75 protein-coding genes, 1 tRNA gene and 4 pseudogenes are annotated in these 87681 nt (G+C 71.8%); 47 read left to right on the top strand and 33 right to left on the bottom strand.

Annotation, left to right across the window (positions count from 1 at the left end):
* Nucleotides 1–91: 91 nt before the first annotated feature.
* The gene (locus tag ACGFH9_RS25455; protein ID WP_393223772.1) at nt 92–1633 is read right to left on the bottom strand and encodes a M1 family metallopeptidase; all 1542 of its coding nucleotides are present in this window, start codon (nt 1631–1633) and stop codon (nt 92–94) included.
* Between the two features lie 197 nt (nt 1634–1830).
* On the opposite strand from ACGFH9_RS25455, the gene ACGFH9_RS25450 reads away from it, so the two are divergent.
* Together ACGFH9_RS25450 and ACGFH9_RS25445 are read left to right on the top strand one after the other, a co-directional pair.
* Nucleotides 1831–4410: an FtsK/SpoIIIE domain-containing protein gene (locus tag ACGFH9_RS25450; RefSeq protein ID WP_393223769.1), complete on the top strand. Its 2580-nt coding sequence runs from the start codon at nt 1831–1833 to the stop codon at nt 4408–4410.
* Nucleotides 4411–4412: 2 nt separating this feature from the next.
* A complete protein-coding gene (locus tag ACGFH9_RS25445) occupies nt 4413–5330 on the top strand; it encodes a hypothetical protein (RefSeq protein WP_393223766.1) in 918 nt (305 codons plus the stop codon).
* 6 nt (nt 5331–5336) lie between these two features.
* On the opposite strand, the gene ACGFH9_RS25440 is transcribed toward ACGFH9_RS25445, so the two are convergent.
* Genes ACGFH9_RS25440 through ACGFH9_RS25425 form a run of 4 tightly spaced genes read right to left on the bottom strand, consistent with a single transcriptional unit; the run spans nt 5337 to nt 6595 of the window.
* A complete protein-coding gene (locus ACGFH9_RS25440) occupies nt 5337–5657 on the bottom strand; it encodes a hypothetical protein (RefSeq protein WP_393223763.1) in 321 nt (106 codons plus the stop codon).
* 25 nt (nt 5658–5682) lie between these two features.
* Nucleotides 5683–5877: a hypothetical protein gene (locus ACGFH9_RS25435; protein ID WP_393223760.1), complete on the bottom strand. Its 195-nt coding sequence runs from the start codon at nt 5875–5877 to the stop codon at nt 5683–5685.
* A complete protein-coding gene (locus ACGFH9_RS25430; protein WP_393223757.1) occupies nt 5874–6443 on the bottom strand; it encodes a hypothetical protein in 570 nt (189 codons plus the stop codon). Before ACGFH9_RS25430 ends, ACGFH9_RS25435 begins: the two co-directional genes overlap by 4 nt.
* Nucleotides 6440–6595, bottom strand: coding sequence for a hypothetical protein (locus ACGFH9_RS25425; RefSeq protein WP_393223754.1), 156 nt, complete (start codon nt 6593–6595; stop codon nt 6440–6442). The genes ACGFH9_RS25430 and ACGFH9_RS25425 overlap by 4 nt, the downstream gene beginning before the upstream one ends.
* 268 nt (nt 6596–6863) lie before the next feature.
* On the opposite strand from ACGFH9_RS25425, the gene ACGFH9_RS25420 reads away from it, so the two are divergent.
* Both ACGFH9_RS25420 and ACGFH9_RS25415 read left to right on the top strand, forming a co-directional pair.
* Nucleotides 6864–7082 (top strand): winged helix-turn-helix domain-containing protein, encoded by a 219-nt coding sequence (locus ACGFH9_RS25420; protein ID WP_393223751.1) that lies wholly within the window; start codon nt 6864–6866, stop codon nt 7080–7082.
* A 297-nt stretch (nt 7083–7379) separates the two neighbouring features.
* Nucleotides 7380–7643 carry a DUF6244 family protein gene (locus tag ACGFH9_RS25415; protein ID WP_007462863.1) on the top strand — a complete coding sequence of 88 codons (264 nt, stop codon included), beginning with the start codon at nt 7380–7382 and terminating at the stop codon, nt 7641–7643.
* A gap of 103 nt (nt 7644–7746) precedes the next feature.
* On the opposite strand, the gene ACGFH9_RS25410 is transcribed toward ACGFH9_RS25415, so the two are convergent.
* The 3 genes from ACGFH9_RS25410 to ACGFH9_RS25400 all read right to left on the bottom strand — a co-directional run bounded on the left by ACGFH9_RS25410 (nt 7747) and on the right by ACGFH9_RS25400 (nt 10881).
* Nucleotides 7747–8157, bottom strand: a complete 411-nt coding sequence (locus tag ACGFH9_RS25410; protein WP_393223748.1) for a hypothetical protein — start codon at nt 8155–8157, stop codon at nt 7747–7749.
* A 186-nt stretch (nt 8158–8343) separates the two neighbouring features.
* Nucleotides 8344–9321: an SEC-C domain-containing protein gene (locus ACGFH9_RS25405; protein ID WP_393223744.1), complete on the bottom strand. Its 978-nt coding sequence runs from the start codon at nt 9319–9321 to the stop codon at nt 8344–8346.
* Between the two features lie 93 nt (nt 9322–9414).
* Nucleotides 9415–10881, bottom strand: a complete 1467-nt coding sequence (locus tag ACGFH9_RS25400) for an MFS transporter (RefSeq protein WP_393223741.1) — start codon at nt 10879–10881, stop codon at nt 9415–9417.
* Nucleotides 10882–11098: 217 nt separating this feature from the next.
* On the opposite strand from ACGFH9_RS25400, the gene ACGFH9_RS25395 reads away from it, so the two are divergent.
* Entirely contained in the window at nt 11099–11680 is a 582-nt protein-coding gene (locus ACGFH9_RS25395) for a TetR/AcrR family transcriptional regulator (protein ID WP_393223738.1), read from the top strand.
* On the opposite strand, the gene ACGFH9_RS25390 is transcribed toward ACGFH9_RS25395, so the two are convergent.
* Entirely contained in the window at nt 11654–13048 is a 1395-nt protein-coding gene (locus tag ACGFH9_RS25390; protein WP_393223734.1) for a pentapeptide repeat-containing protein, read from the bottom strand. The genes ACGFH9_RS25395 and ACGFH9_RS25390 overlap by 27 nt on opposite strands.
* A gap of 109 nt (nt 13049–13157) precedes the next feature.
* On the opposite strand from ACGFH9_RS25390, the pseudogene ACGFH9_RS25385 reads away from it, so the two are divergent.
* From ACGFH9_RS25385 to ACGFH9_RS25375, 3 genes and pseudogenes are all read left to right on the top strand, one after another.
* Nucleotides 13158–13935 (top strand): annotated as a pseudogene (locus tag ACGFH9_RS25385) (esterase/lipase family protein).
* A gap of 173 nt (nt 13936–14108) precedes the next feature.
* Entirely contained in the window at nt 14109–16325 is a 2217-nt protein-coding gene (locus ACGFH9_RS25380) for a M48 family metalloprotease (protein ID WP_393223731.1), read from the top strand.
* 14 nt (nt 16326–16339) lie between these two features.
* On the top strand, nt 16340–16756 hold the full coding sequence (locus tag ACGFH9_RS25375; protein ID WP_393223728.1) for a hypothetical protein: 417 nt from the start codon (nt 16340–16342) through the stop codon (nt 16754–16756).
* 24 nt (nt 16757–16780) lie between these two features.
* Here ACGFH9_RS25375 and ACGFH9_RS25370 read toward each other — a convergent pair whose 3' ends face one another.
* Nucleotides 16781–17653, bottom strand: a complete 873-nt coding sequence (locus ACGFH9_RS25370) for an aldo/keto reductase (RefSeq protein ID WP_393223724.1) — start codon at nt 17651–17653, stop codon at nt 16781–16783.
* A 200-nt stretch (nt 17654–17853) separates the two neighbouring features.
* Between ACGFH9_RS25370 and ACGFH9_RS25365 the strand changes: the two genes are divergently transcribed.
* Nucleotides 17854–21891 (top strand): CHAT domain-containing protein, encoded by a 4038-nt coding sequence (locus tag ACGFH9_RS25365; RefSeq protein ID WP_393223721.1) that lies wholly within the window; start codon nt 17854–17856, stop codon nt 21889–21891.
* 69 nt (nt 21892–21960) lie between these two features.
* Here ACGFH9_RS25365 and ACGFH9_RS25360 read toward each other — a convergent pair whose 3' ends face one another.
* Nucleotides 21961–22464: a hypothetical protein gene (locus tag ACGFH9_RS25360; protein WP_393223718.1), complete on the bottom strand. Its 504-nt coding sequence runs from the start codon at nt 22462–22464 to the stop codon at nt 21961–21963.
* Nucleotides 22461–22775 carry a hypothetical protein gene (locus ACGFH9_RS25355; RefSeq protein WP_393223715.1) on the bottom strand — a complete coding sequence of 105 codons (315 nt, stop codon included), beginning with the start codon at nt 22773–22775 and terminating at the stop codon, nt 22461–22463. The genes ACGFH9_RS25360 and ACGFH9_RS25355 overlap by 4 nt, the downstream gene beginning before the upstream one ends.
* A gap of 228 nt (nt 22776–23003) precedes the next feature.
* On the opposite strand from ACGFH9_RS25355, the gene ACGFH9_RS25350 reads away from it, so the two are divergent.
* The 3 genes from ACGFH9_RS25350 to ACGFH9_RS25340 all read left to right on the top strand — a co-directional run bounded on the left by ACGFH9_RS25350 (nt 23004) and on the right by ACGFH9_RS25340 (nt 26001).
* Complete coding sequence (locus ACGFH9_RS25350) at nt 23004–23369, top strand: YciI family protein (protein ID WP_393223712.1); 366 nt, start codon at nt 23004–23006, stop codon at nt 23367–23369.
* Nucleotides 23370–23671: 302 nt separating this feature from the next.
* Nucleotides 23672–25120 (top strand): pyruvate kinase, encoded by a 1449-nt coding sequence (gene pyk, locus ACGFH9_RS25345; RefSeq protein ID WP_393223709.1) that lies wholly within the window; start codon nt 23672–23674, stop codon nt 25118–25120.
* Nucleotides 25117–26001 (top strand): acyl-CoA thioesterase, encoded by an 885-nt coding sequence (locus ACGFH9_RS25340; RefSeq protein WP_393223706.1) that lies wholly within the window; start codon nt 25117–25119, stop codon nt 25999–26001. The genes pyk and ACGFH9_RS25340 overlap by 4 nt, the downstream gene beginning before the upstream one ends.
* Before the next feature lie 9 nt (nt 26002–26010).
* On the opposite strand, the gene ACGFH9_RS25335 is transcribed toward ACGFH9_RS25340, so the two are convergent.
* Entirely contained in the window at nt 26011–26673 is a 663-nt protein-coding gene (locus ACGFH9_RS25335) for a YceI family protein (protein WP_355236875.1), read from the bottom strand.
* Between the two features lie 221 nt (nt 26674–26894).
* On the opposite strand from ACGFH9_RS25335, the gene ACGFH9_RS25330 reads away from it, so the two are divergent.
* The gene (locus tag ACGFH9_RS25330) at nt 26895–27359 is read left to right on the top strand and encodes an Rrf2 family transcriptional regulator (protein WP_007462839.1); all 465 of its coding nucleotides are present in this window, start codon (nt 26895–26897) and stop codon (nt 27357–27359) included.
* Between the two features lie 278 nt (nt 27360–27637).
* A pseudogene (locus ACGFH9_RS25325) lies at nt 27638–28361 on the top strand (sulfite exporter TauE/SafE family protein); the annotation flags it as partial.
* A 185-nt stretch (nt 28362–28546) separates the two neighbouring features.
* On the opposite strand, the gene ACGFH9_RS25320 reads toward ACGFH9_RS25325, so the two are convergent.
* Nucleotides 28547–28810, bottom strand: a complete 264-nt coding sequence (locus ACGFH9_RS25320; RefSeq protein WP_393223702.1) for a hypothetical protein — start codon at nt 28808–28810, stop codon at nt 28547–28549.
* 238 nt (nt 28811–29048) lie between these two features.
* Here ACGFH9_RS25320 and ACGFH9_RS25315 point away from each other — a divergent pair, with 238 nt between their 5' ends.
* Complete coding sequence (locus tag ACGFH9_RS25315) at nt 29049–31319, top strand: cellulose binding domain-containing protein (RefSeq protein ID WP_393223699.1); 2271 nt, start codon at nt 29049–29051, stop codon at nt 31317–31319.
* Nucleotides 31320–31518: 199 nt separating this feature from the next.
* Here the strand turns inward: ACGFH9_RS25315 and ACGFH9_RS25310 are convergent, their stop codons facing one another.
* A complete protein-coding gene (locus tag ACGFH9_RS25310) occupies nt 31519–32562 on the bottom strand; it encodes an LLM class flavin-dependent oxidoreductase (RefSeq protein WP_393223696.1) in 1044 nt (347 codons plus the stop codon).
* A 12-nt stretch (nt 32563–32574) separates the two neighbouring features.
* Nucleotides 32575–33048 (bottom strand): Lrp/AsnC family transcriptional regulator, encoded by a 474-nt coding sequence (locus ACGFH9_RS25305; RefSeq protein WP_355621846.1) that lies wholly within the window; start codon nt 33046–33048, stop codon nt 32575–32577.
* A gap of 83 nt (nt 33049–33131) precedes the next feature.
* Between ACGFH9_RS25305 and ACGFH9_RS25300 the strand changes: the two genes are divergently transcribed.
* Nucleotides 33132–34310, top strand: coding sequence for a trans-sulfuration enzyme family protein (locus tag ACGFH9_RS25300; RefSeq protein ID WP_393223691.1), 1179 nt, complete (start codon nt 33132–33134; stop codon nt 34308–34310).
* On the opposite strand, the gene ACGFH9_RS25295 is transcribed toward ACGFH9_RS25300, so the two are convergent.
* The 4 genes from ACGFH9_RS25295 to ACGFH9_RS25280 form a co-directional block, all read right to left on the bottom strand.
* Nucleotides 34311–34961: an NAD-dependent epimerase/dehydratase family protein gene (locus ACGFH9_RS25295; protein WP_393223688.1), complete on the bottom strand. Its 651-nt coding sequence runs from the start codon at nt 34959–34961 to the stop codon at nt 34311–34313. It lies immediately after the preceding gene.
* A gap of 263 nt (nt 34962–35224) precedes the next feature.
* On the bottom strand, nt 35225–35638 hold the full coding sequence (locus ACGFH9_RS25290) for a hypothetical protein (RefSeq protein ID WP_393223685.1): 414 nt from the start codon (nt 35636–35638) through the stop codon (nt 35225–35227).
* Nucleotides 35639–35702: 64 nt separating this feature from the next.
* Nucleotides 35703–35876 carry a hypothetical protein gene (locus ACGFH9_RS25285; RefSeq protein WP_393223682.1) on the bottom strand — a complete coding sequence of 58 codons (174 nt, stop codon included), beginning with the start codon at nt 35874–35876 and terminating at the stop codon, nt 35703–35705.
* Nucleotides 35849–35926 (bottom strand) — tRNA-Leu (locus tag ACGFH9_RS25280). Before ACGFH9_RS25280 ends, ACGFH9_RS25285 begins: the two co-directional genes overlap by 28 nt.
* A 97-nt stretch (nt 35927–36023) precedes the next feature.
* Between ACGFH9_RS25280 and ACGFH9_RS25275 the strand changes: the two genes are divergently transcribed.
* The 8 genes from ACGFH9_RS25275 (at nt 36024) to polA (ending at nt 45953) form a co-directional block, all read left to right on the top strand.
* Nucleotides 36024–36647 carry a response regulator gene (locus tag ACGFH9_RS25275; RefSeq protein ID WP_355049623.1) on the top strand — a complete coding sequence of 208 codons (624 nt, stop codon included), beginning with the start codon at nt 36024–36026 and terminating at the stop codon, nt 36645–36647.
* 50 nt (nt 36648–36697) lie between these two features.
* A complete protein-coding gene (locus tag ACGFH9_RS25270) occupies nt 36698–37882 on the top strand; it encodes a hypothetical protein (RefSeq protein ID WP_393223679.1) in 1185 nt (394 codons plus the stop codon).
* 208 nt (nt 37883–38090) lie between these two features.
* Entirely contained in the window at nt 38091–39257 is a 1167-nt protein-coding gene (locus tag ACGFH9_RS25265) for a branched-chain amino acid ABC transporter substrate-binding protein (RefSeq protein ID WP_393223677.1), read from the top strand.
* A gap of 110 nt (nt 39258–39367) precedes the next feature.
* Nucleotides 39368–40318, top strand: a complete 951-nt coding sequence (locus ACGFH9_RS25260; protein WP_393223674.1) for a branched-chain amino acid ABC transporter permease — start codon at nt 39368–39370, stop codon at nt 40316–40318.
* Entirely contained in the window at nt 40315–41505 is a 1191-nt protein-coding gene (locus ACGFH9_RS25255) for a branched-chain amino acid ABC transporter permease (protein ID WP_355236911.1), read from the top strand. The genes ACGFH9_RS25260 and ACGFH9_RS25255 overlap by 4 nt, the downstream gene beginning before the upstream one ends.
* Nucleotides 41506–41548: 43 nt before the next feature.
* A complete protein-coding gene (locus tag ACGFH9_RS25250) occupies nt 41549–42418 on the top strand; it encodes an ABC transporter ATP-binding protein (RefSeq protein ID WP_393223781.1) in 870 nt (289 codons plus the stop codon).
* Complete coding sequence (locus tag ACGFH9_RS25245) at nt 42408–43118, top strand: ABC transporter ATP-binding protein (RefSeq protein ID WP_355236917.1); 711 nt, start codon at nt 42408–42410, stop codon at nt 43116–43118. Before ACGFH9_RS25250 ends, ACGFH9_RS25245 begins: the two co-directional genes overlap by 11 nt.
* A gap of 135 nt (nt 43119–43253) precedes the next feature.
* The gene (gene polA / locus ACGFH9_RS25240) at nt 43254–45953 is read left to right on the top strand and encodes a DNA polymerase I (RefSeq protein WP_393223670.1); all 2700 of its coding nucleotides are present in this window, start codon (nt 43254–43256) and stop codon (nt 45951–45953) included.
* Nucleotides 45954–45988: 35 nt separating this feature from the next.
* On the opposite strand, the pseudogene ACGFH9_RS25235 reads toward polA, so the two are convergent.
* The 4 genes and pseudogenes from ACGFH9_RS25235 to ACGFH9_RS25220 form a co-directional block, all read right to left on the bottom strand.
* Nucleotides 45989–46336 (bottom strand): annotated as a pseudogene (locus ACGFH9_RS25235) (DUF3140 domain-containing protein); the annotation flags it as partial.
* Entirely contained in the window at nt 46323–46541 is a 219-nt protein-coding gene (locus tag ACGFH9_RS25230) for a DUF2945 domain-containing protein (protein WP_393223667.1), read from the bottom strand. The pseudogene ACGFH9_RS25235 and the gene ACGFH9_RS25230, both read right to left, overlap by 14 nt.
* A gap of 35 nt (nt 46542–46576) precedes the next feature.
* Nucleotides 46577–47179: a Uma2 family endonuclease gene (locus ACGFH9_RS25225; RefSeq protein ID WP_393223665.1), complete on the bottom strand. Its 603-nt coding sequence runs from the start codon at nt 47177–47179 to the stop codon at nt 46577–46579.
* Between the two features lie 57 nt (nt 47180–47236).
* On the bottom strand, nt 47237–48043 hold the full coding sequence (locus ACGFH9_RS25220; protein ID WP_393223661.1) for a class I SAM-dependent methyltransferase: 807 nt from the start codon (nt 48041–48043) through the stop codon (nt 47237–47239).
* Nucleotides 48044–48481: 438 nt separating this feature from the next.
* Here ACGFH9_RS25220 and rpsA point away from each other — a divergent pair, with 438 nt between their 5' ends.
* Both rpsA and coaE read left to right on the top strand, forming a co-directional pair.
* A complete protein-coding gene (rpsA, locus tag ACGFH9_RS25215) occupies nt 48482–49981 on the top strand; it encodes a 30S ribosomal protein S1 (protein WP_393223659.1) in 1500 nt (499 codons plus the stop codon).
* A gap of 473 nt (nt 49982–50454) precedes the next feature.
* Nucleotides 50455–51639: a dephospho-CoA kinase gene (gene coaE, locus ACGFH9_RS25210; protein WP_393223657.1), complete on the top strand. Its 1185-nt coding sequence runs from the start codon at nt 50455–50457 to the stop codon at nt 51637–51639.
* Nucleotides 51640–51645: 6 nt separating this feature from the next.
* Here coaE and ACGFH9_RS25205 read toward each other — a convergent pair whose 3' ends face one another.
* On the bottom strand, nt 51646–53184 hold the full coding sequence (locus ACGFH9_RS25205) for a hypothetical protein (RefSeq protein ID WP_393223655.1): 1539 nt from the start codon (nt 53182–53184) through the stop codon (nt 51646–51648).
* A gap of 313 nt (nt 53185–53497) precedes the next feature.
* On the opposite strand from ACGFH9_RS25205, the gene uvrB reads away from it, so the two are divergent.
* The 4 genes from uvrB to ACGFH9_RS25185 all read left to right on the top strand — a co-directional run bounded on the left by uvrB (nt 53498) and on the right by ACGFH9_RS25185 (nt 58316).
* Nucleotides 53498–55606: an excinuclease ABC subunit UvrB gene (gene uvrB / locus ACGFH9_RS25200; RefSeq protein WP_393223652.1), complete on the top strand. Its 2109-nt coding sequence runs from the start codon at nt 53498–53500 to the stop codon at nt 55604–55606.
* Between the two features lie 60 nt (nt 55607–55666).
* Entirely contained in the window at nt 55667–56512 is an 846-nt protein-coding gene (locus ACGFH9_RS25195; protein ID WP_393223650.1) for a helix-turn-helix domain-containing protein, read from the top strand.
* A 413-nt stretch (nt 56513–56925) separates the two neighbouring features.
* Complete coding sequence (locus tag ACGFH9_RS25190) at nt 56926–57294, top strand: VOC family protein (protein WP_393223648.1); 369 nt, start codon at nt 56926–56928, stop codon at nt 57292–57294.
* Nucleotides 57295–57458: 164 nt separating this feature from the next.
* On the top strand, nt 57459–58316 hold the full coding sequence (locus ACGFH9_RS25185) for a helix-turn-helix domain-containing protein (protein ID WP_393223646.1): 858 nt from the start codon (nt 57459–57461) through the stop codon (nt 58314–58316).
* 102 nt (nt 58317–58418) lie between these two features.
* On the opposite strand, the gene ACGFH9_RS25180 is transcribed toward ACGFH9_RS25185, so the two are convergent.
* Nucleotides 58419–58712 (bottom strand): antibiotic biosynthesis monooxygenase family protein, encoded by a 294-nt coding sequence (locus ACGFH9_RS25180; protein WP_355236949.1) that lies wholly within the window; start codon nt 58710–58712, stop codon nt 58419–58421.
* Between the two features lie 84 nt (nt 58713–58796).
* On the opposite strand from ACGFH9_RS25180, the pseudogene pnuC reads away from it, so the two are divergent.
* From pnuC to ACGFH9_RS25165, 3 genes and pseudogenes are all read left to right on the top strand, one after another.
* A pseudogene (gene pnuC / locus ACGFH9_RS25175) lies at nt 58797–59084 on the top strand (nicotinamide riboside transporter PnuC); the annotation flags it as partial.
* A 49-nt stretch (nt 59085–59133) separates the two neighbouring features.
* Nucleotides 59134–59484, top strand: coding sequence for an AAA family ATPase (locus ACGFH9_RS25170; protein ID WP_393223643.1), 351 nt, complete (start codon nt 59134–59136; stop codon nt 59482–59484).
* A 289-nt stretch (nt 59485–59773) separates the two neighbouring features.
* Nucleotides 59774–60772, top strand: coding sequence for a TerC family protein (locus ACGFH9_RS25165; protein ID WP_393223640.1), 999 nt, complete (start codon nt 59774–59776; stop codon nt 60770–60772).
* A gap of 24 nt (nt 60773–60796) precedes the next feature.
* Here ACGFH9_RS25165 and ACGFH9_RS25160 read toward each other — a convergent pair whose 3' ends face one another.
* Nucleotides 60797–61714 (bottom strand): NlpC/P60 family protein, encoded by a 918-nt coding sequence (locus tag ACGFH9_RS25160; RefSeq protein WP_393223637.1) that lies wholly within the window; start codon nt 61712–61714, stop codon nt 60797–60799.
* Between the two features lie 60 nt (nt 61715–61774).
* Nucleotides 61775–62872 (bottom strand): mandelate racemase/muconate lactonizing enzyme family protein, encoded by a 1098-nt coding sequence (locus ACGFH9_RS25155; protein ID WP_393223634.1) that lies wholly within the window; start codon nt 62870–62872, stop codon nt 61775–61777.
* A gap of 43 nt (nt 62873–62915) precedes the next feature.
* On the opposite strand from ACGFH9_RS25155, the gene ACGFH9_RS25150 reads away from it, so the two are divergent.
* A complete protein-coding gene (locus tag ACGFH9_RS25150) occupies nt 62916–63713 on the top strand; it encodes a tyrosine-protein phosphatase (RefSeq protein ID WP_393223631.1) in 798 nt (265 codons plus the stop codon).
* An 11-nt stretch (nt 63714–63724) separates the two neighbouring features.
* Here ACGFH9_RS25150 and ACGFH9_RS25145 read toward each other — a convergent pair whose 3' ends face one another.
* Entirely contained in the window at nt 63725–64564 is an 840-nt protein-coding gene (locus ACGFH9_RS25145; RefSeq protein ID WP_393223628.1) for a serine hydrolase, read from the bottom strand.
* A 105-nt stretch (nt 64565–64669) separates the two neighbouring features.
* Nucleotides 64670–66538, bottom strand: a complete 1869-nt coding sequence (gene typA, locus ACGFH9_RS25140) for a translational GTPase TypA (protein WP_393223625.1) — start codon at nt 66536–66538, stop codon at nt 64670–64672.
* 133 nt (nt 66539–66671) lie between these two features.
* Here typA and ACGFH9_RS25135 point away from each other — a divergent pair, with 133 nt between their 5' ends.
* The gene (locus ACGFH9_RS25135; protein WP_393223622.1) at nt 66672–68081 is read left to right on the top strand and encodes a DedA family protein; all 1410 of its coding nucleotides are present in this window, start codon (nt 66672–66674) and stop codon (nt 68079–68081) included.
* A gap of 33 nt (nt 68082–68114) precedes the next feature.
* Nucleotides 68115–68999: a transglycosylase SLT domain-containing protein gene (locus ACGFH9_RS25130; RefSeq protein ID WP_393223619.1), complete on the top strand. Its 885-nt coding sequence runs from the start codon at nt 68115–68117 to the stop codon at nt 68997–68999.
* Nucleotides 69000–69057: 58 nt separating this feature from the next.
* Here ACGFH9_RS25130 and ACGFH9_RS25125 read toward each other — a convergent pair whose 3' ends face one another.
* Nucleotides 69058–71184: an MMPL family transporter gene (locus ACGFH9_RS25125; protein WP_393223617.1), complete on the bottom strand. Its 2127-nt coding sequence runs from the start codon at nt 71182–71184 to the stop codon at nt 69058–69060.
* A 123-nt stretch (nt 71185–71307) separates the two neighbouring features.
* Here ACGFH9_RS25125 and ACGFH9_RS25120 point away from each other — a divergent pair, with 123 nt between their 5' ends.
* From ACGFH9_RS25120 to ACGFH9_RS25100, 5 genes are all read left to right on the top strand, one after another.
* On the top strand, nt 71308–71823 hold the full coding sequence (locus ACGFH9_RS25120; protein WP_393223778.1) for a MarR family winged helix-turn-helix transcriptional regulator: 516 nt from the start codon (nt 71308–71310) through the stop codon (nt 71821–71823).
* Nucleotides 71824–71825: 2 nt separating this feature from the next.
* Complete coding sequence (locus ACGFH9_RS25115) at nt 71826–73499, top strand: CocE/NonD family hydrolase (protein WP_393223614.1); 1674 nt, start codon at nt 71826–71828, stop codon at nt 73497–73499.
* Between the two features lie 160 nt (nt 73500–73659).
* A complete protein-coding gene (locus tag ACGFH9_RS25110) occupies nt 73660–74532 on the top strand; it encodes a hypothetical protein (protein ID WP_355248898.1) in 873 nt (290 codons plus the stop codon).
* 107 nt (nt 74533–74639) lie between these two features.
* The gene (locus ACGFH9_RS25105) at nt 74640–75215 is read left to right on the top strand and encodes an ArsR/SmtB family transcription factor (RefSeq protein ID WP_393223611.1); all 576 of its coding nucleotides are present in this window, start codon (nt 74640–74642) and stop codon (nt 75213–75215) included.
* Nucleotides 75212–76492: an MFS transporter gene (locus ACGFH9_RS25100; RefSeq protein WP_393223609.1), complete on the top strand. Its 1281-nt coding sequence runs from the start codon at nt 75212–75214 to the stop codon at nt 76490–76492. Before ACGFH9_RS25105 ends, ACGFH9_RS25100 begins: the two co-directional genes overlap by 4 nt.
* 48 nt (nt 76493–76540) lie before the next feature.
* On the opposite strand, the gene ACGFH9_RS25095 is transcribed toward ACGFH9_RS25100, so the two are convergent.
* The gene (locus ACGFH9_RS25095; protein ID WP_393223606.1) at nt 76541–76744 is read right to left on the bottom strand and encodes a cold-shock protein; all 204 of its coding nucleotides are present in this window, start codon (nt 76742–76744) and stop codon (nt 76541–76543) included.
* Nucleotides 76745–76941: 197 nt separating this feature from the next.
* Between ACGFH9_RS25095 and ACGFH9_RS25090 the strand changes: the two genes are divergently transcribed.
* On the top strand, nt 76942–77625 hold the full coding sequence (locus ACGFH9_RS25090) for a class I SAM-dependent methyltransferase (protein ID WP_393223603.1): 684 nt from the start codon (nt 76942–76944) through the stop codon (nt 77623–77625).
* Between the two features lie 101 nt (nt 77626–77726).
* Nucleotides 77727–78335 (top strand): DedA family protein, encoded by a 609-nt coding sequence (locus tag ACGFH9_RS25085; RefSeq protein ID WP_393223600.1) that lies wholly within the window; start codon nt 77727–77729, stop codon nt 78333–78335.
* Between the two features lie 270 nt (nt 78336–78605).
* On the opposite strand, the gene ACGFH9_RS25080 is transcribed toward ACGFH9_RS25085, so the two are convergent.
* A complete protein-coding gene (locus ACGFH9_RS25080; protein ID WP_393223597.1) occupies nt 78606–79259 on the bottom strand; it encodes an MBL fold metallo-hydrolase in 654 nt (217 codons plus the stop codon).
* A 274-nt stretch (nt 79260–79533) separates the two neighbouring features.
* Here ACGFH9_RS25080 and rsgA point away from each other — a divergent pair, with 274 nt between their 5' ends.
* From rsgA to uvrC, 4 genes are all read left to right on the top strand, one after another.
* A complete protein-coding gene (gene rsgA / locus ACGFH9_RS25075; RefSeq protein WP_393223775.1) occupies nt 79534–80604 on the top strand; it encodes a ribosome small subunit-dependent GTPase A in 1071 nt (356 codons plus the stop codon).
* 211 nt (nt 80605–80815) lie between these two features.
* Nucleotides 80816–83761, top strand: coding sequence for an excinuclease ABC subunit UvrA (uvrA, locus tag ACGFH9_RS25070; RefSeq protein ID WP_393223594.1), 2946 nt, complete (start codon nt 80816–80818; stop codon nt 83759–83761).
* Between the two features lie 159 nt (nt 83762–83920).
* A complete protein-coding gene (locus tag ACGFH9_RS25065) occupies nt 83921–84403 on the top strand; it encodes a Rieske (2Fe-2S) protein (protein WP_393223592.1) in 483 nt (160 codons plus the stop codon).
* Nucleotides 84404–84525: 122 nt separating this feature from the next.
* On the top strand, nt 84526–86652 hold the full coding sequence (gene uvrC / locus ACGFH9_RS25060; protein WP_393223589.1) for an excinuclease ABC subunit UvrC: 2127 nt from the start codon (nt 84526–84528) through the stop codon (nt 86650–86652).
* Nucleotides 86653–87681 lie beyond the last annotated feature (1029 nt).

Here is an 87681-nt window from a genome sequence, read left to right as displayed (position 1 = left end):
GTCAGAAGGGTGTTGAGGTCGGTCGTCACAAAACTGATCCTCAACACCCTTCGTCTATCTCCACCACCCAGGGTCGTTAGGACTTACTCGTCTAGTGCGACAGCAGGTGGTGCGCCTCGTGCGACTCGCGGATCTTGGACCAGGACTTCGGCTCGGCCGGCGGCGCGGCCTTGCGTGCGGCGCTGGCCACGTCGGGGCGGCCGGCGGTGAACAGCCAGGTGGTGAACAACTCGTCCAGGTCCAGACCGGAGATCCGCTCGGCCAGGGCCTGGAACTGCTCGATGGTGCCGTTGCCGTACCGGTGCTCGGCCGTCCACGCCGGCAGGATCGCGAAGAACGCGTCGTCGCCGACGGCCAGCCGGAGCTGGTGCAGGGTCATCGCGCCCCGGTCGTACACCGCGTTGTCGAAGACCCGGTCGGCGCCCGGGTCACCGGGCAGCACCTGCCAGAAATCGTCGTCGGCGGGGTAACTGGCGTAGGTGAAGTCGAAGAGCTCCTGCGCGGTGCCCTCGCCCTGCTCCTCCGACCAGAGCCACTCGGCGTACGAGGCGAAGCCCTCGTTGAGCCAGATGTTGCGCCACTCGGCCACCGAGACCGAGTCACCGAACCACTGGTGGGCATTCTCGTGGGCCACCACGTACGTGTTGGCGCCGCGCCGCCAGAAGCCCGGCCCGTACACCGGGCGGGTCTGCGTCTCCAGGGCGAAACCGATGCCGTCCACCGGCCCGGCCACGCCACCCTGCGCCTCGAACGGGTACGGGCCGAAGATCCCGCTCTCCCAGTCGACGATCTCACCGGTCCGCTCGATGCTGGCCCGCGCGGCCGGCCCGAGCGCGCCCAGCGAGGTGCTGTACGCGTTGATCACCGGCTGGCCACCCGGCGTGGTGTCGGTGACGATGTCGTACTGGCCGATGGCGATGAAGGCCAGGTAGGGCGCGGTGGGGGAGGTGGTCCGCCAGATCCACCGGGTGCGGTTGCCGGCCTCGGCCGCCGGTGGCCTCGGCTGCACGCCGTTGCTGACCACCTCGAGGCCGGTGGGCACCGACACGGAGATGTCGAAGGTCGCCTTGTCCAGCGGGTGGTCGTTGCTCGGGAACCACCACCACGCCGACTCGGGCTCGTTGACCGCGAGCGCCCCGTCATCGGTTCGCGTCCAGCCGCTGTAGCCGCCGACCAGGGTCTCGGACGGAACGCCGCCGTAGCGCACCACGATGGTGAGCTGCTCGCCCCGGGTGATGGTGCGGGCCGGGGTGACGACCAGCTCGTGCGTGCCCGCGGTGCTGGCGCCGGCCTCCCACCCGTTGACCCGTACCGACTCGACGTCGAGCAGGAAGTCCAGGTTGAACGCCGAGAGGTCCTGCGTCGCCGTGGCGAGGATCGTGGTGGTGCCGGTGAGTCGGTCGGTGGCCGGGTCGTAGCGCAGCCGGACGTCGTAGTGCGAGACGTCGTAGCCACCGTTGCCGTAGTCGGGGTAGTAGGTGTCGCCCAGGCCGGGCGCGCCGGGTTGCGGCACGGCGCTGACGACGGGACGGCCCCAGGCCGTCGGGGCGGCCGAAGCGGACGCGCCGGTGAGCATGGTGCCGGCGGTGGTGAGGGTCAGGGCGGCGGTGGCCGCCGTGAGGACTCGACGCACGAGGTGGACTCCCTCCATCGGGTGTTCGCACCGTCAACCTAATCGACAACTGTGAACGTCGCTGGCCTGACAGGCGCGCAACGTGTCACAACCGTCGGCCGCCACGACCCGAAAGCACGGGTCGGTTACTGTGCCGGTGTCACCGCTGTCCGTTAGGGTTTCCGCGGACCGGACGGCCGTGGCGTGGGAGGCACAACGTGGGCAGGCTCGCGTCGGTGTACGGCCAGGCGGTCACCGCCCACCGGGCGGCCCGTTCCCACCTGGACGCGGCCCGGGCCGTGCTCGGCGCGGCACCACCTCCGACGCCGCAGGCCGGTGGGGCCGACCTCGTCGCCCGACTTGCGCGCCTCGGCGCCGCGCTGGCCACCCCCACGCCCGGCGCGGCCATCCTGACCGACGACCCGGTCGCGTTACGGATCGGCGAGGCGTCCACCGAGGACGGCGGGTTCGCTGTGCTGGTGCCGCTCGGCGGCGGCCACCACCTGGCGCTGGACACCGACGCCCGGGACGGGCGGGTCGCCGCGCTGCTGCGGGCGGTGGTGCTGCGGCTGGTGGCCACCGCACCGCCCGGTCGGGTCCGGGTCGCCGGCATCGACACCGCCGCGCTGGGCGCGACCTTCGGTCCGCTGCGCCCGTTGCTCGACGCCGGGGTGCTCGACCCGCCGGCCACCAGCGAGACCGAGGTGGCGGCTCTGCTGGACGCCGCCGAACGGCACGCCCGCGCCGCCCAGCACGCCGAACCCGCCACGCGGCAGTTGCTGCTCGTCGTCGCCACCGCCGCGCCCGCGCCACGCGAGCTGGCCCGACTCGCCGCGCTCACCCACGCCGGCCCGGCCGCCGCCGTCTGCGTGCTCCTCGCCGGGCATCCGTCCCGGCTGCCCGGCGAGACGTCGCCGCCGCTGGGCAGCACCACCGCCATCCGGCTCTCCGAGGGGTACGCGCAGGTCGGCGACCCGCCCGGCATCCCGTTCAGCGCCGACGGCAGCGGTCTCGCCGCACCCGTGCTGCTCGACGGCGATCCGCCGCCGACCTCGGTCCGCGCGCTCGCCGAGCACGTCGGCGCCGCCGCCCGACGCGCAGACGCGCTGCCGTTCGCCGCGCTGCTGCCCGAGCGACGCTGGGCCGAGTCCGCAGCCAACGGTCTGCGCACCGTCGTCGGCCGGGCCGGCCCGGCACCGCTGACCGTCGCCTCCGGCACCGCGTTGACTGTCGCCTTCGACACCATGCTGACTGTCGCCTTCGACGACGTCACCCCGCACTGGCTGGTCGGCGGGCGCACCGGCGCGGGCAAGACCGTCTTCCTCCTCGACGTCCTGTACGGGCTGGCCGCGCGTTACTCGCCCGCCGAGTTGCAGCTCTACCTGCTCGACTTCAAGGAGGGCGTGAGCTTCACCGAGTTCGTGCCCACCGGCCGCGACCCGTCCTGGCTGCCGCACGCCCGCGCGGTCGGCATCGAGTCCGACCGCGAGTACGGCCTGGCGGTGCTGCGCGAGCTGCGCCGCGAGGCGCAGCGGCGTGCCACCGCGCTGAAGCGGCACGGTGTCACCAAGCTCGCCGACCTCCCGCGGGACAATCCGCTGCCGCGCGTCGTGGCCGTCATCGACGAGTTCCACGTGCTGCTCGCCGGCAACGACGCCTTGGCCCGCGAGGCGGTCGACCTGCTGGAGGAGTTGGCCCGCAAGGGCCGCTCGTACGGCATCCACCTGGTGCTGGCCAGCCAGAGCATGACCGGGATCGAGGCGCTCTACGGTCGGGCCGAGGCGATCTTCGGGCAGTTCGCCCTGCGGGTGGCGTTGCCCGGCGGCGGTGGCGTCCTCGACCAGCTCAACGACGCCGCTGCGGCCCTGCCGATCGGCGCGGCCGTGGTCAACACCGCAGCCGGCGCGGTCGGCGCGGACACCGTCGTGCGCTTCCCGGACGCGCACGCCGCCGCCGGCGACCTGGCCGCGCTGCGCCACGAGCTGTGGCAGGCCCGGCCGCCGGGCTCGCGGGCCCCGGCGGTCTTCAAGGGGTACGAGGCGGCACGCGTCGAGGACGATCCCACCTTCGCCGGACTGCGCCCCGGTGGTCGACGTCCCATGGCGCTGGTCGGCCGGACTGTCGACGTGCACGGCACCACCGCACTGTTCCTGATGGACACCACCCCCGGCCGGCACCTCGCCGTCGTCGGCACCACACCGGCCGGCGCGGACGTGCTGCGCGCCGCGACGCTGAGCCTGGCCCGTCAACACACCCCCGGTGACGTCCGGTTCCAGGTGGCCTCTCTGGTCACCGCCGCCGACCCGATCGCCGCCGAGACCGAGGCCACGCTGCGGTCCGCCGGCCATTCGGTGCACCGCCTCGACGCGGCCGGGCTGCGCGAGCGGATCGCCGCGTTGGCCGCCGAGCCGGCTGGCCGGGAATACCTGGTGGTGTTCGGGATGGACGCCGCCGCGCCGGTGCTCGGGGCGTCCGACCCGGTGACGTTCCGCTCCGGCCTGGACGACCTGCGTGCCCTGTTGCGCCAGGGGCCGGCCCAGGGCGTGCACCTGCTCGGCTGGTGGCGTGGCCTGCGCCGGCTCTCCGACGACCTCGGCGGCAGCCAGAACCGGGACGACGTCGCCTGCCTCGTCGCGCTCAACGTGCCCGGGCCCGAGCTGGCCCTGCACCTCGGGGTGCACGACCTGGCCTACACGCCCCGCGCCGACCGGGCGCTGCTGATCGACAGGCACGACCAGCGGACCAGGCTGATCGTGCCGTTTGCCCGTGACGGGCACGACTCGGACGGGGAGCGTTGACGGTGTCCTTCGAGGAGTACGCGGCGCTGGCCCGACAGCTCGCCGACCACCGCCGTGCCGGTGAGCAGGACGCCGCCGCCGAGTCCGCGCGTCGCCGCGACCTGCACGCCGCCGCCGACTACCTGCACCAGCGGCTGACCGCCCAGGGTCAGCGTCTCGATCAGCTCGGCCGCGCCATCGGCGTCGACCAGCCGCCGACGCCCGAGACCTCCGCTACCCCACCCGACCCATGGGCACCGCCCATCCCGCCGACCGCGGCTGGCCCGTCCGCCCCGCCGGCGTCGGCCGCGTCGAGCCCGTGGGCCCCGCCCGGCTGGTCGGCTGCGTCCGGCTTGTCGGCTGCGCCCGGACCGAGGGACGGGGAATCCGACGGCGCAGCCGGCGCGCCGGGGCGGGCGGGTGTCGGGGCGTACCCCGAGCTGCCGGCGGGGCAGGCGCGGCTGGCGCTGCCGACGGCGGTGAGCTCGGCGGGCGTCGGGCTGCCGGCGCAGCGCGCGGCGGCGGTCGACCCGGTGGTGGAGCTGGAGTTGGCCCGGCGGATGGCCGACGAGGCCGACCGGCACGGGCAGCAGGCCGAGCTGCTGGCCCAGCGGCCGGCGCTGCTGCCGACGTGGTCGCCGCTGGCGCGGGCGGTCGCCGTCTACGCGGCCTGCGGCGTGGCGGCCGGCGTGTTGATGCTGACGCTGGTGCTCGCGTCCGGGATCGGCCTGGTCGACGGCTTCACCCTCGGCGCGTGGATCTGCGCGGGCCTGCCGGCGCTGGCGTTCTTCGGGGGCTATCTGGTGCTGGGCCGGTGGGGGAGGCCCGCAATGGTGGCCGGCACGCCGCCGCGCTACCTGCCGCTCGGCTTCGCGATCTGCTTCCTGCTGGTGCCGATGGGCTACTGCGCCTACCTGCTGCTGTTCCGCGCCCTGCGCTGACGGCGTTCATCCGGGCCGCCGCGAAGGACGGCAGCCGCCCGCGCGGGCCGACGGAGTCGCGCGCCGCAGTTCGGTCAGCTCGTGGTCCAGCAGGTCGGCTAGTCGCTCGAAACGGTCGGGCCGATTCTGGCGCGTGATGCCCCGGCTGGGCATCTCGACAGTCATCAACAGGTACAGGTACAGGTGCAGGCGGTAGAGGCTGAGTCGACGCAGGGCGGCCTCGTCGAAGGCCACCGGATCGGTCGCGGCGGCCCGGTAGCCCCGCAGGAACGGGCTCTCGGGTTCGTCCTCCACCCGTCGGTAGATCAGCGGCGACACCAGATCCATCAGCGGGTCGCCGAAGAGGAACCGCTCACCGTCGACGCACCTCGTCCAGCACCGACGCGTACCGCTCGGGCAGCTCCCGGATGCGGTCCGGCGGGATGGGTAGGAGGACGTCCCAGTCCGCCGCGTCGGCCAGCAGCCCGTCGAGCATGGCGGTGAACGCCTCGCGCCACGTCGCGCCGCTCGCCCGAGGGGCGTCGTACCCGTAACGGTCGCCGGTCACCCGGTGCAGCGCGGCGAGCGCGGCTCCGAAGTCGTACCGGGCCGGGCCGTCGTCGAGGCGCTGCGCCGACTCCGACCACTCCCGCACAGGCCCCGCTCGTAGCGCAGCAGCGGCGCGTCGGTCGGCGGGGCCACCTTCAGCACCACCTCGCGTCCGTCGTCGAGCGCCACCCACCACACCGTCGCGAAGCCACCACCCGTGATGGGCGCACAGTCCACCATCGTGTGGCCCGCGCCGAAACGGGCGGCCAGCGCGGCGGCCGGATCGGCGTCGACCCGAGCCGCGTGCAGCCCGGCGAGCAGCTCACCCGCTGTCGCGCTGGCCGCCGCTGTCCCATCGGCTGCCAGACCCGCGTAGACCAGGCCGAGCGCCCGCCAACACTCGGTGACCGCCTCCTGCCAGGGCAGAATCCGGCCGGGTGGACCCGCGCCGTGCGGGTGCGCACCGGCCCGGTCGGCGGCGGCGATTGTGGCCAGCCAGGCATCGCGCAGGTCGTCCACCGCGTCGCCGTGGCGCACCTGCGCGGCCCGCTGCCCGTCGCGCGAGCCCGGTGGTCCGCCGTTCACTGCTCGGCCTCCGCGGTGGCCTCGACCAGGCGGGCGAAGAGGACGTCGGTGCACGGATAGTCCGCTCCGCAGCCGCAGACCCACCTGCGGACCACGCGCGGCGGGTGGGCGAAGAGAGTGTCGTCGGCATCCTCGACGTCTTGCTCGGACATGAGCCGCCGGGCTGGCGGAGGTACCGGTGATGGTGGGTCGGTGGGCTGGTCGTCGGGTCGATCGGGCATCGGGTACTCCCGTCCGGTCGTCTCCTCGCTGGTCAGGGCGTTGCTCGTGCCGGCACGGACCGGTACGGGCCGGTGCCGGCGGCGATGCGGTGGGACGGCGTGCGGGCGCGCCCGGCCGGACGGGGGGACCGGCCGACCGGGCGCCTTACCTGTGCGGTGGGGAAGAACCAACTCCGGTTTGCAGACCTGGGAGACACCGATGCCCGCCAAAGCCAAGTGGGCGCTGATTGCCGACGGCATCCGCGCTCAGATTCAGTCCGGCGAACTCGCGCCGGGTGACAAGCTGCCCTCCACCTCGGAGTTGTGCCGTCAGCACGACGTGTCCGCCATCGTTGTTCGCCAGGCAATCAATGCGCTCAAGGTAGAGGGCCTGGTAGAGGGCGTCGGAGGCGTGGGGGTGTTCGTCGCCGACCGTTGACCGCTCGGCCCCGCAGTCGCGGTGAGTCCTTCGAGATCTTGGACAGTTTCCGTTAGCTCAGAACGAAAACTGTCCAAGATCTAGTGAATCCGGTCGGGGTTTCTTGATCACTTGATGCGTACCAGTTGTCGAGTGCCTGCGGTGACTGGTCAGGATCAAGTGATCTTCGCGAAGGGCGTCCCGCGGGTCACGAATGGGCGATCGAGCGGTCGCGCTGAGTGCGCGGATCTCGTACGCTCCCTTGTGGTCTCCGCCGGTGCGGTGGTGGAGGCGATGGTCGACCAGGGGAGGATGCGCGTGAGCGCAGCACAGATCATCGCGAGGTTGGCGGCGGCGTCGCAGAAGCTCGACGAGGCAAAGGCCAAGACCGCAGCGGCGGCCCAGGACGCGGCCGAGGCGCGGAGCCTCGTGGCTGGCGCTCTGGAGGGCGTGGCGGCCGGCCCTCTCGTCGGCATGATCGACGCGTACCGCCAGGCACTGGCCCAGGCGTCTCAGGGTGGCGAGCCGGCCAAGCAGCACGTCCAGGAGACGATCGCCAAGGTCCGCGCGCTGGGAAACTGAGCACGGGTGGTGGTGGCGCCGCCCATCACCCACCCCAGCCCACGGGTAATTGACGAGCCCGGAGTGCTCGCGGGGGAGTCACCGCGAGCACTCCGGGTAACGGTCAGCGGGTGATGCGGACCTCGCCGTCGAAGCGCGGCGAGTAGTCGCAGTCGATCTCGGTGCACAGCTCGATGCCCCCGTTGACAAGCGCGATGCCCCGGTTGAAGGCGTAGCCTCCGGCCTCCGCGTACACCCGGCCGGTCACGGCCTGCGCCGCGCCGGTGCAGTAGACGGGCGCCCAGCCGCTGCCATAGGCGACGTGGTTGTCGGAGCGCTGACGCAGACTGAATTCTGCGCCGCCGTTACGACCCGACTCGCAGGTCACGGTGATGGTGATGTCGACGGCGACGCCGCGTGCGACCAGTTTCGCCGAGGTGACCTCGACGGTGGTGGCCGCGCTCGCCGGAGTCGGTGCGAGCAGCGCGAACAGGGACAGGCAGAGCAGGGCGATGGTGGTGGTGACGCGGCGCACGGCGGTCCTCCTCAGTGGAGTGGGTGCGTTTCCACGGTCACCGTAGTCATCGCCGGGCCTCGCCACCATCGATCGATCGTGGGGTGCTGGGCGCCGTCGGGTGGGGCGGATGGACGGTACATCGCTCCCGGGGAGCCGCACAGCGGCGCGGCGGTGGTCAGGGGCGGCGCAACGGCCCGGCGGCGGTCAGGCGCGCGAGCGGGGCAGGCAGCACTTCTTGTACTTCGTGCCCGATCCGCACCAGCAGGCGTCGTTGCGGCTCGGCGGCCAGGAGGTGACGCCCGCGTCGTCGAGGCTGTCGGCGTACTCGTCGAGGGTCTCCTCGTCGATGGCGTCGGCGCCCGCGAAGGCCGCGAGACCCTCGACGCTGCCCGCCACGATGCCCAGGTCACCGCCGCCGAGGCCGGACGCGTCGACGAGGGCGCGCTCGATCTGGGCGCGGTGCTCGTCCCAGGTGGCCGGGTAGCTCTCGGCCAGTGCCGGCCAGCGCGCCAGCAGCGCCTCGAACTCCGGCCTCGGCCAGAACAACAGCGTCGCCGGACCGTCGTCGAGCGCGTCGGCGGCGTGGCTGGTCGCGTCGCGCAGCCGGTCGGCGAGGTTGTCGTACTCGTCGTGCGGGAGGCCCATCTCCTCGCGCAGGTCGTGCCGCCGCTGGGCCAGGCCGTAGATCATGGCGGCGGCCGCGTCCTGGGCGTCCTCGGACTCGTGCTGATGGGTGCGACTGCGGCTCACCATCGTGTCGAGCGCCTGGGTGAGCCAGTCGACAGCCGTCTCGGCGTGGCCGGACTCGGCCAACTCCTGGACCAGTTGGACGGCGTCGGGGTCGGTCTCCAACAGCGGACGCAGGTCGCCCAGTTCGGCCAGGCCCTCGTCGACCCGCCCGAGGCGCAGCAGCAGCCCGCCGCGCACGGCGCGGACGAAGGTGTTGTCGTCGGGCTGCTCGGCGACAGCGCGGGTGGCCAGCGCGAGAGCGTCCGCCAGGTCACCCGCCTGCTCCAGGATGTCCGCGGCGACCAGCAGCGCGTAGCCGGTCTCGGCGGGGTCGGCGACCCTGCCCTCGTCGACGGCGCTCACCAGTTCGGTGACCAGCGCCGCCGGGTCCGGGCTCCCGGCTCCCAGGGAACCGATCTCTTCGATTCGCGCGGTGGTCAGCAGTTCGGACATTGGCACATCCTGAGGAACGACGGGTGGGCGGTCAGCGTACTCCGAAGCATGTCGCAGCCCGGGCGGCGAACCGCCCGGGCTGCGCCGCGGACCTCAGCGGGTCGCGGGCATGGTGGCGAACTCGCCGGCTAGCTCGGACTCGACGATCGTCGCGGCGGACGGCCGGCGACCGGCCGACGCCCGCCGGGCGGACGGGACGGCGAGGGCCGCGAGCGCGGCGGCGAGGGCGATCGCGGTGAGGAGGAGAAATCCCGCCGTGAAGCCGGCCTCCCGGGGCAGGCCGCTGGCCTGCGGGTGAGCGGTGATCACGCCGCTGACCACGGCCGCGCCGATCGCGCCGCCGATGGTACGGATGTTGGCGTTCATACCGGTCGCCACGCCGGTCTGGCTGGCGGGCACGCTGGCGACGATGAGGTTGGCCGTCGACGCGAAGGCCAGGCCGATGCCGAGGCCGACCAGGCCACCGGCGGCGGCGACCTCCCAGCGGGTGTCGTGCGCGGTGGCGAGCATCGCGGACGCGGCCACGTTGAACGCCGCGCCGGTCGCGAGCTGAGCCTTGGCGCTGAACACGGCCTGGAGCCGGCCGGCGAGGATGCCCGCGACGAACATCGCGACGAGCATCGGCAGCATGAGCAGACCGGCCTGGCTGATGCTGGCGCCGAAGCCGTAACCGGCCGCGGTCGGGGTCTGCACGAACTGGGGCAGGAACGCGTACACGGAGAACATCGAACCGCCGTAGAGCAGGGCGACCAGGTTGGTGGTCCAGACGCCGGGCAGGCGCATCATCCGCATGTCGACCAGCGGGTTGGCCGAGCGCAGTTCGGCGGTCAGCCAGCCGGCCAGCAGCACCACGGCGAGGGCGAGCAGGCCGAGCACCCGAGTGCTGGTCCAGCCCCAGGCCGCGCCCTGGCTGATCGGCAGGAGCAGCGCGACCAGCCAGCCGGAGAGCAGCAGCGTGGCCCGCCAGTCGATACGGCCCGGGGTGCGCACCGGTGACTCCGGGATGAAGAGGTACGCGGCGACGGCGGTCAGCCCCACCACGACCATCGGGATCCAGAACAGCCACCGGTAGTCCAGCGCGGTGACGATCGGGCCGGCCAGGACGACGCCCAGGCCACCGCCGGCGGCGACGATCGCCGAGATGGCGGCGACAGCGCCGGAGACCCGCGCGGCGGGGAACTCGTCCCGGATGATGCCGAACGACAGCGGGAAGACCGCGCCGCCGATTCCCTGCACGACCCGGGCGACGATGAGGACGCCGATGTTCGGCGCGATGGCGGCCACCAGGCAGCCGAGGGCGAGGGCGGCGAGCGAGACGACGAGCATCCGCTCCTTGCCGATCATGTCGCCGACCCGCCCGAGGATCGGCGTGAAGATCGACGCCGAGAGCAGGTAGGCCGTCAGGACCCAGGTCACGGTGTTCTGGGAGGTGTGCAGGTCCTGCTGGATGGTCGGCAGCACCGGGGTGATCAGCGACTGGAGCATCGCGAAGAATCCGGCGCCGGCCGCGAGCACGGTGAAGGTGAGCCGACGCGAGCTGCGTCGGGAGGTCACTGCCACGAGAGGAAACTCCTGAAATGGTACGGAAGGAGGTGTGTGTCGCCCGTCGTCGGAGGCGGGCGGGTTGTCGGGTCCGGGCGATCGGGTGGCCAGGCGGATCGGGCGGGTCCCGAGGTAAGCTATCCGGAGGCAGGCCTCCGGGAGTTCCGGAGGGGTGCCTCCATTAAGCTAGCGGAGGGTTGCCTCCGGATGCAACCAGAACGAGGTGACACACGTCATGACCACGGCGGGGCAGGTGCCCGAGGTCTTCGCGCAGCGGCCCAAGCGGGCCGACGCGCGGCGTAACTACGACGCCCTGATCGCCGCGGCGCGCGACGCGTTCGCCGAGAACGGCGCGGCCGCCTCCCTGGAGGACGTGGCCCGTCGGGCCGGGGTGGGCATCGGCACCCTCTACCGCAACTTCCCGACCCGGCGGCACCTCTTCGAGGCCGTCTACGTCGAGGAGGTGCGTGCGCTGAGCCGCTCCGCCGAGGACCTGTCCGAGCTGCCACCGTGGGACGCCCTGGTCGCCTGGCTGCACCGCTTCGTCGCGTACGTCGCCACCAAGCGGGCCCTCGCCGAGCAGTTGCTGCACGACTCGGAGATCTTCGGGACCTGCCGGACGGAGATCTACGCCGCCGGTGAGCCCCTGATGCGTCGCGCCCAGGCGGCCGGCGTGGTCCGTGACGACATCGGCTTCGACGACGTGGTGCGGCTGATCAGCGGGCTCACCATGGCCCAGTTCCCGTCGGCCGAGCAACGCGACCGCGTCCTCGGTGTCGCCCTCGACGGGCTACGCCCCGCGGCCGCCGCCCGCTGACGACGTTCCCTCGTCGACCAGCACCAGCCACTCGTCGTCGAACCGCTCGACGACGGTGCCCGCCGGCCACCGGTGACCGGGATCGACGGCCGCCCGAGCCTGCTCGACCTGCGGCGGTCGGCTGAACTGCGTGTCGCGGAAGCTGGCCATGCGATGGAATCGGGCCCGGCCGAAGTTCGCGGCGTCGGTGAAGCGGGCGCGATCGAAGAGCGCCTCCGCGCCGAAGATCGTCCAACGGAACAACGCCATGTGCGCGAAACGGCCGGAGTGGAAGCTGGCCGACCCGCCGAACTCGGTGTGCTCCATCGACAGAGCGCCGTCGAACACCGCCTCCTGGAAGGTGGTGGCGTCCTGGAAGCGGGTCGCGTCGAAGCTGGTCGGCTGACCGAACGTCGCGCGGCGAAATGAGGTCGGCCCGACGAAGTGGGACCGTCGGCAGGACAGGCCGTCGGTGAACTCGGCTCCGTCGAAGCTGGCGAGGCCGCGCACACGGATGTCGTCCAGCACGACCTCACCGCCGGCCGTGAGGCCGTCGAACACCACGTCGCCGAGGGTCGCCGAACCGAGCAGCAGCCGCCCCCTCGTCGTCGCGCCCGCGAAGGTGGTCGTGCCGGTGAACGTCGCCCCCGTGAAGGTCGCGTCGACGAGCGTGCAGCCCGCGGCGTCGAAGTCGACGAGCGCGGCGCCGGTCAGGTCCAGCACGACGTCCGGCCAGTGCCCCGTCTCGTCCTGGGCGCGCAGGTGCCGGGTCAGGACCCGCTGCGCTGTGCGCCGGACCTCCGTCTCGCGCGGTTCGTCGTCCGGTGACGACATCCGCAGGTACGCGCAGAGCACCGCCGCGATCGTCGACCGCTGCGACGGATTGTCCTGGCCGAGGCGTTCCAGCGCGTGCAGTCCGCCGAGGCGTACGGCGGCGCTGTCGTTGCCCAGCAGCTCGACCGCCCGGGTGTAGAGCTCGGTCAGCCGCCGTTCGGCCGCGTCGTGTTCCGCCGCCGTGGACTGTCGGTCCTGGTGGCGCTGCGCGGCGTCGGCCACCGACTCGGCGTGCGCCTGCACCCGGTCCCGGTGCGCCTGGTCGCGGGTGGCGACGGCCTCCTGGTGGCGCTGCGCCCGCTCGGCGATCCACTGCCGTCGGGCGGCCAGCAGCAGGGCCAGCCCTCCGCCGGTGCCGGCGACAACGGTCAGGCCGGTGCGAATCGCGTCGATGCGTAGCGTGGCCCGGATGTCCGGCTGGATGGCCCGGTCGGCCTCGCTGCGCAGGAGGCCGAGAACCAGCCAGCCCAGCGCGGCGGCGAGCAGCAGACCGACGAGCACCAGCCACCAGGGCATCACCCGCAACTGGCGTTCGGGGGGTTCATCGGCAGCCACGGCGACAGCATGCCACCGGTCGTCGCGGGGCGGGGGAGCGTGGTGCCGGGGCGTCCGCTGTGGAGTGTGACCGGTTTGCCGGTTTGCGCCTCCCCCCGGAGGTGCAGCCATGCTGCTCCGAAAGACCGTCCTCGTCGTGCCCCTGGCCGCTGCCGCCCTGCTCGCCTCGGCCGGCACCGCGTCCGCCGCCCCCGCCCCCGTCGCTCCGGCCCCCTCCTCGGCCACCACCACCGCTGCCGCCGCCAACCCGGTCATCGTGGTCGGCGGGCTCAGCGGCGTCGCCGTCGCGTACGAGCCGATCGCCGCCCGACGGCTACCGGACCTACATCTACCAGCTTCCCGGGCTGGGCCTCGGTGACATCCCCGCCTCGGCTCGGGCGTTCGCCGGGTACGTCGAGCAGGTGCGCGCCAGCACCGGCGCGACGAGCGTCGACCTCGTCGCCCACTCCGAGGGCGGTCTGGTCAGCCGTTACTACCTCAAGCGGCTCGGCGGCACCGCCACCGTCGGCAGGTACGTCAGCCTGGGCACACCCCAGTACGGCACGTACGTCGCCACCATCGTGGCGTTCCTCGGCCTCGGCAGCTGCGCCGGCGTCGTGGCCTGCCAACAGATGACAATCGGCTCGGCGTTCCTCGCCGACCTCAACGCCGGCGACGACACCCCCGGTTCGGTGCGCTACACCACCATCCGGACGGTGCAGGACGAGCTGGTCCGCCCGACCGGCAACGCCACCGTCAACGACGGCGCGACGAACGTACTCGTCCAGGCGTACTGCCCGTTGCGGGTGGTGGGGCACCTGGGCCTGGTGCTCGACGGTACGGCGTACACCATCGTGCGCGGCGCCCTCGTCGACGGCCCGGTGCGACCCAACTGCCTCGCGGTCTGACGGCTCGGCGGTGCGGTGGTCCCGCGGGGACCGCCGCACCGGGCCCGCCACGGCAAGTGTCGGTTGCGTGACGATCCCGCAAAACGGTGTGGCAGGCATCAGGTGTCCTCGATAACCTGCTGCGGCAGTCCACTCCCGACAGTGGATGCCATCGTCGAGAGGGAGCAGCAGGCATGACCGAGCCGCACCGCGTGCCGCCGGAGAGCACACCGCCGACAGTGCCGCAGCTCGACGTCCGGGCCGCCGAACCCCCGGCCGCCGACGCCCCGCCGCCCACCGGCGGGTTCGCCGACCGGCCACCGGGTTACCCGAACGCCCTGGTCTGGCTGCGCGCCGGGATCCTGCGGGACTGGCGGGGCGTGCTCGGCGCGTTCGTCGCCACCTGGTTCTACCTGCCGATCGCGCTGCTCCTGGCGTTCTGGGGTGGTCTCAGCTTCGCCGCCGTCGGCCTCTTCGCCGGCGGCGCCGGCGCGGACGACCAGATCCCCACGGTGCTGCGCGACGCGCCGCTGATCGGCTCGCTGCTGGACGCGTTCCTCAGCCGCTCCGGCGGGATGCTGGGCGGCGTGGCCGGGTTCGTGGTCGGATTCCTCGCCGGTTTCCTCGCCGTGCTGGTGCTGCCCTGGCTGACCGTCGTGGACGAGCCGCTCGCGCTGCTCACCGGCCTGATCGGCACGGTCGTCGCGGCGGCGCTGATCGGCGTCGTCTACACGCTGTACCGGGTGCTGCTCGAGCCGAGCCTGCTGGTGGTGTCCGGTGCGCGCCAGCCCAGCCGCCGTGAGAACGCGCGACTGCGCCCGATCCTGGACGACTGCGCGCGACGCCTCGGCCTGCCCAGTGTGCCCCGGCTGCTCATGGAGGACGATCCGGTCCTGAGCAACGCCCGCACCTACGCCCGGCACGTGGTGGTCACCACCGCCGTGCTCACCGAGCCGGACGACGCGGTCGCGGCGCTGCTCAGCCACGAGCTGGTGCACTGGCGCACCGGGGACGAGATCACCAGCGCCTTCGTGCGCGGCGTCGGCCTGCCGCTCACCCTCGCCCACGCCCTGCCGACCTGGCTGATGCGGACGTTCCCGCACCCGGCGACCAACTTCGTGGTGTTCCTGTTCTTCTGGCCGGTGCTGCTCACCATGCGGTACGTGGTGCTGCCCCTGCACGCCCGCGACGTGCGGGCCGCCGAGTACCGGGCCGACCTCGGCGCGGTGCTGACCGGGCACGTCGACGGGCTGCGGCGCATCCTGGAACGGCGGCTCTCCTTCGAGAGCGGGCGCAGCGGCTGGGACGAGGCTGTCTGCGCCACCCACCCGCCGCACGAGCTACGGCTCGACGCCCTGGAGCGGGTGTCGGTGGCGGGTGCGCCCGCCCAGGCAGGCGTACCCGCCGACGTCGCCGCGTCGGTCACCGCCGAGCGGCTCTTCGGCCACAGCGGCCCGGTCGGCTCCCGCCGCACCTGGCTGCTGGTCGGCGTCCTCGCCCTCGTCGCCTGCCTCGGCGCCAGCGGACTGAGCGTGATCCAGTGGGCGTTCTTCCGTCCCCAGGCGACGGTCGACGGATTCTTCTCCGCGCTCGCCGACCGGGACAGCGAGGCCGCGCTCGACCACCTCACCGACTCCGGCGCCGACCACAAGCTGCTCGCCCAACTGCTGCGCGGCAAGGGCTACCAGCCACCCACCGACGTCGAGGTCAAGACGGTGGAACGCGAGGACGACACCGCCACCGCGACGGTGGCGTACCGGTTGGGCGACGCGCCGCAGACGGCCACCCTCACCCTGCACCGCACCGAGGAGACCACCGCCGGTCTGTTCCACGGTTGGCGGTTGGCCGGTGGGCCGATCCCGCTCAACTCGTCGATCGCCGAGCCGGGCGTACGCCTCAACGGGGTGGAGCTGCCGGTCGCCACCGAAGGCCCGCCGCTGGTGCTGCTCCCCGGCCTCTACAGCGCGACCGGCCCGTCCAGCGCGCTGAGCGAGACGCCCACCGAGACCCTGCTGGTCGGCCCCGGGGAGGGCTCGGCGATCCTGGACCTGGCCCCGGTGCTCAAGCCGACGGCGGTCGAGGCCGTCCAGACCCGGGTACGTGCCTGGCTGGACGAGTGCGCCAAGCAGACGATCGCCGCCCCGTCGGGCTGCCCGTTCCGCTACTACGGCGGGTCCGCGCAGAAGGTCACCTGGAAGATCCTGGAGTACCCGAAGGTCGCCGTCGAGCTGACCGGCCCGAGCACCGCCCGGGTGTCCACCCCACTGGAAGGTCAGGGCCGGGTGCAGGTCAGCGGCACCACCACCTACTTCGGCACCAGCTCACCGTTCAGCGACGACAGCGCGCTGACCGTCTCGGGTCTCGCCACCGCCGACGGGGACGCCGTCACCTTCCAACCCGCCTCCGACTGACCGGGAGACCCACCGTGACCGACAGCGACACCGCGCGGCTGCCCATCCGGCTGACGATCAACCCCCGGCAGCGGCAGCCTGCGGCGGTCGACCTGCTGACCTGGATCCACCGCCGTCCGGAGTACCGGCCGGTGGTCCGGGCCGCCGGTGGTGGCGGGGGACGGCCCGGCTTCAGCGACGCGGTGATCATCGCGGTGCTGGCCCAGGGGCTGCTGCCGGGGCTGTTCAACCTGCTGCAGTCCTGGGTGGACCAGCAGCGCACCGAGGCCAGCATCCGGATCCAGTCCGGGGACACCGAGGTGGAGTTGCAGGTCAGCGGACGGACCGACTCGGCCCGTCTGCTGGCCCAGGCCACCGAGGCGCTGCGCGCCGCCCAGGCCACCGAGGCGTTGCGCGCCGCCCGCGAGCCCGGCCCGGACGCCGTCGACTGAACCGGCGGCGTCCGGACCAGCGACTCAGCTCGCCTTGGCCAGCGCCTCGAACTCGTCGTCGGTGAGCCGTACGTCGGCGGCGCCGACGTTCTCCTCCAGGTGCGCCACCGACGACGTGCCGGGGATCGGCAGCATCACCGGCGACCGGCGCAGCAGCCACGCCAGGGCGAGCTGCGCGGGCGTCGCGCCGTGCGCGGTGGAGATCGCGTCCAGCGGGCCGCCCGGCCGGGCCAGCTCGCCGGTGGCGATCGGGTACCACGGAATGAACCCCAGGTCGTTGCGCTCGCAGTAGTCCAGGACGTCCTCGGAGCCGCGGTTGGCGAGGTTGTACTCGTTTTGCACCGAGACGATCTCGGTGATTGCCCGCGCCTGCTCGATCTGCTCCACGCTGACCTCGGACAGCCCGATGTGCTGGATCTTGCCCTCCTGCTTCAGCAACGCCAGCTCGCCCAACTGGTCGGCGAGCGGGACCTGCACGTCGATCCGGTGCAGCTGGTACAGCGGGATGCTGTCCAGGCCCAGGTGCCGCAGGCTCAGCTCGCACTGCTGGCGCAGGTACTCCGGGCGGCCCACCGGACGCCAGTCACCCGGGCCCGAGCGGGTCAAGCCGGCCTTGGTCGCGATGACCAGGTCGTCGGCGTACGGGTGCAGAGCCTCGCGGATCAGCACCTCGGACACGAACGGCCCGTACGAGTCGGCGGTGTCGATGAACGTCACGCCCAGCTCGATTGCTCGGCGCAGCACCCGCAGAGCCTCGTCCGGGTCCTTCGGATCGCCCCACACACCCGGGCCGGTGAGCTGCATCGCCCCGTACCCGAGCCGGTTGACGGTGACGTCGCCACCGATCCGGTATGTGCCGGACGCCTTCGCGGGCTGCTTGCTGATGTCGGTCGCCATACGTACATCCTTCCTCGTCTTCTCCGTGGCGGGGCGGGGACGCCACCGGAACCACCTCGTGATCGTTCCCCCGGAGCGGCCCGCCATGCCGTCGTCCGCCCGATCGTGTGTCGGGACACGACAACGATGACCCCTAGCGCCCGTCGTGTCCGGTCTGCTACGCCTGATCCGAGTCCGTGCGGCCGGCCGGGGGAGGCGCGATGTGGCGACGGTTCAGACCTGACCCGGTGGGTCGGCTACGGGACCGGCTGGACCGCTTCGCCGCCACCGGCGACCCTCGGGTGGTCCTCGACTCCGGCGCGATCCGCGACGCCGAGGCCGTCGTCGACCTGGTGACCGAGACGCCCACGGACCGGCCGCTGCCCGACCGGGTCGCCGAGGGCGTGTCCCTCCTGGCTGGTCTGCACTGGTACCGCTACCGGTTGCTGCCCGCGGGCGAGGACGCCGACGACCTCGACCAGGCGCTGCGGCTCACCGAGTTCCTGCTGCGCTTCGCGCCGGAACGGGTGCCCCCGCCGCTGCTGGCGTTACTGCGCGCCCAGCACGCCCCCGGGGGATCGCCGCGGCCCGCCCGCGCGGCCACCGCCGCCCGCGACGACGCGTCGAACGCCCGGTACGTCGAGGCCGTCCTGCTGATGGCCGCGGCCGAGAACAGCCGTGACTACCGGACGGCCGACCAGGCCGAGGCGCTGCTGCGGCAGGCGTTGGCCGGCACGCCGGCGGGTGCGCCGGAGCGCCTGCACTACCTGTCGGCCCTCGGGCGGGTCCACCGCGACCAGTTCCAGCATCTCGGCCGGCGGCGCGCCCTGGCGGCGGCCGTCGAGGCGCACCGGGAGAGCCTGGAGGCCACCGGCATCGGCGATCCGGAACGTCCCGTACGGCTGTTCAACCTCGGCAACGTCCTGGGTGACACGTACGAGGTGGACCGCGACCCCGCAGCGCTGGACGAGTCGATCACAGCGCTGCGCGATGCGGTGCGGGCCGCTGCCCCGGGCGCGCCGGTGCGCACGATGGCGCGGATGAACCTCGGCCAACGGCTGCGCGACAGGTGGCGGCTGCACCGCCGGCCAGGTGACCTCGACGAGGCGGTCGACGCCTTCGCCGCCGCCCGGGACAGCGCCGATCCCCGGGTCGCCGCGCTGCACGGCGCGGCCCTCGCCGAGCGGTTCCTCCGCGACCGCCTGCCCGCCGAACGGGACGCCGCCATCGAGGCGTACCGGTCGGCGTTGACCGGGTTCGGTGGGCTCGACCCGCAACTCGCCGGCACCGCCCAGGTCGGCCTCGCCACCCTGCTCGCCGAGCGGCACCAGGCCGCCGCCGACCCGGCCGACCTCGACGCGGCGATCGACGCGTACCGGGCTGCGGCCGGCTCCGGGACGACACCCGACGGGATGGACGGCGACGAGCTGCGGCACGTCGCGGCCGGTCTGCTGGTGAGCCGGTACGAGCTGCGGCGGCGGGCCGACGACATCACCGAGGCGGTGCGGGTGCTGCGTGCCGGCGTGGCCGCCGCGCGAGACCCCGTGCAGCGGGCGCGCCGGCTCGCCGACCTCGGCCGCGCGCTCGCCCTGGGCCACGCCGACCTCGACGGGGTGGACGCGCTGCGCGCCGGCCGTGACGCGTTGACCGAGGCGGAACGGCTGCTGCCCCGTACCGATCCGCTGCGTCCGCACATCCTCAACAACCTCGGCAACACCCTGCGCGAACTCGCCGACGTGGCCGGGGAGCCGGCCCTGCTGGAGTTGGCTGCGGTCGCGTTGCGATCGGCCGTGGCTGCCGCCGCGCCGGACGACGCGTCCCTGCCCCGCTACCGCTCGAACCTCGGTCTGGTGCTGCACGCGCTGTTCGGCTCCACCCAGGACCTGGCGACCCTGACCGAGGCGATCCAGGTGTTGGCGCAGGTGATCGACACGACGCTGCCCGGTCACCCGGACCGCCTGCCGGCGCTGACCAACTACGGCTCCGCCCTGAACCGCCGGGTCGAACTCTTCGTCGACGGCGCGCTGCCCGCCGGTGACGGGTCCGCCGACGAGGTCGCGGCCGGCGTCGCCCGGGACTCCGAGGCCGCCGTGGTCGCGCTGCGCGAGGCCGCCGAGCTGGCCGAACACGAGGCCGACCCCACCGAGTACGCCCAGACGGTCGGCACCCACGCGCTGGCCCACCTGCTGCGGCACCGCCTGCACGGTGACCCGGCGGCGCTGGACGAGGCGGTGCGGCTGCTCGATCTACTGAGCCGGCGGCCGCTGGCCGACGCGGACCGGCACCGGATCCTGACGAACCTCGGCAACGCCCTCCTGCTGCGTCACCAGGCCAGCCACGCCGACGCCGACACCACCGCCATGCTGACCGCCTACCGGGGGGCGGTCGACGAACTGCCCCCCGAGCACCCGGCCCGCACCATGTGCCTGAGCAACCTGGCCACCGCCCTCGAAGCGGTCGCCGCGGCCGCCACCGATCCCGACGCCGTGGCGACGGATGGGTCCGGCGCGGATGGCTCCGACGCGTTGGCCGAGGCGACCGCCGCGCTGCACGCCGCCGCCCAGGTCGAGTCCGCGCCGTCGCTGCTGCGGGCGTCGGCCGCCAGCCGGTACGCGTCGCACGCCGCCCAGGCCGGTGACCTGTCGGCCGCGCTCGACGGGTACACCACCGCCATCGAGCTGATCGACCTGGTGGCCTGGCACGGTATGGACCCCGATGACCAGACCCGCCTGCTCGGGCGTTTCCCCGGACTGGCCAGCGACGCCGCGGCGGTCGCCATCGCCCTGGACCGCCCGGAGCGCGCGGTCGAACTGCTCGAGTACGGCCGGGGCGTGCTGCTCACCCGCGCCCACGACGCGGGGGCCGACCTGGCCGCGCTTCGCGCACAGGCCCCCCGCCTGGCCGCTCGCCTCGCCGACCTCCAAGCCGCCCTCGACGACTTCCCGATGCCGCGGGCGGGGATGTCAGCGCCGCCCGGTCTGGTGTCGGCTGCTCAGGTGGTGTCGACGGTCGGGTTGACTGGCGAGGGCGTGTCGGGCACCGGGGCCGGAGTGACGCCGGAGCAGCGGTACGACCTCGCCACCCGCCGCCGCCACCTGCTGACCGAGATCCGTGACCGCCCCGGCTTCGCCGACTTTCTCCGTCCGCCGCCCTTCGACGAGCTGGCCCGAGCCGCTGCCGCCGGCCCGGTGGTGCTGGTCAACGTCGCCTCGCGGCGCTGCGACGCGCTTGTCGTCGCCGACGGTCAGGTCACCGTGGTGCCGCTGCCGGAGCTGACCCTGGCCGAGCTGGTCGTCCGGACGGTGAGCTTCCTGACCGCGATCGCGGAGCTCACCGAGTCGCCGCCGGCGGACGTACCGGAGCCGCAGGTGCGCCGTCGGCACGCGGTGGCCCGCGCCGGGGTCGCCCAGACCCTGGACTGGCTGTGGCGCGTCGTCGCCGCACCCGTACTCGACGTGGCCCTGTCCGCCGACGCCACACCCGGGGTGGTCGGTGGCGGTCCTCGGCTGTGGTGGTGTCCCACCGGCGTGCTCACCCTGCTGCCGCTGCACGCGGCCGGTCCGCTCGATCGTGCCGAGGGGGTGCTCGACCGGGTCGTCCCGTCGTACACGGCCTCGCTGCGGGCGCTGACGCACGCACGGCGGGGCGGCACGGAACAGCCCGGGCCGGTCGACGCGGCGCTGTTCGTCGGCATGCCACAGACGCCCGGCCTGGCCGATCTGCCCGGCGTCGCGCGGGAGGAGGAGATCGTCCGGCGGCACGTCCCCCGGGTGCGTTCCCTGCTCGGCCCGGTGGCCAGCCCGGCGGCGGTGCTCGCCGCCCTGCCCGAGCAGCCCGTCGCGCACCTGTCCTGTCACGGTACGCAGGACCTGCGCGCCCCGGCCCGGGGACGCCTCGGGCTGGCGGGCGGCGCGCTGAGTGTGCGGGACCTGTGGCGCCCGGCTGGCCGCCCGGCCGCGTTGGCAGTCCTCTCCGCCTGCGAGACGGTACGCGGCGGAGCCGCCCTGCCCGACGAGGCGCTCACGCTCGGCACGGCGTTCCAACTGGCCGGCTTCCGGCACGTCATCGGCGCGCTGTGGTCCATCTCGGACACGTTGACGGTGCGGCTCTGCACCGACCTGTACGACGGATTGGCGGTGACCGGAGGGATCGACCCGGATCGCGCCGCCGTGGCCCTGCACGCGGCGGTCCGTCGCCTCCGCGCCGCCCTGCCCGACCATCCGGACACCTGGGCCGGCTACGCCCACCTCGGCCCCTGACCTCCCAGACGGTGGCGAGCAGCCCGGTTGTCGCGCCCTGCGCGGCGGCTCGGAGCGCAGCCGGGCCGCTCAGGTCGCGTCGACCGGCAGGCTGACGGCGGGGGAGTGGGTGGCCGGGGAGGCGGGGGCGTACCAGGTCACACCGACTGCCGCGACCAGCAGCGTGGTGCACAGCAGCACCAGGCCCACGCCCGTGCGCAGGGACCGGACCGCCGCCACGGCCTCCAGATGATCACCGAGAGGGGCCGGCGGGAGAGCCGCCACCGGGGTGACCGTCAGCCGGCCGTGCGCCGCGCGCAGCAGCGCGAGCGCTCCCGCCACACCCGCGACCAGCGCGGCGAGCAGCAGCACCCCGACCAGCGCGCCCCAACCCGGCGCGAGCGTGCTCACGTCGGAGCGACCCCGGATCAGGCTGAACCCGACCAGCGCCACCAACAGGCCACCGAGGCCGTTGCGCCAGGCCACCGCCGCCGCTCGTACGCGCTCCAACTCGCCGCGCAGCAGGCCGGCCAACTGCTGCGCACGGCGCAGGTCGGCCACCGTCGCGGGCGGACCGGGACGAAGACGGATCACGCCTCGACCTCCAGCCGCAGCGTCCAGTACGCCCCGCAGCCCCGCAGCCCCGCGGGACACCCCGGGTGCTCGGCCTCGCACTCGCACAGCAGCGTCCGGTAACCGCTGTCGGAGATCGCGGCGTCCTTGCGGTACACCTCGTCCACGAGGGTGGTGGTGCTCGTGTGGCCGCACCGGGGGCAGCGCCCGCTGAGCACCACCGCGAACTCGAACGCCTCGGGGCGGAAATCCGCCGCGGCCCGCGTCGCGTAGGCCTCGTCGGTCACCTCGGCGTACGGCAGCGGGCTCGACGCCGGCTCGTCGTCGCGCATCCCGACCTCCCGCCACCGACACCTGGACCGTCCACCGTAGCCGGTGACCACACCGGCACAGGTCGACGTGCCGTGTCCGCATCTCCTCGCACCCCGGGGACCGGCCGGGGGCAGTTGCGCGGAGCGACCGGTACCGCCCTCGTCGGCGTGCGACGCTGGGCGCGTGCCGGTGACGCCGGCCCGGGCGGCCGGCCCGGTGCGTGCCGGCGTGACGGCGGAGGGAGGACCATGGGGCAGGTGCCGCAGGTCGACTTCGCGCTCGACACGTACGAGTGCATCGTGATCTATCCCGGCGCGGCCGGACGGGCCCTGCCCCCGAAGACCGTGCAGCGGTTGCAGGCCGAGCACGCCGAGCACATGCGGGCGTTGCAGCGCCGGGGGATCATCCTGGTCGCCGGCTCGGTGGACGGCCCGGCCCGTACGCCGGAGCCGCCGATCGGCTTCGGGCTGGCCCGCACCGGCAGCGTCGAGGACGTACGCAGCGTGCTGGAGGCCGACCCGGCGGTGCAGGCCGGCCTCTACCGGGTGGACGTGTTGACCTTCCTCTGCCCGGCTGGCTCGCTGGAGTTCCCGCTGGTCAAGACCAGCGGCTGACCGTCGGCCCGTCGAGGGTGTCGTACTGGTGACGGTGGCGCGGCACGCGTCGGTGCTACGGTCGCGCGAACCGGGCGTGCCCGCGCCCGGCCGGGCTGCCTTCGAGGGCTGCCGGGAGCGCCCCGACACCGCCCCAGCGTGGAGGCGTACCATTCCCGGCGCGCGGTCGCCGTTGCCCGTCGCCACAACGTTCCGGTGCGCTTGCGCCCGCCGGCCCGACGCGTGCCACGCGTCGTTGGACACCTGTTCCACTGCCTGCAAGGGGTCGGCCCCGAGTCCGACCCGAAGGAGAGACTAGCCTGATGGGCGTGACACGCCGCGCGAAGATCGTCTGCACTCTTGGTCCCGCCACCTCGTCGCCGGAGCGCATCCGGGGCCTCGTCGAGGCCGGCATGAACGTGGCGAGGCTCAACTTCAGCCACGGCAGCCACGAGGACCACGAGGCCGTCTACCGGCTGGTCCGGGAGGCGTCCGAGGCCGCCGGCAAGCCGGTGGCGGTCCTCGCGGACCTTCAGGGCCCCAAGATCCGGCTCGGCAAGTTCGCCGACGGCCCGCACGAGTGGCGCACCGGTGACTCGGTCGTGATCACCGGCGACGACATCCTCGGCACCAAGGAGCGGGTCTCCTGCACCTACACCAGGCTGCCGCACGAGGTGAAGCCCGGTGACCGGCTGCTGATCGACGACGGCCGTGTCGCCGTGGAGGTCACCGACGTCACCGGCAACGACATCCGTTGCCTGGTCACCGAGGGCGGCCCGGTCTCCAACAACAAGGGCGTCTCGCTGCCCAACGTGGCGGTCAGCGTGCCCGCCATGTCGGACAAGGACGCCGAGGACCTGCGCTTCTCCCTGGGGCTCGGCGTCGACCTCGTGGCGCTGTCCTTCGTCCGTTCGGCCGAGGACATCAAGCTCGTGCACAGCATCATGGCCGAGCAGGGTGTGTTCCGGCCGGTGCTGGCCAAGGTCGAGAAGCCGGAGGCCGTGCAGCACCTCGAGGCCATCGTGCTTGCCTTCGACGGCGTGATGGTCGCCCGCGGTGACCTCGGTGTCGAGATGCCACTGGACGAGGTCCCGTTGGTGCAGAAGCGCGCCGTGCAGCTGTGCCGGGAGAACGCGAAGCCGGTCATCGTGGCCACCCAGATGCTCGACTCCATGATCGAGAACTCCCGCCCCACCCGGGCGGAGGCGTCCGACGTCGCCAACGCGGTGCTCGACGGCGCGGACGCGGTCATGCTGTCCGGCGAGACGAGCGTCGGTAAGTATCCGGTGCTCACCGTCAGCACCATGGCCAAGATCGTGACGACCACCGAGGCGGGTTCGATCGGCGTGCCGCGGTTGCAGCACGACCCGCGTACGCACGGTGGCGCGCTCACCGTCGCCGCCTCGTCCATCGCCCGGGCCATCAACGCCAAGGCGCTCGTCGCGTTCTCGCAGACCGGCGACACCGTGCGACGGCTGTCCCGCCTGCACTGCGACCTGCCGCTGCTGGCCTTCACCCCGGTCCCCGAGGTGCGTGACCAGCTCGCCCTCACCTGGGGCGTCGAGACCTTCCTCATGCCGTTCGTGCAGCACACCGACGACATGTTCCGCCAGGTCGACCAGGCGCTGCTCGGCCTCGACCGGGCCAACCCCGGCGACTACGTGGTGATCGTGGCGGGCAGCCCGCCCGGCACCCCCGGCTCGACCAACACGCTGCGCGTACACCAGCTCGGTTCGCTGGTCGACGCCGCGTCGGCGCGGGCGCTGCAGTGAGCGACGGTCGGGTCGCGGTCGGCCAGGCAGCTGTCGACCAGCTGCTGGAAGTGCTGGACCTCGACCCGACCGGGGACATGACCTTCCGGGGGATGAGCCCCCCGGTCGGCCCACAACGGGTGTACGGCGGCCAGGTTGCCGGTCAGGCCCTGGTCGCCGCCGGCCGCACGGTGGATCCGGAGCGGTTCGTGCACTCGCTGCACGGCTACTTCGTCCGCCCCGGCGACCCCGTCGAGCCCATCGAGTACCAGGTGGAGAACATCCGCGACGGCCGGTCGTTCTCGGTGCGCCGCGCGGTAGCCCTCCAGCACGACAAGCCGATCTTCTTCATGTCGGCGTCGTTCCAGCGGGCCGAGGAGGGGTTGGACCACCAGGCTCCCGCCCCGCTGGACGTACCCCCGCCGCAGGACGTGCCGACCATGTCCGACCGGCTCTCCCGTTACCCGGAGCGCCTGGGAATGTGGGGGCAGATCCCCCGCCCGATCGACGTGCGCTACATGGGGGAGCCCGGTTGGGTCCGTCCCGGTGACCGGCCGGCCGACCCGCACCAGCGGGTCTGGATGCGCATCGACGGCAAATTGCCCGACGACCCACTGCTGCACGCGTGCGCCCTCACCTACGCCTCCGACCTCACCCTGCTGGACTCGGTGCTCTCCGTGCACGGCGAGGTGTGGGGGCCGGGTGGCGTGGTCGGCGCGAGCCTGGACCACGCGCTGTGGTTCCACCGGCCGTTCCGCGCCGACGAGTGGTTCCTCTACGACTGCTGGAGCCCGTCCGCGTCCGGCGCGCGCGGGCTGGCGACCGGCCGGATGTTCACCACGGACGGCCGGCAGATCGCCAGCGCCGTACAGGAGGGTCTGCTGCGCCGCGTCGGCGCCTGACCCGACCGGTCACGCCTGGTGGATGGCCTCGCCGGCGATCTCGATCTGTACGGTCTTGCCGACCAGGACGCCGCCGCTCTCCAACGCGACGTTCCAGAGCAGGCCGTAGTCCTCCCGGTTGATCTCGGCGGTCGCGCTGAATCCGAAGATGTTCTGTCCGTACGGATCCTGACGGGCGCCGCCAAAATTCACCTGAAGGTCCACCGCGCGGGTGATTCCCTTCACCGTCAACTCTCCGGTGAGCACAAATCGATTGGGCTCGGACTGCGGCGGGGGATTGTGACTTCTGCCTCGCCCGCCGAGTCGGTGGTTACGCAGGCGTGCCCAGTAGAAAATCGGGTCTTCGTTGCTCTGCCATTTGATGCCCGTGCTTCGATATTCGAGAGTGGTGTAACGCTCCACATCGAGGAAGTCCGCGCTTTTCAGGTGGGTGTCCCGGTCGGCGCTTCCGGTGGAGATGCTCGCCGACGCGATGGTGGCCGTCACCCCGGAGCGCAGCGGATCCTCCGCCACCGTGATCTCCGCGGTCGCCTCGGCGAACTCGCCGCGTACCGGGCTCACCATCATGTGCCGGGACAGGAAACCGATCCGCTTGTGCGCCTGATCGAGGCGGTAGGTGCCGGCGATCGGGATGGTCATGCCATCCCAGGTGCGTGTGGCGACATCGGCCATCGTGTTGCCTTCCCCCGGGTTAATCGATGTCTGGCCCGAGCCCCAGAAACCGGTCGGGCAGGCATGGTGCCCGCCCAGCATAAGGACGCTCCGAATCGGCGTTTCGAGCCCCACCAGGTAGTGGATCATTCGCTCCGGCGCATTAGCTATTCGTCAATGCGTGACCAATCGGCCGAGGGCCGCCGGTCCCGGCGGATGACCTGCGGGCTAACCTTGCCGGCATGCGTCTCTCCGCCCGGGTCGACTACGCCCTCCGCGCGGCCGCCGAGCTCGCCGCGACGGCCAGCGGCCCCGGGCGGGGCCGGCCGGTCACCGCCGACCAGATCGCCCGCGCGCAGGAGATCCCGCCCAAGTTCCTGGAGAGCATCCTGCTGCAACTGCGCCGGGGTGGCATCGTGCACGCCCAGCGTGGTCCGGAGGGCGGTTACTGGTTGGCCCGTCCGGCCGAGGAGATCTCCCTCGCCGAGGTGATCCGGGTGATCGACGGGCCGCTCGCGCACGTCCGGGGGCAACGCCCCGAACAGCTCGGCTACCACGGCCCGGCCCGTGCGCTCCAGGAGGTCTGGATCGCGCTGCGCGCCAGCGAGCGCGAGATCCTCGAACTGGTCAGCGTCGCCGATGTGGCAGCGGGCACGCTGCCCGCCCGCGTCACCGAGCTGGCCGCCGACCCGCGCGCCTGGATCTGAGCTCGCCGGGCCGGCACCCCGCCCGCCCGCGCCGCCGCCCGCAGCGCCCGCCCCGCCCCGCCGCCGCCCGCAGCGCCCGCCCGCGCCGCCGGCCCCGGCCTGACACCCGCTGGGTGCCATGCCTTGGCACGGCTTCCGCGAGATCTTGGACAGTTTCCGTTCGCTCCGAACGGAAACTGTCCAAGATCTCGCGCTGCTGGAGCACCGCCAGGCCGCGACACTCCGCATGGGCGCGTCGGAGCGGGCTGGTCTGCGGGGATGGGGCGCACTGCCAGGGGCCCGCCGCCGCCTCGGCGTCGGTGCACCTGGCCGAGATCGGCACCACGCTCGCGGCCGGGGTCGCGCACTGGCGGTTCGGCAACGTCGACTGGCGGGTCGTGACCCGCATCGCCCTGCCCGGCGCGGTCGGCGCGTTCGCCGGGGCCACGCTGCTCAGCTCGATCTCCACCGAGTCAGCCGCGCCGTGGATGGCCGCCATCCTCTTCACCCTGGGCACGTACCTGCTGGTGCGCTTCGCCCGACCGCTGCGTACCGGCCGGGTCGGCGGACGGCTGCGCGGACGCTTCCTCGGGCCCCTGGGTCTGGTCGCCGGCTTCGTCGACGCCACCGGCGGCGGCGGGTGGGGCCCGGTCGCCACCCCGGCGTTGCTGGTCTCCGGCCGGATGGAGCCCCGCAAGGTGATCGGCTCGGTCGACACCGCCGAGTTCGTCGTGGCGTGATCGTGCTGACCAACGCCCGCACCCTGATCCGGTCCGCCGAGCTGGACGGCCCGCTCCGCCCCGTCCTGTACGCCCTGCTGGCCGCCGGTTGGCTGACCGCGCTGGTCTTCGCCGTACCCGCCAAGCCCGCGCCGCCGCTGCCACCGCCGCTGCCACCGTGACGGCCGCGGCACCCGCCGCTGGAGTGCCGGTGCTTCCTGAGTCGGCCTCTGTCATCCCCGGCGCTGCCGACGGCGGCGCACCGGCCGATCTCAGCGTGGCGGGAACGCCGGGAGGGCGCTGACCCGCGCGGCGGCCTCTGCTGAACAGCTCACCTTCGCATCCACCGCCGACCAGCAACCTGCGCTGCTCGTGCTGGCTGTCCGGGGCGAATCTCCCCAGCCACCCGTCGGTGTTCGAGGCGGGGTGCTTCCCCCTGTGAGCGTGATGCCTCTGAGTCATCAAGATGACTTGCAGGCATCACGTTCATTAGCGCCCTCGCCCTCGCCCGGGGCGAGGTGCGGCGCTGCCGCCGGTCATCGGCCCCGCCGACGGGCAGCCGGGACGCGGCTCCTCTGCCGCCGTCCGGCGTTCGTGTCGTCGTCGGCGCGGAGCGGGGAAGTAGCCGAAGAACCCGGGGTGCTGCCAGTGCGTCAGCCCCGGTAGGACGATGGCGTCCAGGTCGGCGAGCACCGCCTCGACCGGCTCGCCGCCGGGGCGGAACTCGTCCGGGTCCACGTGTGGTGCGCTCACCCGGTCGAGTCGATCAGGCGGCGTGGGGGAGGGTCAAGAGCCGCACGGCGTGACGATCGTCGATATTGCGGAGTGGAAAGCGCTTGCCCTACGATGCGGCTGAGCCGGATCCGAGTTTCAGGGCGTTCATCCCCGACCAGATCGCCGTTCGCCGCCGCCGCGGCGGACCGTCCACCGTGCCACCCCGGGCAGGGCAGGTGGACCAGAGCGGTCATCACCGGATCCCCGGAGGCAGTTCATGCACCCGTCAAGACAACGGCTGAGTCTGCTCGCCGCCTCGACAGCGGCAGCCGTCGTCGCCGGCACCGTCGGTACGGTCGTCGCCTCGGCCGCCGCTGTCGGCTGTCGTGTCGACTACCAGGTCACCAACCAGTGGCAGGGCGGTTTCGGCGCCAACGTCACCATCACCAACCTCGGCGAGGAGGTCAACGGCTGGACCCTGACCTGGTCGTACACCGCCGGCCAGCAGGTCTCCCAGGCGTGGAACGCCACCGTCAGCCAGTCCGGCGCCCAGGTGAGCGCGCGCAACGTCGACTACAACGGCGCTCTCGCCACCAACGGCACCGCCTCGTTCGGGTTCAACGCCTCGTGGACGAGCAGCAACCCCGCGCCGGCCAGCTTCGCGCTCAACGGGGTCACCTGCACCGGAGCGCCTCCCACGGGCGGCCCGACCACGCCGGCCCCGACCACCCCACCGCCGACCACCCCGCCGCCCACGACTGCACCGCCGACGACGCCGCCGCCCACCGACCCGCCGGCCGGGGCGAAACAGATGGAGAACCTCGACCGTGGGCTGATCAGCGTTCGCTCCGGCAGCGGCAACCTGGTCTCCTGGCGCCTGCTCGGCACCGAGACCTCCGGCGTGTCGTTCAACCTGTACCGCGGCTCGACCAGGGTCAACGCCAACCCGATCACCGGCGCCACCACCTACCTCGACAGCGGTGCGGCGGCCGGGTCGGCGTACACCGTGCGGGCCTTGGTGGGCGGCGCCGAGCAGGCGGCGTCCGCGCCCGCCCTGCAGTTCGCCAACGGCTACCTGGACGTGCCCCTGCAGGTGCCGGCGGGCGGCACCACCCCCAGCGGGGAGAGCTACACCTACAGCGCCAACGACGCCTCGGTCGGCGACCTCAACGGCGACGGCACCTACGAGATCGTGCTCAAGTGGGACCCGTCGAACGCCAAGGACAACTCGCAGTCCGGCTACACCGGCAACGTCTACGTCGACGCGTACACGCTCACCGGCACCCGGTTGTGGCGCATCGACCTCGGCCGCAACATCCGGGCCGGCGCGCACTACACCCAGTTCCAGGTGTACGACTACGACGGCGACGGCCGCGCCGAGGTGGCCATGAAGACCGCCGACGGCACCCGCTCCGGCACCGGTCAGCTCATCGGCTCGTCGTCCGCGGACTACCGCAACTCCAGCGGCTACGTGCTGTCCGGTCCGGAGTACCTGACCATGTTCAACGGCCAGACCGGCGCGATCGCATCCACCGTCACCTACGACCCGCCGCGCGGCACCGTGTCGTCCTGGGGCGACTCGTACGGCAACCGGGTCGACCGTTTCCTCGCCGGCACCGCGTACCTGGACGGCCAGCGCCCGTCCCTGATCATGGCGCGTGGCTACTACACCCGCGCGGTGGTGGCCGCCTGGGACTTCCGCAACGGATCCCTGACCAAGCGCTGGACGTTCGACTCGAACTCGTCCGGCAACGGCGCTGCCGCCGGGCAGGGCAACCACCAGCTCTCCGTGGCCGACGTCGACGGTGACGGCCGCCAGGAGATCGTCTACGGCGCCGCCACCATCGACGACAACGGTCGGCTGCTCTACTCGACGGGCAACGGGCACGGCGACGCGATGCACGTCGGGGATCTCGACCCGGGCCGCGCCGGCCTGGAGGTGTTCAAGGTCGACGAGGACGCCAGCAAGCCCAGCTCGTGGTTCGCGGACGCCCGTACCGGTCAGATCCTGTGGTCCACGCCGGCCTCCGGCGACAACGGCCGGGGCGTCTCCGCGGACATCTGGGCCGGCAGCCCCGGCGCGGAGTCCTGGTCGGCGGCGGTCTCCGGACTCGCCAACACCCGCGGGCAGAACATCGGCCGCAAGCCGTCGTCGACGAACTTCCTCGCCTGGTGGGACGGTGATCCGGTCCGGGAGCTGCTGGACGCCACGAAGATCGACAAGTACGGCACCGGAGGCGAGACCCGGCTGCTCGACGGCAACGGGGTGGCGTCCAACAACGGCACCAAGTCCACGCCGGCGCTCTCCGGCGACATCCTGGGCGACTGGCGCGAGGAGGTGATCTGGCGGACCACCGACAGTCGGGCGTTGCGCATCTACAGCACACCCACCCCGACCAGCACCCGGATCTACACGCTGATGCACGACCCGCAGTACCGGGTGGCCATCGCGTGGCAGAACACCGCGTACAACCAGCCGCCACACCCGGGGTTCTTCATCGGCGATCAGATGGCCGGTCCACCCACCCCGAACATCTATATACGCTGATCTAACCCTGGCGGTCCTGATCGAGTTCGCCTAAGGTGGCAGGCACCGGGCCGCAGCCGCGGAATCCGCACAGCTGCAGCCCGGTGCTCCACACCGCGGCATTCCCGACCCGTCCCGACCGGGAATGCCGTACCACCACCGGCACCAACATTAGGCGCCGTCCGGGTCGCGGGAGTGACGCTGACGTGAAGATCGTGTTTCACGCGTCCCGACGCAGGCCCCCGGCCACCTTCTCGGCGATCAACTCGTACGACCGCACCCGGTCGGCCACGTCGTACACCAGGGTGGTGAGCATCAGCTCGTCCGCGCCGGTGCGCTCCTGCAACTCGGTGAGCTGCCGCAGCACCGTCTCCGGCGATCCCATCGCCTGACCGTCGCGCCGTTGCAGCACGAACTCCCGCTCGAACTCGGTGTACGGGTACGCGGCCGCCTCGTCCGGCGTCGACAGCGGCTCCGGCCGACCGGAACGCAGCTTCAAGAACGACAGCGCGCTCGGCCCGGCCAGCCACTCGGCCCGCTCGTCGGTGTCGGCGCAGACCGCGTTGACGGCCACCATCGCGTACGGCTTGTCCAGCCACTGCGACGGCCGGAAGTTCTGCCGGTACAGCGCCAACGCCGGCAACGTGTTCGCCGAGCTGAAGTGGTGCGCGAACGAGAACGGCAGACCCAGCAGGCCGGCCAGTTGGGCGCTGAAGCCGCTGGAACCGAGCAGCCAGACGGCCGGCTGCTCGCCCCGACCCGGGGTGGCGACGATCTGCCCCGGCTTCTCGCCGCTGAAATAGTTCATCAGGTCGGCCAGCTCACGCGGGAAACCCTCCGCGGACAGGCCCTCCATGGTGCGCCGCAACGCCAGCGCGGTCACCTGGTCGGTGCCGGGGGCCCGGCCGATGCCCAGGTCGATCCGGCCCGGGTGCAGCGCCTCCAGGGTGCCGAACTGCTCGGCCACCACCAGCGGCGCGTGGTTCGGCAGCATCACCCCGCCCGAACCCAGCCGGATCGTCGACGTGTTGGCCGCCAGGTGCGCCAGCAGGACCGCCGGCGCGGAGCTGGCGATCGCCGGCATGTTGTGGTGCTCGGCCACCCAGAAGCGGCGGTAGCCCAGCTCCTCGGTGCGCCGGGCCAACTCGGTGGTGGCACGGAGGGCGTCACCGGCGGTGGCGCCCTTCGCGACCGGAGCAAGATCAAGAACAGACAACGGTACGGTGATCACACGTTGTGCCAACTCGCCGGCCTGCCCGTTCATTCCGGCCGCCGCTCAGCCCACACCCCGCGCCTGCTCGAAGATCAGGCTGGTCTGTGTGTGCTGCACCACCGGATCGACCGCCAGGTGGTCCAGCACGAAATCCCGCAGCGCGTCACCCGACGCCGCCCGCACGTGCAGCACGTAGTCCTCCGCACCGGCCACGTGGAACACCGACACCACCCCGGGTAGCCGCACCGACCGCGCCCGGAACGCGTCCACCGCCGCCCGTTCGTGCGCGGTCAACCGCACCGACACCAGCGCCTGCAACGGCAGACCGAGCGCCGCCGGATCGACCTCCGCGTGGAACCCCCGGATCGCCCCACGCTCGCGCAACGCCCGCGTACGCGTCAGACACGTCGACGGTGCCACCCCCACCCGCTCGGCGAGCGCATTGTTCGGCAACCGGCCGTCCGCCGCCAACTCGGCGAGGATCGCGCGGTCCACCTCGTCCAGCGCCGGCCGTACAACATTCGACTCAGGGGGCATCCCCGCATTCTCCACCGAATCAGCGACAGAAAGAAGGTACCCCGACAGAATCATCTACCGAAGCATTGCCTCCCTGGCACCGGATGTTCGACGCTACCGCCATGACGACGGTGGACACCCGAGCCGTACACGCCGGCCGCGACGACCTGCGCACGCTCGGCGTGCACGTACCACCGATCGACCTGTCCACCACCAACCCGCTGCCCTCGGTCCACGCCGGTGGCAACGCGTACGAACACCTCGCCACCGGCGGCACCCTCCCCGCCGGTGCCAGCGCCGTCTACCAACGGCTCTGGAACCCCACCGTCGCCCGCTTCGAAACCGCCCTCGCCGCCCTCGAAGGCACCGACCAGGCCGTCGCCTTCGCCAGCGGCATGGCAGCCCTCACCGCCACCCTGCTCGCCGCCACCCGCGACGGACACCGCCACATCGTCGCCGTCCGACCCCTCTACGGCGGCACCGACCACGTCCTCGCCACCGGCCTGCTCGGCACCACCGTCACCTGGGCCCACCCCGACGAGGTCGCCACCGCCGTCCGCCCCGACACCGCCCTCGTCGTCATCGAGACGCCCGCCAACCCCACCCTCGACCTCGTCGACATCGCCGCCCTCGGCACCGCCGCCGGCGACGTACCCCTGCTCGTCGACAACACCGTCGCCACCCCCGTCCTGCAACAACCCGCCCGCCACGGCGCCGCCCTCGTCCTGCACAGCGCCACCAAGAGCATCGGCGGCCACGGCGACGTCCTCGCCGGCGTCGTCGCCTGCGACGATGCCTGGGCCGCCCGACTCCGCCAGGTCCGCGCCGTCACCGGCGCGATCCTGCACCCCCTCGGCGGCTATCTCCTGCACCGCGGCCTGCAGACCCTGCCGCTGCGGGTCCGCGCCCAACAGGCCACCGCCGAGAAACTCGCCGGCTGGCTCGCCGACCACCCCGCCGTACACCGCGTGCACCACCCCTCGGTGTACGACCCGGCGGCGCTCGTCGGCCGGCAGATGTCCGGACCCGGCAGCCTGCTCGCCTTCGAGGTACGCGGCGGCGCGCCCGCCGCCGCCACCGTCGCCGCCTCCTGCCGACTCATCACCCACGCCGTGTCCCTCGGCGGCGTCGATACCCTCATCCAGCACCCCGCCTCGCTGACCCACCGACCCGTCGAGGGCGACGCGAAGCCGGACGGGGCGCTGCTGCGACTCTCCGTCGGCCTCGAAGACCCCGAGGACCTGCGCGCCGACCTCGCCCAGGCGCTCGACGCGGTGGTCTGATCAGCGCAGCTCGCGGTTGCCCAACACCCGGGTCGGCGAGCCCTCCCGGGCCACCCGCACCATCGCCCGGCCGATCCCGTCCGTCGTCGTCACCTGGTTCGGCAGCAGCCGCCGCAACACCGGGAACAGCGGACGGGTCACCGCGTACCCGATCCGGTACGCCCGCGTCCGTGACACCGCCCCGTACGTCGGCTGGATGAACCCCGGCCGCGCCGCGTACCCGTTGGGCAGCAGGTCCATGACCGCGTTCTCGGTGCGACCCTTGACCCGCGCCCACATCACCCGGCCCTGCCCGGTCGAGTCGGTGCCGACGCCGGAGACGTAGACGAACGTCACCTGCGGGCTCACCTCGGCGAACAGACGCGCCGCAGCCACCGGGAAGTCGTAACTGACCCGGGTGTACGCCGCCTCGTCCAGACCCAACGACGAGACGCCCAGGCAGTAGAAGCAGGCGTCCACGCCGGTCAACTCCGCCCGTACCGCCTCCAGGTCACCCAGATCGGGGACGGTCAGCTCCCGCAGCTTCGGGTCCTGCCGACCGGTCGGCCGGCGGCCGACGGTGAGTACCTCCCGCACGTCCCCGGCGAGCAGACACTCCCGCAGCACGCCCTGACCGACCATGCCGGTCGCACCGAAGATGACCACCCGCATCAGAACCCGCCTCCTGTCCTCGACACTCGCACAGGCTCCCAATCACCGTCCCCACACCGACCAATCACCGTCCCCACACCGGCCAATCACCGTCCCCACACCGGCCAATCACCGTCCCCACACCGGCCAATCACCGTCCCCACACCGACCAATCACCGTCCCCACACCGGCCAATCACCGTCCCCACACCGGCCAATCACCGTCCCCACACCGGTCGATCATGAAGTTATTGCCTCCGACGTCGGCGTGTCGGCGCAATAGCTTCATGATCGACCGGGCCGGGTGGGGGGTTGGGTGGGGGTTGGGGTTGGGGGGTGGGGGTGGGGGCAGGACTTTGGGCCTGTGTTTTGGTCGAGCGTGGCTACCGCGTCGCGGCGTGCCACGGACAGGCAGTTGCGGCGGTTCATCCGCCAGGCGATGCCGAGCAGGTCCAGGCTCCACGGGCAGAGCCCCATGATGTCGGTCGACTCGTTGACGAACATGTAGCGCGGGTAGACGTACTCCTTGCCGCGCACGGTCACCCGGTTGGCGAACCGGCAGCCGTCGGAGTGGAACAGGCCGCGCACGAAGTCGCCGGGGTGGCTCTCGACGAGCGACAGTTGCCAGTCGGCCAGGACGATCGGTCGATCGTGCTTCTTGCCGGGACCGTGCTGCGGGGTCTGTCGGACTGTCGACACCTTCCCGGCAGCGGAAGCACCGGAGCTCCGTGCCCTGGAGTCGAGCCTCCGGGCGGTCGTTACATCAGTGCCAGACGGTCAAGTACGGCAGACCGACGGCGCGAGCGGTGTCGGCGACCGTGTTGCCGGACAGGAACATCTGCCGTGCTCGTGCGCGAATCTCGGGTGGATGCACGAGAGAATTCTCGAACACCCGTACGACATCTTTTGTGGTGCCCTCGGTGGGATTCGAACCCACACTGTATGGAGTTTGAAGCCATTGCCTGCTGCCAGTTGGGCTACGAGGGCGCTTCCCTGATTCGGCCCTGACAGGATACCTACTACGCTGAGGGCGGTGACACCCGGCTGGGCGGGTGTCAGGTTCTAACTGGTGGGGGTAGGGCTGGTGGCTGAGACGCCGACGGATGCCGAGCGCAGGCGCGTACTGATCGCCGAGGACGAGGCGCTGATCCGGCTGGACCTCGCCGAGATGCTTGTCGAAGAGGGTTACGAGGTGGTGGGGGAGGCCGGCGACGGCGAAACCGCCGTGCGCCTCGCCGAGGAGCTGAAGCCCGACCTCGTCATCCTCGACATCAAAATGCCGATCATGGACGGGCTGGCCGCCGCCGAGCGCATCGCCGGCGCCCGGATCGCCCCGGTGATCATCCTGACCGCGTTCAGCCAGCGGGACCTGGTGGAGCGGGCGCGGGCGGCGGGCGCGATGGCGTACCTCGTGAAGCCTTTCCAGAAGAGTGACCTGGTCCCGGCCGTGGAGATCGCGCTGTCGCGGTACTCGGAGGTCGCGGCCCTGGAGGCCGAGGTCGCGAGCCTGACCGACCGCCTGGAGATCCGCAAGACGGTGGAGCGCGCCAAGGGCGCGCTGATGACGACGTACGGGATGACCGAGCCGCAGGCGTTCAAGTGGATCCAGCGCACGGCGATGGACCACCGGATGACCATGAAGGAGGTCGCCGAGCGGATCCTCGCGGAGACCGCCGGCGGTGAGGTGGCGCAGCAACCGAGCGTCTGATCGCTGCTCGTCGCTCGGCGGCGGGTGATCGGATCGATAGCATCAGCTACGTGTCGGTCCGGCGTACGGTCGCGGTGTTCGGGGTTGTCGTCACGCTGCTCGCCGGCTGCCGGGCCGCCGACGACGAGCGGCTTCCCGAACCGGTGCGTCCACGGTGGGAGATGGCGGATCTGCCGGTGCCCCCGGGCCCGCCGGGTCGGCTCATCGCGCGTGATGTGACAGTCTGCGCGGGTCGGTGGTACGCGGTCGGCGCGGTGGGTGCGCCGGACGGTGGAACCCGGCCGGCTGCGTGGCGGAGCATGGACGGTCGAGTGTGGACGTCGCTGCCGTTGCGTCCGATCAGTTACTACGGCGAGCGCGCGATCCTCTACGCCGTCGGGTGTTCCGATGATCGGATCGCGGTGATCGGGGCGCGGTCGGGTGGCGCGCACGGCAATCCGCGGGTGCGGACGTGGCGGCAGGACGCCGACGGTGGTCTGACCGAGGTGCCGGCGGAGTTCGAGCTGTACGGCGGACCGGAGGCGGTCAGCGCGAGCCGTGTCGCGGGTGGCGCTGGCGGGTGGCTGATCGCGGGTGCGCGGACGAGTGGGGCGGCGGTGTGGCGTTCCGCGGACGCGGCCGACTTCGTGCTGGTGGACGACGCCCCGGGGCTGGCCAGTGATGGGGCGCTGTCGACGATCGCCACGGACGCGGTGGCGGTGCCCGAGGGCTGGTTGGTCGGTGGCGGGGGCAGGCCGGCGGATCGGGCCGACCGTGATCCGTACGTCTGGTCGTCGGGTGACGGCCGGGCCTGGACGCGGCTGCCGTTGCCGGCGACCGGTACGGACGAGGTCGTGCAGCGTCTCGTCCGGGTGGGCGCCACGGTGTACGCCCTGGGGGTGCGGGGGAGTGGGTTCCAGGCCTGGGAGTGGTCGCCTGAGGCAACGGCGGGCGCCGATGAGTGGCGCGCCCGTGGGGGGTTCGGGGCCACCGGTGCCGGTGCGGTGGCGGGGGTCGAGGCGGTCGCGGGCGTCGATGGCGGTGCGGTCCTGGCGATGACGGTGGCGAGCGACGGGCACCGGCTGTGGCGGTCTGGCGGGGATGCCTCGTCGTGGCTGCCGGTAACCCTGCCAGGTCGCGTTTCCGCTGGTGGGGACACGTCTGCGGCGGTTGCGGTGGCGGGCGGTCGGATGGTGGTCACCCTCGACGACGGGGTGGCGGCGAGGGTGTGGTTCGCGCCCTCTGAACCCGTTTGACGAGTTGTCGACACGCGCCGATGTGACATCTAAACGCGAGGTTCTCCGCTTCTGGTAACGGTTGAGTCAACGCCGCCTACGACACCTTACGGGGAGTAGTGGTTGTGGGATAACGTCCCGCCCCAGACCGGGTGAACGGTCCGGTCCGGTGTGGTCTTGGCGTTCTGCCAGACGCCATCGGGCTTCAGGACGGAGGAGGGTTCCAGCCTTGAGGCAAAACTTCGTGCGCGTCCTCGGCAGCGTCGCCATCTTGGCGCTTGTTGCCGGCGGCGCCAGCGCGTGTAAGAAGGACGAGGGCACGTCGGGTGGTTCCGCCAACAAGGCGTGCGACCTCAAGATCGGTTTCTTCGGGGCGCTCTCCGGCGCCGACGCCGGTCTGGTCACCCCGATGAAGCAGGGTGCCGACCTCGCCGTGGAGAAGTACAACGCGGAGAACGCGGACTGCAAGGTCACCGTCGAGGCGTTCGACTCGCAGGGCAAGGCCGACCTGGCGGGTGGTCTGGCGACCAACGCGGCGGCCAACTCGAAGATCGTGGCCATGGTCGGCCCGGCGTTCTCCGGTGAGAGCGAGGTCGCGCTGCCGATCTTCGACACCGCGGGTCTCGCCGTCATCAGCCCGTCGGCCACCCGGCCGAGCCTGTCGGAGAAGGGCTGGAAGGTCTTCCACCGCGGCGTGGGTAACGACTTCTCCCAGGGTCCGGCGATCGCCAGCTACATCAAGAACGTGCTGAAGGCGCAGAAGGCGTTCGTCATCGACGACCAGTCCGCGTACGGCGCTGGTCTGGCCGACGAGGCCAAGAAGGGCCTCGGCTCGCTGGTCATCGGCACCGACAAGGTCGTCGACAACGCGCAGGAGTTCGGCGCGCAGATCTCCAAGGTGAAGACCAGCGGCGCGACGGTGCTGTTCTACGCGGGCTACACCGAGGAGGCGGCGCCGTTCCTGAAGCAGCTGCGGGCTGCGGGCTGGACCGGCACGTTCATCGGTGGCGACGGCATCAACGACGCCAACATGCTGTCGGTGGCTGGTCAGAAGGACGTCGAGGGCACCATCGCGACCTGCCCGTGTGGCCCGGCCACCGCGGCCAAGGGCACCTTCGTGACCGACTTCAAGGCCAAGTACAGCGTCGACCCGGGCGTGTACGCGGACGTGTCGTTCGACCTGGCCAACATCTACCTTGAGGCGATCAAGGCCGGTAAGAACACCCGCGCGGACATCCAGGCCTTCCTCTCCACCTACAACAAGGCCGGTTCCGCCTCGGGCGTGACCTACAAGTGGGAGCCCAGCGGCGAGCTGGACCCGGCCCAGGTCAAGGTGTGGGCCTTCAAGGCGAAGGCCGGCGCGTGGGCTCCGGACGTGGAGGTCCCGAAGGCCTGATCCCGTCGGGGGTCACAGGTTTGAGGGCGTGACGAACAGAGTTGTTTCGATGCGGTCGGGGTGCGTAACCCCGGCCGCATCGGCTCAACGCAACACCCTTCGGAGCATCGGTGGACTTTGCAGAACTCGTCCGGGGCTTCCCGGAACTGACCACGACCGGGTTGGTGCAGGGTGCGATCTACGCGCTCATCGCCCTCGGCTACACCCTCGTCTACGGCGTTCTTCGCCTGATCAACTTTGCGCACTCCGAGGTCTTCATGATCGGCACGTTCGGTGCCATCTGGACCTGGGCGGCCTTCGGGCTCGACAGCAACAGCGGTGCTCCGTCGGTGGGCCGTTCGCTGCTGCTGATCGCTCTGGCGATCGTGGCCGCGGCGCTGCTGTCCGGCAGTGTCGCCCTACTCATCGAGGTTACCGCCTACCGCCCGCTGCGTCGGCGTAACGCGCCGCCCCTGGCCTTCCTGATCACGGCCATCGGCGCCTCGTACGCCCTGATGGAGCTGATGGGGACGTTGACCCAGCGGCGTCAGGTCGGCTCGCCGGCCCTGCTGCCCGCGGAGACGTTGTTCAAGATCGGCGGCTGGAGCGTCACGCCGGTGCAGATGCTGACGCTGAGCGTGGCCATCATCATGATGGTGGGGCTGGACTGGTTCGTTAACCGGACCCGGTTCGGCAAGGGCATCCGCGCGGTCGCGCAGGACGCCAACACGGCCGCGTTGATGGGTGTCAACAAGAGTCGTGTCATCGCGTTGGTCTTCGTGCTGGGCGGTCTGATGGCCGGTGTGGCCGCCGTCTTCAGCGACATGAAGAGCGGAAACACCCGGTACAACATCGGCTTCCTGCTCGGGCTCAAGGCGTTCTCCGCAGCGGTGCTGGGCGGTATCGGCAACCTGCGGGGCGCGGCGATCGGCGGCATCCTGCTGGGTCTGGTCGAGAACTACGGGTCGGCGCTGTTCGGCTCGCAGTGGCGGGATCTCATCGCGTTCGTGGTGCTGATCGTCCTGCTGATGTTCCGCCCGACCGGTCTGCTGGGCGAGTCGTTGGGGAGGGCGCGGGCATGACCGCTCTGCGAGAGCGTTGGCACTCCGCTTCGAGTGCCTTCGGTCGGCGGGTCGACGAGCTGCCGAAGTCGGCCCGGATCACCGGGCTGCTGGCCTTCATCGCCTTCCTCTACGTCCTGCCGAACAAGTGGTTCTACGAGTACCTGAACATTCCGGGTCTGTGGATTCCCCTGTACACCACCCGCAACGACATGGCGGCGGTGCTGTTCTACTGCGCGTGGATCGTGCTCCTGTCGCTCGGTCTCAACGTGGTGGTGGGCTACGCGGGTCTACTGGACCTGGGGTTCTTCGGTTTCTTCGCCGTCGGCGCGTACACGGTGGCGTTGTTGACGTCGCCGGAGAGCAAGCTGATCACCGAGTACAACTGGCTGGAGAGCCCGTGGCCGTGGTTGGTCACGGTGCCCATCGCGATCGCCCTGGCGCTGTTGTCCGGTGTGCTGCTCGGCGCTCCGACGCTGCGGCTGCGGGGTGACTACCTGGCGATCGTGACGCTCGGTTTCGCGGAGATGATCCGGATCGTCGCGAAGAACCAGGACTGGATCCTCAATGGTGACCGCGGCATCCCGCAGGTAGGGCACCCGCCGGGCAAGTACCCGGACGGCACGGCCATCTTCCAGTTCGAGTTCAAGCCGTACTACTGGCTGCTGCTCACCGTCATCATCGGTGCTGTCTTCCTGATCCGGAACCTGGCCAACAGCCGGGTGGGTCGTGCCTGGGTGGCGATCCGCGAGGACGAGGACGCGGCGGAGCTGATGGGTGTGCCGACGTTCCGGTTCAAGCTGTGGGCGTTCGCGATCGGTGCGGCGGTCGGCGGGTTGTCCGGCACGTTGTGGGCCGGTCAGGCCAACTTCGTCAACTCGTCGACGTTCTCGTTGGAGAATTCGATCCTGGTGCTGGCGGCGGTTCTGCTCGGTGGCGCCGGCAGCATCGGCGGTGCGATCCTCGGCGGCTTCCTGGTCATCTACATTCCGGAGTGGCTGCGGTCGGTGGGCGACGTGTTCGGTCTGCCGGAGACGGCTACCGTCTTCGGCAACGACTTCGACGTCAGCCCGACGTCGTTGCGGTACTTCATCTTCGGCATCCTGCTGATCATCGTGATGATCTTCCGACCGCAGGGTCTGTGGCCGAACCGGCGACGGGCCGCCGAGCTCCAGGACCGGCAGAAGGAGGTGGCTGTCGTTGAGTGAGCCACGGATGGGTAGCGAGCGCGACGTCACCAGCGAGCGCGACATGGCGATCGACGCGCGGACGACTGTCGGCAGCCCGGCGGAGACCTCGTCGACGCCGGACGAGGCCGTCAGCGAGCCCGCCGCGCCGGTTGACGGCCGGAAGCCGCTGCTGGAGGTCGACCACGTCACGCTGCGGTTCGGCGGCGTGGTGGCCCTCAACGACGTCAACTTCACCCTCTACGAGGGGGAGATCCTCGGTCTGATCGGCCCGAACGGCGCCGGCAAGACGACCTGCTTCAACGCGATGACGGGCGTCTACACCCCGACGACCGGGCAGATCCGGTTCCGGGGCGAGAAGGTCAGCGGCCGTAAGCGCTTCCAGATCACCAAGCTGGGTATCGCGCGTACCTTCCAGAACATCCGTCTCTTCCCCGAGATGACGGCGCTGGAGAACGTGCAGGTCGGCGCGGACGCCAACCACAAGACCAGCGTCCCGAGCGCCCTGCTGCGGTTGCCGCGGCACTGGCGGGAGGAGCGGCAGGGCAAGGCGAAGGCCCGCGAGCTGCTGGACTTCGTCGGCATCGAGGGTCGCTCTGGCGACCTGGCGCGCAACCTGTCGTACGGTGACCAGCGTCGTCTGGAGATCGCTCGGGCCCTGGCCACCGATCCCACGCTGCTCTGCCTGGACGAGCCGGCCGCCGGGTTCAACCCGGCGGAGAAGGTCGCCCTGCTGCAGCTGATTCGCAAGATCCGCGACTCGGGGGTCACCGTCCTGCTGATCGAGCACGACATGCGACTGGTCATGGGCGTGGTGGACCGGCTGGTGGTGCTGGAGTTCGGGCAGAAGATCGCCGAGGGGTCGCCGGCCGAGGTGCGCGACGACCCGAAGGTGATCGCGGCATACCTGGGAGGTGTCGAGGATGCTGCTTGAGATCGACGACCTGAAGCTGCTCTACGGCCGTATCGAGGCGCTGCACGGCATCAGCCTGCACGTCGAGCAGGGCGAGATCGTGGCGCTGATCGGCGCGAACGGCGCCGGTAAGACCACGACGATGAAGGCGATCTCCGGGTTGCACGCCATCTCCGGTGGCAGCATCAAGTTCGACGGCACCGACGTCAGTCGGATGCGCGCCGACCTGCGGGTGATCCGGGGCATCGGGCAGTCACCCGAGGGCCGTGGTGTCTTCCCGGGCATGACCGTGCTGGAGAACCTGGAGATGGGGGCCTACACCCGCCGGGACAAAGCCGACATCGCCAAGGACCTGGCGATGGTGTTCGAGCTGTTCCCGCGGCTGCACGAGCGCCGCAAGCAGGCCGGCGGCACGCTCTCCGGCGGTGAGCAGCAGATGCTCGCGGTGGGTCGGGCGTTGATGACCCGTCCGAAGCTGCTGCTGCTGGACGAGCCGTCGATGGGTCTGGCGCCGAAGTTGATCCAGCAGATCTTCGAGATCATCACGCGGATCAACGAGCAGGGCACCACGATCCTGCTGGTCGAGCAGAACGCCCAGCAGGCGTTGTCGCGGGCCCACCGGGGCTACGTGTTGGAGACGGGCCGGATCGTCAAGGAGGGCACCGGCCAGGAACTCCTGCACGACCCGGCGGTCAAGGAGGCGTACCTCGGCGTGGCCTGAGCCACGGCGATCCGGCGGCCGGTCGTCCCCTCGGGGGCGGCCGGCCGCCGGCGTTTCGGCCGCTGGCGTGTTTTCGCGCCGGTCGTGCGGTGCCGCCACCCGGGGTTGTCGGTGCGACGGACTAGAGTCGCTGCCGTGACAGCTACGACGCCGCGCCTGCTCCTCGTCGACGGACATTCCCTGGCATACCGGGCGTTCTTCGCCCTGCCGGTCGAGAACTTCTCCACCACGACGGGTCAGCCGACCAACGCGGTGTACGGCTTCACCTCGATGCTGATCAACGTCCTGCGCGACGAGCGGCCCACCCACATCGTCGTCGCCTTCGACGTCTCCCGCCGGTCCTTCCGCACCGACAGGTACGCGGAGTACAAGGCCGGCCGCAGCGAGACCCCGACCGACTTCAAGGGCCAGGTAAGCCTCGTCAAGGAGGTCCTGGCGGCGTTGCAGATCCCGGTGGTCGAGATGGAGGGCTACGAGGCCGACGACATCATCGCGACGCTCGCCTGTCAGGCCCGTGACCAGGGCATGACGGTGCTGATCAGCTCGGGTGACCGCGACGCGTTCCAGCTCGTCGGCGACCAGGTCACCGTGCTCTATCCGCGCAAGGGCGTCTCCGACCTGGCTCGGATGGACCCGGCGGCGATCGAGGCGAAGTACGGCGTCGGCCCCGAGCGTTACCGGGACCTCGCCGCGCTGGTCGGTGAGACCAGCGACAACCTGCCCGGCGTGCCGGGTGTCGGTCCGAAGACCGCCGCCAAGTGGATCACGACGTACGGCGGGGTGGAGGGCGTCATCGCCCGCGCCGACGAGATCAAGGGCAAGGCCGGCGACAGCCTGCGGGAGCGCCTGGCCGACGTGATCCGCAACTACGAGATCAACTGTCTGGTCTCCGACCTGGAACTGCCGCTACGCCCTGAGGACGCCCGCTGGGCCGGGTGGGACCGTGAGGCCGTGCACCAGGTCTTCGACACTCTGGAGTTCCGCATCCTGCGCGACCGCCTCTACCAGTACCTGGAGGCCGTCGAGCCGGAGGCCGAGTCCGGCTTCGACCTGACCGGCGAGGTCCTCACCGAGCCGGGCGCGCTCACCGCCTGGCTCGACGCCCACGCCCCGAGCGGCACCCCGGTCGGGCTCGCGGTCAAGCTCGACACCGGCCCCAACCGCCGCCATACCGCCTCGATCACCGGGCTGGCGCTGGCCAGTGCCGGTGGCGCGGCGGCCTGGGTCGACCCCAGCGGGCTCGACGCCTCCGACGAAAGCGCCCTCGCGTCCTGGCTGGCCGACGCGCAGCGGCCCAAGGTGCTGCACGACAGCAAGCCCGCCGTGCTGGCCTGCGCCGCACACGGTTGGGACCTGGCCGGCATCGTCCGCGACACCCAGATCGCCGCGTACCTGGCCCGCCCCGACCAGCGGTCCTACGACCTGACCGACCTGGCCCTGCGCTACCTGCACCGCGAGTTGCGGGTGGACGCGCCCGAGACCGGTCAGCTCACCCTCGACGGGCTGGGCGACGAGGGGGCGGCCGAGCAGAACCTCATGCTCCAGGCCCGCGCGACCCTCGACCTCGCCGACTCGATCGACGCCGAGCTGTCCCGCGACGGCGAGCAGTCCGCGCGGCTGATGGCCGGGGTGGAGCTGCCGCTGATGCGGGTGCTCGCCGCGATGGAGCGCACCGGCATCGCCGCCGACACCGACTACCTCTCCGAGCTGGAGGCGCACTTCGCCGCCGAGGTGAAGGCCGCCGCGCAGGGCGCGTACGAGGCCGTGGGCCGGGAGTTCAACCTCGGGTCACCCAAGCAGTTGCAGGAGATCCTCTTCACCGAGCTGGGCCTGCCGAAGACCAAGAAGATCAAGACGGGTTACACCACCGACGCCGACGCCCTCCAGTGGCTGTACGCGCAGCAGCCCCACCCGGTGCTGGCCCACCTGCTGCGCCACCGCGACGTCGCCAAGCTCAAGTCGACGGTGGACGGCCTGCTCAAGTCCGTCTCCGACGACGGGCGGATCCACACCACCTTCAACCAGACGGTGGCGGCGACCGGTCGGCTCTCGTCCACCGAGCCCAACCTGCAGAACATCCCGATCCGCACCGAGGAGGGCCGGCGCATCCGCCGGGCCTTCGTGGTGGGTGAGGGGTACGAGTGCCTGCTCACCGCCGACTACAGCCAGATCGAGATGCGGATCATGGCGCACCTCTCGTCGGACGACGCGTTGATCGAGGCGTTCAACTCCGGGGCCGACTTCCACGCCGTCACCGCCTCCTCGGTCTTCGGCGTACCGGTCGACGAGGTCACCCCGGACCAGCGGCGCAAGATCAAGGCAATGAACTACGGCCTGGCGTACGGGCTCAGCGCGTTCGGCCTGTCCCAGCAGCTCAGCATCGGCACCGACGAGGCGCGCGGGCTGATGGAGAACTACTTCGCAGGCTTCGGCGGTGTCCGCGACTACCTGCACCAGGTGGTCGCCAAGGCCCGCCAGGACGGCTACACCTCGACCATCCTGGGCCGCCGCCGCTACCTGCCCGACCTGGTGAGCGACAACCGGCAGCGCCGCGACATCGCCGAGCGGATGGCGCTCAACGCTCCCATCCAGGGTTCGGCCGCCGACATCATCAAGGTGGCGATGCTGCACGTCGACACCGCGCTCGTCGACGCGGGTCTGCGCTCCCGGATGCTGTTGCAGGTGCACGACGAGTTGGTCTTCGAGGTCGCGCCCGGTGAGCGGGAGACGTTGGAGGCGCTGGTGCGGCGCGAGATGGGCGGGGCGTACCCGTTGTCGGTGCCGCTGGAGGTGTCGGTCGGCGAGGGCCGGGACTGGAACAGCGCCGATCACTGATCCGTGGTTGCGGTGTGGGGGTTGGATCTCCACTACTTCATCGGGTCGTGGCCCCAGTTCATGAGGGACCAGCGCCACTTCGTGTCGCGGACGTTGCCGGACGGGCGCTGCGCCATGTGTCGACGAACGTAGCCGACGACCTTGCGCATGTGTTTGTAGTCCGCCTCGGAGAGATCGCCGCGCTTGCGGCGGAGCAGGTTGATGATCTTCCGGCCGGATTCGTGTCCGACGGACTCGCCACCACCGGTACGGCCACCCTTGTGCCAGCCGACCTGCTTCGACTCGTTGGTCTCCAGCCAGGTGGACAGCTCGCCGGGCTTCATGTTCACCGCGTCGGTGAACTCCCGGTAGGTGTCCCGGCCCTGGTCGTCAGCTCTGCTCATGACGCAACGCCTCCGGGCGGTGGGCCACGTCGCGGCCCGTGCCGTCACTGCGGACCCGGTACTGCGGGTCGTCCGGGGACGCGTTCACCGCTCGCCCACGTAGCCGGGTCCGTTCGGTGATCGTGCCCTGCACCACGCCGTACGCACGGTTGCCGTGTGCCGACCAGGAGACGTGGTCGCCCTCGTGGAACCTCTGTTCGGCCATGCCCCCGGCTACCCGAGCCGGCAGGGGCGAAACGGCTACGGCCTGATCTCGGCGACCGGCAGCTTCATGTCGAACGGCTCGGTCAGCTCGATCACGTCGGCACCGTCGGCGACCAGCTCGTACTGCCGCTCACCGCCCGGGCCGACCCGGTCGCCGATCCGGTACGCGTAGACGTGCACCGGGTCCTGCTCGATCCGCCAGTAGAAGGGGATGCCGGCGGCGGCGTACTCGCCGGGCTTCGCGAACCGGTCGATTCGTCGCGTGCCGGGCGAGACGATCTCCACGGCGAGCACGACATCCGCCGGACGCAGGGTGGACCGGTTGGACGGCACCTCGGCGCGACAGAGCAGCACGTCAGGCTGACGACTGGTGTTGCGGCTGAGTGCGACTCCGACTGCTTGGGCGGCGCGAAGGTCCGCCGGGGCGTGCGAGCGCAGCCACAGCCACAGCAGACCGCAGATGTCTTGATGGCCCAGGGTGGGGGAGGGTGTCACCTGGACAACTCCGTCGACGAGTTCGACGCGGGGGGCGTCGTCCGGCAGGGTGAGCAGGTCCTCCAGCGTGTAGTCGGCACGCTGCTGCCGCATCGGATCCGGACACCAGGGGCCAGGTGATGTCGGGATGGGCTCGGCGCTCATGGGGTCGAGCCTACCGGCGATCGATGGGTCGCAGGTCGGACAACGGGTGCGGCACGCTCAGTCGGCGGGCTTGTCGGTGACGAAGATGGCCGTGCCGGGGAAGAGTCGACCCCGCAGCGGGCTCCACTGCCCCCAGATTCCCTCGTGTCCCGGAGGCCACTCCGGCTCCACCAGGTCGAGCAGCCGGAATCCCGCCCCGACCAGTTCCCGGATCCGGTCACCGAGTGTGCGGTGCTGCTCCACGTACGTGGCCACGCCGCTCTCGTCCTGCTCGACGTAGGGGGAACGGTCGAAGTACGAGTGCACGGCCCGCAGGCCACCCTCGCCCGGGTCGTCCAGGAAGATCCAGCGCATCGGATGGGTCACCGAGAACACCCACCGGCCGCCCGGACGTAGCACCCGGTGCACCTCGGCGAGCAGGGCCGCCGAGTCGTCCACGAACGGGATCGCCCCGAACGCCGTGCAGGCCAGGTCGAACGACTGATCGGCGAACGGCAGGGCGAGCGCGTCGGCCTGCACCAGCGGCACGCGTACCCCCGTGGTGTCGGCGGCCTTGGCGGCGTGCCGCAACATGCCGGCGGACAGGTCGAAGGCGACCGGCCGCGCGCCCTGGGTGGCGAGCCAGCGGGCGGCGGCGGCAGCGCCGCAACCCACCTCGAGCACCCGTCGTCCCGACACGTCGCCGAGCAGGTGGGCGTCCGCTTCGCGCAGCCCCTCCGGGCACCAGACGAAGTCCACGTCGCCGAGGAACGCGCCGTGTTCGGCCTGGTAGTCGTCGGCGTCGGTGTCCCACCAGCCGCGGTTGGCCCGCCGGACCTCGGCGTCACCCACGCGGCGCCGGGTCACCCGGCTGTCGTCATCCACCCGCTCACGCTAGGCCCCCACCCCCCGGTCCACGACGGCGGCGCGGCCGGATCGACACGGACTCGGGGGCGTCGGCGCGCCGCGCCCGCCGCCACCGGTGAAATCGAGTCGTGCGAGGGGCCCCTGAAGTGGCCGGTGGGACTCCTGTGACGTATGAGACAGCAGGGGTCTTTTCCGGGCGATTGTTCGGCTTTCGCAGGTCGCCGCGCGGCGAGGAGACGGGAGGGCTTGCACGCTGTGGTAATGCGCACGGTAGGCTAGATGATGCGCTCGCGGATCGTGTGTCTCGGCAGGGAGCAGGTGCGCGGTCGACGGACCACATCATGATGCTCACTAGGTGATCGTTCGGTGTGCCCGGCGACGGATCCGCTGGCGCGAACAGGTCACTGCGACACACCAGCCTGCTGTGACAACCCACCGACCGGAGCAACCGCCCACATGACGAGCAGCATCGAGGCCCCCTCGAGCGCCACCCGGGTCACCCACGACGATCTCGGTTCCGAGGAGGCTTTCCTCGCCGCGATCGACGAGACCATCAAGTACTTCAACGACGGCGACATTGTCGAAGGCACCGTCGTCAAGGTCGATCGGGACGAGGTCCTGCTCGACATCGGCTACAAGACCGAGGGTGTCATCCCCTCTCGGGAGTTGTCGATCAAGCACGACGTGGACCCCGCCGAGGTTGTGACGGTTGGCGACCACATCGAGGCCCTGGTCCTCCAGAAGGAGGACAAGGAGGGGCGTCTGATCCTCTCCAAGAAGCGGGCGCAGTACGAGCGGGCCTGGGGCACGATCGAGAAGATCAAGGACGAGGACGGTGTCGTCCGCGGCTCGGTCATCGAGGTCGTCAAGGGTGGTCTCATCCTCGACATCGGCCTGCGCGGCTTCCTGCCCGCGTCCCTTGTCGAGATGCGGCGTGTGCGTGACCTGCAGCCGTACGTCGGGCGCGAGCTCGAAGCCAAGATCATCGAGCTGGACAAGAACCGCAACAACGTGGTGCTGTCCCGCCGGGCCTGGCTCGAGCAGACGCAGTCCGAGGTGCGCACCGAGTTCCTCAACAAGCTGCAGAAGGGCCAGGTCCGCAAGGGCGTCGTGTCCTCGATCGTCAACTTCGGCGCCTTCGTGGACCTCGGCGGCGTCGACGGTCTGGTGCACGTCTCCGAGCTGTCCTGGAAGCACATCGACCACCCGTCCGAGGTCGTCGAGGTGGGCCAGGAGGTCGAGGTCGAGGTCCTGGACGTCGACCTGGACCGCGAGCGCGTCTCCCTGTCGCTGAAGGCGACGCAGGAGGACCCGTGGCGGCAGTTCGCCCGCACCCACGCGATCCAGCAGATCGTGCCGGGTAAGGTCACCAAGCTGGTTCCGTTCGGTGCGTTCGTCCGCGTGGACGACGGCATCGAGGGCCTGGTCCACATCTCCGAGCTGGCCGAGCGCCACGTGGAGATCCCGGAGCAGGTCGTCCAGGTCGGCTCCGAGGTCATGGTCAAGGTCATCGACATCGACCTGGAGCGCCGCCGGATCTCGCTGTCGCTCAAGCAGGCCAACGAGGGCTTCGTCGAGGGCGAGGAGCACTTCGACCCGACCCTCTACGGCATGGCCGCGACGTACGACACCGAGGGCAACTACATCTACCCCGAGGGCTTCGACCCGGAGACGGGCGAGTGGCTCGAGGGGTACGACAAGCAGCGCGAGACCTGGGAGAACCAGTACGCCGAGGCTCGTCAGCGCTGGGAGGCCCACACCAAGCAGGTGCAGACCTCTCGCGCCGCCGACGCCGAGGCCGCTGCCAACCCGACCCCGGTCGTCCCGGCTGCCACCGGTGGCACCACCTCCTCGTCCAGCCCGGCCCCGAGCCGGCAGGCCGAGGAGCCGGCCGGCACCCTGGCCACCGACGAGGCGCTCGCCGCTCTGCGGGAGAAGCTCGCCGGCGGTAAGTGACCCGCTGACACGACGACAGGCCCCGTCTCCCGCGATCTTCGGATCGCCGGAGGCGGGGCCTTCGCCGTGCGGTCACCGCGCCGGTGTCGCGATGACCCCTGCACGGTGGCGGCTTTGGCGGGCGCGGAGCGGGGGCGGCGGCGGTGGCGGTGGCGGGGCACCGGTCACTGCGCGTCCTTTGCTCTGCTGCAACAGAGGAAACGGTCGGTGTCCGATTACCGGACGGCACGTGTTTCCTGGGCTGAAGCAGAGCAAAGGACGCGTGTGACAGGTCAAGGCGCGCCCGTCGCAGGCCAAGGCTCGCGCGTGACAGGCCACGGCTCGCGCGTGACAGGTCAGGGCAAGCGTGTGACAGGTCAGGGCGCCCTGGAGCCGATCTGGGCGGCCAGGTGGTGGGTACAGGAGTTCGCCTACGGGCGTCTCGCGGGGTGGGCGTGTTTGGCGGGCGAGCCGTGATCCGGTTGACTGGTCCGGTGCTGAGGGTGGGTTTGACCGGCGGTATCGGATCGGGCAAGAGCGCGGTGGCCGCGCGGCTGGTGGAGTTGGGTGCTGTGCTCGTGGACGCCGACCAGGTCGCCCGGGAGGTCGTCGCGCCGGGCACCGAGGGCCTCGCGCAGATCGTCGCCACGTTCTCCGAGGCGGTGCTGGATGGCGACGGCGCGCTGGACCGCGCCGCGCTGGGGGCGAGGGTGTTCTCCGACGAGGCCGCCCGCCGCCGGCTGGAGGCGATCACCCACCCTCGGGTACGGGCGCGCACCGCCGAACTGGTCGCGGCGGCACCGCCGGACGCGATCGTCGTCAACGACGTACCGCTGTTGGTGGAGGTGGGGCTCGCGCCGACGTACCACCTGGTGGTCGTGGTGCAGACGGCCGTGCCGATCCGGCTGGAGCGGCTGACGCGCGACCGGGAGATGGACCGCGCGGACGCCGAGCGGCGGATCGCCGCGCAGGCCGACGACGCCCGCCGGCGGGCGGTCGCCGACGTGGTGGTGACCAACGACGGGAGTCTGGTGGCGCTGCACGCTGCCGTGGACACGCTGTGGCGGCAGCGGCTGCACCCCTACGAGCACAACCTGCGGCAGCGGAAGGTCGCTCCGCCACCCGCGCGCGGTGGCGCGACGGAGGCCGACCCGAGCTGGCCCGAGCAGTACGCGCGGATCGAGGCCCGGATCCGGCACGCGCTCGCCCCGGCGGATCTGCGGATCGACCACATCGGCGCGACCGCGGTGCCCGGCCTCGCCGCCGACGACGTCATCGACGTGCAGCTCGCCGTGCCCGACCTCGCGGACGCCGACGGGCCGCTGGCCGACCGGCTGGCGAGCGCGGGGTTCCCCCGGGTGCCGGGGCACTGGTGGGACGATCCGCGCCCGGCCGGCCGGGCGCGGTGGGAGAAGCGGCTGCACGGCAGCGCCGACCCGGATCGTCCGGTGCGTCTGCACGTCCGGGCGGCCGACTCGCCCGGCTGGCGGTACGCGCTGCTCATGCGGGACCACCTGCGCGTCGACCCGGATCGGCGGGGCGCGTACCTGCTGCTCAAGCGCGATCTGGTGGACGCTGCGCCGCTTGTCGGTGACTCCGGCACCGCCGGCGATCCCTGGTTCGACGAGGAGTACCTGCGGGCCGAGCAGTGGGCCGCGCAGACCGGCTGGCGGCCCTGACTCTGGTCAGCGCGTCCCGCGCCGTGCGGTGGCGGCCCGCGGCGGCGGAGTGAGGCGGGGCACCACCGCGGGATCGAGGTCCAGCTGCGCCCACGCGCCGGGGCCGGTGTGCAGCTCCACCCGACGCAGCGATCCGTCCCGGGCGATCCAGTAGCGCAGCCGTGCGTCCGCCACGCGGAGTTCCACCACGTCCACGGTCCGTCCGCCGGCGAGGTCCTCGCGGACGCGCACGGGCACGCCCCGCCGTGCCAGCGGCCCGGCGGCGCCCACCGCGGCGTCGACCAGCAGGTCCAGGTCGTCCCGGGCGGACCGGGTGGTCCGCCACGCGCCGGCGGGGACCGGGAACGGAGGCCGCCCGGGCGTCTCGGCGGTGCCACCACCACCTGCCTGGGCCGGTACGTCCGTGCGGGACAGACCTGCGGCGTCGCGGTGCAGCAGGGTCCGGCGACCGGGTACGCCGAGGTCGGCGACCGCCACGTAGGCGGTGCGCGCGGTCCAGCTCAACCAACCGGCGCCCCGCAGGTTGACGTCGCCGCCCACCGGCGCGGTCAGCGTCAGCGTGGCGCCGCCCTGGCCGCGCAGCCGGGCCGGCAGGGCGTCCAGCCGCCGCTGCTCGGCGTTCGTGAGCGCCCGTGGCAGACCGGGTCGGCCACCGAGCGCGTCCACCGGATGCAGGGTGGGACGGTCGATCCGGTCGAGGAGCACCGTGACCGGCCCGACGTCGGGCAGCCGGGTCACCAGCTTGTGCAGTCGGCCGTCCCGATCGAGCCAGTAGCGGGTCGACGCGTCCGCTCGGGTCGCCGCCGTGCTGGCCGGTGCGGTGCTGTCGGGACCGGTCGTCGCGGTGGCGAGCGACGCCTGCAGCACGTCCAGCGTCCCGGCCGCGCCCACGTCCTGGGCGACCCAGCGGGCGTCGCCACCGCTCGGGGCCGGGTCCGGACGGTCGGTGGCGAGGCCGAGGAGCAGGTCGAGGACCCGCGTCAGGCCCCTGTCGGTCGTCCGCTGACGCAGTTGCCAACGGTCCGCCGGTGGCACCAGCGGTGGCGCGGCCGGGGTGGGTACGGCGCCCGGGTCGGGCCGGACCACCAGGACCCCGCCCGTGCTCTGCAACAGGCCGCGGTCGGCACCCGCCCCCGGCCCGCCCACGTCCAGGTAGAGCAGGGGCCGCGACCAGTCCACCCAGCCCACCAGTTCGGTACGGGCGGCGCCGTCGCCGGCGGTGACGTGCACACCGGCGCGGAGGTCCCGCAGATTGGTGACGCGCATGGCGGCCAGCCGCTCGGCCTCGGCGACGGTCAGCGGTCGGGCCGGCGGGGTCGGCTTGGGCGTCCAGCTCAGCAGCCCGACGACCAGCGCCGCCGCCGACGTCACCGCGGTCAGGGCGAGCAGGAGCAGCAGCACACGGCGGCGGCGGGCCCGGGACCGTCCGGCGCTGTGACCCTCGACCGAGCGATCGCCGGGGTCGGGGGACATGTCGGCGCCGCGGTCCGTGGCGCCGGCGCGGGCGGTGTCGGAGGAGGGTGCCGGGGCTCCAGAGGTGTCCACGGATGTGAAACGGGCGGGACGGCACCGGGTGACGAGCGGGGGGCGTCGAGCAGGGGCGCTCGCGGCGGCCGGTCTGCGCCGTGAGCGCGACCACACGGGTGCGCACGCCGGACGAGCCGGGTGCTGCGACCGCTGTGCCGGGGGCGACCGGCTGTGATGACAGCCTGGCCGCCGGGCCCGGTCGGCCGCCGCGAGCGGCCTACATGAAGAGGGTAGTCCCGGTGACATGGGCCACACAATGGGAATATTGAAGCCGATCACGTACCCTGCGCGACGGCCGAACATGTCGGACCTGCGGCGTACCGTTGAGGTCATGGCGCTCGACATTCCTCGACTCGACGGCCGCTTTGAGGTCGTCAGCGAATTCCAGCCGGCCGGCGACCAGCCGGCCGCCATCGACGACCTTGAGCGCCGGGTGCGGCGCGGCGACCGGACCTCGGTGCTCCTCGGCGCGACCGGCACCGGCAAGAGTGCCACCACGGCGTGGCTCATCGAGCGGCTGCAGCGACCGACCCTGGTGCTCGCCCCGAACAAGACACTCTGCGCGCAGCTGGCCAAGGAGTTCAGCGAGCTGCTGCCGCACAACGCGGTCGAATACTTCGTGTCGTACTACGACTACTACCAGCCCGAGGCGTACATCCCGCAGACCGACACCTACATCGAGAAGGACTCCTCGATCAACGAGGAGGTCGAGCGACTGCGGCACTCGGCGACCATGTCGCTGCTCACTCGCCGCGACGTGATCGTGGTGGCCACCGTCTCGGCGATCTACGGTCTGGGCACCCCCGAGGAGTACCTGGACCGGGCGGTCAAGGTCCGGGTCAGCCAGGATCTCGACCGCGACCAGCTGCTGCGCCGGCTGGTCGACATCCAGTACACGCGCAACGACATGGCCTTCCAGCGGGGCACGTTCCGGGTCCGCGGCGACACGCTGGAGATCATTCCGGCGTACGAGGAGCTGGCCGTCCGCATCGAGCTGTTCGGCGACGAGGTGGAGAAGCTCTACTACCTCAACCCGTTGACCGGTGACGTGGTCCGCGAGGTCGACCAGTTGGTGATCTTCCCGGCGACGCACTACGCGGCGGGCCCGGAGCGCATGGAGCGGGCCATCCGCGACATCGAGGCGGAGCTGGCCGAGCGCCTCGCCGAGCTGGAGCGTCAGGGCAAGCTGCTGGAGGCGCAGCGGCTGCGGATGCGCACCACGTACGACATCGAGATGATGCGGCAGGTGGGCTTCTGCTCCGGCATCGAGAACTACTCGATGCACATGGACGGGCGGCTGCCCGGCAGCCCGCCGCACTGCCTGCTCGACTACTTCCCGGACGACTTCCTCACCGTGGTCGACGAGTCGCACGTGACGATCCCGCAGATCGGCAGCATGTACGAGGGCGATGCGTCCCGCAAGCGGATGCTCATCGACCACGGGTTCCGGCTGCCCAGCGCCGCCGACAACCGGCCGCTGCGCTTCGACGAGTTCCTGGAGCGGGTCGGCCAGATGGTCTGCCTGTCCGCGACCCCCGGCACCTGGGAGATGGACCAGGCTCAGGGCGAGTTCGTCGAGCAGGTCATCCGTCCCACCGGTCTGGTCGACCCGCAGGTCGTGATCAAGCCGACCAAGGGTCAGATCGACGACCTCATGCACGAGATCAAACTACGGACCGACCGGGACGAGCGGGTGCTCGTGACGACGCTGACCAAGAAGATGGCCGAGGACCTGTCGGACTATCTGCTGGAGAACGGCGTCCGGGTGCGCTACCTGCACTCCGAGGTCGACACGCTGCGCCGGGTCGAGTTGTTGCGCGAGCTGCGTAAGGGCGAGTACGACGTGCTGGTCGGCATCAACCTGCTCCGCGAGGGTCTCGACCTGCCCGAGGTGTCGCTGGTGGCGATCCTCGACGCAGACAAGGAGGGCTTCCTGCGCAGCGGCCGTTCTCTGATCCAGACCATCGGGCGGGCCGCCCGTAACGTCTCGGGCCAGGTGCACATGTACGCCGACAAGATCACGCCGTCGATGGCGGCGGCGATCGACGAGACCGACCGGCGTCGTGCCAAGCAGATCGCGCACAACGAGGCACACGGCATCAGCCCGGAGCCGCTGCGCAAGAAGATCCACGACATCCTGGACGACATCTACCGCGAGGCGGAGGACACCGAGAACTCCCGGGTCGGCGGCGCGGTCCGCCAGCTCTCCCGCGGCAAGGCCCCCGTCAAGGAGACCCGCAGCCGCAGCCGGTCGACCGCTACCACCACGTCACGGGAGGGGATGGCCCGAGCCGACCTCGCCCAGCTCATCCAGGAGCTCAACGACCAGATGCTGGCCGCGGCCCGCGAGCTGCAGTTCGAGCTGGCGGCGCGGATTCGCGACGAGGTCGCCGACCTGAAGAAGGAGCTACGCGGCATGGACGCCGCCGGCGTGAAGTGACGCCAGGGCCACCCTGGTCACCAACGGTACGGGGGGATGCGGGAAGGGCGGTCGGGTGCGATGAGTCCGGTCGACGACGAGATGGTCATCGGGCTCCCCGAGATGCGGTTGCGCCCGTTCGTCGACCGGTACATCGGCTACCGGGAACGCGCCGACCTGCCGCTGGTTCGCCGGGAGCCGGCCGGCGTCTTCGTGGTGCTGATCCTGGGTTGGGGCGCGCCGCTGGACGTTGTCGATCCGCGCAGCGCGGAGCGTGGGATCGAGCGGGTGGACTCGTTCGTGGCCGGCACCTTCGACGGTTGGTGCACCACCCGCACCGTGGGTGTGGGGGAGGGCGTCGAGCTGCTGTTGACGCCGCTGACCGCCCGGCGCGTCCTCGGTCTGCCGCTGGCCGAGGTGGCCAACAGGGCAGTGGGCCTCGGGCAACTCCCCGGCGGTTGGCTCGACCGGCTGCGGCAGCGGCTCGCCGACGCCGCAGGCTGGCCGCAACGCTTCGCGCTCCTCGATACGGCGCTCGCCGGCCGTCTGGCGGAGGCCCCACCCGTCGACGCCCGCCTTGACTGGGCCTGGCGGCGGCTCGTGGCCAGCGGCGGGCGCGGCGGTGTCGGCGCTCTCGGCACCGAACTGGGATGGAGCCGACGACATCTGGCGGCCCGGTTCCGGGAGGAGGTCGGGCTACCACCGAAGACGGCCGCTCGATTGCTGCGCTTCCAGCAGGCACACGCGGCGCTGCGCGGCGTCTCCGCCACGACCGGGCCGCGACCCGCTGATGCGGAGCGGGCCGTCGACTGGGCCGAGGTCGCGGTCCGGTGTGGCTACTACGACCAGTCCCATCTAATCCGGGACTTCCACCAGTTCGCCGGCACCACACCGGCGGCGCTGCTCGCCGCCCGCTCCACCGCCTGACGCGAGAACGCCGGCAGGCCGAGAGCGCCGGCAGGCCGAGAACCGCGGCGGCCGACGATCGACTCGGGTTCACGGACGTCGGGGTGTCCCGCCCACGCCGACAGCCCCCGGACAGCGAGGACCCAACTGCGCCCGGCTGTCGAGGCGGCCGGGGGCGCAGGGTGGTGGTGCGTCCTTTGCTCTGCTTCAACCGAGGAAGCGCTCGGCGTCCGATAATCGGACACCGCCTGTTTCCTCTACCGAAGCAGAGCAAAGGACGCCTGCGGCAGTGTCGCCCTGCCGGGATCGCAGGAACCCGGTGGCGTGGTGCGGGCTGCCCCGCGCGCTGGTCCCGCGCTGGTCCCGCGCTGGTCGACCCGCCCGGGTCACATTCGTCCAATCGGGAACGGACGTCGGACCGGAGACTGGTCGGTATGCGAACCGTCTATCCGATCCTTCGTTACCCCGACCCTCGCGCCGCGATCGACTGGCTCTGTTCCGCGTTCGGTTTCCAGGTGCACGCCGTGCACGAGGCGCCGGACGGCACTGTCGCGCACGCCGAACTCGTCCTCGACACCGGCATGATCATGCTCGGTCCCCGGGTCGGCGCGGCGTCGCGGCTGGCCGACGACGACTGGTCCGTCTACGTGGCCGTGTCGGACGTCGACGCCCACTGCGCCCAGGCCCGCGCCGCCGGAGCGGACATCACCCGGGAGCCGTTCGACACCGACTACGGGTCCCGGGACTACGCCGCCCGTGACCTCGCCGGCATCCCGTGGTCGTTCGGCACGTACCGGCCCTGAGGCAGCGCCCCGGCCCTGCGCCACTACCCGGCCCTGAGCAGGGAACGTCGGCCTGCCCGGCAGGGGTTGCCCCGGCTCGGCGCGATCACCTCGATTGCGGTGCGCAAGCGCGCTATTGCACTGGGTGATCGTCCTGCGTACTCTCCCTCGATGGGGAGGCGGGGATGCCGTTGCCAACAAGTCCTGTCATTCGACGCGCGCGGCTCGGCGCTGAGCTGCGTCAACTACGCCGACGCGAGGCGCTGACCCTGGAGCAGGTCTGCGACCGGTTGGGCTGGGCCTCGACGTCGAAGCTGTCCCGCATCGAGCTGGGTCAGAGCCGGCCGGATCTCGCCGATGTGCTGGATCTGCTCGACGTCTACCAGGTGCCCGGGCCGGCCCGGGACGCGCTGATCGTGATCGCGCGGGACGCGGCCACCAGTCGCGGTTGGTGGAAGACGCTCGGGGAGATGAGCGAACGGCAACGCGTGTACGCCGAGTTGGAGGCGGGCGCGGCCGACATCGTGGAGTACCAGCCATCGGTCGTGCCGGGGCTGCTCCAGACGCCGGCGTACGCCCGTTCGCGGGTCGCCGCCGGCGTCCTGCTCAGTCCCGAGGTCGACGTGGAGGCCGAGGTGCGGGCCCGGGCGCTGCGCCAGGAGGTGCTGCGGCGGGCCGACCCGCCGCGCTACACGGCGGTGCTCGCCGAGGCGGTGTGCGACCCGGGTGACCTGCCGCTCGACACCTGGCGTGAGCAGTTGCGGCACCTGGTGGCGGTGACCGGGCTGGCGCACGTGACGGTGCGGTTGCTGCCCCGCGGGGTGGCGGGCGGCGGGCTGCACCCCCTCACGCCGTACTCCTGGTATGCCTTTCCCGACCCGGCTGATCCCCGGACGGTGATGGTGGAGGCGTTGACCACCGACGTCCGCCTGGCGACCGTGCTCGACGTCGACAGGTACGAGCGGATGACCGAGGCGCTGCTGGCGGCGGCGTTGTCACCGGAGGAGACGGTCACCGCGTTGGCTCGCCGCGTCGGGCAGTGAGGCTCACCCGCGCGGCCACCGGGCCCGGCGCCCCCGAGACCGTCGGGACCGGCGACCCGCGCGTGCGGGAGGCACGATAACCGCGGGGTACGACAGCTCCACTCAGGCCGGTACGTCGAGGAAGTGCTCGACAAGCGGCGGCCCGGCGAAGTGCGGGCCGATGAGCGCGCGCCACTGCGCGAACCGGTCGGTGTCCCGGAAGTTCTTCTCGTGCGCCTCGACCGAGTCCCACTCCACCAGCAGCACGAACCGGGTGGGGGACTCGATGCCCCGGGTCATCCGGACCGACCGGCAGCCGGGCGTTCCGGCGAGCACCGGGTGACCCTGGGCGTACGCGGCGGCGAACTCGTCCTCGTGTCCGGGCAGTACGTCGATCAGCGCGACCTCAAGCACCATGCCGGCAAGCCTTTCACGGCTCGGGGTCGTGCGGGTGCCGTGGGGTCTGCTCCGGCGTCGACACACGCCCTAAGGTCAGACGACATGATCATCGGCTGGCTCACCGGTACCGCCTTCCGGGTCGCCGGCGTCGGCACGACCTGGGCGGAGCTGCTGGGGTTCGTCACCGGCGTGCTCAACGTCTGGCTGGTGGCCCGGCAGCGCGTCGCCAACTGGCCGATCGGTATCGCCAACGTGCTGCTGCTCATGCTGCTGTTCTGGACGGCCGGGTTGTACGCCGACGCCGGGCTCCAGGTCGTCGACGTGGCGCTGGGCTGTTACGGCTGGTGGCACTGGTTGTTCGGCGGTGAGCGGTGGACCCGTCTCACGGTGAGTCGGACCGGCCGGCGGGAGTGGGCGGCGCTGGCGGTCGTCGGGGCCGTTGCTGTTCTGCGACACCGACGCGCGGGCCACCGCGGTCTGGGAGGAGCGCTACCTGGGCAGCGCGTCGCCGCAGGTGCTCACGGCGGCTCGTCGCCCGGCGCTGTACCTGCTGACCGACCACCGGGGCGTGCCCTTCGCCGACGACGGGTTGCGCGACGGCGAGCACCTGCGGGCCTGGATGACCGGGCGGTTCCGCGACGAGTTGGCCGCGTCCGGCGTACCGGTGATGGAGTTGACCGGGCCGCACGCCGAGCGGCTGACGCGGGCCGTGCAGGTTTGTGACGCCCTGCTGGCCGCCGGCTGGTCGTTCGCGGAGCCGATCACCGCACCCGACACACTAGCCTCCTAGGACGACCAAGAGGGTGTGTGATGGGCACTCCATGCCCCAGGTGTGATCACGGCGCGTGGTGGGCAACAATGGACCCCGAGGAGGGGAGTATTCCCCCGTGACGAAGTCGTCAGCACGGACGATCGCCGGATTCTCGACGGTCGGCCCGGCTTCGTCGGTCGCCGTCCCGTTCGCGGGCCGGGGGCGGAAGAGACCTCCGACAGTCACCAGAGTGAGCGACAGCGGCACGCCGGCCCCGGCAGGGGCGTACGGTGTGCCCGACGCCGCGTGTCTGCCGGAGGAATGAACGTTGGACGTGTCCGGATTGGTGTGGGCGGGAACCCTCGTCGCACTGTCTGCGGTGCTGCTCGTCGACCTGTTGATCGTCGGGCGGCGCCCGCACGAGCCGAGCGTGCGCGAGTCGAGTCTCTGGGTCGCCTTCTACGTCGGTCTCGCCCTGCTCTTCGGCGCCGGCGTCTGGCTGGCCTCGGGGGCCAGTTCGGCCGGGCAGTTCTACACCGGCTGGCTCACCGAGTACAGCCTCTCGGTGGACAACCTCTTCGTCTTCGTCATCATCATGGCCCGGTTCGGGGTGCCCCGGCAGTACCAGCAGAAGGTGCTGCTCATCGGCATAGTGCTGGCGTTGGTGATGCGCGGCGGGTTCATCGCCGCCGGCGCGGCGTTGATCTCACAGTTCTCCTGGGTCTTCTACATCTTCGGCGCGTTCCTGATCTACACGGCGATCAACCTGGCCCGGCAGGGTGAGCCGGACGAGGACGAGTTCTCCGAGAACCTCCTGATCCGGTGGAGCCGCCGGGCGCTGCCCATCTCCAAGGGCTACGACGACGCGAAGCTGACGACCCACGAGAACGGGCGGCGGCTGTTCACCCCGATGCTCATCGTGATGATCGCGATCGGCACCACCGACCTGATCTTCGCGCTGGACTCGATCCCGGCGATCTTCGGGATCACGCAGGAGCCGTACCTGGTCTTCACCGCGAACGTCTTCGCGCTGATGGGTCTGCGTCAGCTCTACTTCCTGCTCGGTGGCCTGCTCGACCGGTTGATCTACCTCAGCTACGGGTTGGCTGTCGTGCTGGGCTTCATCGGGGTCAAGCTGGTGCTGGAGGCGCTTGCCGACAACAACCTGCCGTTCATCAACGGCGGAAAGCATGTCGCGTGGGCGCCGCACATCCCGATCTGGCTGTCCCTGCTGGTCATCATCGGCACGCTGGGCATCGCCACCATCGCCAGCCTGGTCAAGTCCGCCCGCGACAGGCGTCGCGAGTTGGCCGAGGCCCGACGCTGAGGCTCAGGGCCGGGCGCGGGCCGGTCAGACCCGGTGCGCGCCGACGAGGGTGGCCGTACGGTCGGCCGGCAGACGCTCCTCCAGCACCCGACGCCGCCGGTAGCAGGCGTGCAGCATCCGCCGGTCCGTCGGGCCGTCGGCCACGGCCGTGACGATGCCGATGTGGTGGATCTTCCGGCCGGGCCGGGCGAAGAAGTAGAGGTCGCCGGGGCGCTCCGCGCCCAGCGTCAGGGGGGTCGTCGCCACAGCCTGGTCGTCGGCGTCGCGGGGGAGCAGCACGCCGAACCGGCGCCAGGCCAGGTGGACGAGGCCGGAGCAGTCGATGCCGTACGTCGAGAGTCCGCCCCAGATGTAGACCACGTCCAGCAGCCGCTGGGCCACCGCGAGCGTGTCGGCGGCGCTGGGCGGCCCGGTCTGCACCGGGGCGAGGTGTCCGTCGCGCAGCCAGAGCGGCGTGGGCTGACCGGGGACGTGGACCTCCCGCCAGCCCTCCCGGGACGGACCGGCCGGGACGAGGCGGGTGCCCACGACGACGCCGGGCAGCACCACCGGCCCGTCCGGGCCGGCGTGCAGGTCGGTGACGGTGGCGTCGACCACGAGCGGGTCGCCGCCGACGCTGGGATCCGCGGGGGTCAGTTGGTCGGCGGGGAGCCAGCCCGGGTAGCCCCGCGGGTCGAGCTTGGCGGCCGGCTGCTCGACGGCGACAACCCGCACCCAGCCGTCCGGGCGCACTTCGTCGACGAGCACCCGCTCGCCGAGTAGGAGTTGACTCAGCACACAGTCGCCGACCTGTTGGTCGGTGTCCAGACCGGAGACCCAGGTCGGGATGTCGACATCGGTCCTGAGCGCGGGACCGTCGACCGGCCGCACCGCCTCGGGGGATGACCACAGCGTCGCCACCGCGACCCGGACGACGGCCTCGCGGCCCGGTTGTAGCTGCACGTCGACCCCCAGCTCGTGTCGGCTGTCCGGGGGAAACCCTATGAAGAAAACCGCCGATCCTCAACCACGGGTCTGCATCTTTACTTCAGTCAGGCCGGAAATGCCGAGGCCAGGGGCATCCGGAAGGACTACCGTCGGCCCCTCGTAGCGGATTCCGCCCTGCACCGGCGACCAGGCCAGCCACCAGGCGGCGTCCAGGTCGGCGACCGCCGTGGTGCCGTACGCGGCCACCAGGCTCGCCGCCGCGCCGATGCCGACCTGACTCTCCATCATCGACCCGACCACCGTGCCGAGCCCGTGCGCGCGGGCCAACTCCAGCAGCGTGCGCGCCGGGTGCAGCCCGCCGCACTTGGCCAGCTTGACGTTGACCAGATCGGCGGCCCGGCGGCGGATCACCTCCACCAGGTCGCGGACCCCGAAGACCGCCTCGTCGGCCAGGATCGGCACCGACACCCGGTCACTGACCCAGGCCAGCCCGTCCAGGTCCCAGCGGGCCACCGGCTGCTCGACGAGCTCCACGTCCAGCTCGGCGTCCTCGATGCCACGGATCACCCGGACCGCCTCGCGCGGTGTCCAGCCCTGATTGGCATCCAGCCGGATCCGCACTCCGGCGCCGACCGCCCCGCGCACCGCCCGTACCCGGTCCAGGTCGCCGGCCGCGTCCGTGCCGACCTTGAGCTTGAGCACGCCGAAACCGTCGGCCCGCCGCTGACGCGCGGCCGCCGCCAGGTCGACCGCGTCGCCCGCGGCGAGGGTGACGTCCGTCGGGACGCGCAGCGCCGTGCCGCCGAGCAACCGCACCAGGGGTACGCCCAGACGCCGCGCCGTCAGGTCGTGCAGCGCGACGTCCACCGCCGCCTTCGCCGCCTCGTTTCCCACCACCGCCCGCTGCACCTCGGCGCAGCGGGCCACCAGATCGTCCGGGTCGCGTCCGGTGAGCAGCGGACCGAGCAGTTCCTGCACGCACGCCTGCGCGCCGGCGACCGATGCGCCGGTGACCTGCCACACCTGCGGCGCCTCACCGAAGCCGGACCGACCATCGGCGTCGATGAGCTCGACGATCAGGGTGTCCACGGTGGTGGTGCGGCGCAGCGCGGTGACGAACGGGGTGTGTAAGGGGGCAGAAACCCGGTGGGTGCGTACCGCCGAGATCGTCATATGGGGCACCCTATACACAGGCAAGCGGCGGGAGGACCACGCGATGGTCATCGGGGACTGGCAGTTGGTCGGCGCGCCGAACGCCCGGGACCTTGGCGGCCTCGACGGCGTCGACGGCCGGAAGGTGCGCGCCGGACGGCTGATCCGCACTCCGGCGCTGGGTCGGCTCACCGACGAGGACCTGCCAGTACTCGCGAAGCTGGGGCCGGCCTGCGTTGTCGACCTGCGCGACGGCGCGGAGATCGCGCTCGCCCCGACCGACCGGCTGGCCGGCGAGCCGCGGGTGGTGCACCTACCGGTGCACGACCCCGAGCACCCCGTCTTCACGTACGTCTCGGCGGTGCTCGTCGGCCATGACCTCGACGCGTACGCCGAACTGGCCCGGCAGGGCACGGCGGGGGCGATGGCCGAGATCTACCGGTGGTTCGTCACCGGCGAGTCCGCCCGCGTCAACTTCGGCGCGGCGGTACGCCTGGCCGCCAGCCCGGACAACCTGCCGCTGCTGTACCACTGCTCGGCCGGCAAGGACCGCACCGGCTGGCTCACCGTCATCCTGCTCACCGCGCTCGGGGTGGACGAGGCCGCGATCCGGGCCGAGTACCTGCGCAACAACGCGCTCACCGACGGCCTGCGCGCGGTGATCATCGAGGCGATGCGCCGCCGCCAGCCGACACTGGACGTCGACGCGGTGCTGCCGGTGCTGGAGGTCCGTGCCGCGTACCTCGACGCCGGCTACCAGGAGGTACGCCGGGTGCACGGCTCGTTCGACGCGTACCTGCGTGACGGTCTGGGGCTGACCGACGACGTCATCGAGGCGTTGCGGGCGCACCTGCTGGAGTGAGTGCGTCGGGCTCAGAGGCGGTGCCGGTCGTCCCAGACCCGCGCCGAGACGCGCGCGATGAGTCGACAGGCGTCGTCGTCTCCGTCGTCCAGGTCGGTCGTGGTGCACACGGCGATCACGTACGGCGGGGCGTCGTCGGGCAGCACCACGCCGGCACCGTGGCGCACACCACGTACCCAGCCGTTCTTCAGCGCGATCCGGGTGCCCTCGGGCAGGCCGGCGGCCAGGTCCTCGCGGTGTTCCTGGGCGAGCAGCACGTCCAGCATGGCCGCGCACCCGGCCGGCGAGGCGAGGCGGCCGGGCGTGGTGGCGCCGCCGGCCAGCGCGCCCAGCAGGGCGGCCAGGTCGGCTGCGGTGACGGTGTTGGTGATGCCGACGTCGCGGGCGGCGAAGTCCTCGATGCCGCGGCCGGTGACGCTGTCCCGGGCACCGGCCAGCGACCACACCTCGGCCACGGCGGGCAGCCCGACGTGCCCGATGACGAGGTTCGTGGCCAGGTTGCTGGACCGCACGATCATCCGCTCGGCGAGCCAGCGTAGCGACGCCGTGCCGCCGAGCCGGTCCCAGACCGCGTCGTCGTTGTCGTAGTGCGGGGCGCAGGAGAACCGGGGTGCGCCGGGCTGGGCCGAGTCGAACTCGTTGACCACCGGGACGTCGGCGTCCAGGTCCAGGGTGCCGGCCTCGGCGGCGCGGTACAGCGCGGCCAGCACCGCCACCTTCATCGTGCTGGCGGCGTAGTGGCCGGCGCGGGCGTGCCGGGTCCAGGCCGGTGGCGCGTCGAGTCGACCCACGTACGCCGAGACGGTGCCCGGCACCGTGTCCAGATGGGCGTCGAGATCATCCCAGCTCATGCCGGTGACCGTAGCTGATCAACCGGCGCCGGGCGGACGTACCCCGGGCGGGAAGCGAAAGGGCGCGTCGGCCGCAAGCGGCCGACGCGCCCGGTGCTGGTGTGGTCAGCCGGCGTGCTTGCGGCGGGCGGCGGCCCGGCCACGCTGCTGCTGGTCGAGCACCACCTTGCGGATGCGCACCGCGTGCGGGGTGACCTCGACGCACTCGTCCTCGCGGCAGAACTCCAGGGCCTGCTCCAGCGAGAGCTTGCGCGGCGGGATCAGCTTCTCGGTCTCGTCGGAGGTCGAGGCCCGCATGTTGGTGAGCTTCTTCTCCTTGGTGATGTTGACGTCCATGTCGTCGGAGCGGGAGTTCTCCCCGACGATCATGCCCTCGTACACCTCGGTGGTCGGCTCGACGAAGAGCTGGCCGCGCTCCTGAAGGTTGATCATCGCGAACGCGGTGACCACGCCGGACCGGTCGGCGACCAGCGAGCCGTTGTTGCGGGTGCGCAGCTCACCGAACCACGGCTCGTACGACTCGAAGACGTGGTGCAGGATGCCGGTGCCCCGGGTGTCGGTGAGGAACTCGGTGCGGAAGCCGATCAGGCCACGCGCCGGGACCAGCCACTCCATCCGGATCCAGCCGGTGCCGTGGTTGACCAGCTGCTCCATCCGGCCCTTGCGGGTGGCGAGGAGCTGGGTGATCGCGCCCAGGTATTCCTCCGGGGCGTCGATGGTCAGCCGCTCGACCGGCTCGCAGGTCTTGCCGTCGATCTCCCGGGTGACCACCTGCGGCTTGCCGACGGTCAGCTCGTAGCTCTCCCGGCGCATCTGCTCGACCAGGATGGCCAGCGCCAGCTCACCGCGGCCCTGCACCTCCCAGGCGTCCGGCCGCTCGGTGGGCAGGACCCGCAGCGACACGTTGCCGACCAGCTCCTTGTCGAGCCGGTCCTTGACCATGCGGGCGGTGACCTTGGAGCCCTTGACCCTGCCGACCAGCGGAGAGGTGTTGGTGCCGATGGTCATCGAGATGGCCGGCTCGTCGACGGTGATCAGCGGCAGCGCCACCGGGTTCTCCACGTCGGCCAGCGTCTCGCCGATCATGATCTCCGGGATGCCGGCGACGGCGATGATGTCGCCCGGGCCGGCGGTCTCGGCCGGCTTGCGCTCCAGACCCTCGGTCATCAGCATCTCGGAGATGCGGACCCGCTGGGTGCTGCCGTCGGTGCGGCACCAGGCGACCGTCTGGCCCTTGCTGATGGTGCCCTGCCGGACGCGGCACAGCGCGAGCCGGCCGAGGAACGGCGACGCGTCGAGGTTGGTGACGTGCGCCTGCAGCGGCGCGTCGTCCTCGTACGCCGGGGCCGGGATGGTGTCCAGCAGGGTGCGGAACAGCGGCTCCAGGGAGTCGCTGTCGTCGGGCACCGAGCCGTCGGCCGGCTGGGTCAGCGAGGCGATGCCGTCCCGTGCACAGGCGTAGACGATCGGGAAGTCGATCTGCTCCTCGTCGGCGTCCAGGTCGAGGAAGAGCTCGTAGGTGTCGTCCACGACCTCCTTGATCCGGGCGTCCGGACGGTCCACCTTGTTGATCACCAGGATGATCGGCATCCGGGCCCGCAGCGCCTTGCGCAGCACGAAGCGGGTCTGCGGGAGCGGGCCCTCACTGGCGTCGACGAGCAGCACGACACCGTCGACCATGGTCAGGCCGCGCTCGACCTCGCCGCCGAAGTCGGCGTGGCCGGGGGTGTCGATGATGTTGATGGTGACCGGGTCCGAACCATCGGCGGGCAGGTAGCGCACACCGGTGTTCTTGGCCAGGATCGTGATGCCCTTCTCCCGCTCCAGGTCACCCGAGTCCATCACCCGCTCGGTGTTCTCGCCCCGGGCGCCGTACGCCCCGGCCTGCCGCAACATGGCGTCGACCAGGGTGGTCTTGCCGTGGTCGACGTGAGCGATGATGGCGACGTTGCGGAGGTCGGTGCGAAGCTGCATACCCTCTATCCTTCCGCCTGCGCTCGCGCAGGCTGCGTCGGGGTCACCCCCAGGTGCCCCTGATCTATGGTGAAACTGCTGTGCCGGTGGTTCCCCCGGCTGGCATGCTGGCTCCCGTGTCCCGGGGGCCTGAGTGCACGACCTGCTGACCTGGGTGCAGGGTCTGCCCACCCTGTGGATCTACCTGGTCGCCGCGCTGATCGTGGCGGGCGAGACCGCGGTGATCTTCGGCTTGCTGGTGCCGGGTGAGGCTACCCTGCTTCTCGTCGGCTTCCTCACCTACAACGGTACCTTGCGGCTCGGGCCGGCGTTGCTCGCGATGATCGTTGCGGCGTTGGTCGGCGACACCCTGGCGTTCCGCGCCGGTCGGCGCTACGGCCCGCGGCTGCGCGCCGGACTGGGTCACCGGGTCGGGCCGGGGCGGTGGAGCAGGGCGGACGCGATGCTCGCCCGGCTGGGTGGGCGTGGGGTGTTCGCCGCCCGATGGGTGGCCTTCGCCCGCACCCTGGTGCCCCGGCTGGCCGGCGCGGCCGGCATGCCGTACCGGCGGTTCGCCCTGTGGAACCTGGCCGGGGTGGCGACCTGGGTGGCCGGCTCGATCCTGCTCGGTCACCTCGCCGGTGAGTCGTACGACACGGTCTCCCGGGTGCTCGGCCGGGCCACCGGCGCGGCGCTGGCGTTGCTGGCGGGGCTGCTGGGGGTGGTGCTCGCCGGTCGGTGGCTCGGCCGCAACCCCGACCCGGCGCGCGCGCTGCTCTCGCGGGCCGCCGCGCTGCCGCCGGTGCGCTGGCTCGGCGCCCGGTACGGGGTGCTGTTCTTCCTGCTGGCCATGCGGATCGGGCCGGCCTGGACGCTGCTGCTCAACCTGGCCGCCGGGCTGCTGTTGCTCTTCGCCGCCGGACTGGCCATCGCCGGCCTGCTCGCCGTGGTGGTACGCAACAGCGGACTGGCGGCGCTGGACGGGGCGATCGGCGCGTGGTTCACGGCTCGCCGCACACCGGACGCCGCCGACGCCACCCTGGTCGTGGTGTCGCTGGTACGCGGGTGGGTGCTGATCGTGCTGGTGGCGATGGTGGCGGCGGTGCTGGCGTGGCGTAACCGTCCGCTGCGCACCGACCTGCTGAGCGTGGTCGGTACGGCCGGCGCGTTCGTGCCGCTGGTGATGCTGGCCGTGGTGGCCGAGTTGACCGGAGCAACCGGTGACGGCGCGCACGAGGCCGTCCCGTTCTCCACCCAGAACGCCGTGGTCGCGGCGAGCCTCTGCACCCTCGCCTGGTTGGTGTCGCGCAGCGCGCGGTGGCCGGTGGCGGTGGCCGCGTGGACGGCTGCCGCCGCGGGCGTGCTGGGGGTCGCGGCCGCGCGGCTCTACCTCGGCCTGGAGACGACGAGCGGTACGGCGGCGGCGGTACTGCTGGGGGTGCTGTGGACGGTGGTGTTCGTGGTCGCCTGGGCAACCCGGGACCGGGCGGTCGGCGACCGGGAGCAGTCGGCCGGTCCGGTCCGGCCCGCGCAGGGGCACCGCCGGCCCGTCGAACCTTGCTAATCTGCGGCGACTGTCAGACGGGGGAGGACCACTGTGCGTCAACACGCCAGACGGGTGGGCGCGCTCGTGCTCTCCAGCCTCCTGCTCGCCAGCGGTGCGGTCGGCTGCGCCGGCAAGGGGCAACGCCCCCAGGATCAGGCCGCCGCACCCGTCTCGGTCACCGAGGCGCCGACGGACGAGCCGGTCGACGAGCCGTCCGTCGAGTCGAGCCCTTCGGCGAGCGCGGTCGCGGCGATGGGCACCGCCCCGAGCCGTAGCGCGTCCGCCTCCCCGACGCCGGCGAGGAAGCCGACCCGGGCGACGGCTCCCACGAAGCCGCGCGCGGTCGCCAAGGCGCCCACCGAGACGAAGGTCCCGCCGGCGCCTCCGAAGCCCGCCCCGTCGTCCTGCAAGCCCAGCTACAAGGGCACCCAGGCGAGCCGCGCCGACGTGAAGGCGGCCCTGAGCGACGCCGCCGCCCGCACCTACTGGCTCAGCTCCGCACCGGACCTCAAGGTGCCGCTCGACCTGCTCAAGGCCACCGCCTGGCAGGAGAGCGGCTGGCAGTCCAACATCTACGCCTGCGACGGCGGCGTCGGGCTGATGCAGGTGATGCCGGGCACCGCGACCTGGATGAACCAGCGCTTCGACCAGAGCTACGACATCGCCGACTACCGGGACAACGCGTACCTGGGGGCCAACTACCTGGCCTGGCTGACCAAGTACATCGGCGACATGTACTTCGAGTCCGACTTCCGGCTCGACGCGGACCTGTGCACCGCCGAACTGAACTCCTGTCTGCTCAACGCGGTCATCGCCGCGTACAACTTCGGGCACGGGGCGGTGGCGCAGGAGGGCGAGCCCCTCGCCATCCCCAACCCGTCGTACGTGCGCAACGTGCGGGCCTTGATGACCGAGTGCGTCTGCCTGGGCTACTGAGCACGCCGACGGGGGCGGGGCCGGGTGTTTTCCGGCCCCGCCCCCGTCGCGGGGGCGGTCAGTCTCGTGCGGGCACCGGCTCGGGCGTCGCCGGGACGTCGACGCCCGGGTGGGCGTCGACGCGACCCGGCCACCAGAAGCGGTCGCCGAGCAGGAACGCCAGCGCCGGCACGAGCACCGTGCGGACCAGCAGCGTGTCCAGCAGGACGCCGATGCAGACGATGATGCCGATCTGCGTCAGCGTGATCAGCGGCAGCACGCCGAGCACGGCGAACACCGCGGCGAGCAGCACCCCGGCGCTCGTGATCACACCTCCGGTGACCCGCAGCGCGGACAGCATGCCGTCGCGGGTGCCGGTGGTGCGGGCGTCCTCCCGGGCCCGGGTCACCAGGAAGATGTTGTAGTCCACGCCGAGTGCCACCAGGAAGACGAAGGCGAGCAGCAGCACGCCACTGTCGAGCGCCGGGAAGTCCAGCACGTGGTCGAAGAGCAGCCAGGCCGCCCCGAGGCTGGCGAAGAACGACGCGATCACGGTGAGCACGAGCAGCACCGGCGCGACAAGGCCCCGCAGCAGCAGCACGAGCACCGCGCCGACCAGCAGCAGGATGATCGGCAGGATGAGCCGCAGGTCGCGGTCGTTGGCCTCGTCGGAGTCGTAGGTCGCGGCCACCGAGCCGCCCACGATCGCGCCGGTTGGCGGGTCGACGCCGGCGACGGCCGGGGGAGCGGAGTCGGGCACGGCGGCGACCGCGTCGCGTAGCGCCTCGACCGCGCGGTCCGAGGCGGGCGTGCCGGGCTCGGCGTCCAGCACCACGTCGACCTGGGCGACAGCCTGGCCGACGTCGCCCGGTCGCGCCGAGGCGACGCCGGGTACGGCGCTGGCGACGTCGGCGACCGCCCGCGCCGCCGCCGGGGTGGTGAGCACGGCCACCGGCTGGGTGCTGCCGGCGGGGAACGCCCGGGCCAGAGTCTGTGCGCCGGTCACCGCCTCGGGCGCGGCCCGGAACTGCTCGGTCTCGGACAGGCCGGTGCGGATTCCGAGCCCGCCGAGGGCCAGGCCGCCGAGCAGCAGGGTCGACAGCACCGCGACCACGACCGGGCGGCGGCGTACGACCGCGCCGAGCCGCCCCCAGAGCCGGCCCTCGCGGACCGGGCCGCCGACCCGGGGTACGAACGGCCAGAACAGGTCGCGACCGAAGAGGACCAGCACGGCGGGGAGCACGAACAGCGCCGAGAGCATGGCGAAGACCACACCGGTGGCGCAGGCCACGGCCAGTGCCCGGTTCGTCTCCTGCTCGCTGAGCAGCAGGGTGAGCACGCCGAGGACCACGGTGCCGCCGCTGGCCAGGATGGGCTCGGCGGTACGGCGCAGCGCTGCCCGCATCGCCGCGAAGCGGTCCTGTTCGCGCCGCAGTTCCTCCCGGTAGCGGGCGATGAGCAGCAGCGCATAGTCGGTGGCGGCACCGAACACCAGCACGCTGGCGATGCCGGTGACCTGGCCCTGCTGGAGGTTGATGCCGACGGCGGGCACGATCGTGTCCACCGCGCGCAGGGTGAGCTGTTCGGTCGCGCCGACCACGACCAGCGGCACGATCCACAGGAACGGACTGCGGTACGTGATCAGCAGCAGCAACGCGACCACGGCGGCGGTCACCGCGAGCAGGGTGACGTCGGCGCCCTCGAAGACCGACGACAGGTCGGCGGTCAGGGCGGGTGCGCCGGTGACCTCGGCGGCCAGCGGGTCGGGCAGGTCCGCCAGCGCGTCGCGCAGCGCGGTGACCTTGCCGGTCACCTCCTCCTGACCCCCGGAGGTGTCCAGCGGCACGGCGACGAGCGCGACCGTGCCGTCCGGGGAGACCTGGGTCGGGCTGACCCGACCGCCCATGGCCAACCGGCCCAGGTCTCCGGAGCGGGAGGCGAGGACGGCCCGGTCGGCCTCGCTCAGCGCCGCGCCGTCACCGCGACTGACGACCACGACGGCCGGTTGGACGTCGCTGGTGGGTAGCTGGTCCTGGAGACGCTGCACCTGTGTCGACTGCCACTCGGCGGACAGGCCGGTGGCGGAGACCGGTGCCGGGTTGTCCGGCCGTGGCACTCCGACGACGATCGCGGCGATGACGAGCGCGGCGGCGACGGTGAGCCAGGCCGCGAGCCGGCCACGCGCGACCCTGGTGAAGACGGACATCGCTGACCCCTAGGTCTTTTGAGCGCCAAGTATCTTGATGGACGAGATTATCGACGGCTGTTCTATGCTGCAACCCGGAGTACCGACGACGGGGAGAAGCGGCGCGACGTGGCGACTCACGGCATGTACCGGCGGCGCGACACGCGCCGCGAGCAGCTGGTCGCGGAGATCACCAACAACCTTCGGCGGTACGCGGTGGACGCCCAGCAGGTCGGTCACGCCTTCGCCAACCTGCACGGCCTCAACCCGACCGATCTGAACGCGCTGATCGCGGTCATGGACGCCGAACTGTTCGGCGACCCGATCACCCCCGGTCGCCTCGGTGAGCAGCTCAACCTGTCGTCCGGCTCGGTCACCGCGCTGATCGACCGCCTGGAACGGGCCGGGCACATCCGCCGGGACCGCGACACCGTCGACCGGCGCAAGGTGCTGCTGCACTACGCCGACCAGGGCGCCGCCCTGGCCATGGAGTTCTTCCGGCCCCTGGGCGCGCGCACCGACGCGGTGATGGACCGCTTCGACGAGGACGAACTGGACGTCGTGCACCGGTTCGTCGCGGAGATGAGCGAGTCGCTGCGGGCGCACCGCGACGCGGTCCGTGCCACCCGGCCCGAACCGCCCCACCGGACAACGGGCTGACCGTGTCCGGCCGGCTCGTCGCGCGCCTGGCCGCCGCCGGACTGCGGCTGCCCGCGACACGCCCCGGCCCGGTGCGCGTCACCCGGGACATCCCGATCCGGGCCCGCGACGGCGTGGTGCTGCGCACCGACCATTACGCGCCGGGTGACCAAGCCGCGCCGACCGTGCTGATCCGCACCCCGTACGGGCGGGGTGGCCCGTTGCGGCTGCTCGGCCGGTTGCTCGCCACGCGGGGCCGCCACGCGGTGATCCAGTCCTGCCGGGGCACCGGCGGCTCCGGCGGCACGTTCGCCCCGCTCGTGCACGAGCGCGACGACGGGGTCGACACGCTGGACTGGCTGCGCCGCCAGCCCTGGTGGTCCGGGGTGCTCGGCATGTTCGGAGTCAGCTACCAGGGCTTCGCCCAGTGGGCGCTGGCCGCCGACGCCGGTCAGGATCTCCGTGCGATGGTCGCGGTGGTGACCGCCTCGGCCACCCGGGACTCGACGTACGCGGGAGAGTCGTTCGCCCTGGACACCGTACTGACCTGGGCCGAGCTGCTGCACGCCCAGACCGTGCCGTGGCTGGCCCGCCAGCGGGAACTCAAACGGGGGCAGCCCCGGTTGGCCGCCGCGCTCGACCACCTGCCGCTGGCCGAGGCGGACCGGGTGGCCACCGGCGTCACGATCCCGTTCTTTCAGGAGTGGCTGCGGCAGCACGCCCCGGAGGCGGCGTACTGGCGCGAGCGCGTCTTCGCCGACCGGGTGGCCCGGGTGCGGGCGCCCGTGGTCATGGTCACCGGTTGGCACGACATCTTCCTGCCCGCCCAGCTCGACGACCACGCCACCCTGCGCGCCACCGGCACACGCCCACGTCTCGTGATCGGTCCCTGGACCCACGGCAGCCCCGGGCTGTTCGTGGCGGCCCTGCGCGAGGGGTTGACCTGGCTCGACGTACACCTCGGCGGGCCGCTGGACGACGAACGTCCGCCCTCTGCGGCCCCGGTCCGGGTGCACGTGGGTGGTCCCGGCGGCGGCTGGCGGGACCTGCCGGACTGGCCGCCGCCGACCGTCGAGACCGCCTGGCACCTGCATGCGGGCGGTGAGCTGGCGGTACGTCCTCCGGGCGCGTCGGCGCCCGACGAGTTCCGGTACGACCCGGCCGATCCCACCCCGTCGCTGGGTGGGCCGCTGCTGGTCGCCAAGCGAGCCGGTCGGGTGGACAACCGGCAGGTGGAGGCCCGCCCCGACGTGCTCACCTACACCAGCGCTCCGCTGGCCGGTCCGGTCGAGGTGATCGGCCCGGTACGCGCCGAACTGCACGTCCGCAGTGAGCTGCCACACCTGGACGTCTTTGTGCGACTGTGCGATGTGGACCGGCGCGGTCGGTCGTGGAACGTGTGCGACGGCCTGGTGCGGGTGACGCCCGAACGCTTCCCCGCCGACGCGTCCGGGGTGCGGCGGGTTCCGGTGTCGCTCTGGCCGACCGCGTACCGGATCGCCGCCGGGCACCGGCTGCGGGTGCAGGTCGCCGGCGGCGCCCATCCGCGCTGGGCGCGCAACCCCGGCACCGGGGAACCCCTCGGTACGGCGGTGACGCTGCGTCCCGGTTGGCGGCAGGTTCTGCATGACCCGGCGCATCCCTCGGTGCTGCTGTTGCCGATCGTCCACTCTGCCCCGCCGATGCCTCCAATCTGAACAGAATGCCTCTGACCTGGGCATTAATCGGAATGCGGGCTATGGTTGAGTCAACGCCCGGCGCCGTGCACCACCCAGACCGGGCTCGCCCAAAAGCCCGCCACCGCATACGCGGTGTGACGTCGCGCCCGGTCCCCGCCCCAGCTGAGAGGGGGACCCCATGACCCGGGCCCCGGCTAACCTGTTGGCCCTTCGAAGCCTGCTCCTCACCCACCTCGACAACGCCCCCGGCCCCGACGACCTGGAGCCGAACGAAGTCGGCATCGTCGGCGACCCGGACCACCGCGGCGGCTATCACTGCGGCTCGGACCGGGTGGTCCCGAACGACTACTCGGTGGTCGAGTCACCCCGGGACCGGGCTGGACTGACCCTCGACGCGTCGGCGCTGGACGTCGGCCAGTTCGAGGTCCGCTCCGGTGGTCGTACGAACACCCTGGTCAGTTTCTCGCTCTGGTGCGTGGACCAGTGCGCCGCGAACGCGGCCGACACCCGGGACATCCGCGAGATCATCTACAGCCCCGACGGCAACACGGTGAAGCGGTGGGACCGCCTCGGCAAGCGCACCACCGGCGACAGCTCGCACCGTTGGCACACCCACATCAGCTTCTTCCGCGACGCGATCAAGGCGGGCCGTGACCAGCGGCCGTTGTTCCGCCGCTACCTCAGCTCCATCGGACTCCTGGAGGACAGCGACATGACCCCCGAAGAACACAACTGGCTGGCTACCGTCCACAAGAACCTCACCGTCCTGGACGGCCGCAACCCGATCGGACAGATCTACACCCGGATGGCGGAGGGCCGGGACGAAACCGGCGCCTCGGTGACCGGCAACTGGAACCTGCGAGCGATGACGGCGCAGCTCACCGCCCTGCAGAGCGCGCTCACCGCGCTGGCCGGGAAGGACTTCACCGACGAGGAGGCGATCATCCAGGGCGTGCTGGCCGGGCTGACGCCGGAGGAGATCGCCGCGGCCATTCCACCCACCATCGCCAAGCAGGTCGCCGACGAGTTGGCCCGCAGGCTGGTCGCCTGAGCGGGGCGGCCCGTAGCCGCCGGGTCGCCCGCACCGCACGCCGCCCCGCAACAGTTCTTGGGCAAGACCTATTGCGCAAGAACTGTTGCGGATGGAATGGTGGCGGTATGGAGCCCCCCGACGTACGCCAGGTCACCGACTCGCGGGTGCTGGCCGCCATGGCCCACCCGCTGCGCCGCCGACTGATGGACGTGTTCAAGGTGCACGGGCCGTCGACCGTCGGCATGCTCGCCGACCGCACCGGCCAGGCGCCGGCGAACGTCAGCCATCACCTCAAGGTGCTCGCCGCCGCCGACCTGGTCACCGAAGCCCCCGAACTGGCCCGGGACCGCCGTGAACGCTGGTGGCAACTGGCCAGTCGGGCGGTGCGCTGGTCCACGACCGACTTCGTCGCCGACCCCGCCGACCGCGCCGTCGCCGACGCCGCCACCTCCCTCAACCTGGACCGGCACGTCGCGTTGGCCCGCGTCTGGCACGCCGCCGAGGAGACCGAGCAGGCCGTCTGGGGTGAGGGACCGTTCTCCGCCGACCGGTGGATGCACCTCACACCGGCCGAGCTGAAGGAGCTGAGCCAGGAGATCGTCGCCGTGCTGACCCGCTGGGGCGACCGCGAGCTGCCCGACGACGGTGTCGAGCGGCAACCGGTGTTCGTGTTCGTCCACGGCGTACCGGCCCGACCGTGACGGCGGCCACCCGCGCCGATCCCGCCCCGAACCGACCGGCCGGTGGGCTGCTGCGGCACCGCGACTTCCGCCTGCTCTGGGCCGGCCAGACGGTCAGCAGCATCGGCAGCAACGTCACCACCGTCGCGCTGCCCCTGGTGGCGGTCGCCGTGCTCGACGCCAGCACCTTCCAGGTGGCGGTCCTCACCGCAGCGGCCTGGCTGCCCTGGCTGCTGATCGGTCTACCGGCCGGCGCGTGGGTGGACCGGTTGCCGCGCCGGCCGCTCATGGTGGTCTGCGACCTGCTGTGCGCGCTCGCGTTCCTGAGCGTGCCGGTGGCCGCCCTGATGGGTCGCCTCACCGTCGCGCAGTTGCTACTGGTGGCCCTCGGCGCGGGCGTCGCGCGGGTCTTCTTCGAGACCGCGGACCAGGTCTACCTGCCGGTGCTGCTGCGACCCGAGCAACTGCCCGAGGGGAACGCGAAGCTCCAGGCCACCCAGACGGTGAGCTACGTCGTCGGACCCGGCATCGCCGGCCTGATCGCCCAACTCGCCGGTGCGGTCGCCGCGTTGCTGCTGGACGCCCTGACGTTCCTCCTCTCGGCGGCCCTCCTGCTGCGCATCCGCACCACCGGGCCGCGTCCCGTCCGCACGGACCGGTCCCGGTCGCTGCGGCGGGACATGGCCGAGGGGCTGCGCTTCGTCATCCGCGACCCGTACCTGCGGGTCCTGACGCTCATGGGGGCGGCCAGCAACATCGGCCTGACCGGCTACCAGGCGGTCCTGGTGGTGTTCCTGGTCCGCGAACTGCGGCTCGCGCCGGGACTGGTCGGCGTCCTGGTCGGGGTGATGAGCATCGGCGGGATCATCGGCGCGCTGCTGGCCACCGCCCTCGCCCGGCGCTGTGGCACCGCGCGCGCCATGCTCATCGGCGCGGCGCTCACCGGCCCACCCGCCCTGCTCATCCCGTTGGCCGGACCCGGTATCGGGCTGATCTGGCCGGCGCTCGGCGGCGTGCTGGTCGGCCTCGGGGTCGCCATCGGCAACGTCGTCAAGGGCGCGTTCCGACAGACGTACACGCCGCACCACCTGCTCGGGCGCGCGACGGTGAGCATGCATCTGCTCAACTACGGCACCATTCCGCTGGCGGCAGTGGCGGCCGGCGAGCTCGGTGCGCGTTACGGCGTCGACACCGCCGTCACCCTGATGACGGCCTGGTTGGCGTTGACCCCGTTGATCCTGCTGATGGGGCCGCTCCGGAGGCGGCGGGACCTGCCCGCCGCCCCTGCAGCGTCGTGAGTGCACTGCGGCGGCGACCGGAGACCGACCGCCGCCACCGGCACGGAGCTAGATCGGGCGGACGTTGTCCGCCTGCGGGCCCTTCTGCCCCTGGGTCACCTCGAACTCGACCTTCTGGCCCTCGTTGAGCTCCCGGTAACCGCTCGAAGCGATGGCGGAGTAGTGGACGAACACGTCCGGCCCTCCATCTTCCTGCTCGATGAAGCCGAAGCCCTTTTCCGAGTTGAACCACTTAACCGTGCCGGTTGCCATGCATCTCTCCCTGTTCAAAGCGGCGGACCACCGGCCTCTAGGCCGATGGTCGCCCGTACCTGTTCGACAGTAGCGGGCGAAACCCCAATCCGCCGGCCGAAGTGCCGTAGGTGTTTACTCGAACTCAGATGAACTCTCCACGTCACCCGCGTGCCAAACCCGCCCCGACCACCCTGTCCTGCGGCATGCTTGCGCCGATGAAGGGTGCCGCAGCCGCCGCGCTGTCCGAGCTGGAGCGCGAGATCGACGCGCCCGGCACCGGCCTGGACCGGCTCCAACTGGCACCCACCCCGTTCGTCCCCGAGGTGCGGCTGCACCTCGCCGAGGACGCGATCGTCTGGTGGGCCCGGATGGAGGCGTTCGCCGGGCACCCCCTGTCGCCGCCGTACTGGGCCTCCGCCTGGGCCGGCGGCCAGGCCCTGGCCCGGCACCTGCTGGACCACCCGGAGCTGGCCGCCGGACGTCGGGTTCTCGACGTCGCCGCCGGGTCGGGGCTGGTGGCCATCGCCGCCGCGCTGGCCGGCGCGTCCGACGTCCTCGCCAACGACATCGACCCGTACGCCGTGGCGGCTGTCACGGTCAACGCGCGCGCCAACCGGGTCACCGTCGACACCAGCGGCGACGACCTGCTCGACGGCGACGTCGACGACGCGGACCTGGTGGTCGCTGGCGACGTGTTCTACAGCCGCCCGATGGCCGAGAGGATGCTGCCGTTCCTCCGACGGGTCGTCGCCTCCGGCGCGGAGGTGCTGGTCGGGGACCCCGGCCGGGGGCACCTGCCGGCCGACGGGTTGCGGGTGCTGGCCGACTACCCGGTGCCCACCACCGAACCCTCGGTGGACCCGTCGCCCCGCCGGGTACGGGTGCTGCGACCCGCGTGACACGCCAGCCCACTCAGGGGTGACCCCGAGGCGGACACCAGGGGACGCTAGGGGCTGCGACCGGATGTCCCAGGTGGTGCGGCGGCCACAGCGTACGAGGCATGACGCAATGGCTGGCCCAGGTCGGAGAGCTGCCCGTCCTGGTGCTGATGGGCGTGCTCGGGTTGGTCATGCTCTTCGACGCCGTACCGCTGCTGGGCGTGCTGATCCCCGGTGACGTGGCGATCCTGGCCGCGGTCGGTGTCGGCCGCCCGGCCACCGGGCTGGCCACCTTCGCCGCGGTGCTCGCCGGGTGCCTGGCCGGCTGGTCGCTGAGCTTCCTGATCGGCCGTCGGTACGGCGATCACCTGCGCCGCAGCCGCATCGGAGGCTGGATCGGCGAGTCACGCTGGAGCGCGGCCGAGGGGATCCTCAGCCGCGGTGGCGGGCGGATGATGATGGTCGCGCCGTTCCTGCCCGTGTTCAACGCGCTGCTGCCGCTGGCGGCCGGCGGGCTGCGGATGTCGTACCGACGGTTCCTCGGCGGAGCGGCCCTCGGCGCGGCGGCCTGGGCCGGTCTCTACCTGGCGCTGGGCACCGCGTCGCGGTCGCTGACCGCACTGCTGCCGGGGGCGCCGAGCCCGCTGCTGGTGACCATGGGGGTCGGGTTGGTGCTGGCCTCCGTCGCGCTGCTGGGGGCGCGGCGGCGGCTGGTTGCTGTTGCTGGCTGAGGTTGGGCTGACCTGGTTGCTGGCCTGGTTGCGGTTCGGGGCCGGGGGCCTGCCGTGCCCCGCTCCGGGCGGTCAGGCTTGATCCCTGCGCCGGGCACGGCAGGCCCCCGGCCCGTCGTGGGCGCGGTTCGTCGGTGTGTCGCTCTCCACCGGCGGGTCTGGATCTATCGGGGTGTTCGGTCAGCGTCGGGTGGCCCGGTTGGGTGCTGCGGCCGGGTGGGCCCGTTGGGGAGCTCTTGTTGGGCGGTGGGTGGGCCTGGGGGCCTCGGGTTACCAGCCTCGGGTTCGCCACTGGGGGAGGGACGGGCGTTCCGCGCCCAGGGTGCTGTCCTTGCCGTGGCCCGGGTAGAACCAGGTGTCGTCCGGCAGTTGATCGAACAGCTTGTGCTCGACGTCGTCGATCAACGCGGCGAAGCGCTCGGGGTCCTTGTCCGTGTTGCCGACGCCGCCGGGAAAGAGACTGTCGCCGGTGAAGAGGTGGCCGGTGCCGGCCGGGTCGCGGTAGAGCAGCGCGATCGACCCGGGGGTGTGCCCCTTGATGTGGATGACCTCCAGCGCGCAGTCGCCGACCGGCACGGTGTCGCCCTCGGTCAGGTGCTCCGCCTCGATCGGCAGCCCGGACGCGTCGTCGGTGTGCACCAGAGCCCGAGCGCCGCTCTTGGCGACCACCTCCTCCAACGCCACCCAGTGGTCCATGTGCTGGTGGGTGGTGACCACGGCGGTCAGGCCGCCGTCACCGATCAGCTCCAGCAGCCGGGGCGCCTCGTTGGCGGCGTCGATCAACACCTGGTCTCCGGTGCCGGTGCACCGCAGCAGGTAGGCGTTGTTGTCCATCGGGCCGACCGACAGCTTGCTGATGGTCAGCCCGTCCAACTCCCGTACCGCCGGCGGGCCGCCGTGCGTGACATCTCCGCTGTAGGTCATGACGTGTGGATATCCATTTCGATGGAGGAGGAAACGCTCGGCGGCCGTGCGGTGGCGCACCCGCCGCGCCGCTCGGCGGCTGCGGTTTCGCGCGCACGCGTCGACCCTAGCGGGCACGCGGCACGCCGTCCTCGCGGAAATCGCTTTCGGCGCGTCGCCCCGCGCCCTACCGTCGGCGTCACATGCGGCACTCGGACGTCGGAGGGAGGTGGTGTTCATGCCGGACGTGGCACGCATGTTCCGCCATCACCAGCTCGACACCGATGAGGATGCCATGACGATCGATCTGACCGCCCTCGGCTGGGACGCCGACCGGGCGTCGTACGCCGCCCGACGTGGCGAGCGCCACCCGGGTCGGGTGGCCCGGGTGGACCGGGGAGTCTGCACGGTGCTCACCGCCGACGGTCCGGTCCGCGCGAGTCTCGGCCCGTCCGTGCTGGCCGCCGCCGCCCGGGACCTCTGCGCGCTGCCCTGCGTGGGGGACTGGGTGCTGCTCACGCACTGGCCGGACCGCCGGATCACCGTGGCGGCCGTGCTGCCCCGGCGAGCCGCGCTGATCCGCCGTACCGCGGGCAAGGACGCCAGCGGTCAGGTGCTGGCGGCCAACCTCGACACGGCGGCCGTGGTGGAGCCGGTGCACCCGGAGCCGGACGTCGCCCGCATCGAGCGGCTGCTCTCCCTGGTCCACGAGTCCGGGGCCCGGCCGCTCGTGGTGCTGACGAAGTCCGACCTGGCGGCCGATCCGGCCGCGCTGGCCCGGCAACTCGCCGCGGTCGCCCCCGGTGTGCCGGTGCTGCCGGTCAGCGCCGAGCGCGGCACCGGGCTGGCCCCGCTGCGTGCGGAGGTCGTGCCGGGTCGCACGTTGGGGCTGCTCGGGCCGTCCGGCGCGGGCAAGTCGAGCCTGGTCAACGCGCTCGCCGGCGCGGTGATGATGCCGACACAGGCGATCCGTCGCGTCGACGGCAAGGGACGGCACACCACCACCTGGCGGGCCCTGGTGCCGATTCCCGGCGGCGGCGCGGTGATCGACACACCGGGTGTGCGGGCGGTCGGTCTGCTCGACGGCGTGGCCGGGTTGGACCGGGCGTTCGCCGACATCGCGGGGCTCGCCGAGGGTTGCCGGTACGCCGACTGCCGGCACGACGGCGAGCCGGCCTGCGCGGTCCGCGACGCGCTGGGCACCGGTGAGCTGTCCGCCCGCCGGTGGGAGAGCTGGCGGCGGCTGCAGGGCGAGGTGGCACACGAGAGCCGGCGGCGTGAGGCGCGACTCGCCTCCGAGCGGCGGGGCGGCTGGCGCTCGGCGCGGCGCAGGGCGATTCGCCCGCCGTCGCCCGGGGGCTACTGACCGGCGGGCCGCGCTGGGGGCGAGCGCCGAAGCGGGCTCGCGTACGGCGCGGCCGACCGGGCTGAGCTGGGGGAATGTGCGGGCGGGGGAAACTGTCGTACCTCGGGGCTAGAGTTGCCGAGGCGCGTTTTCCGCGCCCGCACGACCGCTCGGAACCAGCCCAGAGCGGGACAGACCCTCCGCTTCACCTTCACCCGGGAGTACACGTACCGTGGCCGACCGACTCATCATCCGTGGCGCGCGCGAGCACAATCTGCGTGACGTCAGTCTCGACCTGCCCCGTGACGCTCTCATCGTGTTCACCGGGCTGTCCGGGTCGGGCAAGTCGAGCCTGGCCTTCGACACGATCTTCGCCGAAGGCCAGCGGCGGTACGTGGAGTCGCTGTCGTCGTACGCCCGGCAGTTCCTCGGGCAGATGGACAAGCCCGACGTCGACTTCATCGAGGGGCTCAGCCCGGCCGTCTCCATCGACCAGAAGTCGACCTCGCGCAACCCGCGCTCGACGGTCGGCACCATCACCGAGGTCTACGACTACCTGCGCCTGCTCTACGCCCGCATCGGCGAGCCGCACTGCCCGGTCTGTGGCGAGCGGATCTCCAAGCAGAGCCCGCAGCAGATCGTCGACCGGGTGCTCGCCATGGCCGAGGGCACGAAGTTCATGGTGCTCGCGCCGGTCATCCGGGGCCGCAAGGGCGAGTACGTCGACCTCTTCGCCGAGCTGCAGGCCAAGGGCTACGCGCGGGCCCGGGTCGACGGCGTGGTGCACCCGCTGACCGAGCCGCCCAAGCTCAAGAAGCAGGAGAAGCACACCATCGAGGTGGTGATCGACCGGCTCACCGTCAAGCCGAGCGCCAAGCAGCGGCTGACCGACTCGGTCGAGGCCGCGCTCGGCCTGTCGAGCGGCCTGGTGCTGCTCGACTTCGTCGACCTGCCGGAGGACGACCCGGACCGGGAGCGCCGCTACTCCGAGCACCTGGCCTGTCCCAACGACCACCCGCTCGCCATCGAGGACCTCGAGCCCCGCGTCTTCTCCTTCAACGCCCCGTACGGCGCCTGCCCCGAGTGCACGGGTCTGGGCACCAAGAAGGAGGTCGACCCGGAGCTGCTGGTTCCCGATCCGGAGCGCAGCCTGCGCGAGGGCGCCATCCAGCCCTGGTCGACCGGGCACAACCTGGAATACTTCCTGCGCCTGCTGGAGGCGCTCGGCGAGTCCCAGCACTTCGACGTCGACACCCCGTGGCGGGCGCTGCCGGCGCGGGCGCAGAAGACGATCCTGCACGGCTCCGACGACCAGGTCCACGTGCGCTACCGCAACAAGTACGGCCGCGAGCGCTCCTACTACACCGGCTTCGAGGGTGTGGTGCAGTGGATCGAGCGCCGGCACTCCGACACCGAGTCCGAGTGGTCCCGCGACAAGTACGAGGGCTACATGCGGGACGTGCCGTGCGCCGCGTGTGGGGGCGCCCGGCTCAAGCCCGAGGTGCTGGCCGTCACCCTGGCGGGCAGGAGCATCGCCGAGGTCTGCAACCTGTCCGTGGGGGAGTGCGCCGACCTGCTCGCCGGCATCGAGCTGACCGACCGGCAGAAGCTGATCGCCGAGCGCGTCCTCAAGGAGATCAACGCCCGGCTGCGGTTCCTGCTCGACGTCGGCCTGGACTACCTCTCCCTCGACCGGCCGGCCGGCACGCTCTCCGGCGGCGAGGCGCAGCGCATCCGGCTGGCCACCCAGATCGGCTCGGGCCTGGTCGGCGTGCTCTACGTGCTCGACGAGCCGTCGATCGGTCTGCACCAGCGCGACAACCACCGGCTCATCGAGACCCTGATCCGGCTGCGCGGGCTGGGCAACACGCTGATCGTGGTCGAGCACGACGAGGACACCATCCGCGTCGCCGACTGGATCGTCGACATCGGGCCCGGCGCGGGCGAGCACGGCGGCAAGATCGTGCACAGCGGCTCGGTGCCGGCGCTGCTCAAGAACAAGGAGTCGATCACCGGGGCGTACCTGTCCGGCCGGCGGTCGATCCCGACGCCGACGGGCCGTCGCGCGCAGGACCCGGGCCGGGAGTTGGTGGTGCACGGCGCGCGGGAGCACAACCTGCGCAACCTGACCGTGTCGTTCCCGCTGGGCCAGCTCATCGCGGTGACGGGCGTCAGCGGCTCGGGCAAGTCGACACTCGTGAACGACATCCTGTACGCCGTGCTGGCCAACCAGATCAACGGCGCCCGGCTGGTGCCCGGCCGGCACACCCGGGTCTCCGGGCTGGAGCACGTGGACAAGGTCGTCGGTGTCGACCAGTCGCCGATCGGGCGTACGCCGCGCTCCAACCCGGCCACCTACACGGGTGTCTGGGACCACGTCCGCAAGCTCTTCGCCGAGACCACCGAGGCCAAGGTCCGGGGGTACGGCCCGGGCCGGTTCTCGTTCAACGTCAAGGGTGGCCGCTGCGAGGCGTGCTCCGGCGACGGCACCATCAAGATCGAGATGAACTTCCTGCCCGACGTGTACGTCCCCTGCGAGGTCTGCAAGGGCGCCCGGTACAACCGGGAGACGCTGGAGGTGCACTACAAGGGCAAGACCGTCTCGGACGTGCTGGAGATGCCGATCGAGGAGGCCGCCGAGTTCTTCTCCGCCATCCCGGCCATCCACCGGCACCTCAAGACCCTTGTCGACGTGGGCCTGGGCTACGTCCGCCTCGGTCAGCCCGCACCGACCCTGTCCGGTGGTGAGGCGCAGCGGGTCAAGCTCGCGTCCGAGTTGCAGAAGCGCTCCACCGGGCGGACGGTCTACGTGCTCGACGAGCCGACCACCGGCCTGCACTTCGAGGACATCCGCAAGCTGCTGATGGTGCTCGAGGGCCTGGTCGACAAGGGCAACACGGTGATCACCATCGAGCACAACCTCGACGTGATCAAGACGGCCGACTGGCTGATCGACATGGGTCCCGAGGGTGGTCACCGGGGCGGCACGGTGCTCGCCACCGGCACCCCGGAGGAGGTCGCCGAGGTGGCCGAGAGCCACACCGGCGAGTTCCTGCGCCAGGTGCTCAAGCTCGACGGCGAGGCCAAGGGCGCGGCGGCGGCCACCACCCGGGCCGCCAAGGCCAACGGCGCGACCAAGACACGGGCGACCCGCAAGGTGTCGGCCGGCGCGCGCTGATCAACCATTACCTCTGCGGGGCGGGTCGGATGACGACCCGCCCCGCCCCTTTTGCCGGGGTCGCACGGATGCCGGTCTGAACTATCCGGCACAGTTGCGCGTGGAGAGAGATGTGGCCGGGCTTTCGGACCGGCGCAGTGGGCGAGAGAGAGGCGAGGCATGAGCGACGATCAGGCGTTGACCGGTCCGGGTACGCAGACCCGTCGTACCCTGCTCACCGGCGTCGGGGCGGTCGGCGCGGCCGTCGTCCTGGCTGCCTGCGGCAGCGACGACGGCAGTGGCAGCGACTCACCCACCAGTGGCGGCCCGGCCGTGCCCAGCACCGGCGACGCCGGCGGCGGCGACCGGCAGAACGCCCAGTCGCTGGCCACCACCGCCGACATCCCGGTCGGCGGCGGCAAGATCCTCGCCGCCGAGGGCGTGGTCATCACCCAGCCCGCGGCCGGCCAGTTCAAGGGCTTCAGCCCCATCTGTACGCACCAGAACTGCCCGGTCTCGAACGTCGACGGCGGCACCATCAACTGCACCTGCCACGGCAGCAAGTTCTCGATCGAGGACGGCTCGGTGAAGGCCGGTCCGGCCAAGAAGCCGCTGCCACCGAAGGACATCAAGGTCACCGGCGATCAGATCTCCCTGGCCTGACGGCTTGGTCTCTTCGCGGGAAGTCGGGGCGTCCGGCGTTCGTCGACGCCCCGACTTGCCGTACGCCGAGTTGATCTAGCGCTCGGCGTGGCGTGTCGGGGGTGCGGACTAGGCTTGGTGGCGTGGCTGACCCCTCGACCTACCGTCCCGCACCCGGCACCATCCCGGAGTCACCGGGGGTCTACCGCTTCCGCGACGGCACCGGCCGGGTGATCTACGTCGGCAAGGCGAAGAACCTGCGCAGCCGGCTCAACTCCTACTTCGGCGACGTGTGGAACCTGCACGAGCGCACCCGCCAGATGGTCACCACCGCCGAGTCGGTGGACTGGATCACCGTCGGCACCGAGGTCGAGGCGCTCCAGCAGGAGTTCACCTGGATCAAGCAGTACGACCCCCGGTTCAACGTCCGCTACCGCGACGACAAGTCGTATCCGTACCTCGCCGTCACCCTCGACGAGGAGTACCCGCGACTCCAGGTGATGCGCGGCGCGAAACGCAAGGGTGTGCGCTACTTCGGGCCGTACTCGCACGCCTGGGCCATCCGGGAGACCCTCGACCTGCTGCTGCGGGTGTTTCCCGCACGGACCTGTTCGGCAGGGGTGTTCAAGCGGGCCGGCCAGGTCGGCCGTCCCTGCCTCCTGGGCTACATCGGCAAGTGCTCGGCACCGTGCGTCGGCACCGTCTCCGCCGACGAGCACCGTGCCATCGTCGACGGTTTCTGCGACTTCATGGCCGGCCGCACCGACACCATGGTCCGCAAGATCGAACGTGAGATGACCGACGCCAGCGAGGCGTTGGAGTTCGAGCGGGCCGCCCGCCTGCGCGACGACGTGGCCGCCCTGCGCCGGGCCATGGAGAAGCAGACCGTCGTCCTCGGCGACGGCACCGACGCCGACGTGGTCGCGTTCGCCGACGACCCGCTCGAAGCGGCCGTGCAGGTCTTCCACGTCCGCGACGGCCGGGTCCGCGGCCAGCGTGGGTGGGTGGTGGAGAAGACCGAGGACCTGACCACCGGCGACCTGGTGCACCACTTCTGCACCCAGGTGTACGGCGGCGAGCACGGCGAAGCGGACGTACCCCGTGAGCTTCTGGTGCCCGAGCTGCCGGCGGACGCCGACGCGCTCGGGGACTGGCTCACCAGCCACCGGGGCAGCCGGGTGTCGCTGCGCGTGCCGCAGCGCGGCGACAAGCGCACCCTGCTGGAGACGGTCGAGCGCAACGCCAAGGATGCGCTGGCCCGGCACAAGCTCAAGCGCTCCGGTGACCTGACCACCCGCGGCAAGGCGTTGGACGAGATCAGCGAGGCGCTGGGCATGCGCACGTCGCCACTGCGCATCGAGTGCTTCGACATCTCCCAGATCCAGGGCACCGACGTGGTGGCCAGCATGGTGGTCTTCGAGGACGGGTTGCCCCGCAAGAGCGAGTACCGGCGGTTCATCGTCCGGGGTGCCACCGACGACCTGTCCGCGATGTCCGAGGTGCTGCGCCGCCGCTTCGCCCGTTACCTCGACGCGCGGGCCGAGACGGGCGAGGTGGGCGTGGAGTCGGCCGACGACCCGTCCACCCCGGTCGACCCCGTCGATCCGCAGGTCGGTGTCCTCATCGATCCGACCACCGGCCGGCCGCGAAAGTTCGCGTACCCGCCGCAGCTGGTGGTCGTCGACGGCGGCGCCCCGCAGGTCGCGGCCGCCGCGCAGGCCCTCGCCGACCTGGGCATCGACGACGTCGCGCTCTGCGGCCTCGCGAAGCGGCTGGAGGAGGTCTGGCTCCCCGACGACGAGTTCCCGGTCATCCTGCCGCGCACCTCCGAGGGCCTCTACCTGCTGCAACGAGTCCGTGACGAGGCACACCGCTTCGCCATCACGTTCCACCGCCAGCGCCGCTCCAAGCGGATGACCGAGTCGGCACTGGACAACGTCTCCGGCCTGGGCGAGGTACGCCGCAAGGCGCTGCTGCGACACTTCGGCTCCCTCAAGCGGCTCTCCACGGCCACGGTCGAAGAGATCACCGAGGTGCCCGGGGTCGGCCGACGGACAGCCGAGGCGATCCTGGCCGCCCTCGACCCGGGCACACGAGCCGACGACAGCACTCAGGCGACCCCCAACACGGCCGGTCCACCCAGCGCGAAGGCGACCTCCGATGCGGCGGGACCACCCGACGCGGGGGCGACCTCCGACACGGGGAGCCCGCCCGATGCGGGGGCGACTTCTGCCGCTGGCCCAGCGGTTGAGGGCTTGCCCTCGCCATGATCGACTCGGCTTCGCCGATATCGGGCTGTCAAACGGCTGGGATAGCGCGATATCGCCGAAGTCGTGTGGATCACCACCTTGCCCCGACGCGCGCATGCCCCTACCGCGCACCATGTGGGCGATCTGTCCCTATAGGTGACCTCCGCGCCCGCCCGCCTGGGCGACACGGCGGTGTCGAATGCGGAACGCGCGCCGTCGCACGCCCATGATCGCGCTCGATCCTGGTTGTAGTGGCCTCGGCCGCACGGCGAGGGCCCTCTTTCTGGTTCGAGCACGATCTTGCCCGGCAGCGCCGTCTGAGACCTTCGGCGACGTGGTCGCCCCGATCGGCAGGCAGCACTTTCGGGGATGTTGCTGCCTCACGACGGGCTGAGGCAGCAACATCCCCGAAGTTGTGCAGATCATCGACCAGCCTTGGGCGCCGATGCCGTACACGCGAGCGTTTTGTCCCCGGTGTCTGGCTTCGGCGCAGCATCCGCGATCTGATCGCCTCCAGGTCGCCGATGTGGGGGCATCCCTGTGCGGAGATACCCCTATTTCGACGATGTCGAGACGATCACCCCGCCCGAGGCGCGCCGGACCGTAGGTGGGTGCGAGGTTTGTCCTGTTCAGGGGCGTGGTGTGCTGTGGTCGGTGTCATCGTGGCGGCGGAATCGCGGGCCGGGCGGGGTCGTTATACCTGGCATGCCGCCGCGGCCCCCGGGCTGGCGGCGCAGGGCAGCGGCCGGGAACACCGGCCGGGCCGCCGTGGTTACATCCTCCGCACCGCCGTGCACCACCGGCTCAGGCCGGTAGCCAGCCCCGGGAACACCCGCCGGGTCGGCGTCGTTACATCCCCCGCACGGCCGAGCACCACCGGCCAGCCCTGGTCCGCAAGCCCTTCAGGCGCGGCGGAATGATCCGCCACCACAGGCCGTTGGACCACCCTCCGGGGACATCCCCCGTGCAGGCCCTGCTGGGTCGCCGGGTCGTCTCCGATGAGCTTTCGCTTCGGCACGTCCCCCGGATTTTTGTGTCGTGGTGTTTTCC

The sequence above is a fragment of the Micromonospora sp. NPDC049102 genome (assembly GCF_043197485.1).
Classification (GTDB): Bacteria; Actinomycetota; Actinomycetes; order Mycobacteriales; family Micromonosporaceae; genus Micromonospora.
This window is presented reverse-complemented; position numbering and strand designations above follow the sequence as displayed.

Bases quoted from the DNA above. Each gene is read 5' to 3' on its own strand.
- ACGFH9_RS25440 (WP_393223763.1), bottom strand. From the start codon at position 5,657: ATGGATCTGGTGTCGCCGCTGATCTACCGACGGGTGGAGGACGAACCC.
- ACGFH9_RS25425 (WP_393223754.1), bottom strand. From the start codon at position 6,595: ATGTCCGAGCAAGACGTCGAGGATGCCGACGACACTCTCTTCGCCCAC.
- ACGFH9_RS25420 (WP_393223751.1), top strand. From the start codon at position 6,864: ATGCCCGCCAAAGCCAAGTGGGCGCTGATTGCCGACGGCATCCGCGCT.
- ACGFH9_RS25405 (WP_393223744.1), bottom strand. From the start codon at position 9,321: ATGTCCGAACTGCTGACCACCGCGCGAATCGAAGAGATCGGTTCCCTG.
- ACGFH9_RS25395 (WP_393223738.1), top strand. From the start codon at position 11,099: ATGACCACGGCGGGGCAGGTGCCCGAGGTCTTCGCGCAGCGGCCCAAG.
- ACGFH9_RS25380 (WP_393223731.1), top strand. From the start codon at position 14,109: ATGACCGAGCCGCACCGCGTGCCGCCGGAGAGCACACCGCCGACAGTG.
- ACGFH9_RS25370 (WP_393223724.1), bottom strand. From the start codon at position 17,653: ATGGCGACCGACATCAGCAAGCAGCCCGCGAAGGCGTCCGGCACATAC.
- ACGFH9_RS25365 (WP_393223721.1), top strand. From the start codon at position 17,854: ATGTGGCGACGGTTCAGACCTGACCCGGTGGGTCGGCTACGGGACCGG.
- ACGFH9_RS25355 (WP_393223715.1), bottom strand. From the start codon at position 22,775: ATGCGCGACGACGAGCCGGCGTCGAGCCCGCTGCCGTACGCCGAGGTG.
- ACGFH9_RS25350 (WP_393223712.1), top strand. From the start codon at position 23,004: ATGGGGCAGGTGCCGCAGGTCGACTTCGCGCTCGACACGTACGAGTGC.
- pyk (WP_393223709.1), top strand. From the start codon at position 23,672: ATGGGCGTGACACGCCGCGCGAAGATCGTCTGCACTCTTGGTCCCGCC.
- ACGFH9_RS25335 (WP_355236875.1), bottom strand. From the start codon at position 26,673: ATGGCCGATGTCGCCACACGCACCTGGGATGGCATGACCATCCCGATC.
- ACGFH9_RS25330 (WP_007462839.1), top strand. From the start codon at position 26,895: ATGCGTCTCTCCGCCCGGGTCGACTACGCCCTCCGCGCGGCCGCCGAG.
- ACGFH9_RS25315 (WP_393223699.1), top strand. From the start codon at position 29,049: ATGCACCCGTCAAGACAACGGCTGAGTCTGCTCGCCGCCTCGACAGCG.
- ACGFH9_RS25310 (WP_393223696.1), bottom strand. From the start codon at position 32,562: ATGAACGGGCAGGCCGGCGAGTTGGCACAACGTGTGATCACCGTACCG.
- ACGFH9_RS25305 (WP_355621846.1), bottom strand. From the start codon at position 33,048: ATGCCCCCTGAGTCGAATGTTGTACGGCCGGCGCTGGACGAGGTGGAC.
- ACGFH9_RS25300 (WP_393223691.1), top strand. From the start codon at position 33,132: ATGTTCGACGCTACCGCCATGACGACGGTGGACACCCGAGCCGTACAC.
- ACGFH9_RS25295 (WP_393223688.1), bottom strand. From the start codon at position 34,961: ATGCGGGTGGTCATCTTCGGTGCGACCGGCATGGTCGGTCAGGGCGTG.
- ACGFH9_RS25255 (WP_355236911.1), top strand. From the start codon at position 40,315: ATGACCGCTCTGCGAGAGCGTTGGCACTCCGCTTCGAGTGCCTTCGGT.
- ACGFH9_RS25250 (WP_393223781.1), top strand. From the start codon at position 41,549: ATGGCGATCGACGCGCGGACGACTGTCGGCAGCCCGGCGGAGACCTCG.
- ACGFH9_RS25245 (WP_355236917.1), top strand. From the start codon at position 42,408: ATGCTGCTTGAGATCGACGACCTGAAGCTGCTCTACGGCCGTATCGAG.
- ACGFH9_RS25230 (WP_393223667.1), bottom strand. From the start codon at position 46,541: ATGGCCGAACAGAGGTTCCACGAGGGCGACCACGTCTCCTGGTCGGCA.
- ACGFH9_RS25225 (WP_393223665.1), bottom strand. From the start codon at position 47,179: ATGAGCGCCGAGCCCATCCCGACATCACCTGGCCCCTGGTGTCCGGAT.
- rpsA (WP_393223659.1), top strand. From the start codon at position 48,482: ATGACGAGCAGCATCGAGGCCCCCTCGAGCGCCACCCGGGTCACCCAC.
- uvrB (WP_393223652.1), top strand. From the start codon at position 53,498: ATGGCGCTCGACATTCCTCGACTCGACGGCCGCTTTGAGGTCGTCAGC.
- ACGFH9_RS25195 (WP_393223650.1), top strand. From the start codon at position 55,667: ATGAGTCCGGTCGACGACGAGATGGTCATCGGGCTCCCCGAGATGCGG.
- ACGFH9_RS25190 (WP_393223648.1), top strand. From the start codon at position 56,926: ATGCGAACCGTCTATCCGATCCTTCGTTACCCCGACCCTCGCGCCGCG.
- ACGFH9_RS25185 (WP_393223646.1), top strand. From the start codon at position 57,459: ATGCCGTTGCCAACAAGTCCTGTCATTCGACGCGCGCGGCTCGGCGCT.
- ACGFH9_RS25180 (WP_355236949.1), bottom strand. From the start codon at position 58,712: ATGGTGCTTGAGGTCGCGCTGATCGACGTACTGCCCGGACACGAGGAC.
- ACGFH9_RS25155 (WP_393223634.1), bottom strand. From the start codon at position 62,872: ATGACGATCTCGGCGGTACGCACCCACCGGGTTTCTGCCCCCTTACAC.
- ACGFH9_RS25150 (WP_393223631.1), top strand. From the start codon at position 62,916: ATGGTCATCGGGGACTGGCAGTTGGTCGGCGCGCCGAACGCCCGGGAC.
- ACGFH9_RS25145 (WP_393223628.1), bottom strand. From the start codon at position 64,564: ATGAGCTGGGATGATCTCGACGCCCATCTGGACACGGTGCCGGGCACC.
- typA (WP_393223625.1), bottom strand. From the start codon at position 66,538: ATGCAGCTTCGCACCGACCTCCGCAACGTCGCCATCATCGCTCACGTC.
- ACGFH9_RS25125 (WP_393223617.1), bottom strand. From the start codon at position 71,184: ATGTCCGTCTTCACCAGGGTCGCGCGTGGCCGGCTCGCGGCCTGGCTC.
- ACGFH9_RS25120 (WP_393223778.1), top strand. From the start codon at position 71,308: ATGTACCGGCGGCGCGACACGCGCCGCGAGCAGCTGGTCGCGGAGATC.
- ACGFH9_RS25110 (WP_355248898.1), top strand. From the start codon at position 73,660: ATGACCCGGGCCCCGGCTAACCTGTTGGCCCTTCGAAGCCTGCTCCTC.
- ACGFH9_RS25105 (WP_393223611.1), top strand. From the start codon at position 74,640: ATGGAGCCCCCCGACGTACGCCAGGTCACCGACTCGCGGGTGCTGGCC.
- ACGFH9_RS25095 (WP_393223606.1), bottom strand. From the start codon at position 76,744: ATGGCAACCGGCACGGTTAAGTGGTTCAACTCGGAAAAGGGCTTCGGC.
- ACGFH9_RS25090 (WP_393223603.1), top strand. From the start codon at position 76,942: ATGAAGGGTGCCGCAGCCGCCGCGCTGTCCGAGCTGGAGCGCGAGATC.
- ACGFH9_RS25085 (WP_393223600.1), top strand. From the start codon at position 77,727: ATGACGCAATGGCTGGCCCAGGTCGGAGAGCTGCCCGTCCTGGTGCTG.
- ACGFH9_RS25080 (WP_393223597.1), bottom strand. From the start codon at position 79,259: ATGACCTACAGCGGAGATGTCACGCACGGCGGCCCGCCGGCGGTACGG.
- rsgA (WP_393223775.1), top strand. From the start codon at position 79,534: ATGACGATCGATCTGACCGCCCTCGGCTGGGACGCCGACCGGGCGTCG.
- ACGFH9_RS25065 (WP_393223592.1), top strand. From the start codon at position 83,921: ATGAGCGACGATCAGGCGTTGACCGGTCCGGGTACGCAGACCCGTCGT.